This window comes from Actinokineospora bangkokensis (genome assembly GCF_001940455.1).
GTDB classification, from domain to species: domain Bacteria; phylum Actinomycetota; class Actinomycetes; order Mycobacteriales; family Pseudonocardiaceae; genus Actinokineospora; species Actinokineospora bangkokensis.
The window spans coordinates 57,672-173,014 of sequence record NZ_MKQR01000011.1 but is presented as its reverse complement, the minus strand read 5'-3'; the positions used below and the strand labels follow the sequence as shown (position 1 = coordinate 173,014).

Annotated in this window: 53 protein-coding genes (2 of these 53 cut by a window edge); 38 read left to right on the top strand and 15 right to left on the bottom strand. The window is 75.5% G+C overall.

The features are described 5' to 3' along the window. The 18 genes from BJP25_RS11675 to BJP25_RS11615 all read left to right on the top strand — a co-directional run. Positions 1 to 503 carry the 3' portion of an AfsR/SARP family transcriptional regulator gene (locus tag BJP25_RS11675; protein WP_075974895.1) on the top strand. Its footprint begins 2,434 nt before the window's first position, so 503 of the gene's 2,937 nt are visible here — the last part of the coding sequence; the start codon falls outside the window, past its left edge; it ends in the stop codon at positions 501 to 503. Between the two features lie 196 nt (positions 504 to 699). Continuing rightward, positions 700 to 843 (top strand): hypothetical protein, encoded by a 144-nt coding sequence (locus BJP25_RS34110; RefSeq protein ID WP_158075639.1) that lies wholly within the window; start codon positions 700 to 702, stop codon positions 841 to 843. 43 nt (positions 844 to 886) lie between these two features. Next, positions 887 to 1,018, top strand: a complete 132-nt coding sequence (locus BJP25_RS36175; protein ID WP_269844539.1) for a hypothetical protein — start codon at positions 887 to 889, stop codon at positions 1,016 to 1,018. 29 nt (positions 1,019 to 1,047) lie between these two features. Beyond that, positions 1,048 to 1,182 carry a hypothetical protein gene (locus tag BJP25_RS36170; protein WP_269844538.1) on the top strand — a complete coding sequence of 45 codons (135 nt, stop codon included), beginning with the start codon at positions 1,048 to 1,050 and terminating at the stop codon, positions 1,180 to 1,182. A 34-nt stretch (positions 1,183 to 1,216) separates the two neighbouring features. Continuing rightward, the gene (locus tag BJP25_RS34105) at positions 1,217 to 1,354 is read left to right on the top strand and encodes a hypothetical protein (protein ID WP_158075638.1); all 138 of its coding nucleotides are present in this window, start codon (positions 1,217 to 1,219) and stop codon (positions 1,352 to 1,354) included. 69 nt (positions 1,355 to 1,423) lie between these two features. Continuing rightward, positions 1,424 to 1,555: a hypothetical protein gene (locus BJP25_RS36165; protein WP_269844537.1), complete on the top strand. Its 132-nt coding sequence runs from the start codon at positions 1,424 to 1,426 to the stop codon at positions 1,553 to 1,555. A gap of 2 nt (positions 1,556 to 1,557) precedes the next feature. Then, positions 1,558 to 4,068, top strand: coding sequence for a class III lanthionine synthetase LanKC N-terminal domain-containing protein (locus tag BJP25_RS11670; RefSeq protein WP_075974894.1), 2,511 nt, complete (start codon positions 1,558 to 1,560; stop codon positions 4,066 to 4,068). Beyond that, positions 4,065 to 4,862: a GNAT family N-acetyltransferase gene (locus BJP25_RS11665; RefSeq protein ID WP_075974893.1), complete on the top strand. Its 798-nt coding sequence runs from the start codon at positions 4,065 to 4,067 to the stop codon at positions 4,860 to 4,862. Before BJP25_RS11670 ends, BJP25_RS11665 begins: the two co-directional genes overlap by 4 nt. Next, complete coding sequence (locus BJP25_RS11660) at positions 4,855 to 6,465, top strand: hypothetical protein (protein ID WP_143219015.1); 1,611 nt, start codon at positions 4,855 to 4,857, stop codon at positions 6,463 to 6,465. Before BJP25_RS11665 ends, BJP25_RS11660 begins: the two co-directional genes overlap by 8 nt. Before the next feature lie 167 nt (positions 6,466 to 6,632). Beyond that, positions 6,633 to 8,153 (top strand): alpha/beta hydrolase family protein, encoded by a 1,521-nt coding sequence (locus BJP25_RS11655; protein ID WP_158075637.1) that lies wholly within the window; start codon positions 6,633 to 6,635, stop codon positions 8,151 to 8,153. Continuing rightward, positions 8,144 to 9,865, top strand: coding sequence for an ATP-binding cassette domain-containing protein (locus BJP25_RS11650; RefSeq protein WP_075974890.1), 1,722 nt, complete (start codon positions 8,144 to 8,146; stop codon positions 9,863 to 9,865). The genes BJP25_RS11655 and BJP25_RS11650 overlap by 10 nt, the downstream gene beginning before the upstream one ends. Continuing rightward, on the top strand, positions 9,858 to 11,627 hold the full coding sequence (locus BJP25_RS11645; RefSeq protein WP_075974889.1) for an ATP-binding cassette domain-containing protein: 1,770 nt from the start codon (positions 9,858 to 9,860) through the stop codon (positions 11,625 to 11,627). The genes BJP25_RS11650 and BJP25_RS11645 overlap by 8 nt, the downstream gene beginning before the upstream one ends. A gap of 116 nt (positions 11,628 to 11,743) precedes the next feature. After that, the gene (locus BJP25_RS11640; RefSeq protein ID WP_075974888.1) at positions 11,744 to 12,067 is read left to right on the top strand and encodes a hydroxyisourate hydrolase; all 324 of its coding nucleotides are present in this window, start codon (positions 11,744 to 11,746) and stop codon (positions 12,065 to 12,067) included. Between the two features lie 322 nt (positions 12,068 to 12,389). Then, the gene (locus BJP25_RS11635) at positions 12,390 to 29,327 is read left to right on the top strand and encodes a DUF11 domain-containing protein (protein WP_075974887.1); all 16,938 of its coding nucleotides are present in this window, start codon (positions 12,390 to 12,392) and stop codon (positions 29,325 to 29,327) included. Positions 29,328 to 29,380: 53 nt separating this feature from the next. Beyond that, the gene (locus BJP25_RS11630) at positions 29,381 to 29,935 is read left to right on the top strand and encodes a hypothetical protein (protein WP_143219012.1); all 555 of its coding nucleotides are present in this window, start codon (positions 29,381 to 29,383) and stop codon (positions 29,933 to 29,935) included. Positions 29,936 to 30,121: 186 nt separating this feature from the next. Continuing rightward, positions 30,122 to 30,643: a CAP family protein gene (locus BJP25_RS11625; protein ID WP_084793917.1), complete on the top strand. Its 522-nt coding sequence runs from the start codon at positions 30,122 to 30,124 to the stop codon at positions 30,641 to 30,643. A 56-nt stretch (positions 30,644 to 30,699) separates the two neighbouring features. After that, complete coding sequence (locus tag BJP25_RS11620; protein WP_075974884.1) at positions 30,700 to 30,873, top strand: CsbD family protein; 174 nt, start codon at positions 30,700 to 30,702, stop codon at positions 30,871 to 30,873. A gap of 103 nt (positions 30,874 to 30,976) precedes the next feature. Beyond that, positions 30,977 to 31,840 (top strand): GNAT family N-acetyltransferase, encoded by an 864-nt coding sequence (locus BJP25_RS11615; protein WP_075975076.1) that lies wholly within the window; start codon positions 30,977 to 30,979, stop codon positions 31,838 to 31,840. Between the two features lie 11 nt (positions 31,841 to 31,851). Here the strand turns inward: BJP25_RS11615 and BJP25_RS11610 are convergent, their stop codons facing one another. Together BJP25_RS11610 and BJP25_RS11605 are read right to left on the bottom strand one after the other, a co-directional pair. Beyond that, complete coding sequence (locus BJP25_RS11610) at positions 31,852 to 33,222, bottom strand: lamin tail domain-containing protein (protein WP_084793916.1); 1,371 nt, start codon at positions 33,220 to 33,222, stop codon at positions 31,852 to 31,854. A 140-nt stretch (positions 33,223 to 33,362) separates the two neighbouring features. After that, on the bottom strand, positions 33,363 to 34,280 hold the full coding sequence (locus tag BJP25_RS11605) for an ETX/MTX2 family pore-forming toxin (RefSeq protein WP_075974883.1): 918 nt from the start codon (positions 34,278 to 34,280) through the stop codon (positions 33,363 to 33,365). Between the two features lie 291 nt (positions 34,281 to 34,571). Between BJP25_RS11605 and BJP25_RS11600 the strand changes: the two genes are divergently transcribed. Both BJP25_RS11600 and BJP25_RS11595 read left to right on the top strand, forming a co-directional pair. Further along, positions 34,572 to 35,492, top strand: coding sequence for an ATP-binding cassette domain-containing protein (locus BJP25_RS11600; RefSeq protein ID WP_075974882.1), 921 nt, complete (start codon positions 34,572 to 34,574; stop codon positions 35,490 to 35,492). Beyond that, positions 35,489 to 36,271: a hypothetical protein gene (locus tag BJP25_RS11595; protein WP_075974881.1), complete on the top strand. Its 783-nt coding sequence runs from the start codon at positions 35,489 to 35,491 to the stop codon at positions 36,269 to 36,271. The genes BJP25_RS11600 and BJP25_RS11595 overlap by 4 nt, the downstream gene beginning before the upstream one ends. Positions 36,272 to 36,277: 6 nt before the next feature. On the opposite strand, the gene BJP25_RS11590 is transcribed toward BJP25_RS11595, so the two are convergent. Continuing rightward, a complete protein-coding gene (locus BJP25_RS11590; RefSeq protein ID WP_075974880.1) occupies positions 36,278 to 36,934 on the bottom strand; it encodes a response regulator in 657 nt (218 codons plus the stop codon). Between the two features lie 68 nt (positions 36,935 to 37,002). Here BJP25_RS11590 and BJP25_RS11585 point away from each other — a divergent pair, with 68 nt between their 5' ends. After that, positions 37,003 to 38,466, top strand: coding sequence for a sensor histidine kinase (locus tag BJP25_RS11585; RefSeq protein WP_075974879.1), 1,464 nt, complete (start codon positions 37,003 to 37,005; stop codon positions 38,464 to 38,466). 37 nt (positions 38,467 to 38,503) lie between these two features. Here BJP25_RS11585 and BJP25_RS11580 read toward each other — a convergent pair whose 3' ends face one another. Both BJP25_RS11580 and BJP25_RS11575 read right to left on the bottom strand, forming a co-directional pair. Next, a complete protein-coding gene (locus BJP25_RS11580) occupies positions 38,504 to 38,716 on the bottom strand; it encodes a cold-shock protein (protein ID WP_075974878.1) in 213 nt (70 codons plus the stop codon). Between the two features lie 96 nt (positions 38,717 to 38,812). After that, positions 38,813 to 39,673 (bottom strand): helix-turn-helix domain-containing protein, encoded by an 861-nt coding sequence (locus BJP25_RS11575; RefSeq protein WP_075974877.1) that lies wholly within the window; start codon positions 39,671 to 39,673, stop codon positions 38,813 to 38,815. Between the two features lie 102 nt (positions 39,674 to 39,775). On the opposite strand from BJP25_RS11575, the gene BJP25_RS11570 reads away from it, so the two are divergent. The 4 genes from BJP25_RS11570 to BJP25_RS11555 all read left to right on the top strand — a co-directional run bounded on the left by BJP25_RS11570 (position 39,776) and on the right by BJP25_RS11555 (position 45,259). After that, positions 39,776 to 40,804, top strand: a complete 1,029-nt coding sequence (locus tag BJP25_RS11570; RefSeq protein ID WP_075974876.1) for an NAD-dependent epimerase/dehydratase family protein — start codon at positions 39,776 to 39,778, stop codon at positions 40,802 to 40,804. A gap of 268 nt (positions 40,805 to 41,072) precedes the next feature. After that, positions 41,073 to 41,918, top strand: coding sequence for a hypothetical protein (locus BJP25_RS11565; protein ID WP_084793915.1), 846 nt, complete (start codon positions 41,073 to 41,075; stop codon positions 41,916 to 41,918). A gap of 142 nt (positions 41,919 to 42,060) precedes the next feature. Continuing rightward, a complete protein-coding gene (locus BJP25_RS11560; RefSeq protein ID WP_075974874.1) occupies positions 42,061 to 42,957 on the top strand; it encodes a helix-turn-helix domain-containing protein in 897 nt (298 codons plus the stop codon). Between the two features lie 214 nt (positions 42,958 to 43,171). Further along, a complete protein-coding gene (locus BJP25_RS11555) occupies positions 43,172 to 45,259 on the top strand; it encodes a hypothetical protein (RefSeq protein ID WP_075974873.1) in 2,088 nt (695 codons plus the stop codon). Positions 45,260 to 45,325: 66 nt separating this feature from the next. Here the strand turns inward: BJP25_RS11555 and BJP25_RS11550 are convergent, their stop codons facing one another. Next, the gene (locus BJP25_RS11550) at positions 45,326 to 45,886 is read right to left on the bottom strand and encodes an EF-hand domain-containing protein (RefSeq protein WP_075975074.1); all 561 of its coding nucleotides are present in this window, start codon (positions 45,884 to 45,886) and stop codon (positions 45,326 to 45,328) included. A gap of 262 nt (positions 45,887 to 46,148) precedes the next feature. Here BJP25_RS11550 and BJP25_RS11545 point away from each other — a divergent pair, with 262 nt between their 5' ends. Both BJP25_RS11545 and BJP25_RS11540 read left to right on the top strand, forming a co-directional pair. Further along, positions 46,149 to 47,534: a cellulose binding domain-containing protein gene (locus BJP25_RS11545; protein ID WP_075974872.1), complete on the top strand. Its 1,386-nt coding sequence runs from the start codon at positions 46,149 to 46,151 to the stop codon at positions 47,532 to 47,534. 160 nt (positions 47,535 to 47,694) lie between these two features. Continuing rightward, positions 47,695 to 48,135, top strand: a complete 441-nt coding sequence (locus BJP25_RS11540; protein ID WP_075974871.1) for a hypothetical protein — start codon at positions 47,695 to 47,697, stop codon at positions 48,133 to 48,135. Between the two features lie 12 nt (positions 48,136 to 48,147). On the opposite strand, the gene BJP25_RS11535 is transcribed toward BJP25_RS11540, so the two are convergent. Next, positions 48,148 to 48,729: a dienelactone hydrolase family protein gene (locus tag BJP25_RS11535; protein WP_075974870.1), complete on the bottom strand. Its 582-nt coding sequence runs from the start codon at positions 48,727 to 48,729 to the stop codon at positions 48,148 to 48,150. Between the two features lie 378 nt (positions 48,730 to 49,107). Between BJP25_RS11535 and BJP25_RS11530 the strand changes: the two genes are divergently transcribed. Next, the gene (locus tag BJP25_RS11530; RefSeq protein WP_075974869.1) at positions 49,108 to 50,241 is read left to right on the top strand and encodes a hypothetical protein; all 1,134 of its coding nucleotides are present in this window, start codon (positions 49,108 to 49,110) and stop codon (positions 50,239 to 50,241) included. A 54-nt stretch (positions 50,242 to 50,295) separates the two neighbouring features. Beyond that, entirely contained in the window at positions 50,296 to 50,577 is a 282-nt protein-coding gene (locus tag BJP25_RS11525) for a hypothetical protein (RefSeq protein WP_075974868.1), read from the top strand. A gap of 51 nt (positions 50,578 to 50,628) precedes the next feature. Here BJP25_RS11525 and BJP25_RS11520 read toward each other — a convergent pair whose 3' ends face one another. Continuing rightward, entirely contained in the window at positions 50,629 to 51,261 is a 633-nt protein-coding gene (locus tag BJP25_RS11520; RefSeq protein ID WP_075974867.1) for a hypothetical protein, read from the bottom strand. A gap of 376 nt (positions 51,262 to 51,637) precedes the next feature. On the opposite strand from BJP25_RS11520, the gene BJP25_RS11515 reads away from it, so the two are divergent. Beyond that, positions 51,638 to 52,414, top strand: a complete 777-nt coding sequence (locus tag BJP25_RS11515; RefSeq protein ID WP_084793913.1) for an FkbM family methyltransferase — start codon at positions 51,638 to 51,640, stop codon at positions 52,412 to 52,414. 50 nt (positions 52,415 to 52,464) lie between these two features. Here BJP25_RS11515 and BJP25_RS35470 read toward each other — a convergent pair whose 3' ends face one another. From BJP25_RS35470 to BJP25_RS11495, 4 genes are all read right to left on the bottom strand, one after another. Beyond that, on the bottom strand, positions 52,465 to 52,683 hold the full coding sequence (locus BJP25_RS35470; RefSeq protein WP_233158027.1) for a hypothetical protein: 219 nt from the start codon (positions 52,681 to 52,683) through the stop codon (positions 52,465 to 52,467). A gap of 231 nt (positions 52,684 to 52,914) precedes the next feature. Then, positions 52,915 to 57,240: a type VII secretion protein EccCb gene (gene eccCb, locus BJP25_RS33315; RefSeq protein ID WP_075974864.1), complete on the bottom strand. Its 4,326-nt coding sequence runs from the start codon at positions 57,238 to 57,240 to the stop codon at positions 52,915 to 52,917. A gap of 2 nt (positions 57,241 to 57,242) precedes the next feature. Then, complete coding sequence (locus BJP25_RS11500; RefSeq protein WP_075974863.1) at positions 57,243 to 57,605, bottom strand: hypothetical protein; 363 nt, start codon at positions 57,603 to 57,605, stop codon at positions 57,243 to 57,245. Between the two features lie 111 nt (positions 57,606 to 57,716). Further along, entirely contained in the window at positions 57,717 to 58,265 is a 549-nt protein-coding gene (locus tag BJP25_RS11495; RefSeq protein ID WP_198943442.1) for a TetR/AcrR family transcriptional regulator, read from the bottom strand. Positions 58,266 to 58,328: 63 nt separating this feature from the next. Here BJP25_RS11495 and BJP25_RS11490 point away from each other — a divergent pair, with 63 nt between their 5' ends. Next, entirely contained in the window at positions 58,329 to 59,303 is a 975-nt protein-coding gene (locus tag BJP25_RS11490) for an SDR family NAD(P)-dependent oxidoreductase (RefSeq protein ID WP_075974862.1), read from the top strand. A 197-nt stretch (positions 59,304 to 59,500) separates the two neighbouring features. Further along, positions 59,501 to 60,676 (top strand): macrolide family glycosyltransferase, encoded by a 1,176-nt coding sequence (locus tag BJP25_RS11485; RefSeq protein ID WP_075974861.1) that lies wholly within the window; start codon positions 59,501 to 59,503, stop codon positions 60,674 to 60,676. Here the strand turns inward: BJP25_RS11485 and BJP25_RS11480 are convergent. Then, positions 60,652 to 61,305: a response regulator gene (locus BJP25_RS11480; protein ID WP_075974860.1), complete on the bottom strand. Its 654-nt coding sequence runs from the start codon at positions 61,303 to 61,305 to the stop codon at positions 60,652 to 60,654. The genes BJP25_RS11485 and BJP25_RS11480 overlap by 25 nt on opposite strands. A gap of 60 nt (positions 61,306 to 61,365) precedes the next feature. Beyond that, positions 61,366 to 63,246 (bottom strand): sensor histidine kinase, encoded by a 1,881-nt coding sequence (locus BJP25_RS11475; RefSeq protein WP_233158026.1) that lies wholly within the window; start codon positions 63,244 to 63,246, stop codon positions 61,366 to 61,368. Between the two features lie 91 nt (positions 63,247 to 63,337). On the opposite strand from BJP25_RS11475, the gene BJP25_RS11470 reads away from it, so the two are divergent. Together BJP25_RS11470 and BJP25_RS11465 are read left to right on the top strand one after the other, a co-directional pair. Next, entirely contained in the window at positions 63,338 to 64,294 is a 957-nt protein-coding gene (locus BJP25_RS11470) for an ABC transporter ATP-binding protein (protein ID WP_075974859.1), read from the top strand. Then, positions 64,291 to 65,124 carry an ABC transporter permease gene (locus tag BJP25_RS11465; RefSeq protein ID WP_084793911.1) on the top strand — a complete coding sequence of 278 codons (834 nt, stop codon included), beginning with the start codon at positions 64,291 to 64,293 and terminating at the stop codon, positions 65,122 to 65,124. Before BJP25_RS11470 ends, BJP25_RS11465 begins: the two co-directional genes overlap by 4 nt. A 298-nt stretch (positions 65,125 to 65,422) precedes the next feature. Here BJP25_RS11465 and BJP25_RS11460 read toward each other — a convergent pair whose 3' ends face one another. Further along, a complete protein-coding gene (locus BJP25_RS11460) occupies positions 65,423 to 66,610 on the bottom strand; it encodes a macrolide family glycosyltransferase (RefSeq protein WP_075974858.1) in 1,188 nt (395 codons plus the stop codon). Between the two features lie 260 nt (positions 66,611 to 66,870). On the opposite strand from BJP25_RS11460, the gene BJP25_RS11455 reads away from it, so the two are divergent. The 4 genes in view from BJP25_RS11455 to BJP25_RS36160 are tightly spaced (at most 52 nt apart) and all read left to right on the top strand, a layout consistent with a single transcriptional unit that may run on beyond the window. Then, positions 66,871 to 78,705, top strand: coding sequence for a type I polyketide synthase (locus BJP25_RS11455; RefSeq protein ID WP_075974857.1), 11,835 nt, complete (start codon positions 66,871 to 66,873; stop codon positions 78,703 to 78,705). A gap of 52 nt (positions 78,706 to 78,757) precedes the next feature. Then, positions 78,758 to 91,180, top strand: coding sequence for a type I polyketide synthase (locus tag BJP25_RS35465; protein WP_075974856.1), 12,423 nt, complete (start codon positions 78,758 to 78,760; stop codon positions 91,178 to 91,180). A gap of 19 nt (positions 91,181 to 91,199) precedes the next feature. After that, on the top strand, positions 91,200 to 109,238 hold the full coding sequence (locus BJP25_RS33305; RefSeq protein WP_075974855.1) for a type I polyketide synthase: 18,039 nt from the start codon (positions 91,200 to 91,202) through the stop codon (positions 109,236 to 109,238). 17 nt (positions 109,239 to 109,255) lie between these two features. Next, positions 109,256 to 115,343, top strand: the 5' portion of a protein-coding gene (locus BJP25_RS36160) for a type I polyketide synthase (protein ID WP_075974854.1). The gene runs 9,452 nt beyond the window's last position; the window shows 6,088 of its 15,540 coding nt (coding positions 1-6,088); it begins with the start codon at positions 109,256 to 109,258; its stop codon lies off the right edge, out of view.

The window sequence follows — 115,343 nt, the reverse complement described above, 5'->3', positions numbered from 1 at the left end:
CCAACCTCGCGCAGATCGAGCTGGACTCCGGTGACCCGGCCGCGGCCGAGGACCTGCTGGGCGCGGCGCTGTCGATCTGCACCCGGCTGGGCGTGCGCCGGGTCGCGGCCCAGGCCCGGTACCGGTTGGGGCTGCTGCACCTGGACCGGGGCGCGCTCGACCGCGCCGAGGCCGAGTTCGAGGCGGTGCTGTCGTCGGTGACCGCCGCGGAGGACCCGGCGGGCAAGGGGTACGCGCTGCTCGGGGTCGGCACCGTGCACCTGGCCCGCGCCGACCTCCCCGCCGCGACGACCGCCCTGACCGAGGCGCTGGACTTGATGCGGACGGCGGGCAGCCGGGTCGGTGAGGGGCGGGTCCTGCTCGCCCGGGCGGAGGTGGCCTTGGCCTCGGGGGCCGAGGACGTGGCCGCAGACGGCCTCACCGCCGCGGAGAGCGCGTTCGCCGAGATCGGGGCGGGGGACTGGCTCCGGCGCGTGTCGGAGCTTCGCCTCGAACTCGGATAGGTTCTTATTTTCCTGCTATTGGAAAACATTGTTGGTCGCTGACACGCCTGGATAGCGGGGTGCTCGCGCGAATAGCGGGCGGATAGTCCTCGGATCGCCTGCGGAATCCCGACGGTCGCACTCTTTTCCCATGGCGGCCGACAGGGAGCGAAACCCCAGGCCACCAGCCCCGAACCGGAAGCGATGGGAGTCAGCGATGCTGGTCTGGAAATTGCGTTTGGCCCTCACCGCCGCGATGGCCGCACTCGCCATCGGAGCCGCGACGGCGTCCGTCACCGCGATCGAGCCGGTGGCCGCGCCCGTGCAGGCGGTCCAGCAGTCGGACACCCCCTGGGACTGACTCCCGGCACCTTCCGGAAACCAACTCCGCGAAAGGAAGACCCATGAGCGACGAGCGCGACCCCAAGACCGTCGAGGACCTGGCCGAGCTGGGCTACGAGGCGGACAGCTTCGAGGGGGAGGACCCCTCGCTGTGCAGCGTGTGCAGCTGGACCGTCTCGCACGCCGAGGCCTGATACCCGCCTCACGGATGGAGAGGAACACCGTGAGCGACGAGCGCGACCCGAAGACCGTCGAGGACCTGGCCGAGCTGGGCTACGAGGCGGACAGCTTCGCGTGGGACGACCCCTCGCTGTGCACCGTGTGCAGCCTGACCCCTGCGCCGCCCGAGCAGTTCTGACTCCCACACCCACCACGAACCGAGAGGAAGACCCATGAGCGACGAGCGCGACCCCAAGACGGTCGAGGACCTGGCCGAGCTGGGCTACGAGGCGGACAGCTTCGAGGGGGAGGACCCCTCGCTGTGCACCGTGTGCAGCTGGACCGTCACGGAGAACGAGTCCCTCGGTTAGGACTCACCGCTCGTGGGGTCCCGGACCAGGTCCGGGGCCCCACGGTCCACCTCGGGAAGGGGAAGCCCGATGTCCGAGTCCGAGCCGATGACCGCAGCCGACCTGCTCGCACTGGGCTACGAGGACGACTCGTTCCAGTTCGAGGACCCGTCCCTGTGCGTCGTCTGCACCTGGACCAGCCAACCCACCTACCAGGAGTAGCCGTGACCGTCCCCGTGCTCGACCCGGTGTCGCAGGTGGCCCACCGGTTGGCCGCCGAGTGGAGCCGCACGCACCGCGTCCGCCCCGACGGCGGCTGGTGGCACTTCGAGCCCACCGGTGGTGGCCCGCTGGCCCAGCAGGGGTGGAAGCTGCACGTCAGCACGGTCCCCACCACCGCCGCCGAGGCGCTGCGCCGGGTCGCGCCGATCCTGCTGCGCCGCGGGGTGCGGTGGAAGTCCGCGCGCACCGTCGAGCACCTGGCGCGGCTGTGCTCGCCGCCGAGCCCCGTGTCCCAGGCGGGGAAGTTCGTCACGGCCTACCTGGAGGACAGCGCCGACGTCGCTGACCTGGCCGAGGAGTTGCACTCCGCCACCCGGGACCTGCCCGGACCAGCGGTGCCCAGCGACCGCCGCTACCGGCGCGGCAGCAACGTGCACCTGCGCTACGGCGCCTTCGTCGGCAAGATCACCTACGCCGGGCCCGATCAGGTCCGGTCGCTGGTCGTGCTCTCCCCGGACGGCACCGCGGTCCCGGACAGCCGCAAACCGGGCGGCTACCGCCCCGAATGGGTGCCGGACCCGCTGCCGCCCGTGGCCGCACCGGCGCCGCCGGTGGGAACCGGGCTGTTCGGCCGGGGCGTGCGGATCTCCGGGTTGGTGCAGCGCTCGGTCAAGGGCGGTGTGTTCCGCGGTGAGCTCGCGGGCCGCCCGGTCGTCGTGAAGGAAGGGCGCTCGGGCACCTGCGCCGACGTCCTCGGCCGCGACGCCGTCGACCGGCTGCGCAACGAGTGGCGGCTGCTGCGCCACCTGCGCGGCACCGGCTTGGCGCCCGAGCCGCTGGACTTCTTCGTCGAGGACGACAACGCCTACCTGGTCGCGGAGTTCCTGCCCGGGGTCACCCTGCGGCGGTTCGTGGAGCGGGCCAACTACACCGGCGGCGTGGCCGCGGCGGACCTGCGGGTGCTCTGCCGCGAGGTCGCCGCGCTGGCCGACGGGCTGCGCGCGCACGGCGTCGAGCCGCGCGACTTCACCCCGAACAACATCATGGTCGACGACGGGCGCCTGACCGCCATCGACCTGGAGCTGTGCGCGTTCGCCGAGTCGCCGGAGCCGCTGTTCGAGGGGTGCACCCCCGGTTACGGCAAGCCCGGCCGCGACTCCGACCCGGACTTCGCCGTGGCCGCCACCACCCACTTCGTGCTGACCGGCGTCGACCCCTTCGTCGGCATCGGCCACGACCCCGCCCCCCACGTCGACGCGATGCTCACCGCGTTCGCCCCCGCCGGGGTCGAGGTCGAGGCAGACCTCGTGCGCGACCGCATCGGCGCACCCCCGGGCACCACGCGCTGCGACACCGACCAGGTCGTCGAAGACGCGGTGACCGCCGGGGAGGAATTGGTCGACCGCGCCGAGTGGGACCGCGGGGCGTGGCCGTGGCCGAGCGCGTGGGCGTCGGAGGCGTTCCACCCCGCGTGCTTTCACACCGGCACCACCGGGGTCGCCCAGTTCTACCTGGACCTGTTCCGCGCCACCGGTGACCGCCGCTGGGTCCGGCACGCCGCCGACCTGCTCGACCGGGTGGTCTCCGGCACCCCGTTCGTCCCCGGCACGACCCCGCCGGGACTGCACTTCGGGGTGGGCGCGCTGCCCTGGCTGCTGGCGGACCTGTCGACCCTGGTCGACGGCCGCCGCGCCCCCCTGCTGCGCGCCCGGTCGCACGCCCTCGCCGACGCGCTGGTGGCGCACGACCCCGGCGCTTGGGACATCACCCACGGGTGGGCGGGCATCGGTCTGGCCCAGCTGGGCACCCTGCTGGCCACCGGTGACCTCGATCGGCGCGGCCACGTGCTCGGCGTGGTCGAGCGGCTGCTCGACGGCGCGCAGGACCGTTCCGGTCTACCGGTGTGGCTCAAGGGCTCCGACCACAGCTACGGCTACGCCCACGGCAGCGCGGGCATCGGCTACTTCCTGCTGGTCGCCGGCACCGCCCTCGGGCACGACGCGGCCGTGGGCACGGCGGTGCGAGCCGCCCGCGCGCTGGTCGCGCTGGCCGAGCCCACCGCCCTCGGCCACAGCTGGCGCGGTGGTCCCGACCCCGGGTCGGCCCTGTGGACGCACTGGTGCAACGGTGCCGCCGGGGTCGGGGCCTTCCTGCTGGCGACCGGCCGGGCCACCGGCGACGACGACCTGGTCGAGGCGGCCAGGGGCGCCGGGCGGGCCATCACCGGCGGCCGCGCCTTCGGCAGCGCCAACCGCTGCCACGGGCTCGCGGGCGACGGGGACTTCCTGCTCGACCTGGCCGAGCCGGAGTTCCTCGACGGCGCCGAGCGCGTCGGCCGCAAGCTCGACGCCCTGCGCGTGCGCTCCGGGCGCGGCCACGCCTGGGCGCACGAGGGCGGCAGCGCCCCGCGCCCCTCCTACATGCGCGGCCACCTCGGCGTGCACGCCTTCCGCCTGCGTCTGGCAGGTCTGCTGCCGCACGCGCCCCTCACCATCCCCGGGAGCACACCATGACCGCCACCGGCGTCCCCACCACCCGGATCGACCTGTTCGCACCCGACGAGGACCACCGCCTGGTCCGGGCGAGCGCACCCGGGGTGCCCGAGTTCTCCTGCACCGCCGCCCGAGGCCTGGGCGGCCAGGTCGCGCTGCACGACTTCCGCCCGCACCGCCGTGACCCGGGCGCGGCCGCGCTGCTGCTGGCCGCGGCGGCCCGGGTGGGTGCGGAGTTCGGCGTGGCCGAGGTGGTCGCCATCCACCCGGACTGCTGGGACGCGGACCTGGTGGGCACCCGCAGGCTGCACCGCATGGTCCACATGGGTCTGCTGCTGGACGGTGACCTGCTCGCCGAGCGCGTGCGGCCACTGCCCGACGGCCACGCCGTGCGCCCGCTGGCCCCGGTGCCCGACGACGTCCTGGCGGATCTGAGCCCGCAGGGCGTCCGGCCCCTGGACCTGTCGGTCTGGCGGGAGGTCCGAGCGGGCGCGCACGGTCCGCTGATCGACCAGGCCAGCGTGGTGGTCGAGGTGGACGGGGCGGTGGTGGCGGCGGTCGCGGTCACCGAGCACCACGGGGTCCCGCTCATCGGGCACTGCGTGGCGTCCGCCGAGCACCGGGGCTCCGGGTTCGGCAAGGCGGTGCTGCTGGCCGCGCTGACCCGGTTGATCGACGTCGGGTACGCCGAGTGCCACCTGCACGTCGTCGAGGGCAACTGGGTCGCCCGCAGGCTCTACCGCTCGCTGGGCTTCACCGCGGTCCGGCCGCCGCTGCGGGTGAGCCTGATCCCCGTGGGGGGCGGAGATGCCTGACCTCGTGAAGGAGATGCTGGACCCGGACGGGGCCCGGGTGCTGGTCGCCGCTCCCGCCGAGATCGCCTCGGCGCTCGCCCGGCTGGACCCCGCGCACACCTCCCACCACCTCGGTGCGGGAGAGGTCCCGCTGTGGGCGTTGCGCTCGCCGCACCGAGCACCCGCCTCGGAGTTGGTGTCCGTCCACAACCTGCTGCACGCCAGGGAGAACCGGCAGGCGCTGCGCGAGTCGGCGTTGCGCGAGGTGGCCGAGGCCGCTCCGCGCTTGCTGGTCGCCGAGTTCTCCGGCCGGGTGCGTGCGGCGGACGTGTCGTTCCTGCGCGCCTGCGCGCAGCGGGTGCGCGCAGGCGGCAGGCTGCTGCGCGTCGTCGTGCTGCGCCACCGGGCCACCCCGTCCACTGGCGACTCTGAGGCCATCGCCGCGGTGCGGACCGCCGGGGGGATCGTGGCAACCGCGGACCTGCACCGCTGGGCGGTGGAGCGGGGGTGGGATCGCTCGCGCGTCGATGAGCTCGTCGATCGCCGCGGTGACCTCGTCACCTGCGTCGGCCGAGGTGGGGCCACCCGAGAACTGGCCGAACTCGTGGTCGGTGGTGCGGTGGTGCCGTCGCTGTCCGCTCTGCTGCTGGCGGGTGACGCCAGCGCACTGAGCGCGGTGGCTTGCGCGGTGTCGGCCGACCGACCGCTGGCCCTGGCCCGCGTCGCGCGCACGGGCGGGATCGGGGTGCGGTTGGCAGCGTTCGTCGCAGCCCACCGCGCTCACCTCGGCCCGGCCGCGGCCGACCGGGTGCTGGCGTTGGCCGAGCGGGGTGGGGTCGACCCGTCCACGCGATCGCTGCTGGCCTACCACCTCGGCCAAGCGCTCGCCAAAGGTGCGGCACCGGCGGAGAGCCTGCGGCACTTCGACTACGCCAGCACCCACGTGCCCGTCCAGGGCGGCGCGGGTGCCAGCCGGGTGGCGGCCAGCCACAACGGCGCGGCGCTGGCCCACTTGCGCACCGGCAACCGGGCAGGTGCCGCCGCGGCCGAGCGCGCCGGATTGGCCGCCCTGGCCGGGAACCCCGACCCGGCGCTGGTCGAGCAGCGGTGCCTGCTGCTGACGAACCTGGCCGACGTCCAGAGCCGAGACCCGGCCACCGCCGCCCAGGCGCTGGGCACCCGGCTGGAGTCCGCGCGCGCCGCAGCGGCGGCGCGTTCGTTGGCGGGCCTCACCTATGCGGTGCCCAAGTTGGTCGACGCCCTGCTGGCCACCGGCGACCAACCACGGGCGGAGGAGTTCGCGGAGGAGTTGCTGCGCGTCCACGACGCGTGCCCCGCACCACGCCGCGCCGACGAACTGGCAGTGGTCAAGGTCTGCTCGGCGCTGGCCGCGAGGTGCCTGGCCCACGGCGCGCCGGTGACGGCCGCGAGCTGGTACGCCGAGGCGTCGCGGCGGATGCGGCAGGCCGCCCCAGCGGCCTTCGCCGCGATGGTGCGCGCGTTGGAGGCCACCGGGGAACCCCGGGTCGACCGGCCCCTGGGCGAGATCCGGGCTGACCTCGCCCTCAGCGCGCAGGTCCGCGCCGGGCTCGACGCGCTCGCCGCGCTGGGGGCCAGGCCATGACCCCCCACGTGGACCTGCGCACCACCCGAGGGCCCGCCGTGGGCGTGCCGAGGGCGTGGTCCGTCTCCCCGGACCGCGCACAGGTCGTGGTCGCCGACAACGACAGCGTGTTGTGCTTTGCCCTGCGAGACAACGGTTCCCTAATCCCCGGTGCACCACAGTGGACGATGCCGCTAACCGAACCGGACTGGCGGGTGCTGGGGTGGGCGGGTGACCACCACGTCGTGCTCTGGTTGCCCACCAAGCCCGCGCTGCTGTGGGTGCTTGACACCACCCACCGCGGCGCCGTGGCCCGGCGGCTGCGGGTGCTGGGGCGGCCCGTGCGATGCCGGGTCACCCCCGGCGGCGGGTTGGAGGTGCTGGTGGTGCTGACCAGCCGCGGCGCGGCGGAGCTGTGTCTCTACCGCGCCGACGACGACACCTACGCGCCCATCCCCGGCACCCGGGGCGTGCGCGGGGTCGGCGGCTGGTTCGACGACACGATCATCGTCGAAGGCGACCGGCTGAGCCTGCTGCGCTTGAGCGGCGGCATCCCCACGGAGGTACCGGTGTCCTGGCCGGACGGCGTGCGCGCGGTGCGGTCGGTCGGCCGCGCCGGGTTGACCGGCATCGACGGGCTGGGCCGCTCGGTGCCCGGGATCCTCGACCCCGCGACCGGTGGGGTCCGGTGGTTCCACGACCAGGCCGGGCAGGACGCCGTCGACCTGGCCCCGTCCGGTAGCAGGTTGCTGACGATGGCCTCCGCCGACCACCGCTTCGTCTACCGGGTGCTCGACCGGCGCGGTGCCCTGGTCGGCGACCTGGTGCCGCCCCCGGGCCTGGCCACCGAGGTGACCTTCGCGCGCGACGAGCACCACCTGGTCGGGCTGCACCAGTCGCCCGCGGCGCCGCCCAGACCCGCCCACTGGGCGCTCCCCGCTGCGAGCGGACCGGCCGAGGGCGGCCCGCTGCGCTGGTTCCACCGTCTGGTCGACGACGTGCCGGAGTGGGTCTTCACCCCGCGCGACCGCGAACCGCGGGGCACGGTGGTGTTCCTGCACGGTGGTCCGCGTGGGCAGCTGCGCCAGCTCTACGACCCGGTCGTCGAGGCGCTCGTGCTCGCCGGGTGGGCCGTCGTCGGGCCGAACTACCCGGGGAGCTCGGGCTACGGTGCTGCCTACCGCGAGCGCGGCCGGGGCGACTGGGGCGGGGAAGACGCCGAGGCGGTCGCGCGCAGGCTGCGGTCCCTGGCCGCCGACGGTCGCCCCGTGCACCTCTACGGCCAGAGCTACGGCGGCTATCTCGCGCTCCTGGTCGCCACGACGACCCCGGTCGCGGCGGTCGCGGTCTGGGCGCCGGTCACCGATCTGCCCGACCTCAGCGCGGGCATGTCCGGGGTTCGCCGCCGCTGGCTCGACGACGAGCTGGGCGAGCTGCTGGGCGATCGGGCGCGGCTGTGGGAGCGCAGCCCGCTGAGCCGCGCGCCCGCCCTCGCCGCGGTGCCGCTGCTGATCGGCCACGGCACTCGGGACGACCGGAGCCCGGTCGCGCAGTCCCACCGGTTGCTGGAGGCCGTGCGCGCGGTCGACCCGCGCGCGCCGGTCCGGTTCTTCGACCACCCCGGCGGTCACTCCATCCCGGACTGGTCCGACTGGAACCGCGCCCTGGTCGACCACTACACCGAGGCTGAGGAGCGGACATGGACCTGACGGTGGCGCGGGCACTGGCCCGCGCGGGCGGGTGGCGGGCCGGGTTGGCCGCGTTGCTGGCCGTGCTGCAGGGGGTGGCCCCCACCGCGGCGGTCGTGGCCACCGGCCAGTTGATCGACGCGGTCGTCTCCAGCGACAGCGTGGGTGCGGTGCGGGGGCTGGTCCTCTTCGGGGTCGCGTCCGTGGGCGGGGTGGTGGCCTCGGCGGTCCTCGACCACCTGGTGCCCGCCCTCGACGGACGGCACGCCGCAGCCACGCACGAAGCCATCGCCGACATCACCCTGGGTACCCCGGGCATCGCGGCGCTGGAGGCACCCACCACCGCCGCGGAGCTGGCAGCCCTCGCTGAAGCCGAGCGGGCGGACGGGTTCACCCGGGCCGCCGCGAGCGCGCGCGAGGTCATCACCCGGCGCACCACCGGGCTCGCGGCCCTGGTCCTGCTGCTGTCCCTGGCCTGGTGGGCGCCACTGGTGATGGTGGCAGGCTGGCGCGGCATGGCCGTGGCCGTGCGCCGCTGGATCGACCACAGCGCGGCGGTCAGCGCCGGGGCGGGCGCGTCCACCCTGCGCAGGCCCCGCTACCTGCGGGAGCTGGCAACCGGAACGGAGGCCGCCAAGGAGGTGCGGCTCTACGGGCTCGCGGGATGGCTGGTGCGCGGATACGCCGACACCTACCACGCCGCGCTCACCGCCCTCTGGCGCGACCGTGCCACCGACCTGCGGGGGATCGGCGCCGCCGTGGCCGGGCTCGGCGTGGCACACCTGGCCGTGCTCGGGTACGCGGGCTGGGCCGCGGGCACCGGGGCGGTGTCGGTCGCCGGGCTGGCGGTGGCCGTGCAAGCCGTCCTCGGGTCCTCGGCGCTGGGATTCCTCGGAGAGCCGGAGTACGCGCTGGGACGCGCCCGCGAGGTGGCCCGGCGGATCCAGCGGCTCGCCGCGGGCACACCACCCCCGCGCACCCCGGTCATCCACGAGGGGCGGAAGGGCGCGGGCGCGATACGTCTGCGCGGTGTCCGCTTCACCTACCCCGGACGGGGTGAACCCACCCTCGACGGCATCGACCTCGACGTCCCCGCGGGGCAGTCGATCGCGGTGGTGGGCGTCAACGGTGCGGGCAAGTCGACGCTGGTCAAGCTCTTGTGCGGGCTGTACGACCCGGACAGCGGAAGCGTCGAGGTCGACACCGGTCTCGGCGTGATCTTCCAGAACTTCACCCGCTACGAGCTCCCGCTGCGCGACAACGTCTCGCTCACCCCGCGCGACGAGGACACCCTCGTCCGGGCGCTCACCTCGGCGGGCGGGGCCGACCTCGTCGACCTCGGCTGGGACACCCCCCTCTGCGCCGCCCAGGCGGGCGGCCGCGACGTCTCCGGGGGGCAGTGGCAGAAGGTGGCCCTGGCCAGGGCCTTGGCCGCGGTCGACGACGGAGCGGGTGTGCTCGTCCTCGACGAACCCACCGCCGCGCTCGACGTGCGCGCCGAGGTGGAGCTGTTCGACCGGTTCCGCGCCGTCGCGGGCTCGGTCACCACCGTGCTGGTCTCGCACCGGATGGCCTCGGTGTGCCGGGCCGACCGGATCGTCGTGCTCGACGGCGGCCGGATCGCCGAGGACGGCGCGCACGCCGAGCTGATGGCGCTCGGTGGCAGGTACGCCGCGATGTTCACCGTGCAGGCCGCGCGGTTCGCCGAGGTAGAGGAGCACTCCCGTGGTTGAGCGGTGGCGGTCGGTCGTCCTGCTGCTGGGCACCGCGTGGCGGGTCGACCGCCGCGGCTGCCTGGTCGCCCTGGTCGAACCGCTCGCGAACGTGCTGGGCCTGCTGGCCGGGCTGTGGCTGTCGCTGCTGACCACCGGCGTCTTGGACCGCGATCCCAGGCTCATCGCCCTGTCGGTCGCGGGCCTGGTCGTCGGTGTCACCGCGAGCTGGTGGGTGGACCTGTCCACCAGTGAACGCCGCCAGGTCCTCGCCGACCGGGTCGCGCACGCCTTCGACGTCGAGGTCGCCCGGCTCTGCGCCCACCTCCCCGGCCTGGACCAGCACGAGGACCCGGTGGTGCGGGACAAGGTGGAACTGCTGCGCCAGCGGCAGGGCGCGCTCGGCCGCGGCGTGGTCGCCATGGCGATGGTCGCCAAGTCGCTGCTGGGCGCGGTGACCGTGCTCGTGCTGCTGGTCGTGGTCCACCCGGTGCTGATCGCGCTGGTGCTGCTGGCGCTGCCCGCGGTCGAGGTGGCCCGCCGCCAGCAGCGGCACCGGGCCGCCGCGGAGGAGGTCTCCGCCGCACCCGGCAGGCTCGCCCGCCACCTGCGCGGGCTCGCCCACGACCGGGACGCGGGCATGGAGATCCGGGTCTTCGGCGTGGCCGGGGAGGTGCGGCGGCGCACCGCCGAAGCCTGGCGCGTCCACCGGGCTCCGCTGGACCGGGCCGAGACCCGCGCCGCACTGCTGGCGGGCGTCCGCGACACCTGCTACGCCGTCGGCGTGATCGGGGCGGTGGGCCTCGTGCTGTGGCGGGTGCTGCGCGGGCAAGCCCCCGCAGGCGATGTCGTGCTTGTGGTCTACCTCGCCGCCCAGGTGCAGACAGCGGTGGTGTGGCCGGTGGTGTCGCTGTCCGCGCTCGGCGGCACGCTGCGCTCGGCAGCGCGGGTGCAGTGGTTGCGCGAGTACGCCGACGCAGCAACCCGACCCGGCGTCACCACCGCACCGACACGGCTGACCGACGGCATCGTGCTCGACCGCGTGTCGTTCCGCTACCCGGGCTCGGGCCAGTGGGTGCTGCGCGACGTGTCGCTGACGATCGGCGCGGGGTCGGTGCTGGCGGTGGTGGGGGAGAACGGCGCGGGGAAGACCACCCTGGTCAAGCTCCTGGCGGGCCTCTACCTCCCCACCGAGGGCCGCATCCTCGTCGACGGCGTGGACCTGGCGACCCTGGACCCGGACTCCTGGCGGTCCCGGCTCGCTGCCGCGTTCCAGGACTTCGCCCGCCCGGAACTCACCGCCGCCCGCGCCGTCGGCATCGGGGACCTGCCCGCACTGGACGACACCGGCCGGATCGCCGACGCCATGACCCGCGCCGACGCCACCGGCGCCGTCCCCGACCCCGGCGTCCAGCTCGGCACGCGCTGGCACGGCGTCGACCTGTCCACTGGGCAGTGGCAGCGCCTCGCGCTGGCCAGGGCCCTGATGCGCAGGCACACCCTGCTGCGCTTCCTCGACGAGCCCACCGCCTCCCTGGACCCGGAGAGCGAGCACGCCCTGTTCGAGCGCTTCACCGCCGCTGCGGCGGAAGGTCGCGACCGCGGCATGGTCACCGTCCTGGTCTCGCACCGCTTCTCCACCGTGCGCACCGCCGACCACATCATCGTCCTGGCCGACGCCGGTGTCCGCGAGCAGGGGACGCACGCTGAACTGATTGCGGCCCAGAGCCTCTACGCTGATCTCTACCTCTCCCAGGCGCGCTCGTACCAACCGACCCGCTGACCCGCGGCCACCACGCCCCCTCGCCCCCAGGCGAGGGGGCGTCGTGCTGCGTCCCGGCATGTGGAAGGAAGGGAAGCGGATGCCCGGCGGATAGCGGTTCCTGGTGCACTGTCACCGTGGCAGTCTTCGTGGCAGTAACCGACGCGACCTTCGGCAGGCCCGCCGAAGGTGTGCTGATCACGCTCGCCCACCGCACCGAGGCCCGGTGGACCGCGCAGGACACCGCCAAGACCGATGAGGCAGGTCGGGTGCGGTTCGACGTCGGGGGCCCGTGCCGACTGCGGCTCACCCTCGACCTCGACGGCTACTTCGCGGCCTTGGGCATGTCGGTCTTCCAGTCCCGCACCGACATCTCCTTCCGCCTCGCCACCGCCGCAGAGCCGGTCTGCCTGGCGATCAGCGTCACCCCGTCGTCGCTGGTCGTGGTTCGCACGACCTGATCTTGCCCATCAGGATCGTCCAGGGACCGGTGGCAGCTCCCAGCCGCACTGCTTCGACCCCTCACTCCACACTGTGTACTGAGCTGCTGCGCGCGGCCCGCATTTCCTCTCCCCGAAACCCCAGCCGGGTGAGGGCTCGGCCGGTGCGATGACGCTTTGCTGTGGGCGTCGCCTTATCGGGCGTAGCGCAATCCCGATCGGTGTCCACAGAGGGCGTTTTGTCGGTGGGCTTTCTTAAGCTGAGGCTCATCTGACTGGGGTGGAGGGCGCCGTCATGAGGACGAGGCGTGGTGGGGCCGGGAGACGGTCGCTTGTCATCGGCGTGGTCGTGGCGCTGGTGGCCGTCCTGGCGCCGGTGCTGGGGGCTCGGGTGGCGGAGGCGTCGGTCCGGGACAGCTTCGACGTGGTGTTCGGGGCGGAGGACAACGGGGCGATCGCGTTGATCGGGTCCACGTCGATGGACTGCCCGTCCACGGCGTCGGGGTGCGCCGCGGCGCGGACCGGGTCGGCGGCTGGGGCGGCGAACAACAACAACGCCTACAACATGGTGTTCGTCGACGTCGACGGGGACAGCTCCACGTCGAACTCGTCGACGGCGACGTTGGCGATGCCCAGCGGGTCGACGGTGCTCTACGCGCGGTTGGTGTGGGGTGGGCGGACGGTCGCCGGGTCCAACGGCGTGGCGCCGACGAAACCGGTCGGCACGGCCAAGTTCCGCGCGCCCGGCGGCGCCTACACCACGTTGGACGCGCAGACCCTCATCCAGCCCAGCGCCCTGGCGGGCGCCGACGGCGGGCCCTACCAGGCTGCGGTCGACGTGACCGCCCAGGTCAAGGCGGCGGGCAACGGCGTGTACGCCGTGGCCGACATCGGGGCCGCGACGGGTGTGGACCGGTATGCGGGCTGGTCGCTGGTCGTGGCCTACCGCAACGCGGCGCTGCCCACCCGCAGCTTGCGGGTGTTCGAGGGGTTCGCCGACGTCAGCACCAGTTCGGCGAGCAACAGCAACGTCGACCTCCCGGTCGCCGGGTTCCTCACCCCACCGGTCGGGCAGGTCAACGCCTCGGTCGGCGTCGTGGCCTGGGAAGGCGACCTGGGCACCACCGGCGACGCGCTCAAGCTGGGCAGCACGACGTTGTCCGACGCCACCCGGCCCGCGGCGAACTTCTTCGACTCGCGGGTCAGCGACGGCGGGGTCGACCAGGCCGGGCGGACGCCCAACCAGCTGAACAACTTCGGCGTCGACGTGGGGCGGATCGGCACCGTCAACGTGCTCCCCAACGGCAGCACGGCCACCACGATCAACCTCACCTCCACCGGCGACGCCTACTACCCGGGCATCGTCACCAGCCAGATCGACCTGTTCACCCCGCAGTTCAACTCGGTCAGCAAGACCGTGGTCAACCTCAACGGCAACGACCCGGCCCAACCCGGCGACGTGCTGGAATACCGGCTCGCCTTCACCAACTCCGGCAGCGACTTCGCCGACAGCTCGACCATCCGCGACGCCCTGCCCGCCGGGGTGGACTACGTGCCGGGCAGCCTGGTCGTCGACACCGACTCCGGCGGTTCCACCGGGCCGAAGACCGATGCCGCGGGCGATGACAGCAGCGACTACACGGCCGCGGACAGGACCGTCCGGTTCCGCGTCGGGTCCGGGGCGACGGCGACAGCGGGCGGCACCGTGGCCCCCAGCGCCTCGATCGCCGCCCGCTTCCGCGCGACCGTCACCCGGGCCGCGTCCGGGACCACGATCACCAACACCCCCGCGCTCGACTACCGCGCCAGGACGATCAACCGCACGTTCACCTTCACCGGCAACGACGTCACCACCCCGGTGCGCGCCCTGGCCGACCTCGCCGCCACCAAGACGGCCTCCACGCCCTCGCAGAACGCGGGCCAGACGCTGACCTACACCATCTCGGCGGTCAACCAGGGGCCGAACGCCGCCACGGGCGTCACGCTCACCGACACCCTGCCCGCGGGCCTGTCCTTCGAGTCGGCCACCACCCCCGCCGGGGTCACCTGCACACCCTCCGGGCAGGTCGTCACCTGTCAGCTCGGGTCCGTGCCGAACGGCGCCACAGTGTCCGTGCCGATCGTGGCCAGGATCGGCGCCGACTCCGGCGACGGGGTGGTCACCAACTCCGTGCGGGTCGCCGCGAGCACCGCCGACGACGTCGCCGCGAACAACACCGCGACGGCGTCGACCACCGTCACCCGGACTTCGGACCTCAAGGTCAGCAGCGCCTTCACCACCAGCCCGGTCGTGCCGGGCGGGCAGGCGACGATGACGGCCACGGTGACCAACGCTGGCCCCTCGCTGGCCCGAGACGTCGCCCTGAGCACCACGCTGCCCGCGGGGACGACCCTCGTCTCCGCCACCGGGTGCACCGGGGCGTCGGGCACGGTCAGCTGCGAGGTGGGCTCGCTCGCCCCCGGCGCGTCCTTCACCACGACCATCGTGCTCGCCGTCGCGTCCTCCTACACGGGCGCCACCCTCGCTGCGACGTCCTCGACCGTGTCGAGCACACCCGAGGGAAACCCCGCCGACAACACCGCCACCGCGAGCGCCCCGGCGTCCCCGCTCGCAGACCTCCGGGCGGCCATCACCGCGGCCGACCAGGCCCCTGCGGCGGGCAACCGCACCAACTTCACCGTCACGATCAGCAACCCCGGCCCCTCGGACGCGCGGGACGTCGTCGCCGCTCTCCCCGCCGTCGTCGGGGTCCGGGTCGTGTCCGCCGCGCCCACCACCGGCACGTGCGCGGTCACCGCCGACGCCGTGAGCTGCCCGCTCGGCACCATCCCGGCGGGCAGCTCGACGGTGGTGGCGCTGCGCGTGGAGCTGGCCCAGGACCGGCCCGCGGGGGCCCTCGTCGAGACGGTCAACGCCACCACGTCCACCCGCCAGGACGACACCACCAACGACACCGCGTCCGTGTCGGTCTCCAGCACCAGGGTCAGCGACCTCAACGTCACCACCACGGCCGAGCCGGGCACCGTCATCGCCGGGCAGCCGCTGGTGTACACGCTCGTCGTCACGAACCGGGGACCGTCGACCGCGGACGGCACCACCCTGTCCGACGTCTTCCCCGCAGGCCTGACCCCGACCTCGGTCGTGACCGGCCAGGGCAGCTGCACCCTCGGGCAGACGGTGTCCTGCTCCCTGGGCACCCTCGCGCCCGGAGCGAGCACCACGGTGACCATCCGGGCGAACACCCCCGGCACGGTGCCCAGCGGCGGGTTCACCACGACCGCCACGGCGACCTCGGCCAGCACCGACCCCGTCCCGGCCGACAACACCGCCACCCACGTCGCGAACGTCACCGCCCAGGCGGACCTGAGCGTGACCAAGACCGCCAGCGCCGCCGAGGTCGTCGCGGGCCGGGCGGTCACCTACGACATCGCCGTCACCAACAACGGCCCGTCGACCGCCCTGGGCGCCTCCCTGGTCGAAACCCTCGCGGACGGCCTCGTCGCAGGGACCGTCACCACCTCCGCGGGCTCGTGCGCGGTGTTCGGCGGCGAAGTGCGCTGCACCCTGGGCGACCTCGCCGGCGGCGCCACCGCGCGCGTCTCCATCGAGGTGCGAGTGCCGTCCGGTCGCGCGAGCACCCCCGCTACCAGTTCGACCTCGGTCACCTCGCCCACCCCGGACCCCAGCGCCGCCAACAACACCACCAGCGTCACCACCGCCGTCCGGGCCATCGCCGACGCGCGGATCACCGGTGTCGACGACCCCGGGCCGTTCGTCGCGGGTGAGCGGTTCACCCGCTCGGTGACGGTGGACAACGCGGGGCCGTCCGACGCCCGGGACGTCGTCGTCACCGCCGACCTGCCGGACGGGGTGCTGGACCTGGCCGCGTCCGTCGGCGGCACCGCGTGCGCGGTCTCGGGCGGCCGGGTGTCCTGCCCGGTCGGCACGCTCGCCAGCGGCCAGTCGGTGCGGATCGACGCCACCGGGCGGATCTCCTCCGCCAGCCCACCGGGGCCGCGCTCGTTCTCGCTCACCCTGGGCTCGTCCACCCCCGACCCGGACACCTCCAACAACTCGGCCACCCGCACCACGTCCGTCACCGCCCGAGCGGGCATCGTCGCGGAGTCCAGTGTCGACACCTCCCCGCTCGTGGCGGGTGCGCGGGCCACCTACCGCGTGAAGACGACCAACAACGGGCCGTCCGACGCCGTCGACGTCGTGATCACCGACGTCGTCCCGGACACCCTCGCGATCATCTCCGCGGCCGGGTCGCTGGCCTCGTGCACCGTCACCAACGGGCGGGACCTGCGCTGCACCATCGCGCGCCTGCCCGCCGGGGCCAGCGACGAGGTCACCCTGGTCGTGGTGGTCTCCCCGACCGCCTCGGGCACGGTGGAGAACACCGCGCGGGTCACCTCCGCCACCCCGACACCGGGCGGCGAGGTGGTCACCACCACCAGCACCGCGGTCGTGCAGAGCGCGGACCTGCGGCTGACGGGCACCGCCACCCCGGAACCGGTGCGCGCGGGCGCGGCGGTCGTGCTGACCTTCACCGCCACCAACGTGGGCCCGTCCTCGGCCTCGGCCGCCCGGTTCTCCGCCACCCTGCCCGACGGCCTGACCCTGCTGCCCGGTGGTGTGGAGACGCAACTGGGTACGTGCACCCCGACCCCGAGCGGCAAGGGCGTGCAGTGCGACTTCGGCACGCTCGAACCCGGGCGCGCGGTCTCGGTGGTGCTGACCGCGTCGGTGCCCGCCGACACCCCCGCGGGCACCGAGCTGATCACCTCGGCGGCCGTCGGCTCGTCCACACCGGACCCGACACCCGAGCCGCCCACCACCGTCCGCTCCACGGTGACCACAGAGGCGGACGTGGCGGCGGAGGCCCACTTCTCGACCGGCACCGCCGTGGCGGGCGGCCCGAGCCAGCACACGATCACGATCACCAACAACGGCACCTCCGTCGCGCGCGACGTGGTGGTCGTCGAGTCGCTGCCGCCCGGTGTCCTCGTGCTGGAGGCCCCGCCCGCCTGCATCCCCGCCGACGGCCAGCTGACGTGCACGCTCGGAGACCTCGACCGGGGCGAGATCGTCACGCTGACCATCGTGCTGCAACTGCCGCCGGACTACGACGGCCCCACCTTCGGCGCCTCGGCCGTCGTCACCACCAGCACCAGCGACCCCAACGCCGACAACAACACCGCCACCGCCAGCCAAGGCGTCACCGCCAACGCCGACCTGCGCGCCACCGCCGTGATCGTCTCCGGCCCCGTCGTCGCGGGCACCCCCACGACCTTCCGGCTCGGCGCGGTCAACGATGGCCCGTCGCAGGCCCGCGACGTCATCCTCACCATCCCCGCGCCCGCCGACAGCACCTACGCCTTTGCCACGCCCAGCGCGGACGGGACGTGCGTGTTCGAGGGTGGCAGCGCGCGGTGCACCTGGCCGGTCGTGGCCGCGGGCGCGACCGTGACCGCCGACGTGGTGTTCGTCCCCGCCTCCGGGCTGCCCGCGGGCTCGACGTTCGCCGCGACGGTCACCGCCTCGGCCTCCGTGGCCGACCCCGACGGCTCCGACAACACCGCCACCGCCTCGGGCCAGGTCGGCGCCACCGCCGACGTCTCGGCCCAGACCCTGCTCACCTCGGGCGCCCCGGTCGCGGGCGGCAGCGCGACCTGGCAGGTCGTGGTGGGCAACGACGGGCCGTCCTCGGCCTACGGGGTGGTCGTCGACGACCCGGCCCCCGCCGGCCTGCGCTGGCAGTCCGCCCAGGGCAGCCTCGGCACCTGCACCGTCGCGCCCGACCGGGTGCGCTGCGCGGTCGGCACCATCCCGGCGGGCGGCTCGGCGATCGTCACGGTCACCGGCGTGCTCGCCGACGACTACGCGGGCACCAGCGTCACCAACACCGCGACGGTCACCACCGACTCCACCGACCCCGACCTGTCCGACAACACCTCCTCGGCCGTCTCCGACACCACCAGCAGCGCCGACCTGCGGCTCGACGTCGTGGCCGCGCCCGACCTCGTGGTGCCCGGCGCGCCGGTGACCTGGACGTTCACCGCCACCAACGGCGGGCCGTCGCTGTCCCGGGAGGTCGTCGTCACCGCCGACCTGCCCGCCGGGACGACCCCGCGACCCACGCCCGGGTGCGTGATCACCGGGCAGCGGGTGCGGTGCGTGGTCGGTGACCTGGCACCCGGCGCGTCGGCAGCGGTGGCCGTCAGCGGCCTGCTCGCCGCGGGCTTCGGCGACACGCGGCTGGTCCTCACCGGCTCGGTGGCCGCGGGCACGTCCGACCCGACGACGGTGAACAACACGGCCACCAGCTCCACGGCCGTCCAGCCTTCGGCCGACCTGTCCGTCGACGTCATCGCCCCGCCCCCGGTCACCTCGGGCGGTCCCGCCAGCTGGACCGTGCGCGTTCGTGACGGCGGTCCGTCCGACGCCGGCGGCGTGCAGGTGACCCTGGCGATCCCCGCTTACCTGGCGGGTGCCCGGGCCACCTGGCCCGGCGGCACCTGCTCCACCACCGTCGCCACCGCCACCTGCGCCCTCGGCGGCATCCCGGCGGGGGAGACGGTGGAGATCACCCTCACCGGCACCGTCGAACCCGGCTACGCGGGCGACCTGACGGTCGGTGCCGAGGTCACGGCCCAGACCGCGGACCCGGTGACCACCGACAACACCGACTCCGCCACGACGCCCGCGACCCGCTCCGCCGATCTGGCGACCACCCTCTCGGGCCCGGCGACCGCTGTCCCCGGCAGGCGGCTGACGTGGACGGCGACCACGGTCAACGGCGGCCTGTCCATCGCGTCCGCCGCAGTCCTGACCCAGGAACTGCCCGAGGGCCTCAGCGAGGTCACCGCCACCACCCCGGCGGGTACCTGCGGGGTGAACGGCCGCACCGTCACCTGCCAGCTGGGCGACCTCGCGCCCAGCGCCTCGGCCGTCGTCACCACCACCGCCGTGCTGGCCGCGAGCACGACCGCGCCGAACGTGATCAGCTCGGCCACCGCCACCTCACCCACCTTCGACCCCAACCCGGGCAACAACACCGCGGACACCACCGCCACCGTCGCCCCAGCGGCCAACCTCCAGGTGTCCAAGGCCATCACCTCCGGACCGCCGATCGCAGGCGCCCCGGTGACCTTCGTCGTCGACGTGTCCAACGCGGGCCCGTCCGACGCGCAGTCCGTCGTGCTCACCGACACCATCCCCACCACGATCGGCGCGATCGCGGCCTCCACCCCGCGCGGCACCTGCGCGGTGACCGGCGCGACCGTGCGCTGCGAGCTGGGCACCGTCGCCGCAGGCGCCGCACCGGTCGAGGTGACCGTCACCGGCGTCATCGCGGACGGGGTCACCGACCCGATCACCAACACCGCGTCCGCGACCAGCCCGACCACCGAACTGGACCCCGTCGACAACAGCGGGTCCGTCACCGCCTCGGCCACCGAGTCCGCCGACCTCTCGCTCACCGTCGACTCGCCCGCCACCGTCACCGCGGGCCAAGGCGTCGCGTACACGATCACCGTCGCCAACGACGGCCCCTCCACCGCCAGGGCGGTCCAGCTCACCGGCGCGCTGCCGGACGGCCTCGTCGACCTCACCGCCGACAACCCCGGCTGCACCTCGCCCACGGTCTGCGACCTCGGGGACATCGCCCCCGGCGCGAGCGTCGTGCTGCGCATCAGCGGCACCGTCCGCCCCGACTTCGCGGGCTCCGCCCTCGACGCCCGCGCCTCCGCGGCCTCGGCGGCCCCGGACCCGGACGGCCGGGACAACTCCGTCGTCTCCCGGGTCGAGGTCACGACGTCCGCCGCCGTGGCCGTGGCCCTGGTGGTCGACCCCGACCCGGCGGTGCCGGGCCGCACGGCCCTGCACACCGCCACCGCGACCAACACCGGCCCGTCGACCGCCCGGCAGGTGGTCGTGTCGCTGCCGCTGCCCACTGGCACCGAGGTGCTCGGGGACATCACGGCCGACCAGGGCACCTGCCGGGTCGTCGGGCGCACGGTCGTGTGCGAACTGGGTGACGTCGCCCCGGGCGCCGCGCCCGCGGTCCGGGTGCCGGTCGGGCTGAGCCCGTCGTTCCTCGGCGACTCGCTGGTGTCCACCGCCTCGGTGCAGTCGGCTACCGCTGACCCGGACGCCGCCGACAACACCGCGACCACGACGACCGGGGTGGGCAGGCTCGCGGACTTGTTCGCCGACCTGACCGGTCCCGCCACGGTCGTCCCGGGCACCCGGGTCACGTGGGAGACGGTGGTGCGCGACTTCGGGCCCTCCGACGCACCGGCCGAGCTGGTCCAAGACCTGCCCGAGGGTGTCGGTGAGGTGTCCGCGCAGACCACGCAGGGCAGTTGCACCGTCGAGGACCGCCGCGTCCGCTGCTCCCTGGCGACCCTCGGCAGCGGCGCCACCGCCACCGTCCGCGTCTCCGGCGTGCTCGCCGCGGACTCCACCGCCACAACCCTGACCAGCACGGTCACCCTCAACTCCCCGGTCGCGGAGCCGGACCCCGCGCAGCAGCCCGATGGCCGCTCCGACAGCGCCACCAGCGAGGTCACCCCGGTGGCGGGCGTGGCGGTGGAGATCATCCCGGACGCCGCGAGCGTCACCCCGGGCCTGCCCGCGTCCTGGACGGTGGTCGCGCTCAACCGCGGGCCGTCGACCGCGCGCGGTGTCGTCGTCACCGCCACAGCACCGACCGGCACCACGGGGGCGACCCTCACCGGGCCCACCGGGGTCACCTGCGGGGCGGACTTGCGCTGCACCATCGGAGACCTCGCCCCCGGGGCGGGCGGTGCGGTCCGGCTGACCCTGCGGGCCACCATCGACCCCGGGTTCACCGGGCCGGTCGTGTCCGCGGTCGTGATCACCGCCGCCGACACCCAGGACCCGAACCCCGGCGACAACACCGCCACCGCCAGCACCGTTGTCAGGCCCTCGGCCGACCTCGGCGTGCAGCTCGCGACGAGCCCGGACCCGGTGCTCGCGGGCGGCCCCGTCACCTTCACCGCCACCGTGCGCAACGCCGGTCCGTCGAACGCCGCCGACGTGCGGTTCACCCTGCCCATCCCCGCCGGGGTCGAGGACGTCCAGGTCGAGGTCCCGCCGTCGTTCACCTGCGACGCCACGGCCGCGTGCACCGCCGCCGCCCTGCCGGTCGGTGAGGTGCGGATCGTGGTGCGCGGCAGGCTCACGCCCGCCTACACCGACGCCGACCTGACGGCCACCGCGTCGATCGGCGCAGCCACCCCGGACCCCGACCCCACCAACAACTCCGCCACGGACACCACCGCCGCCGGCGTCTCGGCCGATGTCAGCGCCGCGATCGCGCTCGACCCGACCGCCCCGGTCGCCGGGTCCCCGATCACGATCACCGCCACGGTCGCCAACAACGGTCCGTCCACGGCCACCGGCGTCCGGTTGTCGGCACCCGTTCCGTCCGGTGTGGAGGGCGTGACCGTCACCGGCCCGCCCGGGGTGACCTGCGACGCCTCAGCCGCCTGCGACGTCGGGACGTTGCTGCCCGGCGCCGAGGCCGTGCTGGTGGTGCGCGGCACTGTCTCCGCTGGCTTCACGGGCACCCTGACCGCCACGGCAGTGGTCAGCGCGACCAGCCCGGACGACCTGCCCGACAACAACTCCGCCTCTGCGTCCGCGCCAGTGGGCAGGTCTGCCGACCTGTCGGCGGTGACGAAGGTCGAACCCACCCCCTTGGTCGCGGGTGGCGCGTTCGCGGCCACGACCACGATCCGCAACGACGGCCCCTCGACCGCTGCCGGGGCGACCTTCGCCCTGCCTGTCCCCGATGGCGTGGTCGACGTCGCGGTCACCGCACCTGCCGGGATCACGTGCGACACCACCGTGTCCTGCGCCCTCGGGGACATCGCGCCCGGCGCATCCTTCGACGTGGTGGTGCGCGGCACCGTCGCCCCCTCCTTCACCGGGGCCGAGATCGCCGTGACCAGCACGGTCTCGTCCCCGGTCACGGACCCTGATCCCGCCGACAACACCAGTTCCCCCACCACACCCGCGGTCGTGGCCGCGGACGTCCGGGTCGGGTTGGCGGTGGATCCCGGCCAGTTGGTCGCCGGGTCGCCGTTCACCGCCAGCGCGACGGTCCGCAACGACGGCCCGTCCACCGCGACCGGGGTCGCGCTCTCGCTCCCGGTACCGGCAGGAGTGGAGGGCGTCGAGGTCACCGCCCCCGGCGGCACCACCTGCGACCAGACCATCGCCTGCACCATCGGCACCCTCTACCCGACCGCGGAGGTCGTCGTGGTGCTGCGGGGCCGGGTCGCCGCCGACTACACCGGTCCAGCCATCGCCTTCACCGCCTCGACGACCGCGACGAGCCCGGACCCGCTGCCGGACAACAACTCGACGACGGTCACGACTCCCGTTGGCGCGGACGCCGGACTGGGGATCGGCGTGGAGGTCGAGCAGCCGACGCTCACGCCGGGTACCCCGGTCACGGTCAAGGTCACCGCTCGCAACAGCGGCCCCTCCACGGCCGCGGGCACCACCGCGGGCATCCCCGTGCCCGCTGGCCTGCTCGACCCGGTGTTCACCGCTCCGCCCGGCGTGACCTGCGCCTTGGACGGCAGTTGCACGATCGGTGCCGTCGCCCCCGGAGCCGAGGTCGTGATCACCCTGACCGGGCGTCTCGACCCGTCCTACAGCGGGCCCAACCTCACCGTCACCGCGACGGTCGCCTCCGGCACACCCGACGCCGACCCGGCCGACAACACCGCCAGCGCGACGCGCCCGGTCGTGCCCGTGGCCGACCTGGGGGTGCGGGTCACGCTGGCCCCGGATGCGCCGGTGGCGGGCTCACCGGTGGAGATCACCGCCGTCGTGGTCAACCGCGGCCCATCCACAGCCACCGGGGTCGCGGTCGACGTGCCGGTGCCCGCCGGGGTGCGCGACGTGACCGTCACCGCGCCCGTCGGGGTCACCTGCACCGACGCGGTGCGCTGCACTGTCGACTCGCTGCTGCCGGACGGCGAACTCGTCGTCGTGCTGCGCGGTGTCCTCGCCCCGGACGCCAGCGATCAACTCCGCGCCACCGCCACCGTCTCGGCCACCACCACGGACCCGGTCCCCGGCGACAACACCGCCGAGGACGTGGCCGGGATCGGGGCATCGGCCGCGCTGGCCGTGACCGCCGAGGCCGTGCCGAACCCCGCCGTGGCAGGCACCGAGCTGGCCACGACCGTCACGGTCCGCAACAACGGGCCTTCCACGGCCGCAGGCACCCGCTTGTCAGTCCCGGTGCCTACTGGGCTGCTGGACGTGCGGATCGAGGCGCCCGCCGGGGTCACCTGCGACCAGGCCGTCGAGTGCACCATTGACTCCCTCGCGCCGACGGGCGAGGTCGTGGTGGTCGTGCGGGGTACCGTCGACCCGGCGTTCACCGGCTCGCTGACACTGCGACCGGCCGTCACCGCCCCGGTGCCCGACCCGGATCCCACTGACAACGCCGTCGAGATCACCGTGCCCGTCCAGACCCGCGCCGACCTGCGCGTGGGGGTGGTGATCGGTCCGACTGACCTCGTCGCGGGGTCCTCGGCCACGATCAGGGCCACCGTGGCGAACCTGGGTCCGTCGACGGCGACCGGCGGCACCCTGGACCTGCCCATCCCGACCGGGCTCACCCAAGTCACCGTGATCGCCCCGCCCGGAGTGGTGTGCGACCCCGGGTTCCGCTGCACGCTCGGCACGCTCCAGCCGAACCAGGAGGTCGTGGTCGAGGTGCGCGGCACCGTCGCCGCCGACCTCACCGGCGAGCTGACCGCGAACGCCACCGCAGCGAGCCCGAACGACCCCGTTGCGGGCAACGACACCGCAACGACCACTGCGGCTGTCCGCGCTGAGGCCGACGTGCGGGTCACCGCCGCGCTGAACTCGACCGACCTGGTCGCGGGCGCGCCGTTCACCGCGACCACGACCATCGACAACGCGGGTCCCTCCACCGCCGCGGGCTTGACCGTCATGGTCGCGATCCCGGCGGGTGCGGAGGGCATCGAGGTCATCGCGCCACCGGGGTCCACCTGCGACTCGTCAGTGCGCTGCACGCTGCCCCCGCTGGCACCGGGCACCAACGCGACCGTGACAGTGCGCGGTGTGGTGTCCGCGGGCTTCACCGGCACCTCGCTGCAATTCCCGATCACCGCGACGGCCGCCACCGCAGATCCGGACACGGCCGACAACGCCACCACCCTGAACGCGACTGTCCGATCGTCCGCAGACCTGACGGTCGCCGCTGTGGTGGATCCGGTCAACGTCAACGCGGGTACACCGGTGACGATCACTGCGACCGTGCGGAACACCGGCCCGTCGAACGCCGCAGACGCCACTCTGACGCTGCCCGCGCCCACTGGCGTCGGTCAACTCACCTACACCGGCCCGGCCGGGGTCACCTGCGGCTCTGACGGGTCCTGCACCCTGGGCACCCTCGCGCCCGGGGCCGAGCTCGTCATCACCCTGCGGGCCGTCGTCGCCCCCGACTTCACCGGCGATCGGCTCGACTTCACCGCTACCTCCGCATCTCCCACCGCGGACCCGTTGCCGGACAACAACTCCGCCACCGCCTCTGCGCAGGTCGATGCATCCGCCGACGTCGCGATCACCCTGGCTGTGGACCCGACCGCGCTGTCCGCGGGGACGCCGTTCACCGCGACCGCGACCATCCGCAACGGGGGAACGTCCACCGCGCTCGGCACCCGCTTCACCCTGCCGATCCCGGCTGGCGTGGTGGGAGTGGCCGTCACCGGCCCACCGGGCAGTAGCTGCGACGCCACCGCGGCCTGCACCCTGCCCGCCCTCGACCCCGGTGCCGAGGTGGTCGCCACGGTGCGCGGCACGGTGTCACCGGACTTCACCGGCGGCTCGCTGGCGTTCACCGCCGCCGCGCAGGCGACCACCCCCGACCCGGACACCGCGAACAACACCGCGGCCGTCCTCGCCGGGGTCAACGCCGCCGCCGACCTGTCCACCAGCACCACCGTCGACCCGGGCACGCTCACAGCAGGGGCGCCGTTCACCGCCACCACCGTCATCCGCAACTCCGGTCCGGCCACCGCAGCGGGCATCTCCTTCACGTTGCCGGTCCCGGCAGGCGCGCGGGACGTGGTCGTCGAAGCGCCCCCGGGCGTCACCTGCGACTCGACCATCTCCTGCACCGCTGGCCTGCTCGCGCCCGGCACGGAACTCCGCATCGTCGTGCGGGCCGCGCTCGCCGCGGAGGTCACCGCGCCCACTGTGGCGTTCACCGCCACGGCGACCTCAACCACCGCCGATCCGACGCCGAACAACAACACGAGCACCCTCAGCGCGCCGGTCGCTGTAGCCGCCGACCTCACCGCCGCGGTCGCGGTCGAGCCCGCGCAACTGACCGCCGGATCGCCCGCCGAGGTGCGGGTGACCGTCCGCAACACCGGGCCGTCCACTGCGGTCGGCGCTACCCTCACCGTGCCGGTCCCGGCCGGGTTCACCGGCGTCGAGGTAACGGCTCCGGCTGGTGTCACCTGCGACAACAGCGTCTCCTGCGCGTTGGGCACCACACAGCCCGGCGCTGAGCTGGTGTTCGTCGTGCGGGGCACCGTGGCACCCGACGCGGCCGCCGCCTCGCTGACCTTCACCGCGACCGCCACGTCGCCGTCGAACGACCCGGATCCGGCGGACAACACCGCCACCATCATCGCACCGCTCGCTTCCTCCGCCGATCTCGTCGTGGCCCTCGACGTCCCGGCGCTCACCGCGGGCGCGCCGTTCACCGCCACCGCGTCGGTCCGCAACACCGGCCCGTCGACGGCCAGGCAGGTGCGCTTGGACATCCCGGTGCCCGCCGGTGCCACGGACGTGGAGGTCGTCGCGCCCCCGGGCGTCACCTGCGATAACACCGTGTCCTGCGCGATCGGCGCGGTACCGCCCGACGGGGTGGTGACGATCGTCGTGCGTGGTCGCGTCGCGCCGTCCACCGTGGGCGGGCTCGCGTTCAGCGCCGCCGCCTCGTCCCCGGTCACCGACCCCGATCCGACGGACAACGCGGTGTCCGCCCTCGTGCCGGTCGCGACCAGCGCCGACCTGGTGGCGAGCGGTGCGATCACCCCGAGTGCGCCGACCGCCGGGTCTCCGGTGACGGTGGTCGCCCGGCTCCGCAACGATGGGCCGTCCACGGCAGTGGGCACCACGCTGACAGCGACGCTGCCGCCGGGCTTGATCGGCGTGGTCGTCGTGCCGCCGATCGGCGCGCTCTGCGACACCAACGGCGACAACACCACCGCTTCCTGCACCATCGGTTCACTCGACCCAGGCGGTGAAGCCGTGTTCGAGGTGCGGGCGACCGTGCCCCCGACCTTCACCGGGCCCTTCACCGCCACGATCACTGCGGAAGCGGCGACCACCGATCCCGACCCCGCCGACAACACCGACACCCTCAGCTCGCCGGTCGGCGCCACCGCGGACCTGTCCCTTGCGCTCGCCGCCGACCCGGCCACCGCAGCGGCGGGCCGCCCGCTGGCGATCACCGCCACCATTCGGTCCGCGGGCCCGTCCACGGCGACGGGAGCGCGGGTGTCGTTGCCGGTGCCCGCCGGGCTGCGCGACGTCGAGGTCGTGGCCCCCGCAGGGGTCACCTGCTCGACCGCCGTCGTGTGCGAACTCGGTGACCTGGCCCCCGGCAGCACCGTGGTGGTCGTCCTGCGGGGCACGGTGGACCCGGCTTACACCGGCACCCTGGCCACCGCCGCCGAGCTGACCTCCGCCACCGGTGACCCGAACCCGGCCGACAACAGCGCGGCGCTGTCGACCCCCGTCGATGTCCGGGCCGAGCTGTCGGTGACCGGCGTCGTCGACCCGGTGCCGCCTGTTGCAGGCAGTGAAACCGCAGTCAACCTGGAGGTCCGCAACACCGGGCCCGCCACCGCCGCCCGCGCGCGGCTGCTGCTCGCCCACGGCCTGCGCGACGTCACGGTCGTGGCCCCACCCGGGGTGACCTGCGACGACACAGTTGCCTGCGACCTGGGAGACCTGCCGCCTGACGCCGTGGTGCGGATCGTCGTGCGCGGCACGGTGCCCGCCGACCTCACCGGCGCCTTGACCGCCCGAGCCGGCGTCGAGTCCGCCACCGCCGACCCGGTGCCCGCCAACGACGTGGTCGACCTGACCACGGCCGTCGCCACTGCGGCGGACATCGCCGTGGCGGTGGGCGGCCCAGCGTCGGCCTCGGCGGGGGAGCAGGTCACCTGGCAGCTCACCGCCCGCAACGACGGCCCGTCGCAGGCACGGGACGTCGTGCTGCTCGACGCGCTGCCCGCCGGCGTCGAGTTCGTCTCGGCCGACCAGCCCTGCGCCCTGACCGGGACGACCGTGCGGTGCGCACTGGGCACCCTGGAGCCCGGCGCGAGTCGGGTGCTGTCGGTGGTGGGGCGGATCGCGCCGAGCTTCGCAGGGGCGCAACTGGTCAACACCGCGACGACCAGCTCCTCGGTGACCGATCCCGACCAGGCCGACAACACAGCCCAGGCGACCACGGCGGTCGGCCGCTCCGCCGACGTCTCCGTGACCAACTCCCTCGCCCCTGACCCGGTCGTCCCCGGTGGGGAGGCCGTGTTCACGCTCGTGGCCGCCAACGCGGGCCCGTCCTCGGCGGCGGTCACCCTCACCGACGTGATCGGCGCGGGTCAGCGCGTCCTGGCCGTGGTAAGCACGACCGGCACGTGCACGACCTCCGGGCAGCTGGTGACCTGCGACCTGGGCGTCCTGGCACCGGGAGCGTCGGCAACCGTGACCATCCGCGTCGGGATCGCCGCGGACTTCGTGCCCGACACCCTCTCCAACACGGCGACGGTGGCCGCCGACGCCGCCGACCCGGACCCCGCGGACAACACGGCCTCGGTGGCGGGCACCGCCGCGGCGCGCTCGGACCTGGTCATCACCAACGTCCCCGACCGCACCTCGGCCCGTCCGGGGGAGACGATCACCTGGCAGGTGACCGCGGACAACCGCGGCCCGTCAACGGCTCGCGATGCCGTGGTCACCCTGGCCGCCAGCGCGGGGGTCACCCTGGGCGCGCTGCCCAGCGGGTGCCAAGCCGTTGACGGGAGGGTGGTGTGCCGACTCGGTGACCTGGCCCCGGGCGGCTCCACCCCGCTGGTGTTCACCGGCGTGGTGAACCCGGACGCGACGGCGGCAGCGGCGACCACCACGGCGACGGTCGTCTCCACCTCGGCCGAGGTCACCCCCGCGGACAACACCGCAACGGCCTCGACGACGCTCGCCGCGGCAGCCGCGCTGTCGATCACCAAGACCGCGGACGGACCGGTGGTCCCCGGCCGCGACACCACCTGGACCCTCGACGTGGCGAACGCGGGCCCCTCGCTGGCGCGCGGGGTGGTCGTCACCGACGCCCTGCCCACCGGCACCCGCCTCACCGCCTCCACCGGCGGCACCTGCGCCGTTGTCGACAGCACGGTCCGCTGCACCCTCGCTGACCTGCCGCCTGCCGGGTCCGCCCGGGTCACCCTCATCACCGCGGTCGACCCGGCCCTGCAAGGCGACACCCTCGCCAACACCGCCGCCGTCGCCTCCGGGACCCCGGACACCAACCCGGCGGACAACGCGGCCACCGCCACCCCGGCGGTGACCCGCCGGTCCGCCTTGGCCGTGGCCAAGACTGCCGACACCCCGAACCCGACCGTGGGCGACACCCTGACCTGGACCATCACCACCACCAACGAGGGACCCTCGCAGGCCCCCGACGCGACTGTCACCGACCGGATCCCGGCAGGGGTGACCCTCCTGTCGGCCGAACCCAGCCAGGGCACGTTCACGGCGACCACCGGTGCGTGGACCCTCGGCCCCGTCGCCCCCGGCACCGCACCCACGCTGACGCTCAAGGCCCGCCTCGACACCCCCGGCGCGCTGACGAACCAAGCGACCCTGAGTGCGGCCACCGACAGCACGGGGGACGACAACACGGCCGCTGTGACCGTCACCGTCGCGGACCAGGACGCGCCGCCGACGACAACCCCGCCCACGACAACACCGCCGTCGTCGACTCAACCGACATCAACTCCGCCGACGTCCGGCGCGCCTGGTTCCGACCCGGGCACATCGGCTCCTGAGCCGGAGAACCCACCGGCTGCTCAGCCGCCGCTGAGCCACACGGGTTTCGCCGTCGTCCCGTGGCTCTCCGCAGCCGCCCTCCTGCTGCTCGTCGGCGCTGCCCTGATTCGCCTGAGTGGGCGTCGCCGCTCCTGACGCCGATGTCGATGCCCTGACTCCGGGGCAGTGCAGGCGCTAGGTTAACGGGCGTGCGCTCGGGTGAGGTGATCACGACGATCCGCAGGCGGGGTGAGTTCGCTCTCGCGTGCGGGACCGCGGTGGCGATGTTGGTGGGGATGCTGTGGTTCGCCGCGTTCCAGCCCGGGGCTGCGGACTACCCCACGACCGCCGCAGCGCTCGCCGTCCTCTGGGCTGGCCTGTGGCCCGGGCTGCTGCCCGCGCTGAACGCGCGGTTGGTGGTGACCACGCGAGGGCTGGAGGTCACGAACTACTACACCCGCCATTGGGTGCCCTTCGCGGCGGTCAGCTGGGTCCAGCGCACCGATGAGGTCGTGCTGCACCTGGTCGGCGGGCCGCGCCTGAAGGTTGCGGCGGGCGCGTGGTCGGTGGCGTCAAGGCTGCGAGGTGATTCGGTGCAGCGCGAGATCGCTGACCGCATTGAGCGTGCCAGGGATGCGGCCCGAGCTGAACCGGATGCTGACACCGCGGTGCGTCGTGAATTCGTCCTCCAGCCTTATCCCGCTCTGGCGATCCTGGTTGTCGTGGAGGGGGTCGCGCTCGCGCGACACCTCATCGCGGGCTGAAACCGTCTCCGGGAGGGCATTCCCGGCTGTGCCAGCCGCGGTGGGACGCAGATGACGTACGTGCAGGTCGGCGGGTTGGTGGGTTCACGACACGCCGACGATCGACGTCCCACGGACGTGTGGTGTCCGTTTGTCCACTGTGCAGGGAGTGCAATGCCTTGAAGGCACACCAGCGAAGGAGGAGACATGTTGTCCAGTGCACTCCTGTCCGCGGTGATGACCTTCGCCGCGGCCACCGCACCTGTCAGCCCGGCCGCCGAGGCGCCGTCGCTCGACCTGAAGCAGGAAGCGCTCACCGCCCACAACGAGGCCCGGGCGCGGTACGGGGCCGCGCCGCTGAGCTGGAACGACGCGCTCTACAGCGATGCCCTCGCGTGGGCGCGGTCGTGCAAGTTCCAGCACTCCGTCAGCGGGGGTGCCTACGGCGAGAACCTGGCTGCCGGTGCCCCGGCCCTGAGCGTGCGCGATGCCGTGCGGCTGTGGGTGGACGAGGCCAAGAAGTACGACTACGACAACCCCGGGTTCTCCGCGGCGACCGGCCACTTCACCCAGGTCGTGTGGAAGTCCACGAGACAGGTGGCGGTCGCGGTGGCCAACTGCCCGGCCGGGACGATCTTCTCGGTCCCGTCGGTGTTCGTGGTGGCCCGCTACACCCCGCCCGGCAACTACCTCGGCCAGTTCGCGGTGAACGTGGGCCGCCCGGTCTGAGCCGGACGGTTCACCTGGACGGGTTTGGATCCCGCTGGTTCGGGCATCCCCAGGGCATGAGCGCAGACAACAAGATCGACGCCAAGGCCGACGACCTCAAGGGGAAGGCCAAGGAGGCGATCGGCAACGCCACCGATGACAAGGACCTGGAGGCCGAGGGCAAGGGCGACCAGGCCAAGGGTGACCTCAAGCAGGGTGTGGAGAAGCTGAAGGACGCCTTCAAGCACTGACCTGCTGTGCGGCCGTGGTGCAGGGGACACACCCCCTGGGCCACGGCTTTCGCACGTTCAAAACCAGGTGCGCCCTGGCGTGCGGTGGTGTGGGATCGTGGCCATGGGGATCGAACTGGGCACACCCGACGTCAACGGGCTCGCAGTGGTCGTGGGCGCGCTGCGGGACTGGCAGTACGACGGGCCGTCGGTGCACCTGCACCCCGGCGACCTAGGTTGGTTCTGGCGCTTCGGCCGGCAGAAGACTGCCGAAGCGGTGCGGATCTGGACCCGTGGCGGCACCGTGCTGGCGATGGGGATGCTCGACGCCCCCGACCTGCTGCGCCTGACCATCGCCCCGGACGCCAGGCAGGACCAGGAGTTGGCCGATCAACTGGTCGCGGACCTGACCTCGCCGGAGCGCGGCGTGCTGCCCGGGGGAGCGGTCGACGTGGAAGCCCCCATGGACGCCCTGCTCCAGGAGGCCTTGCTCGCGCGGGGATGGCTCCCCGGCGAGCCGTGGACACCGCTGCGCCGCGACCTCGCGACCGCGCCGGAACGGGTCGACCTGCGCATCGAAACGGTCGGACCGGATCTGGCGCCCACACGGCTCGCAGTGCACGCGGCGTCCTTCGCCCGTTCCACCCTCACCCTTGACGGCTGGAACGCGATGCGGGCCGCGCCGACGTACGACGACGCCCGGTGCCTCGTCGCCTTCAACGGTGATGACGCCGTGGCCGCGGTGACGGTCTGGTCCGCTGGACCGGGAAAACCCGGGCTGCTCGAACCGCTGGGCGTGCACCGCGACCACCGCGGCCACGGGTACGGCAAGGCGATCGGCATCGCCGCCGCGTCCGCGCTCCGGGAGATGGGGTCGTCGAGCGCCGTGGTCTGCACCCCGACCTCGAACACCGCCGCCGTGGCCACGTACCGGGCAGCGGGGTACGACCAGCTGCCCGGCGTGCGCGACCTGCACCGGGAGGCCTAGGCCGCGCGGGATCAGCAGGTGACGCTGCCCTTGCGAAGCGCGTGGTTGTCGTCGTTGCTGTCGTCGGACCACGTCACGGAGCGGGTGCCGTTCGCGCAGGTGGGGGAGAGGGCGAAGCCCTCGTTGTTGTAGTCGGGCATCTGCGCGGGCTTGGCGAAGGCGGCAGTGGTGGTGAAGTAGCCGTTCTGGATCCGCAGGGTGCGGTGCTGGCCGTGGCAGGTGTCGTCGCAGACGGCCCAGAGGCGGGCGGCCTGCGGCTCCCACTGGAGTTCCATGACCCCCGCCAGGCCGGTGCCGAACGAGGCGACACGGGTGAAGGCGCCCGAGTCCTGGAGGACGAAGCCGTGCACCATGGCGGTGCCCTCGACCCCGACGAAGAAGACGCCGCCGGTGTGGGGGCCGTAGCCGGAGGGGGCGTAGGCCGCGCCGGTGGACGCATCGACGAAGCCCGCGGCGGTGAGGGTGCTGTCCGGGACCCAGGTGATCGCCTCGAACCCGAGGTTGGACCCGACCGGCGGCAGGGCCGGGGTCAGGTTCCACTCGCGGGTGGCGGTCAGCGTGGTGGCCGTGCCGCTGACGTCGTAGCGCAGCACCGACGTGCGGCTGGTGCCGGAGGAGGCGTCGCTGCGCTCGCTGGAGACGTACACGCCGCCCGCGGCGCCCGCGCTGGTGACGGTGACGCCCTCGCTGTCGGCGTAGCCGCTGATCGTGGGGAACTTCAGGCGCTTGCCCGAGCCCCAGCCGCTGCTCGTGTCGGGCGTCCAGCCCGTCGAGGTGGGCAGCAGCCGCCACAGCTTGCCGGAGTTCTGCGCGGCCCAGAGCACGCTGCCGTCCTGGTACAGCCCGCTCAGGTCGGGGCCGAACACGTTGCTGCCGTCGGCGGTGGAGACCGCGCCGCTGCCCGGCCACGCCGAGCTGGGCAGGGAGGACGGGCAGCTGTTCGGGCCGCCCAGGGTCATGCCCGCCGCGGTCAGCGGGCCGGTGCCGTCGGTGCAGCGCGACCAGGACGAGTCGCCGTGCGTGGACCAGCTGACGCTGTCGATCTGGGTGCCGCCGGGCAGGAACAGCCGCGCCTTGTCCGCTGAGCCGAGGCCGAAGGCGTTGTGCACGTCGAACGCGCGGTACCGGCGGGGACCGAGGGTGGTGCCGGACGGGATGGTGAACGCCGAGGCGTCCTGCTCGTCCTTGATGACCCACCCGGAGATGTCGACGGTGCCGGTCCCGGTGTTGACCAGCTCCACGGAGTCGTCGACGACGCCGGTGGTGACGACCTCGTTGATCCGGATGTCGGTGTTCGCGGCCGCCGCGGGGGCGGTGAGCAGGCCCGCAGCCAGCAGCGGGAGTGCGGTGGCGGCGAGCCACGCGCGGGGGGTGCTGTTCACTGGTCTGTCCTCGGGGTCGGCGGGGCGACGCGATCACGTTTCCGGGTGCGGCGCAACGCGCGCCACCACGGCGGTGGGCGCGCGGTTGAACGGTGGTCGAACTCTCCGGGCGCCCGCGCCGGGGTGCCCGGGGCTGGGGCTCAGACCGCGTGCAGGACGGGGGTGCGGGCGAGCAGGTGACCCGACTGCGGTTGGTGGTGCGGGTCGTACGGGCCGGGGGCCACGTCGACCTCCGACCCGGAGTAGAAGCCGACGCTGTAGTCGTGCTGGATGGTGATGGTGGAGGGCAGGCCCGCCTTCCACAGCACCCAGCTGGGGTCGAGGCCGCGGTAGCAGTGGCCGCCGTACCAGTCGTCGTTCATCGTCAGCAGCACCCCGGACAGGGTGGCCTGGTAGGTGACGCGGAACTGCGCGGTGCCCAGGTTGGAGAACAGGTAGGCGGTCTCGGTGGAGTGCGGCGGCACGTCGCTGGAGGCGCCCGCGTCGACCCCCACCTGGATCGACTGGGTGCGCGTCGTGGTGTCCGACCAGTCGGTCTCGAAGCTGAACGACTGCTCGCCGGAGATGTCCCCGAAGCCCTCGATGCCCACCTTGACCCCGATCTTGGTGGAGCTGGTGAACGACCCGCCCTGGGTCTGCGACCGGGCCACCGTCTCGGTCTTGGACGTCGACATCCCCGCCGAGTAGTGCACGGGGTGGTCGGCCTCGTTGTCCCACTGCACGTGGTAGGCGATGACCGGCGCCGCGTCGATGCCCAGGAACTCCGCCCGCGTGGACTGCAACGTGGTGGTGACCGGCGCCCAGCCGAAGACGTCGTAGGAGTTGTCGTAGCGGTGGTCGCCGGGGTTCGGGTGCGGAGTGGTGGGGTTGTGCAGGAACCACCGGTCGGGGTTCTCCCCGATCGCGGCCCCGCACGCGCCCCGGATCCGCTGCCAGTCCCCGAAGCCGAACGCCGCCGCCTCCTGGTCGGTGATGGTGTGGATCAGGGTTCCCCACGCGTTCGCCTGGCACTGCGCCGGGTCCACCGCGGCCGTCAGCGCGACGTTGAGGTCAGCCATCGTTCACTCCGATCTCCAGAGGGACGTGACCACCGCGGCCGGGTGCGGCCAGGTGGCACGTGCCCTGCCTATCGGGCCCGCCGAAGACGCTGTTTCCTTTTCCCCGCAACGTTCCCACTCGTGAGGGACGACGCGCCCGCGTTCGTGACCGGCAGTCAGCGCAGCCACCCGGTCGGGTGGCGTGCCCGCATCCGGCCTCTGTCGAAAGTCGTAGGCGGTCACCCCTTTCGACAGAGGAACTGCCCGCGCCCCGTCCGTAGCGTTCGGGACGAGATCACCACGGAGGACGACTTGATCACGTTGAACGGGTTGACGAAGCGCTACGGGGAGACCGTGGCGGTGGACGGCGTGGACCTGGCGATCGCGCCGGGGCGGGTGACCGGGTTCCTCGGGCCCAACGGGTCGGGCAAGTCCACCACGATGCGGCTCATCCTCGGGCTCGACAGCCCCACCCGGGGGACGGCGCTCATCGACGGCAAGCCCTACGCGGCTTTGCGGCACCCGCTGCGGAGGGTGGGGGCCCTGCTGGACGCGAGATCGCTGCACCCGGGGCGTCGGGCGCGCAGCCACCTGGTCGCCATGGCGCGCAGCAACGGGATCCCGGTGTCGCGGGTCGACGAGGTGCTGGGGATCGTGGGCTTGGAGGGAGTGGCGCGCAAGCGGGCGGGCTCGTTCTCCCTGGGCATGGGGCAGCGGTTGGGGGTCGCGGGGGCGCTGCTGGGCGACCCGGACACCCTCATCCTGGACGAACCGGTCAACGGGCTCGACCCCGACGGGGTGCGGTGGGTGCGCGAGCTGCTCCGCGGGCAGGCCGCGCAGGGGCGCACGGTGTTCCTCTCCAGCCACCTCATGAGCGAGATGCAGCTGACCGCCGACCACCTGGTCGTCATCGGCCGCGGCCGGGTCATCGCGGACGGGCCGGTCGAGGCGATCCTCGGGGCCAGTTCGACCACGGCCGTGCGGGTGCGGGTGCCCGACCCCGACGACCACCGGCGGCTGGTCGCCCGGTTGCGCGAGCGCTCGTTGACCGTGTCCGGCACGAGCGCCGACACCATCACCGTCGCCGGGAACGCGGTGGCGGAGGTGGGGGACCTGGCCTTCGCCGAGCGGGTGCGGCTGCACGAGCTGCGCGTGGTCGAGGCGTCCCTGGAGGAGGCCTACCTCGAGATCACCGCGGCCAGCGTCGAGTACGGGGCGGAGGCCGGGCGATGACGGGCGGGCGGACGCCGCGCGGCGGCGGGTTCACCGGGGCGGTCGCCTCCGAGTGGACGAAGTTCTGGTCGCTGCGGTCGACCTGGTGGTGCTTGGTGTCGGCCACAGCGCTGCTCGCCGCGTTCACGGCGGTGATCTCGTTGGCGGCCAGGGTGCAGGCCGAGGCGGAGGGCGGTGCGGCCGGGTCGGTGCCCGTGGGGTCGGTGGGGCTCGCGGGGTTGCAGTTGGTGCAGTTCGCCGTCATCGCGTTGGCGGTCCTGGCCGTGTGCTCGGAGTACCAGACGGGCAGCATCCGCTCGACGTTGCAGTGGGTGCCCCAGCGGGGGCGCGTGATCGCCGCCAAGACCGCTGTTGTCGGGGTGGTGTGCCTGTCGAGCGGGATCCTGTTCGGCGTGGTGGGGGACGGCATCGGGTGGGTCGCGCTCGGCCCGTTCCGCGCCGGGGGCGTGGGCGAGGTCGTGCGCGATGTCGTCGCCGTGACCGCCTACCTGACCCCGCTCGGCGTGCTGAGCATGGGGCTCGGGTTCGTCGTCCGCAGCACGGCGGGCACGTTCGCGGTGGTGCTGCTGCTGGTGTTCGGCCTGCCCGCCGCGGTCCAAGCGGTCGACAGCGCCGTGCTCAACGCGATGGGGCACTACCTGCCGCTCTCGGCGGGTGGGTACCTCGTCGACCACGCGGTCGAGCCGTACGGCCCGGTCACCGCTGTGGTCGTCCTCCTCGCCTGGGCCGCCGCCGCGGTCGTCGCGGGCGGCGTGCTGCTCCGGCGCCGAGATGCGTGAGGCGGGTCAGGCCCCGTCGACCAGGTGCGCCTCGTGGCCGACGATCGCCGCCTCGACCCGGTTGCGCACCCCGAGCCGGTTCAGGATGGAGCTGACGTGCGTCTTCACCGTGCCCTCCACCAGGGACAGCTCCTTGGCGATCTCGGCGTTGGAACGGCCCCTCGCCAGTCGCACCAGCACGTCGCGCTCCCGGGCGGTCAGCTGCTCGGTCAGCTTGCGGGCCGCGGCCGAGCGGGCGAGCCGATCGCCGCTCAGCCCGGAGATGACCCGGCGGGCGACGCGCGGGGACAGGTACGCGGCCCCGTCCGACACCGCGCGCACCGCGGCCAGCAACTCCCGCGGGTCGCCTGCTTTGAGCAGGAACCCGCTGGCGCCAACGCCCAGGGCGCGGGCGATGTGCTCGTCGTCGCCGAAGGTGGTCAGGATGACCACGGCCGTCGCCGGGGCGCCGCGGTGCAGTTCCGCCGCCGCGGCCAGGCCGTCGAGCCCGGGCATCCGCACGTCGAGCAGCACCACGTCGGGGCGGTGGCGCAGGACCGCGTCCACCGCGGCGCGGCCGTCCGCTGCTTCGGCGACGACCTCCAGGCCCGGGTCGGTCTCCAGGACCGCCCGGACCGCCGCGCGGACACCGGCCTCGTCGTCGGCCAGCACCACCGTGATCATCGGGACCCCCTGTGCACCCTGAGCGGTCCCATGCTCGCACAGCGGACCCGGGGGTAGGGTCGGGCCCCGTGGTCGCACTCGCCCGGTCGCGGGACCGCCGCGCGCTGCTCGCCGCCGCCGCGTCGTGGGTGTCGGCGTCCGCTCTCGTGCTGGCGGGTGCGCCGATCGGACCGCTGCCGCTGCCGTGGTGGTGGCGGGTCACCTTGATCGTCCCGCTCGCGGCGGCGATCCTGCTGGTGCGGGTCCTGCCGGTCGCCTCGCTGGTCGCCGTCGCGGCGCTGAGCCTGCTCGACGCCTGGTTCCTGGCGCCGCTGCTCGTCTTGTCCTATGTGGTCGGTCGGGGCGACGCGCGGGAGCGTCGGGTGGTGACGGCGTTCGGCGCGGTCCTGCTCTCCGGGGTGGTCGCGTTGCGCCTGCTGCCGGGCGTGGTTCCGCAGGTCGTCGTGCTGCTCGCGGTGCCGGTCGTGCCATGGCTGCTGGGCAGGCACCAGCGCGTGCAGCGGGACTTGGCCGCGGCGGGGTGGTTGCGCGCCAGGGAGGTCGAGCGCAGGCAGCGCGAGGTGGCGGAACGGGCTCGGGTGCGCGAGCGGTGGCGCATCGCGCGGGACATGCACGACCGGTTGGGCCACGACCTGAGCCTGCTGGCCCTGCGCGTCGGTGTGCTCGAAGTCGCGGGGGAGGGCGACGAGAGGGTCCGGCGACTGGCCGGTGAGCTGCGGGAGGTCGCCCAGGGGGCGGTGGAGCGCCTGCACGAGGTCATCGGCGTGCTGCGGGCGCCCGCGGACGAGCCCGATGCCACGCCCGAGGACGTCCCCGCCATGGTCGACGCGGTGCGAGCGGCGGGGATGGACGTGGTGTTCGCCGTCGACGGGCGTGTCGACCTGCCGGAGGACGGGGAACGGGCGCTGCGGCTCGTGGTGCGCGAGGCGTTGACGAACGCGGCGAAACACGCGCCCGGGTCCTCGGTCCACGTCCAGTTGCGCGGCACCGCGGGCGCTGTCGAGGTCGCAGTGCGCACCAGCGCGCCTCCTGTGCCGGTGACGAGCGCGCCGGGGAACGGCAGCGGGCTGGTCGCCCTCACCGACCAGGTGGCCGACTTCGGTGGCGAAGTCGAGTTCGGACCGAGTGGGGGCGGGTTCGAGGTGCGCGCTGTCGTGCCCCGCGGGCTGCCGACGCCTGAGCCGTTGCCGACAGGGCGCCGGCTCGTCTCGCCGTTGTTCGTCCCGGTGGCGGGTACAGCGGTGCTGTTGGGCGCGATGATGGTGTACTTCGCCGACGCCACCGAGGACGCCGTGATGGCGCCGGACGTCTACCAGGGCCTGCGTCTCGGTCAGACGCGTGACGAGATCGCCGGACTGCTCCCGGAGCAGCAGGTCGCCGTGACCGTCGGCTCACCGCCCGCGGGCGTGGTCTGCGAGCACTACCGCACGCGCAACGGCGACTTGTTCGAGTCGGACATCCCGGTCTACCAGCTGTGCTTCACCCAGGGGCGGCTGACCGCCAAGGACGACGTCCAGGCCCGCTCGGGGTGACCGGCGGGGGCGCGCCCCCGCCGGTCACCCCGAGCGGTCAGCCGACCACCTGCACCTTGTCGGCTTGCGGGCCCTTCTGCCCCTGCACGACCTCGAAGGACACGTGCTGGCCCTCCTTGAGCGACTTGAACCCGTTGCTCTCGATGGCGCGGAAGTGCACGAACAGGTCAGCACCCGATTCGGGGGTGACGAACCCGTACCCCTTCTCGTCGTTGAACCACTTCACCGTGCCGTTCTGGCGCTCGGCCACATCTCCTCCTGGGGATGTCTCATCAGGACCGGGGAGGAGTCTGGCGGTCGGGCACCCCGCCGGTCAGCGCCCCGGGGCGAGGTTCACCCGAAGATGTCACTGCTCGGTGGACTGCCTGCGGCCGCGGTCGGGGGAGCGGGCGGGCAGCGCGGCGGAGGCGAGCAGCGCGAGCTTGTCGGCGTCGTCGGTCCCCGGGTCGGGGTGGCACACCACCAGCATGACGTTGTCGGTGCCGGTGACGACGAGCTTCTCCATGTTGAGCGTCAGCGGGCCCACCTGCGGGTGGTCGTAGCGCATCAGACCGCCCCGCAGCGGGGTCACGTCGTGGCGCGCCCACAGCTGGCGGAAGCGGGGGCTGGCCAGCGACAGCTCACCGACGAGCTCGATCGAGCGGGCGTCGTCGACGTCGGTGCCGATCGACTGGCGGAAGCCCGCGACGAGCACCTGGGTGGCGACCTCCCAGTCGGGGAACAGCGCCCGCTCGGCCGGGTCGAGGAACACGTCCCGCAGCCGGTTGCCACCGACCGCCAGGCGCGGGGACAGGGCCGTCGCCAGCGGGTTCGCGGCGAGGACGTCGAGGTGGCGGCCCTCGACGAAGGCGGGGAACGGCAGGCCCGCGACCAGCTTGGCCAGGCCGGGCGGCACGGTCTCCTTCCGCGGGCGGCGCGGGCGCCGGGGCTTGTCGGCGGCCAGCCCGTGCAGGTAGCGGGTCATGCCCTCGTCGAGGCGCAGCACCCGGGCCAGCGCGTCGAGGACCTGCGTGGATGGGTTGCGGTCGCGGCCCTGTTCCAGGCGCAGGTAGTAGTCGGCGCTGATGCCCGCCAGCATCGCCACCTCCTCCCGGCGCAGGCCCGGCACCCGGCGCAGGCCCAGGACCGGGAGCCCGACCTGCTCGGGGGTGACGAGTTCGCGGCGGGCGCGCAGGTAGTCGCCCAGCAGGTTCTGCTCGTCGGTCATGACCCCAGCGTAGGTCGGTCGCGCCGCCGGTGACTGGTCCCGCCACTACCAGGAACGCAGGGGCACTGGCTGCGCGGGCGGGCGCGTCGAAGCATGGTCGGCATGACCCGACTGCGCGTGCTCGTCACCGGTGGGTCCGGCTTCATCGCCGGGCACTGCCTCCGCCAACTCCTCGACCAGGGCCACCTCGTCCGCACCACCGTCCGGTCGCCGGACCGCGAGGCCGCCGTGCGCTTGGTGCTCGCGGGCGTCGCGCCGTTCGACGCGGACGCGCTGAGCTTCGCGACCGCCGACCTCACCTCCGACGCGGGCTGGGCGGAGGCGGTCGCGGGCGTCGACGTCGTGCTGCACGTCGCCTCCCCGGTCCAGCCCGGCCACGTCGACGACGACGACGACCTGGTCGTCCCCGCCCGCGAGGGGACGCTGCGCGTCCTGCGCGCCGCCCGCGCCGCCGGGGTGCGCCGGGTGGTGCTCACCTCCGCCTTCCACGCCGTCGGCTGGGGCCACCCGCACACAGACCACGTCTTCACCGAGGACGACTGGACCGTCCTCGACGGACCCGGCGTGGACGCCTACGGCCGGAGCAAGACCCTCGCCGAGCGCGCCGCGTGGGACTTCGCCGCCGAGGGCGGCCCCGAGTTGGTCACCCTGCTGCCCGTCGCCGTCATGGGCCCCGCCATGGGCGAGGCCGTCTCGGGCGCGAACCACATCGTCCAGTCGATGCTCAGCGGCGCCTTCCCGGCGTTGCCGAACCTGTTCATCCCCGTCGTCGACGTCCGCGACGTCGCGGCCGCCCACCTGCTCGCGATGACCGCCCCCGAGGCCGCCGGGCAGCGGTTCCTGCTCTCCACCGGCCCCGCCCTCGCGATGGGGGACATCGGCGCCCTGCTGCGCGCCCGCCTCGGCGACGCGGCCGCGAAGGTCCCGACCCGCACCCTCCCCGACTTCGCCGTCCGCCTCGGCGCCCGGTTCTCCCCGCGCCTCCGCCAAGCCGTCCCCGACCTCGGCTACGCCAGGAGAACCAGCAACGACAAGGCCCGCCGCCTCCTCGGCTGGCACCCCGGCGACCCGGGCGACGCGATCATCGCCGCCGCAGAAAGCCTGGTGCACAAGGGGTTGGTGCACAGCTGACCTGCGGCCGGTCATGGCGTGGCGGCTCGGCGACCGCGGGCGACAGCTCCCGGCTGGCTGCTCGCGAGCGTGGTTGTTCGCGTTTGTCCTCGGCCTGATGGGGGAATCCACCTACCGCGCCTCCCGCCCCGCGGTTCTCGGCGCTACCTGGCCACAGGTGATCTTGCACCTCCCCACCAGCAGAGAGGAACACCATGGCCGACACCACTGCGGTCGCCCAGAGCGTGGTCCGCCCCCTCGTCGCGCCCGGTTGCACGCGGGTGACGTCATGACCGGCCCGCGGCCGGGTGACGGCCACCTGGACACCCGCCGGGGCGTGGCCGAGCCGCCGCCGGAGCAGACCACCCAGCAGATCGACCGGACCGGTGCCGGGTACCGGCAGGGCACCCTCGGGGAGAACCACGGCGTCCCCGGGGACAACCACGGTGCCTACGGGGACAACCACGGTGCTTACGGGGACAACCGCGGCACCGTCGGTCCGGACACCGGGGCGGAGGTGCACCGCGGGGACCCGGACACCGGCAGGCACGGGACGGGGGAGCGCCCCCGCCCGACCCACCGCGACGTCGTCGCCGGGCAGCAAGAGCGGTTCGGCGGCACGAAGTGGGGGTCGGCGTTCTTCGGCTGGCTGACCGCCGTGGGCACCGCGGTGCTGCTGACCGCCCTCGTCGTGGCGATCGGGGCGGTGTTCGACCTGGACTGGGCCGCGCAGGCCGACGAGGCCGCGCGGACCCCGGGCTCGTTCACCCCCGCCAGCATCACCGGCGCCGTCATCACCGCCGTCGTCCTGCTGCTCGCCTACTACAGCGGCGGGTACGTGGCCGGGCGCATGGCCCGGTTCTCCGGTGCCCGCCAGGGTGTCGCGGTGTGGGTGTGGACGATCGTCATCGGCGTGGTGGCCGCCATCGTCGTGGCCGCTTCCGACGTCGACCTGCGGGTGCCCGCGGGCGTCCCGGCGCTGCCGGTCGACCAGGACGCGCTCACCCTCGGCGGGGTGGTCGCCGGGGTCGCCGCCCTGGTGATCGCGCTGGTCGGCGCCGTCCTCGGCGGGCTGGCGGGCATGCGGTTCCACCGCAAGGTCGACGCCCTCACCGTGGAGGAGCCCATCGCCTGAGGTACCCGGGGATGGGAACACCGGACAGCGGATCGCCGCCGCGCAGACCTCGGTCGTGCGGCGGCGGTCCGCTGTCCGGGGCTGGACAGGGGGACTTCCGGTGCAGATAGTGGTACTCCCGCCGCCCCGGAGGAGGACCCAGATGGCACCGCCGCGGCGTTCCGGGGGTGGGCGGGAGGTCGCGTGGGTCCTGCGGAACGGCTCGTTCGCTGAGGCGTTGGACGCGGCGATCCGGGCTCGGGGGTTGACGCTCGACCGGTTGCGCTACCACCTCGCCGAGCAGGGGATGGACGTCAGTGCGGCGACGCTGAGCTACTGGCGGCACAACCGTCGGCGGCCGGAGAAGCCGGAGTCGTTGCGGGCCGTGCGGGCGTTGGAGGGCCTGCTCGGGGTGCCCGCGGACTCGTTGATCACGCTGTTGGGCCCGCCTCGGCCTCGCGGGCGGTGGGTGAACCGGGGGGTGGGCGCGGCCGGGGCGTTGATGGCGCAGTTCGACGACCCCGACGAGGGCGTGCACGAGGTGGTGTCGGCGCACGACGTGTTCACCGTGGCGGGGGATCGGTCGGAGCGCGGGGTGCGGTCGCGGTTGGTGCTGCGGGGGACGCGGGGGCTGGTGACGCGGCGGTTGGTCAAGTACCAGGCCGACGACCCGGAGTTCCCGCCCGAGCTGATCGACGTGCGGTTCTGCCGCACCGGCCGGGTGCGGTCGGATCCCGCGGCGGGGTTGATCGTGGTGGAGCTGCTGCTCGACCGCGCGCTCGGGGCGGGGGAGCACGCGGTGGTGGAATACGAGGTGGCGGCCAAGCCGGGACCGCCGGTCGAGCACTACTACCGGCAGCTCACCCACCCCATGGCCGAATACAGCCAGCAAATCCAGTTCGAGGGGCCTCCGCCCGCGTGGTGCCACGGCTTCCGGCAGCGGGCGCTGAGCGGCCCCGAGGAACGCACGGAGCCGCTGCCGGTCGGGCCGTCGGGCTCCAGCTGCTTGGTCGGGATCAACCTGCCGCCGGGGGTCGTGGGAACCCGCTGGGCGTGGTGACGCGAATTCTGTGAACGCCGGTTCTTCACAGTTTCCACATCCTGAACGACAGCTGCGGCACAGTCGCTGGCCTGCGCGTCGACGATCGTTAACAGAATGGTGGCCCACCGGTTTAACAGCACGGCCATGATTGCTCAACCGCGCGGACGGCGGTCATTCTTCTGCTCGTCACCCTGCACGTGACGGCAGTTCAGTCGTCCGAAAGGCGCCCTGCATGAGATCCCTGTCCCCGTTCGCCGTGCCCGCCGCACTGGTCGCGGCGTCCGCGGCGGCGTTGCTCGCCCCGGGCAGCGCGACCGCGGCCCCCGCGGCGCGGTGCTCGCTGACCCCGCCCGCCCACGAGCTGTCCGAGTCCCCGGCCAGCTGCGTGGCCGCCGCCGTGTCCCTCGACCGCCTGCCCGCGGTGGGGGAGTCGGCCACCGTGACCGTCACCGTCCGCTCCCAGGTCGACCTCGACCGGGCGACGCTGGCGGTGCGGCTGCCCGACACCCTGCGGCTCGACACCCGCGCCAGCGGGCTGCCGCAGCCGCGCGCCGTCGGCCTGTCCCAGGTCGCCGAGCAGCAGTTCGCCCTCTCCACCCGGGGCCGGACGATCACCTTCGGCGTCACCGCGCTGGCCGCGGGCCCCGCGCACATCGAGGCCGACGTCAGCAGCGCGGTCAACCCCACCGCCGACCGGTCCGCGCACTCCTCGGCCACCATCACCGTGGGGGACAAGCCGGGCACGTCCCGCACCGGCACCTCGGAGACGGTGTCGCGCGGCACCACCCGACCCGGCACGTCCGCGGGCATCTCCGCGGCCGCTGCCCCTGGGCAGATCTGCGCCAAGGGGTCGTTCACCTACGCGGACAAGGCTGGCGCGTGGAAGCCGGGTCGATCGATCACCGCGCGGGTGGCGGGCAAGGCGACCTCCTCGTCGGCCGCCCAGTACTACGGCACGGGCGCGACCGCCGCGGACGGCTCGTACGCGGTGTGCTTCGCCTCGAACTCCGCGCTCTACCAGGTGTGGGTGGAGTTCAGCACCGACTCCGCCCTGTGGCGGGTGACCAACAACGCGGGCACAGCCGTCTACACGGTGAGCACCGCCGCCAAGACCAACGTCGCCAGCGGCAGTGACGCCACCTTCGGCTCGACCGCGCCCACCAGCACCACCATGCGCGCCTGGCACGCCTACGACGCGGTGAACAAGCTGTGGGCCATCCACGGCAGCAGCCCGTGCTGGACGAGCCTGCAAACCACCAACTGCCGCAAGCTGACCCTGCACTGGCAGCCCGGCAGCACCGACGGCACCTACTTCAACAACCAGGTGCCGGTCGCCTCCCGCTACGTCGCCCTGGCCGACGCCGACCCCGACTCCGAGCACCTGGTGCTGCACGAGTCCGGCCACGGCCTGATGGACATGCTCTACGCGGGCTGGTGGCCCACCAGCGACTGCCCGAGCCCGCACTACCTGCGCGCCAAGACCGGCGTCAGCTGCGCGTGGACCGAGGGCTTCGCCAACGCCCTCGCGGGCTACGCCATGGGCGACGGCATGTTCTTCTGGCCCAACGGCGCTTCCATCAACCTGATGACCACCACGCCGTACAACCCGAACGGGCCTGCGGACAACACCAACGTCGAGGACGGCGACCAAGTGGAGTGCCGCGTCGCCGGGGCGCTGATCGACCTGTGGCGCAAGGTCGACGGCGGGCCGACCCCGACCTTCGCCAACATGGTCGCCAACCGGTCCAGCACGTTCAAGGAGTGGTTCACCGCCGACCGCCCGGCCACCGGCCTCGACGTGTCCGCCGCGACCCGCGACCTCGTCCACACCCACACCATCGACTACCGCACCGGCACCCCGCCGACCGGCATCGTCACCAACGGCGGTTTCGAGAGCGGCACCACCGGGTGGACGGTCACCGGCGGCTCGGTGGGCAACTGGACGACCTACCCGGCCCAGGCGGGCAGCTGGTACGCCTGGCTCGGCGGCAACGGCGTCGCCAACACCGACACCGTCAGCCAGGACATCACCATCCCGTCCACCGCGACCACCGCCACCCTCGGCTACTACCTGCGCGTGGCGACCCAGGAGTCCGGCGCGACCCCGTACGACTACCTGCGCGTGCAGGTCGTCGACGGCGGCACCACGACCACGCTCAAGACGTGGAGCAACGCCGACGCGACCACCGGGTACGCCTACCGGACCGCGGACCTGAGCAGCCTGCGCGGCAGGACGGTCACGCTGAGGTTCCTGGGCACGGAGGACTCCAACCTCCAGACCGACTTCCTCGTGGACTCGGTGTCGGTCACGACGTCCTGACCCGGCGGCCTGCGAACGCGGAGGGGGAGGCACCCGGTCGGCACCTCCCTCTCCGCCGCCGCGCGGTCAGGCGCGGGGGTCGCCCATCCACCAGTTGCCCGGGGCGTCCGGGTCGGAGCTGGTCCAGTAGTCGACCGTGGCGTTGACGAACTCGTCGGGGGACAGGTGGCCATCACCGTCGACGTCGAGGTGGCTGAACGCCGTGGCGGCGTCGGCCTCGGTGAGCCCGGGGAAGTGGCCCCGCTGGTAGGCCAGGAACTCCTGCGGCGAGATCCGCCCGTCCTGGTCGACGTCGGCCACCTCCAGGAACGCCAGCGCCAAGCCGCCGAGCGCGGCCCGCGCCGTCCCCGGGTCGTCCGCCAGCGAGGCGGTGGCCTCGACGAACGCCTCCTTCGCGATCCCGCTGCTGCCCTCCGGCACGTGCGGCAGGTGCACCTCCCGCCAGATCCGCAGGTAGCCGTCGACGATCCGCCCCTCCTGCGCCGACCCCTCCGCGTGACCGAGCGCCCGCGCCACCCGCTGCCCCATCAGCACGTGGTCCTGCTCCCCGAGCACCCCGTCCCCATCGGCGTCCAGGTGGTCGAACCCCCGGTTGATCTTCCTGGTGAGCAGTTCCGCGCGTCCCATGCTCGTGATCTTGGATCGGGCGGTGCCGCCGTGCAACCGGAGATCACCCGAGGGGTGGGGGGCGTCCGCGGCGGCTCGGTCCGGGGGCTCGGGTGGAGGTTTTGCGGACATCGCGGGGGCGGGATGTCCGAATGACCCGGAGATGGCTCGACGACCGTGACAGCGGTACCGGGCCAAGGGTTCCGCTATTGGTCTGGACCACTTAACCTTCGGTGTGGCGGCGCTCACCCTGCGCGCCGCCACCCTGCGTCGAGGGAGAGCAATGTCCAGGAAGAAGTGGCAACTCCTCGGTCTCCTCACCGCGGCGGGTGCGGTGGTGGTCGGGCTGGTGACCGCGCCCGCCAGTGCCGCGGGCGGTGTCAGCGCCGTGTTCGCGAAGGGGTCGGACTGGGGCAGCGGGTACGAGGGCAAGTACACGGTGGCCAACGGGTCGGGGTCGGCGCTCGCGTCCTGGACCGTGGAGTTCGACCTGCCGTCGGGGGCCAAGGTGGCCTCGCTGTGGGACGGCAGCTACACCACCTCCGGGCAGCACGTCACGGTGAAGGGCACCTGGAACGGCACCATCGCCGCCGGGGCGAGCGCGAGCTTCGGGTTCAACGTCACCTACTCCGGCTCCTACACCGCCCCGGCGAACTGCAAGCTCAACGGCGGTTCGTGCGCGGCGGGCGGCACCCCGCCCACCTCCACCACCACCCCGCCGACCACGACGACCCCGCCCACCACCACCCCGCCGACCACGACGACCCCGCCCACCACGACCCCGCCGCCCGCCACCGGGGGCAAGGGCGCGCCTTACCTGTACCTGGGCTGGGGCAACCCGCCCAACCCGCAGACGGTGATGAACGCGACCGGCGTCAGGTGGTTCACCATGGCGTTCATCAACGCCAGCGGCGGGTGCAACCCCGCGTGGGACAGCAGCCGCCCGCTCACCGGTAGCCCGGACGCCGCGGCGATCGCGCAGATCAAGGCGGCGGGCGGGCAGGTCGTGCCGTCGTTCGGCGGGTGGAGCGGCAGCAAGCTCGGCCCGGCCTGCTCGACCCCGGAGGCGCTGGCCGGTGCCTACCAGAAGGTGATCGACACCTACGGGCTGACCGCGATCGACATCGACATCGAGAACTCCGACGAGTTCGAGAACGCCGTGGTGCAGGACCGCGTCCTGGGCGCGCTGAAGATCGTCAAGCAGCGCAACCCGGGCGTGCAGACGATCCTGACCTTCGGCACCGCCACGACCGGCCCGAACTACTGGGGCACCCGGCTCATCGAGCAGTCCAAGGCCCTCGGCGCCGGGGTCGACACCTACACGATCATGCCGTTCGACTTCGGCGGCGGCGCCGACATGTACCAGAGCACCGTCAACGCCACCAACGGCCTGCGCGACAAGCTCAAGGCGACCTTCGGCTGGAGCGACGCGACGGCCTACACCCACATCGGCATCTCCGGCATGAACGGCCTCTCCGACCAGCAGGAGCTGACCGACCTCACCACCTGGTCCCGCATCACCAGCTGGGCCAAGGGCAACAAGCTCGCCCGCCTCGCCTTCTGGTCGGTCAACCGCGACCGCGGCTGCGCCGGTGGCGGCGTCCAGGAAGCGTGTAGCGGCATCGCCCAGGACGACTGGGCGTTCACCAGGATCACCGCGGGCTTCTGACGCCTGCGCAGGGAGGGGCCCGGGGTGCGCGCACCCCGGGCCCCTCGCGTTGAGGAAGGGTTGTCCGACGCCGAGAGCACGCCGTCCGTGCTGCGGGCCGCACTCACGCACTCAGGGCGGTCGGCGGACCGGGCCCGCCCCGGGGCGCTAGGTTGCCCGGGTGAGCCTCCTCGATGACGTCGCCGAGCGCGACGGTTGGCGCTGCTGGGTCTGCGACGCCCCCGTTGACCCGGACATGTCGGTCAACGACCCCCGCGGCCCGAGCGTGGACAGCCGCACCGCGGACCGCAAGGCCAAGCTCCCCGAGCGGTTGGCCCACCGCGGCTGCAACACCCGCAAGGGCGCGGTCAAGGTGGTCATCCCGTGGGCGGAGCACCTGCACGTGGTCGAGCCCGCGCCCCTGATCTCCGTCGCCCAGCGGCTCGAACGCAAGGGCGGGCGCGAGCTGGTGGCCCGCTGCCCCACCGAGCGGGACGCGCAGGACGCCGCGGACTGGCTGGTCGACCGCTTCTCCCGCCTGGTGCCCGACCTCCCGGTGGCCGCGCACGCCGAGCCGGGCGGTGGCCAGTTCCTCGTCGTCGTCACCGCGGGGGGCCGCTGAGCGAGACGGTGCTCAGCCGAGGCGGGAGAGGAACGCGGCGGAGCGCTCGATCACGAGGGCCGTGGCGTCGGCGTCGTAGGCGGGCAGCGAGCTGTCGGTGAAGAGGTGGCCGCCGGCCGGGTAGACGAACAGCTCCGCCACGTCCGCCCCCGCGATCTCGACGAGCTCCTGGGCGGCGGGCAGGTCCTCACCGAAGAACTCGTCGTGCTCGGCGCCGTGGATCTGCACCGGGAGCCCCTGGGGCCACTCCCCGAAGGCCCACTCGCCGGTGACCGGGATGCAGGACTCGTACAGCAGCGCCCCCCGCGCGCCCGCACGCGTCTGCGCGAAGCGCTGGGCGATCGACTCACCGACGGAGAACCCGGCGTAGACGAGGTCGGCGGGCAGCTCCGCCACGGCCTTGTCCGCCCGCTGACCCAGCTCGTCCCCCAGTTCGCGGATCAGGGCGAGGCCCGCCTCGATGCTCTCCGGCAGCACCCCGTCGAACAGGTCGGGAGTGTGGACGGTGTGCCCCGCGCCGCGCAGCCCCTCGGCGAACGCGCGGACGCCCTCGGTGAGCCCTTGGGCGTGGTGGAACAGGACGACCTCGGCCATCGCTTCACTCCTGACTCTCGGATTGGTGTGGACACCGTAGCGGGGACCCACGACAAATCCGCTCCGCGGGAGCTGTGCGTCCGCATTCCAGCGGGCTGGTGGTGCCTGCGACTCCGCGACTGGGTCTTCGTCCTGGACGCGGTCCACCTCTTCGACCGAGGGATGTCGACCGTCCTCAATGGAGCAAAGGGCCGTCGGCGGGAGGGTTGCCGAGCAGGAGGCGTTCCCGGCGCCCGTGCCGGTCCAGCCGACGGTCGAGCGGGCCCGATCCGCCCCGCGCTGACCCGGCTGGGCGCCCATTGAGATAACGTCATTGTCTAGATAGTGATGCTATTGCTACGGTGGGTGCCGACATGGTCGCCCTCTGAGAGGTTGCTGATGCGCTCCTCCGCTCTCGCGCCCGCGCTGGTGTTCGCCGCCGTGGTCGCCGCTGTGCTGCCTGGTACGGCCGTGGCCGCCCCGGTGCTGCGCCCGTTGCCGACCCCCGCGCCCGCCTACACCAGTTGGGCCCAGGGGGTCACCCCCTCGGGCCTGGTGGTCGGCACGATCCGCCCGGCCGGGTCGCTCGACCAGCAGGCGGTCACCTGGCGCGGGGGTGTGCTGCGGCCGCTGGACACCCACCCCAGCCAGGCCATCGAGTTCAACGACCGGGACCAGGTCGTCGGCACGCGGACCGTCGACGGGGTGCGGACGGGGGTGCTGTGGTCCGGGGGCGCGGCCGTCGACCTGCTGCCGCCCGGGACGACGACCTCGGTCGCGCTGGGGATCGCCAACACGGGTGAGGTGCTGGTGCGCGGCACGACCCCTGCCTTCACCAACGTGGTCGCGACCTGGCGCGCAGGCACGTGGCGCACCCTGTCCGAGGACGCCTTCACCGCTGCGATCGGCCCGCTCGGGGACGTCGCCGTGTGGACGGGCCAGGGCACCCGCGTGTTCCCCCGCGGCCAGTCCCGGGGCATCGAGGTGCCCAACCCGTTCGGCGGCACCTTCCCGCCGAACCCCCTGGAGGTCAACGCCCGCGGCGACGTGCTGTTCGACCTCTGGCCCGACTCCGGTGGCACCCGGGTCGGGCTGTGGCGCCGGGGTGCCCTCACCGAGCTCGGCACCCTCGGCGGGGACCAGACCATCGCCGCGGTGCCGGGTTTCGGCCGCGGCCGCTACCTCAACGACGCGGGTGAGGTCACCGGCTCATCGGAGACCGCGAGCGGGGCCTACCACGCCTTCCGCTGGCGGGACGGGCGCATGACCGACCTGACCCCCACCAGCGCCACCTCCACCCGCGGCTTCAGCATCAACCAGCTCGGGGACGTGGCGGGCACCAGCGCCATCCCGGGCACCGGCCGCTACGAGGGCCGCGTCTGGACCCGCACCGGCCGGACCACCGCGCTCGCCCCCACCGCGGCCGACCGCAAGATCGACTGGCTCGCCCTCTCCCCGTTCGGCACTTCCGTCGTGGGCGCCGAGAGCGATGGGGCGTTCAACCGCCACGCCATCAGCTCGGCGGGGTGGTGACCGGGACGGGCTCGACAGGGTGACCGGGACGGCGCGCTGTGGGAGGATGGGCCGGTGGGGGAGCGCGCGGTGCAGGACGAACAGCGGGAGCGGCTGAGTGCCCTCAACCGGATGACCCGGCGGAACGTCCTGGTCGGCGCGGCGTTCCTGGGGTTCGCGATCGTCATGGGGATCGTGCTGGGGGATGGCTGGACGGCGTACCTGTTCGGCGGGGTGCTGCTGCTCGGCCAGGCCGTCGTCATCTTCGTCGCCCATCGCCGCTACATCCTGCGCGAACCCTTCCCCCGGCTGCCCCCAGGCCTGCGCGCGGACGCTCCTGAGCCGCCGCAGCGGTGAGTGCGGACCCGGTGCCCACCGCGCTCCCCGCGGCGCGGTGGGCCGGGGGCGTCAGGTGTTGAGGATCCACTCGGCGCCGGTGAACAGCGCGGTGATGCTGGTGACGCCCGGCGGGTAGGTCAGCGGGGTGTGCACCTCCACACCCATCTGGCTCATGATCTGCCCCTGCTCGAAAGTGCCCGTCGCCAGCCACAGCTGGGGGGTCAGGCCGTAGGTGGGCCGGGCGCCGGGGGAGAGGGTGGTGACGAACAGCGGGTAGCCGCCGATGCCGACGCCGACCGCCTGGGTCTCGTCCGCGGGCAGCGTGCCGGCCTCGTTGATCAGCAGCGTCCCGGGCGGGCCAGGCTGCTGGCCGGTGAACTGGGTGCCGCCGCCCGCCGCGGGTTCGAGGGTGATCTGGTTCGACTGGCCGGGGATGGCGTCGACGACCTGCTGCGCGGTGAAGGGCACGCACGGCCCGGGCGGGGCCGCGAGGGTGCCGCGCACGAAGTTGGGGGTGGCCGACCAGCTGAACCCGGCCGACGCCCCCGCCGCGAGCTGGGCCGAGCGCCACACCAGCGACAGGCACTGCTGCTGCGGCACCGCGTAGACCATCGCGGTGACCGCGTGGCCGCTCTGGTTGACCACCTGCAACTCGTAGGCGGTGCCGAGCGCGGGTGCCGGGTTCTGCTCTACTGTGGACATGGGTGTCTTCCCTTCCCTGTTCTGGTGCGGGGATCCCTCGGCCGTGCGCCGAGCGTAGGACCGGGTGGACGGTCGCTGAAACAAGCGCCACCCGTCCGGGAAGTCCGCTCAGGCCAATGGGAAGATCAGGCCACGCCCCGCACCCCACCACGTCCGGCAGTGGCGGACGCGCCCTGCGCCGAAGGAGTACCGGACGCTGTCAGGTCACCACGCGTGTTCACGCGAGTGCTAACCACGGAAGTGCTTGTGCGCTAGGGGAAAGAGTCACCACTCGCACCGGTCCAACGTACGTTGTTGTGACCGGCTGCGCTTGGCGGGCGGGTGTGGGGGACCCTGGCTAGGCTCCCTGCGGAGCACAGGACAAGAGGGGGATGGCATGCGAGGCGGGGCAGAGGTCGAAGGTCGCCCGACCACCGGGGTGCGGATGCCGGACGGGCGGGTCGTCGAGACCTACGACAACCGCTTCTCGGTGGGCGAGTTGCGGTACCTCTACGACGAGGTGTTCGTCCACGACGAGTACGGCCACGCGATCGACCTGCTGCCCGAGGCGCCGGTCGTGGTCGACCTGGGCGCGAACCTCGGACTGTTCACCCTCCGGGTCCTGCGCGACCGCCCCCGCGCGCGGGTCGTGGCCGTCGAACCGGTGCCCGGGACCGCCGGGCTGCTCCGCCGCAACGTCGCCGGCGCCGGGGACGTGCACGTCATCGCCGCGGCCGCGGGCGCCGAACCGGGCGAGATCACCATGACCGCCTTCCGCAACGTGCTGGCCAACTCCACCTCCCGCCCGCAGGAGAAGCCCGACGAGTGGTTCGCCCGCATGCGCGCCTCGCAGCCCGAGAACGCCGACGAACTGCTGGCCACCGAGGAGGTGACCGTCCCCGTCGTGGCGTTCGAGGCCGTGTGGCCCGCGGGGGCGCAGCGGGTGGACCTGCTCAAGGTCGACGTGGAGGGCGCCGAGTTGGAGGTGCTGCGCGGGGTCGACGAGTCCCTGTGGCCCAGGATCGACCGGCTGGTCATCGAGGTGCAGAACGCGAGCACCCGCCTGCCGGAGGTCCTCGACCTGCTCGCCCCCCACGGCTACCGGTTCACCATCAGCTTCCCCGCGATGATGCCCGACGACGAGGACTGCCGCGTGGTCCTCGCGACCCGGTAGTCCTGTGTCGCGCAGACCCGAGCCGGCGCCACCCTCCTGGGAAGTACGCCCTAGCCGACCGTCGAGCGGGTGAGCAGCCGCGCCAGGCGGGCGGCGTCCTCTGTGTCCGGTTCGGGCGAGTAGACGACGACGCGGACGTCCGAGTCCGGGACCTGGAGGACGTCGCCGTCGAGGTGGATCGGGCCGACGTCGAACCAGACGACGTTGCGCGCAGACCCGCCGAGTCGCTCAGCAGCGCCGACCACGCGGGGTTCCAGCGCAGCAGCCACCAGTCCGCGAAGTAGGCCGCGGCGGGCCACTGGTGCAGCCGGGCGATGACCCGGTCGACGTTCTCGGGCACGTGCCTGGCCACGGCCCCGGTCGGGGGCGCCAGCCCCGCGGTGCGGTGCAGCAGGGCCGCGTCGTGATCGTCGAACCGCAGCGCGCGGGACAGCGCCGCGACCACGGGGGCGGACGGCCGGGTGGCGCGTCCCTGTTCGAGCGATGCCGTGCCAGCCTGGTCAAGCCTCGGACGTGCCTTCGGCGTCGGCTTCCGAGGTCTCGACCGGCTCAGCGGGGCGGGTGTTCCCGGAGTCGGTGGTGGGTTGCTCCGCGCGGTCCGGCACAGGCGGGGCGTCCGCAGCGCGGGGTTCGGGCAGCGGCGCCGGGTCGGTCCACGCGACCTGCATCAACTCCTCCTCCGACCGGCGGCTGACCAGGGTGCCCCGGCCGGGGGGCAGGGGGGCGGGCCGGACCCGGCCGAGCAGGATGCCCTCGTCGCGGCTTCCGCTCATCACCAGGCCCGGGGTGCCGATCTCGCGCAGCTTGCCCACCACGGGGTCGAACAGGGCGCGGCCCGACCCGCCGGTCCGGCGCACCACCACCAGGTGCAGGCCGACGTCCTTGGCCTGGCCCAGGAACTCCGCGAGGGGGTGCAGCGGGTTGTTGCCGGTGGTGGCCACCAGGTCGTAGTCGTCGACGACGACGAACAGCTCCGGGCCCTTCCACCACGACCGGTCGCGCAACTGCTCCTGGGTGACGTCCGGGCCGGGCAGCCGCTTGCGCATGGAGGCGCGGATGTCCTCCACCATGTTGGTGAGCTGGGTGGAGGAGACCGCGTAGCCGAGGAGGTGGGCGTCGTCGACGAAGCCGAGCAGCGTCCGGCGGTAGTCGACGAGGATGATCAGGGCTTCCTCCGGCGTGTACCGCTCGGTGATGCCCGCGAGGATGGTGCGCAGCAGGTTCGTCTTGCCGGTCTCGCCATCGGCGAAGGCGAGGAAGTGCGGCTCCGCGTCGAGGTCGAGGTGGACCGTGCGGAGCCGGATGTTCTGGCCGAGGGGGATCAGCCTGCCGGTCTCCCCGCCCCGGTCGAGCGCCGTCCGGTCGATGGTCGTCGGCAGCAGCCTGGCCCGCGGCGCCCGCTCGCCCGACCAGGCCGCGTCGACCGCCGCCACGGCCCTGCGCAGGCCCGCGCCCAGGTCGTCGACCTCGCGGGAGCCGTCGACCCTGGGCAGCAGGGCGCGGAAGTGGTGGCGCTCGGCGGTGATGCCGCGCCCCGGGGTGTGCGGCGGGACGGTGAGCGCCGTCCGCCGGTCGATCTCGGACTCCGACGGGTCACCGAGCCGCAGCTCCAGCCGGGTGCCGAACAGTTCCTTGAGACCGGCGCGCACCTCGACCGCACGGTTCGCCGTCACCACCAGGTGCACGCCGTGGTTCAGGCCGCGGTTGGCCAGCGCGGTGATCGCGGGCTCCAGGTCCTCGAACTCCTGGCGCAGGCTGTACCACCCGTCCACCACCAGGAAGACGTCCGGTCCCGGCGCGCGGCGGGCCTCCCTGGCCGGGTCGGGGGCCGCCGTCGACGACTGCTGTTCGCGCTCGACGAGCAGGTCGGTGAACTCCGCGACGACCCGGCGCACCCGGTCCGGGTCGGTGCGCCCGACGACGTCACCGACGTGCGGCAGCCCGGCCAGCGGGCCCAGGGTGCCGCCGCCGAGGTCGAGGCAGGAGAACCGGACCTGGTCGGGGGTGTGGGTCAGCGCCGCGGCCAGCACCAGGGTGCGCAGCAGGGTCGACTTCCCCGACTGCGGCCCCCCGGTGACCAGGGCGTGCCCCGCGGTGCCGGAGAGGTCGACGACCAGCACCTCCCGCCGCTGCTCGAACGGCCGGTCGACCAGCCCGATCGGGACGCCCAGCGTGCCGTGCGGGGCGCGGTCGGAGCTCAGGCCGCGGTCCGGGTGCGGGGCCAGGTCCGCCAGCACGCTGTCCAGCGGGTCGGCGGCGCCCAGCGGCGGCAGCCAGATCGGCGGCACCGGCGGGCCCAGGGCGGGCAGCACACCCATCACCTGGTCCAGCGGTGACCGCCCGAAGGGCCCGCCGGAGACGTAGGCGGCCTTGAACCGCACCAGGCCGGTCGCGTCGTGGTGCAGCAGGCCCGACCCGGGGACCGGCGGCAGCTCGTAGGCGTCGGGCACCCCCAGCACCGCGCGGGACTCGGCCGCCGAGAACATCTTGAGCCCGATCCGGTACGACAGGTGCGAGTCGAGGCCCCGCAGCTTGCCCTCCTCCAGCAGCTGCGCCGCCAGCAGCAGGTGCACCCGCAGCGACCGGCCCAGCCTGCCGATGGTGGTGAGCACCTCCAGGAAGCCCGGGCGGGCGGTCAGCAGCTCGGCGAACTCGTCGACGACGATGAACAGCGCGGGCAGCGGGGGCAGCGGCGCACCGTCGGCGCGCGCCCGCTCGTGGTCCGCGACCTTGCTGAAGCCCCGGCGCGCGAGCACTTCCTGCCTGCGGAAGAGCTCGCCTCGCAGCGCGGCCTCCAGCCGGTCGATCAGCGCCTCGTCCCGGCCGAGGTTGGTGACCGAGGCGGCGACGTGCGGGGCCCCGCCCAGGCCGAGGAACGTCGCGCCGCCCTTGAAGTCGATGAGCACGAAGCCCAGCTCGGTGGGCAGGTGGGTGGCCATCATGCCCAGCACCAGCGTGCGCAGGAACTCCGACTTGCCCGACCCGGTGGCGCCCACGCAGATCCCGTGCGGGCCCATGCCGCCCTCGGCGGCCTCCTTGATGTCGAGCACCACCGGGGCGCCGTCCGCCCCGACGCCGAACGCCGTGCGGAGGCGCTGCTCGGGCGGGGTGGCCCGCCGGTCGGCGATGGCCAGCGCGTTCGGCAGGCCCAGCAGGTCGAGCAGGTCGGGGGACGACAGCAGCGGGTCCGGGCGCTCGGCCTCCGCCGCCACCGGCTCGACGACCGCGGCGGGGTCGGGTTCGGCCATCCTGGCCAACCGGGCCGCGACGGCGTTGATCTCGTCCTCGGCCTGCTCGTGCTCCTGCACCGCGGTGAGGAACGGCCTGCCGTCGAACAGGCCCCAGCCCGCCGACTTGGGCAGGCTGGCCGACAGCTGCGGGTGGTGGGACTCGGCGGGGTCGTCGAGGCCGAGTTCGATGCGCCCGCGCAGCAGGCTCTTGATGTCCGGCGGCACTTCCGACCAGGTGCGGGCGGTCAGCACCACGTGCACGCCCTTGCCGAGGCCGGTGCCCGCGATCAGCCGAACGTCGTCGGCCACGCCGCGGGTGTGGAAGCTGTCCCACCCGTCGATGACCAGGAACAGGTCGGCGTGGTCGCCGGGCGGCAGCGCGTCGCGCCTGCGCAGCTCCCGGAAGTGGTGCACCAGCCGGATCGAGGCGGAGCGGAAGAGCCGGTCGCGGGACTCGATCACCGCGAGCACGTCCGCCAGCGCCGCCCGCACGCCCTCCCGGTCCGAGGGCGCGACGACCCGGTCGACGAACGGGGTGTCCGCGAGGTCCGCGAGCTGGCCGCCCGCGTCCAGGCAGAGGAACCGCACCTCGGCGGGCGAGCGGCCCGCCTGCAGGCTGGCGATGAGGGTGCGCAGCAGGGTCGACTTGCCCGACCAGATCCGCCCCACCACGCACAGGTGCCCGTCCTGCCCGCCCAGGTCCAGGCGCACCAGGTCGTCGCCGCGGGCGGTGGCCCGGTGCGCCTGGCCGATGGGCACGCGCAGCGCGCGGGCCGCGGCCGGGTCGTCCCGGTCGATCAGCTCCGCGAGCCGGGGCGAGTTCGTGCTCTCGTCCACCGCCAGCCGCCGGGTGCGGGCGTCGGCGATCTTGAACTCGCCCAGGCCGTGGTTGAGCCGGTGCGGGCGCTGCACCCGGCCGTCGGCGCGCGGCTTGCGCAGCTCGCGGTCGAGGAAGTCGTAGAGGTCGTCGGCGGTGATCTCGTCCGAGCCGGGCCGGGCGGCCGCCCCGGTCGCCAGCCCGGCGATGAGGACGTCGGTGAACACCGAGTACGGGGTGCTGTTGCCGAAGACCATCCGCTCGTCCTCGAACGCCGGGTCCAGCGCGTTCGTGGCGGTGATGACGAAGGTGCCCTCCCCGAGCGCGCTCACGTCCACCGCCATCCCCGACTTGGTGACCGCGCCCGGGGCGAACGACCCGCTGTAGCAGCAGTCGAGAATGACCGCCTTGAACCGCGCCTGGCACTCCCGCAGCAGCTGCTGGACAAGCACGGCGGGGATGGCGGTGGAGTACGGCCGGTCCTGGCGGGTGTCGGTGGTGGCGAAGAAGAGCTGGTTGTCGGCGTTCTTGATGCCGTGGCCGGAGACGTAGAGCAGCACGTGGTCGTCGACGCCGCGGTCGGCGAACAGCTCCTCGACCTCCCGCTCGACGACCGCCTTGCGCTCGTCGATGAGCGCGGTGGCGGCGAACCCGCCGATGTCGGGGTCGTTGAGCAGCTCCGAGAGCTGCCGGGTCTCCTTGACCGGCGCGTTCAGCGTCGGCAGCGCCGGGTCCTCGTACCGCGACGTCCCGACCAGCAGCGCCCTGCGCTCGGCCACCGCTACTCCCCGGCGCCGTCCCCGGCCGCGATCCGCAGGGCCGCGGCGGTCTCCTCGGCGGTGGCCGCGGTGATGGTGACCTTCTTGCCGTCCACCTCCACCGTGACCGACCGGGCCTTCGAGCGCTCCAGGAACTTCACGATCGTCCGGTGCACCACCAGCAGGCTGCCGGGCACGGTCCCGCCGACCAGCAGCTCCCCGAGGGTCTGCCCGATCCCCGACTTGCTCCCCGCCGCACCGGCCGTCCCCACCCGGCTCACCACGCCCACCCGCGCGGCCCGCAGGTCGTCGAACAACACCCCCGTCAACCGGTCGACGGTGGCAGGGGTGCCCTCGGCGTCGAGGCGAAGGGTGAGGTCGTTCATCGTGGCCGCTCCTAGTCCGTCTTGATCACAGGTATACCGCGTCCCACCCTCGCCCAGAGCCGATACCGCGCGGAAACCCCCCGGCGGGCGCGGCAGACCGGATGGGGCGGTTCAGGGTGTGAGGAGGTCGATCGCTGTGCGCATGCGGTCGAGGTAGGTGTCGCGGGTCTGGACCTGGTGCTTGAGGCCGACCGAGACGCTGGTGAGGGTGGCGGCGATGTCGTGTGCTCGTGGGGATTCCTGCGCGAGCGCGTGGTGCAGCAGGGTGGCGAACCGGTCCGGGGCGGAGGTCGCCACCTCGTCGAGCAGGTCGGGGTTGTCGGCGATGACGGCGGGGATGTCCTGGGCCATCGGGCCCACGTAGCGGCCTGCCCAGCGGTCGAAGGCCGCGAGCAGGCGGTCCGCCAGGGGGGTCGCGGGGTCCGCGAGCACCGCTTCGATGGCGGTCAGGTCCTCGGTGAGCGTGCGGGTGACGGCCTCGCGGAACAGGGATTCCTTGGTGCTGAACAGGAAGTACAGGCCGGGGCGGGAGATCTTGGCGTCGCGGGCGATCGCGTCCATGGAGGTCGCCCGGTACCCGTTGCGGGCGAAGGTGCGCATCGCGGAGTCGAGCACGGCCGTCCGGCGGTCCGGCTCGGGGGTGCTGTCGGGTGCGCTCACGCCGTCACCGTACCTCGACTGAACGAACTAAACAGATCATGTCTAGTCTGTATAGTGGGTGGCATGACCACCTCGTTGATCACCACCCCGTTCACCGCGGAGAGCACCGCCGATGACGTGCTCGCAGGCGTCGACCTCGCCGGCCTGCGGGCCGTCGTGACCGGGGCTTCGTCCGGTCTGGGGGCGGAGACCGCCCGCGCGTTGTGCGGGGCGGGGGCGGAGGTGGTGTTGGCGGTCCGCAACGGCGCCGCCGGCCGCGACACCGCTGACGGCATCGAGCGCTCCACCGGGCGCAGGCCCGCCGTCGCCCCGCTCGACCTGGCAGACCCGGCCTCGGTCGCGGCGTTCGTCGCGGACTGGAGCGGGCCGCTGCACCTGCTGGTCAACAACGCGGGGGTCGTCACCGCCGGGCTGGAGCGCACTCCGAGCGGGCGGGAACTGCAATTCGCCACCAACCACCTCGGCCACCACGCGCTCGCCTGCGGCCTCCGCCGGGCCCTCGCCGAGGGTGCGGCTCAGCGGGGCGGCGCGCGCGTGGTGGTCCTCAGTTCGACCGCGCACATGCGGGCGGGCGTGGACTTCGACGACATCGACTTCCATGCGCGCGAGTACGACCCCCAGATCGCCTACGCCCAGTCCAAGACCGCCAACGCCCTGTTCGCCGTGGCGGCCACCCGGCGCTGGGCCGATGACGGCATCGTCGCCAACGCCGTCAACCCAGGCGGCATCGTGACCGGGTTGCAGCGCCACTTCTCCGCCGCGCAGAAGGCCTCCCTCGACGCCGCCCACGCCGCGGGCTACTTCACCTACAAGACCGTCGGGCAGGGCGCCGCGACCACGGTGGTCGCCGCGGTCCGCCCCGAGTTCGCCCGCACCGGCGGCCACTACCTCGACGACTGCCAGGAGGCGTACACCGTCCCGGACGAGGCCGCCCTCGCTGACCACCCGCACGGGGTCAAGGCCTGGGCGCTCGACCCCGCCGCCGCCGAACGCCTGTGGCACCTCTCGGACGACCTGCTGGCCGATCGGACGCGCTGACGCCTCGACCGGGTCCCCGTGGCCGGATCACCTGGTTCGGGGACTCTGCGTGATCCGTTGACCCGGTTCGGTGATGGTGGCCTGTTCGCGAACCCCTAGTGTCCGGTGCAGGGGTGTCCCGCACGCGGGGCCACGAGTACCTTCGCTCGGGTTCATGGGGTCTTGGGAGGCCTGCTGTGGGTCGTCACTTCGCGTTCATGTGCGTTCCGGCCCACGGGCACGTGAACCCCGGGCTGCCGATCGCCGCGGAACTGGTGCGGCGCGGCCACCGGGTCACCTACGCCACCAACGACGAGTTCGCCGGGGTGGTCGCGCGCACCGGGGCGGAGGTCGTGCGGTACCGCTCGACGGTGCCCTCCGAGGCCGACCCGGCGCAGCGGTGGCCGGAGGAGGAGCTGTCCGCGCACCGGATGTTCCTCGACGAGCTGATCTCGGTTACCCCGCAGGTCGAGGCCGCCTACGCCGGTGACGTGCCGGACGCGGTGGTGCACGACGTGTGCGCCTGGCACGGGCCGGTGCTCGCGCACGCCTGGGGCGTGCCCGCGGTGCAGGTGTCGCCCACCTTCGTGCCCTACGACGGCATCGCCGAGGACTTCGGGGTCGACCCCGCGGCCCCGAAGGACCCCGTGATGGCGCGAATGGTCGAGGAGATGGCGGCGTTCCTGGTCGGCCGCGGCGTGCCGCTGACCCCCGACGAGGTCAAGTTCGCCTCGCGGCGGGGTCTGGTGATGATGCCCCGGGAGTGGCAGGTGCGCGGCGAGCGGGTCGGCCCGCAGTACACCTTCGTCGGCTCCGGCGTGCGGCCGGTCGACGACGCCGACGCGTGGCGCCCGCCGGACGACCGCAAGGTCCTGCTGGTCTCGCTCGGCTCGGCCTACAACGACAAGCTCGACTTCTACCGGCGGTGCGTGTCGGCCTTCGCCCCGCTCGACTGGCACGTGCTGCTCTCGGTCGGCCGGTTCACCGACCCGGCGGCGCTGGGCCGGGTGCCCGCGCACATCGAGGTGGTGCGGTGGGCCCCGCAGCAGCAGGTGCTCGCGCACGCCTCGGCCTTCGTCACCCACGCGGGCATGGGCTCGACGATGGAGGCGCTCTACCACGGCGTGCCGATGGTGGCCGTGCCGCAGGCGTGGGACCAGTACCTCAACGGCTACCGCATCGCCAAGACCGGGGTCGGTGCCCACCTGCCCACCTCGCAGGCCACGCCGGCGCGGCTGCGCGAGGCCGTGCTGCGGGTGTCCAGCGACCCGACCGTGCGGGCCTCGGTGGCGCGGATGCAGCAGGCGGTGCGGTCCGCAGGCGGGGCCGCCGCGGCCGCCGACGCGCTGGAGGCCGAGGTGGCCGCCGCTCAGGAGCGGGTGCCGTCCAAGTAGGCCAGCACGGCCAGCACCCGGCGGTTGTCGTCGGGGGAGTCGGTGATGCCCAGCTTCGCGAAGATGCTGGTGGTGTGCTTGCTGATCGCGCCGTCGCTCAGGTGCAGGCGCTGGGCGATGGCGGCGTTGGAGCGGCCCTCGGTCATCTGCTCCAGCACCTCGCGCTCGCGCGGGGTCAGCGCGGCCAGCGGCTCCTGGCGGCTGCTGCCCGCCAGCAGCGCGGAGATCACCTCGGGGTCGAGCGCGGTGCCGCCCGCGGCGACCCGGTGCAGCGCGTCGACGAACTGGTCGCCGCCGAGCACCCGGTCCTTGAGCAGGTAGCCGATCGCGCCGTCGCCGTCGGCCAGCAGCTCGCGGGCGTAGAGCTGCTCGACGTGCTGGGAGAGCACCAGCACCGGCAGGCCGGGGGTCTCCCGGCGGGCGGCCAGCGCCGCGCGCAGCCCCTCGTCGGTGAACGACGGCGGCAGCCGCACGTCGACGATGGCCAGGTCGGGCCGGTGCCTGCGCAGCGCCTCGGCCAGGTCCTCCCCGGTCGCCACCGCCTCCACCACCTCGAAGCCGCGCGCGGTGAGCATGTGGGTCAGGCCCTCGCGCAGCAGCGGCAGGTCCTCGGCGAGCACGACACGCACGGGCGCTCCGGTTCACAGGCGGGCGGGGTCGAGCGGGAGCTTACTGAACTGGTGCCCGGCTCAGCCGTCCTCCCAGCTCTCGCACGGCACGCGCAGCGCGACCAGCGTCGGGCCGCCCGGCGGGCTGTCGACCGACAGGTCGCCGTCGAAGGCGCCCAGCCGCCTGCGCATCCCGCGCAACCCGGTCCCGCGCACCGGGTCGACCCCGCCGCGGCCCTCGTCGCGGACCGAGGCGTGCAGCCAGCCGCCGTCGAAGCGCAGCTCCACCTGCGCGGCGCGCGCCCCCGAGTGCTTGGCCACGTTGGTCAGCAGCTCGCGCAGCGCGAAGTACACCGCCGACTCCACCGCCGCCTCGACCCGGCCGGGGAAGTCGACCGAGACCTCCACCTCCAGCGGGGAGTCCAGCGCCAGCGCGCGCACCGCGTCGGCCAGCCCGCGCTCGGCCAGCACCGGGGGGTGGATGGTGCGCACGACCGCCCGCAGGTCGACCAGCGTCCCGGCGAGCCGCCGCCGCGCGTCGGCGACGAGCTCCTTGGCCTTGCCCGGCGCGGTGTCGACCAGCGCCTCCACCGCGTCGAGCTGCATGCCGATCGCCACCAGCCCGGCCTGGACGCCGTCGTGCAGGTCCTGCTCGATCCGGCGCAGCTCGGCGACCTGCACCCGGTTGGCGTCGTCGCGGGAGTCCGAGAGCTGGCGCACCCGCCGCGCCAGCGAGGCCGCGCCGGTCGGGCTCAGCAGCGCCGCGCCCGCCAGGCCGTAGCCGCGCAGCGCGAGGGGGGCGGTGGCGACCCCGGCCGCAGTGACGACGACCCCGGCGACCAGCCCCCACCAGGGCGGGCCGGGCACGCCGAGCGCGGTCCACGCGAACGCCGGGTCGTAGTCGAGCCACCACCGCGTCGGCACCAGCCACAGCCACGGCCACACCAGGCCGAACGCCGCGTACCCGGTGGCGGCGACCAGCAGCGCCGCCAGCGGCCCGAGCACCGGCTGCACGGCCAGCCAGACCAGGTCGCGCCAGGTGGCCGGGTCGCGCAGCGCCCACTGGTGGCGCTGGGCCCTGGCCACCGGCGCGGGCGAGTCGAACAGGGTCCTGCCGAGCTGGTAGAGCCCGTCGCGGCGGGGCCGGGGCGGCTCGGGCGGCGGCAGGTAGGGGTCGGCCACCTCACGGCCCGACCACCGGGCGATCAGCGGGCGGTGCGCCGACACCGCGGGCCGCACCACCCGCTGCGCCAGCGGCAGCGCCCACGCCCCCGGCACCAGGGACAGCGCGACGAGCGCGGTCAGCACCAGCGCGGGCACGGCGAACAACGCCACGAGCACCAGTTCGGCCAGCGCCGCGACGCGGCGGCCCAGGGCGCGCACCACCCCCGCGCGCGTGCGCTCGGGCGCGGGCCCCAGCAACCGCGCCGCCCAGCGACCGTAGAGCCGCACCGCCGCCGGTCCACACGCGATCCCCGCGGGGACGGCGAGCAGCGCCCAGGGCGTCACCCAGGCCAGGGTGACCCCGCCCACCACCAGTTCCACGGGCAGCAGCGCGGTCACCGCGGCGACGAACGGGCCTCCCAGCAGGAACGCCGAATCCCGGTTGGTAGCCGGATCACCGCTCAGCCAAGCCAACCGCCGCTGCCAGGCCACCAGACCGGGGGAGTCGTGCAACCGGTTGCCGTACCGGTACTGGCCGCGCGCGTTGGGGCGCGGTGGTTCCGGGGGCTCGCGGTAGGGGGTGGGCACCGGGATGCCGCACCAGCGGCGAACCCCTTGTCGTGTCAGGGATGTGAACGCCCGTGACGCGCTGATTGCCGACAGGTAGCCGAACATCGCCGCCGCGGAGGACAGCAGCAGGACAACCGGCCCGAGCAGGGCCAACGCCCCCAGTGCGGCGCCCCGCAGCCACGCCGAGGCGTACGCGGTCAGGCCGCGGTCGGCGGTGGGCCCGTCCACATCGACCACCCCCTTATCGCCAACCCCTATCTTCGGACAACGCAGGCCCATGTGCGTTCCGGTGCCCCCGGGCAGAACGTACCTTGTCGGCGTGACCGAAGCCGTGGCAGTCGAGGACCTCCGCAAGAGCTACCCCCGCTCACCGGTCGCCGCGGTCGACGGGCTGAGCTTCTCCGTTCCGGAGGGCGAGGTCTTCGGGCTGCTCGGCCCCAACGGGGCGGGCAAGTCCACCACCGTCGGCGTGCTGACGACCCGCGTCACGCCCACCAGCGGCACCGCCAGGGTGGGCGGCGTCGACGTGCTCGCCGACCCCGCCCGCGCCCGCAAGGCGCTGGCCGTGGTGTCGCAGCGCAACAACCTCGACCGCGGCCTGACCGTGCGGCAGAACCTGCTGTTCCACGCCGCCTACCACGGGGTGGACCGGGCGAGCCGGACCGCGCTGGCCGACGAGGTGCTGGAGCGGATGGGGCTGACCGACTTCGCCTCCTCCCGGGTGGACTTCATGTCCGGCGGCCAGGCGCAGCGGGTCATGATCGCCCGCGCGCTGATGCACCGCCCGCACGTGCTGTTCCTCGACGAGCCCTCCACCGGCCTGGACCCGCAGTCGCGGCTGTTCGTCCACGACCGGGTCGTCGACCTGCGCTCCCAGGGCGTGACGGTCGTGCTGACCACGCACGACATGGACGAGGCCGAGAAGCTCTGCGACCGGATCGGCATCATCGACCACGGCAAGCTCATCGCCCTCGACACCGCCCCGGCGCTGACCAGGACCCTGCCGGGGCGCACCACCATCACCGTCTCGGTGGCCCTGCGCGGCTCCACCGGCGACGAGGTGCGCGCGGCGCTGTCCGGGGTCACCGACGTCGAGCGGGTCGAGGCGCTGGCCGAGGGCCAGTACCGGCTCTACGCGGGCGCCGACTCCGACGTCGTGCTGCCCTTCGCCCTCAAGGCGCTGGCCGACCTGAGCTGCCAGGTCACCGACCTGTCCATCGGCACGCCCAGCCTGGAGGACGTGTTCATCCACCTGACCGGCCGGGAGCTGCGATGACCCTGACCCACGACCGGCCCGCGGGCGTCGAGCCCGCCGTGCCCGCGCACACCGCGGGCGACACGCGCCGGGCGTTCCTGGCCGTGCTGAGCCGGGACGTGTTCGTCACCGGCCGCGAGCTGCCCTCGTTCCTGGCGCAGGTGGTGCTGCAACCCCTGTTCACCCTGTTCATCCTCGGCACCGTGCTCGGTGACCTGGGGTACGTCTCCGGGGAGTTCAGCCTGGTGCTGCTGCCCGGGGTGATCGCGCTGGCGGGCTTCGTCGGCGCGCTGCAGAACACCGCGCTGCCGCTGACGATCGACTTCTCCTACACCCGCGAGATCGAGGACCGGCTGCTGGCCCCGCTGCCGATGCGCTGGGTCGCGGTGGAGAAGATGGTCTTCGGCGCCTTCCGCGGCCTGATCTCGGCGCTGCTGATGATCCCGGCCGGTTACCTGCTGCTCGACCGGGTCCGGCTGCCGCTGGAGTCGGTGCCCGCGCTGCTGGGCGTGTGCGTGCTCGGCACGCTGCTCGGCGCGGCGGTGGGCATGACGCTGGGCACGTTCGTGCCCCCGCACCGCATCGACATCATGTTCGCGGTGATCCTCACCCCGATCATGTTCACCGGCGCCACCCAGTTCCCCTGGCCCGCCCTGGACTCGCTGCTGTGGTTCCAGGTGCTCAGCGCGCTCAACCCGCTGACCTACTTCAGCGAGGCGCTGCGCGGGCTGACCCTGGGCGGGGTCGTCCCGGCGATGCCGCTGTGGGTGTCGGTGCCGGTCCTCGTGGTCGCCATCGCCGGATTCGGCATCGCGGGTGTCCGCGGATTCCGCAACCGCGCCACGGATTAACCCGCTGGTCCAGCAGGACCAATTCCACCGTGCTAGTGTCAGCCGCACCGCACCACTGATGGAAAGGGTTCCCCGATGGGCGAGCGATGGTTGGGCCTGATCGGTTTGCTCGGATTCTTGGCATTGCTGGGCTTCAGCAACTCCTGGTTCTTCTTCTTCGCTTTCTTCTTCCTGTTCTTCCTGTTCTTCCGGCTCAAGCCGAAGGCGCGCGCCTGACGCCGTGACGAGCGCGACGGGCCCCGGCGGTGCACCGCCGGGGCCCGTCCGCGTCCGCGGGTGCCTGGGGTCCCGGGCGCGCTCAGACCGTGGCCAGCGCGCCCTCGACGACGTCGGCGGCCCTGGCGACCCCGCCCGCCTCGGCCATCTGGGTGGCCAGCCGCTCGATGCGGCCCGCCACGCCGGGGTCGCCCAGCACCGCCCTGGTCGCGGCCACCACGGCCGCCCCGGAGGCCTGCTCGTGGGTCAGCACCCGGGCGACGCCCTGCTCGGCGAGCAGTTCCGCGGCGTACTCGTTCTCCACGTTCTGCGGCACCACCACCAGCGGGGTGCGGTGGTGCAGGGCCATCAGCGAGGTGCCGAACCCGCCGTGGCAGACGCACGCGGCCGCCTGGGCCAGCACCGCGTCGAAGGGCAGCCAGGAGTGCGCCACCACGTTCGGCGGCAGCGGGCCCAGGTCGGCCTCGATCCCGCCGAGGGCCATCACGACCCGCTCCGGGCCGCCCGCGAAGGCCTCGGCGCAGGAGCGGAAGAAGTCCGGCTTGTCGTTGAACGCCGAGCCCAGCGACACCAGCACCAGCGGCCCGTCGCCCGGCGGCGCGGTGAACCCCTCGGTCCCGGCCGGGTCCAGGCAGGGGCCGACGAAGGTGAACCGCTCGTCGAAGGTCTCCCCGGCCAGCTGCGCCGACCTGGGCAGGAACACGATGTTGCGGTCCTCGACCTGGCCGAGGAAGGCGCCGAGGTCCGCGCCGGCGAGCCCGTTGTCGGCCAGCAGCTGCACCAGCCGCAGGTGGAACTCGACGAACGCGCGGTGGCGGGGGTCGACCCGGTAGCGCTGGGCGGCCAGCGCGTCCACCGAGAACCGCTCGTGCTGGGCGAAGGAGGGGAACGTGCGCACCCCCGCCACGCCGAGCTCGCGGGTCAGCAGCCTGCCCGCGGCGAACATCGTCTGGTCGTGCACCAGCAGGTCGGGGCGGTCGGCGCGGAGCACCGGGGCCAGGGCGGCGAACGCCGCCTCGTTCTCCCGCAGGTAGGTCAGCGGCACCTGGGCCAGCGCCTCCGGCGACATCTGCGCGGGCGGGGGCGTCCTGGCCACGTAGGAGTCGTAGGGCACCGGCGTCGCGCCCGCCGAGGTGACGAGGCCCGCCAGCTTCTCCCCGACGGCGTAGGTGACCCGGTGGCCGCGCGCGACCAGTTCCGCGACCACGGCCAGGGTGGGGCGGACGTGCCCGTGCCCGGTGATGTTGACGAAAGCGATGTGCGATCCCACAGCGTCACCTCGGTCGGGGGGATTTCCTCGGCGCTGACGACCCAACTTAACACCGCGCGGTCCACAGCGGCGGACTCGCCCGAATTCCGCAATGCGCAGGTGGCCCCGTCCGGCGCCCCTGAACCCATTAGGGGTGCTTAGGGGTGTGGGCTGGACAAACCGGATCGTAGATTCGCGCCAGAACTTCGGCGCAGTCTGCGGGCACAGGGCGGTGGTCGCGCGCCGACAATCCGGGGTCGTGCGGGAGGCGGGGCGGTGGCGTGACGAACAGCGGTTGCGCGGTCTCGCCCGTCGCCGTCGTGGGCCTGGCGTGCAGGCTGCCCGGCGCCGGCGGTCCCGCGCCGTTCTGGGACGCGCTGCGCGCGGGCGCCGACGCGGTGCGCCCGGTCCCCGCCGACCGCTGGCCCGACGCCGCCGAGGTCCTGGCCCGCTACCCGGCCGGGGTTCGGCTCGGCGGCTTCCTGGCCGAAGTGGACACCTTCGACGCGGGCTTCTTCGGGGTGTCCCCGCGCGAGGCCGCCGCGCTCGACCCGCAGCAGCGGCTGGTGCTGGAACTTGCCTGGGAGGCCCTGGAGGACGCCGGGACCCCGCCCGAGGTCGCCGCGCGCCGCGGCACCGGGGTCGTGCTCGGCGCGATGGCCGACGACTACGCCGCGCTCACCAGGGCGGGCGCGGGCGCCCACACGCTGACCGGGCTGTCCAGGGGGATGCTGGCGCACCGGGTCTCGCACGTGCTCGGGCTCACCGGCCCGAGCCTGACCGTGGACGCCGCGCAGGCCGGGTCGCTGGTCGCGGTGCACCAGGCGTGCGCGGCGCTGCACCGGGGCGAGGCGGACACGGTGCTCACCGGCGGCGTCCACCTCAACCTCGCCGCGCTGGGCAGCGCGGTGACCGCGGAGTTCGGCGCGCTCTCGCCCACCGGCCGCTGCCACGTCTTCGACGCCCGCGCCGACGGCTACGTCCGCGGCGAGGGCGGTGTGGTGTTCGCCCTGCGCAGGCTGGCCGACGCGCTGGCCGACGGCGACCGGGTGCACGCGGTGATCGCGGGCAGCGCGCTCAACCACGACGGCGGCGGCGACGGGCTGACCGTGCCCCGCGCCGCGGCCCAGGCCGAGGTCATCCGCCGGGCGCACGCCGCGGCGGGCATCACCCCGTCCGATGTGGACTTCGTCGAGCTGCACGGCACCGGCACGCGCGCGGGCGACCCGGTCGAGGCCGCGGGCCTGGGCGCGGTGTTCGCCGGGCGCGGCGCGGTGCTGCCGGTCGGGTCGGTCAAGACCAACATCGGCCACCTGGAGGGCGCCGCCGGGGCCGCCGGGCTGCTCAAGGCGGTGCTGGCGGTGCGCGCGGGTGAGCTGCCCGCCTCGCTGCACCACGTCGAGCCGAACCCGGCGATCGACCTCGACGCGCTCGGTCTGCGCGTGGTGACCGCCCTGGAGCCGCTGCCCGCGACCGCGGTCGGCGGCGTCAGCTCGTTCAGCATGGGCGGCGCCAACGCCCACGTCGTCGTGCGCGGGGCGGCTCCGACGGAGTCCGCGCACGATGTTCAGTCCACAGAGGATGACGGGGGTCCTGCCGCGCTGGTGCTCAGCGCCCGCACGGGCTCGGCGCTGAGGGCGTTGGCGGCGCGGCTGCGCGACGCGCCCGCGTCCCTCGCCGACACCGCCGCCACCCTGGCCCTGGGCCGGGCGAGGCTCGCCCACCGCGCGGTCGTCGTCGCCACCGACCGCGCTGGCGCCGATCGAGCCCTCGACGCCCTGGCGGAGGGCCGCCCTTCGCCGGCGGTCCTGCCCGTCGAGCCCGCCACGGGGCGCGTCGGCTTCCTGCTCCCCGGTCAGGGCGGGCAGCGCCTCGGCGCCGGTCGCGGCCTGCTGGCCGTGCCCGCCTTCGCCGAGGCGTTCGACGAGGCCACCGCCGCTGTCGACCGCCACCTGGGCGGGCCCCGGCTGCGCGAGGTCCTGCACGGCGACGACACGGCGGCGCTGGACAACACCGCCTTCGCCCAGCCCGCGCTGTTCGCCCTCCAGGTCGCCCTCGCCCGGCTGCTGGCCGAGTGGGGCGTGCGGCCGGACGTGCTCGTCGGGCACTCGGTGGGCGAGGTCGCGGCGGCGCAGATCGCCGGTGTGCTGACCCTCGACGAGGCGGCTGAGCTGGTCGTCGCGCGCGGCGCGCTCATGGCCGCGCTCCCGGCGGGCGGGGCGATGGGCGCGGTGGAGGCCGGTGCCGAGGAGATCACCGCCGACCTGGGGCCCGGCGTCGACCTCGCCGCGGTCAACGGCCCGCGCGCCGTGGTGGTCTCCGGCGCCGCCGGACCCGTCGCCGCCCTGCTGGACCGCTGGGCCGCGCGCGGGCGGCGCACCAGCGCGCTGCGCGTCAGCCACGCCTTCCACTCCCACCTGCTCGACCCGGTGCTGGACGACCTGCGCGCGGTCGCGGGCAGGCTCCGCCCGCGCGAGCCGCGGGTGGCGGTCGTGTCCACGCTGACCGGGCAGCGGTGGACGGCGTTCGAGCCCGAGCAGTGGGCGCGGTACTGGGCCGAGCACGCGCGCCAGCCAGTCCGCTTCCACGACGCCGCGTCCGCCGCCGTGGCGGACGGGACCGTGACCTTCCTCGAACTCGGCTCCGGCTCGACCCTCGGCGGCCTCGTGCGCGCGGACGGCGCTGACGGTGCGGACGGCGCGGACGTCATTGCCACCGCGCCGCTGCTGCGCGAGGGCCACGACGAACCGCTGACCGCCCGCGCCGCCGCCGCGCTCGCCACCGCCCGCGGCGAGGACTGGTCGGCGTTGGCCGGGTCCGGCCGCCGGGTCTCCCTGCCGACCTACCCGTTCGAGCGCACCCGGCACTGGGCGGGCGACGGCCGTGCCGCCCGCAAGCCCGCCGCCCCCGAAGCCGCCGTCCGCGAGCCCGCCACCGAGCCCGCAGCGGGCGTCCTCGACCACGTCGCCGCCGTGCTGGGCCACACCGACGCCGCCGCGTTCGACGCCGACCGCACCTTCCGCGACCTGGGGATGGACTCGGTCCTGCTGGAGGAGCTGCGCGAGCGGCTGTCCCGCCTGGGCCGCGCGGTCCCGTCCACGGTGGTCTTCGAGCACCCCACGCCCGCAGCGCTGGCGACGTGGTGGGACAACGGCGGCACCGACACCGCCGAGACCCCGGCGCGCGCCGCGGTCGACCCCGGCGAGCCGATCGCCGTGGTGGCCATGGCCTGCCGCGCGCCCGGCGGGGTCACCACCCCCGAGCAGCTGTGGGAGCTGGTCGTCGACCGCCGCGACGCCGTCGGCCCCGCCCCGACCGACCGCGGGTGGGCGCTGGCGGACGCGCGCGGCGGGTTCCTGCACGACGCCGCCGAGTTCGACGCGGACCTGTTCGGCATCTCCCCGCGCGAGGCCGCGGCGATGGAGCCGCAGCAGCGGGTGCTGCTGGAGCTGGCCTGGGAGGCCTTCGAGCGCGCGGGCGGGGTCCCCGCGGGCACCACGGGGGTGTTCGTCGGCGCCATCCCGCAGGACTACGGCCCCCGCGCGCACCGGGCGGGCGAGGCGGGCGGGCACGTCCTCACCGGCACCACGACCAGCGTCGCCTCCGGGCGCATCGCCTACCACTTCGGGCTCGACGGGCCCGCGCTGACCGTCGACACCGCCTGCTCCTCCTCGCTGGTGGCGCTGCACCTGGCCGTGCGGTCGCTGCGCCAGGGCGAGGTGGACACCGCCCTCGCGGGCGGGGTGACCGTGATGAGCAGCCCCGGCATGTTCGCGGAGTTCGCCAAGCAGGGCGGGCTCGCCGCCGACGGGCGCTGCAAGGCGTTCTCCGCCGACGCCGACGGCACCGGCTGGGCCGAGGGCGCGGGCCTGCTGGTGCTGCGCAGGCTCACCGACGCCCGCCGCGACGGCGACACCGTGCTGGCCGTGATCCGCGGCAGCGCGGTCAACCAGGACGGCACCTCCAACGGCCTGACCGCCCCCAACGGCGCCGCGCAGCGCCGGGTCATCCGCGCCGCGCTCGCCGACGCGGGCCTCACCGGCGCCGACGTCGACCTGGTCGAGGCGCACGGCACCGGCACCCGCCTGGGCGACCCGGTCGAGGCCGCCGCGCTCATCGCCACCTACGGCGCCGACCGGGCCGAGCCGGTGGCGCTCGGCTCGCTCAAGTCCAACATCGGCCACGCCCAGGCCGCCGCGGGCGTGCTCGGCGTGGTCAAGGCCGTTCAGGCCGTGCGCCACGGCGTGCGGCCCGCGACCCTGCACGCCGAGAACCCCACCGGGCACGTCGAGTGGACCGGGGTGCGCCTGCTCACCGAGGCCGACTCCTGGCCCGCCGGGCGCACCCGCCGCGCGGCCGTCTCGTCGTTCGGGATCAGCGGCACCAACGCCCACCTGGTGCTGGAGCAGTCGGTGGAGCAGGGCACCGAGGACAGGCCCGAGGTCGCGGGCGGTCCGGTGCTGTGGCCGGTCAGCGGGCACTCGCCCGAGGCCTTGGCCGCGCAGGTCGCCGCACTCGCGGACCAGGTCGACCCCGTGCCGGTCGCCCGCGCGCTGGCGTCGCGGACCGCTCTGCCGCACCGCGCTGTCGGCGTCGGCGCGACAGCGGGCGAACTGCTGGACTCGCTGGCCTCCGGCGCGGTGCGCGGGGTCGCGCGCCCCGGGCGGACGGCGTTCGCCTTCACCGGGCAGGGCTCGCAGCACGCGGCGATGGGGCGTGGGCTGGCGGCGGCGTTCCCGGTGTTCCGCGCTGCGTGGGACGAGGTCCTGGGCCTGTTCCCCGCCGAGGTGCGCGCCGCGATCACCGAGGGGTCGCGGATCGCGGAGACCCAGTTCGCCCAGCCCGCGATCTTCGCCTTCGAGGTCGCGGTGGTGCGGCTGTTCGCCTCGTGGGGCGTGCGGCCGGACGTCGTGATCGGGCACTCCGTGGGGGAGATCGCCGCGGCGTGGGCCGCCGGGGTGTTCTCCCTGGCGGACGCCGCCGCCCTGGTGGTCAAGCGCGGGGCGTTGATGGGGGCAGTGACCGCCCGCGGCGCGATGGGAGCCATCGGGCTCGGTGAGTCTGAAGTGGAGCTTCCGGCCGGGGTGGAGCTGGCGGCGGTCAACGCGCCCGGTTCCGTCGTGGTGTCCGGCGACGCCGACGCGGTGGCGGCGCTGGTGGCCGAGCACAAGGCGCGCGGGGTCAAGGCGTCGGTGCTGGCCGTGAGCCACGCCTTCCACTCCGCGCACATGGACCCCGTGCTGGACGAGTTCCGGTCCTTCGTGGACGGTGTCGAGCGGCGGGAGCCGTCGGTCCGGTTCGTGCGCGTCGCCCGCGACGTCGACCCGACCTCCACCGACTACTGGGTCGCCAACGTGCGGGACGCGGTCCGCTTCGCCGAGGGCGCCGCGGGCCTGGACGCCGTGCACGTGCTGGAGGTCGGGCCCACCCCGGCCCTGACCCCGGTGCTCGACGGCTGCGTCCCCGCGGTCAAGGGCGACGACGAGGCGCAGGCCGCGCTCACGGCCGCGGCCCGGCTGTTCGCGGGCGGGGTCGACCTCGACTGGGACGCGGTGCTCCCGGCGGGCCCGCGCGCCGACCTGCCCACCTACGCCTTCCAGCGCAGCCGCTTCTGGCTGCACGCCGATGAAGCGGCCGAGGACGCGCTGTTCCACGCGGTGCGCTGGCAGCCCGTTACCGTCCCCGCCGCGCAGGCCGGGCCGCTGGCCGTGATCGCCGCCGAGGGCGACAACCCGTTCACCGAGGCCGTCCGCATCGACGACCCGGCCGAAAGCGGCGACGCCATCCTGGTCAGCGCGCTCGACGCCGAGGGCACGCTCGCCCTTCTGAAGACCGCGCCCGAGCGCCTGTGGGTGCTCACCCGCGACGCCGAGACCGACCCCGACCAGGCCGCCGTGCGCGGGCTGGTGCACAGCGCCCGCACCGAGCGCCCCGACCTCGACCTGCGCCTGCTCGACCTGCCCCGCGAGGCCACCGCCGAGCAGGTCGACCGCGCCCGCCGCGTCCTGGCCGCCCCCGGCGACGAGGTCGACCTCGCCGTCACCGCTGAGGGCGTCGCGGTCCGCAGGCTGCACCGCGCCGCCCGCCCCGGCACGCCCTTCCAGCCGCGCGGCACCGCCCTGATCACCGGCGGCACCGGCGCGCTCGGCGCGGCCGTCGCCCGCGACCTCGCCGACCGCGGCGTCGAGCACCTGGTGCTGCTCAGCCGCACCGCCTCCCGCGCGACCGACCTCGCCGCCGACCTGGAGCGCCGCGGCGCCCGGGTCACCCTGGCCGACTGCGACGCCGCCGACCCCGACGCCCTCGCCGCCGTGCTCGCCGCGACCGGCCCGGTGGACACCGTCGTGCACGCCGCCGGGACCCTCGACGACGCCACGGTGGACAACACCACCGCCGCCGCGCTGGCCGCCACCCGCCGCGCCAAGCTCGACGCCGCCCGCGCCCTCGACCGGCTCGTCGGGGACGTGCGCGCGTTCGTGCTGTTCTCCTCCTTCGTCGGCGTCACCGGCAACCCCGGCCAGTCCGGGTACGGCTCGGCCAACGCCGCCCTCGACGCCCTGGCCCGCGACCGCCGCGCCCGCGGCCTGCCCGCCACCGCCGTGGCCTGGGGGCCCTGGGCGGGGGCGGGCATGGCCGAGGCCGCCGCCGACGGGTTCCGCCGCCGCGGCGCGCGCCCGCTCGACCCGGCCCGCGCCGTCGACGCGCTCTGGGCCGCGGTCGCCGGACCCGACCCGGTCGTGCTGGTCGCCGACGTCGACTGGGACCGCTTCGCCGCCACCGTCCCCGGCCCGCTGCTGCGCGACCTGGTCCAGGTCGCCCCCCGCACCGCCCCCGCGCCGGTGGGCGACGCCCTCGACCTGGTGCGCGCGCGGACCGCCGCCGCCCTGGGCCACCGCGACCCGGCCTCGATCGCGCTCGACCGGCCCTTCCGCGACCTCGGCTTCGACTCGCTGACCTCGGTGGAGCTGCGCAACGCCCTCGCCGCCGCCACCGGCCTGCGCCTGCCGGTGGGCGTCCTCTACGACCACCCCACGCCGCGCGCGCTCGCCCGCCACCTCGACCGGGCCCGCACCGGGACCGCCGCCGCCGCGCCGGTGGCCGCCGCGGCCGACGAGCCGATCGCGGTCATCGGCATGGCCTGCCGCTACCCCGGCGGCATCCGCACCCCCGACGACCTGTGGGACCTCGTCGCCGCGGGCCGCGAGGCGCTGGGCCCGCTGCCCACCGACCGCGGCTGGGACCTGCGCGCGCTGACCGCCGCGGGCGTGGTCGACCGGGGCGGCTTCCTGCTCGACGCCGACGAGTTCGACCCGGCGTTCTTCGGCATCTCCCCGCGCGAGGCGCTGGCTATGGACCCCCAGCAGCGCATCCTGCTCGAAACGGCGTGGGAGGCCGTGGAACGTGCGGGCCTGGACACCGACGCGCTGCACGGCACCGCGACCGGGGTGTTCGTCGGCGCCTCGCACCAGGAGTACGGGCCGCGCCTGGACGCCGTCGGGGACGACGTGGCGGGCAACGCGCTCACCGGTGGGCACCCCAGCGTGGCCTCGGGGCGGATCTCCTACGCCCTGGGGTTGCAGGGGCCGTCGCTGACCGTGGACACCGCGTGCTCGTCGTCGCTGGTCGCGCTGCACCTGGCGGCGCGGGCGCTGCGCGCGGGGGAGTGCGGGCTGGCCCTGGCCGCGGGCGCGACCGTGATGGCCTCGCCCGGCGTCTTCCTCGAGTTCGGCAAGCAGGGCGGCCTGGCCGCCGATGGCCGGTGCAAGGCCTTCGGCGCGGGCGCGGACGGCACCGGGTGGGCCGAGGGCGCGGGCGTGCTCGTGCTCGAACGGCTCTCCGACGCGCGCGCCAACGGCCACCCCGTGCTGGCGGTGGTGCGCGGCACGGCGGTGAACTCCGATGGCGCGTCCAACGGCCTGACCGCCCCGAACGGCCCGGCGCAGCAGCGGGTGATCGCCGCGGCGCTGGCCGACGCGGGCCTGGAGCCGTCCGATGTGGACGCCGTCGAGGCGCACGGCACCGGCACCGCCCTGGGCGACCCGATCGAGGCCGAGGCGCTGATCGCCGCCTACGGCCGCGACCGGTCCGCCCCGCTGGCCCTGGGCTCGCTCAAGTCCAACCTGGGCCACTCCCAGGCCGCCGCCGGTGTGGCCGGGGTGATCAAGCTGGTGCAGGCGCTGCGGCACGGCGTGCTGCCCAGGACCCTGCACGCCGACGAGCCCAGCCCGCACGTCGACTGGGCAGGCGGTGCGCTGCGGCTGCTCACCGAGCCCGCGCCGTGGGCACCGGGGGAGCGGACCCGCCGCGCGGCCGTGTCGTCCTTCGGCATCAGCGGCACCAACGCCCACGTCATCCTCGAAGAGGCGCCCGAGATCCCCGAGGCCGCGGAACCGGCCGAGACCACCGAGCCCGCGGCGGGTCTGGTCGCGTGGCCGCTGTCGGCCAAGGACGGCGACGGCCTGCGCCGCCGCGCCGCCGAACTCGCGGAGTGGGCCGAGCGGACCGAGGCCGACCCCGCCGCGGTCGCCCGCGCCCTGGCCGCCCGCACCACCCACGACCACCGCGCGGTCGTCGTCGGCCACGACCGCGCCGCCCTCGTCGACGGCCTGCGCGAGCTGACCCCCACCCGGGTGCGCGAGGGCGAGCTGGCGTTCGTGTTCCCCGGCCAGGGCAGCCAGCGCCTCGGCGCCGGGCGCGCCCTGCACGCCGCCGACCCGGTCTTCGCCGCCGCCCTGGACGAGGTGCTGGCCGCGCTCGACCCGGGGCTGCGCGCCGTGCTCTGGGGCGAGGACGCCGACGCCCTCAACCGCACCGAGCACGCCCAGCCCGCGCTGTTTGCCGTCGAGGTCGCCCTGCACCGGGCGCTGACCGCCCGCGGGGTGCGGCCCGGGGTGCTGCTCGGCCACTCCGTCGGCTCGATCGCCGCCGCCCACGTCGCCGGGGTGTTCTCCCTGGCCGACGCGGCCGCGCTGGTCACCGCGCGCGGCAAGCTCATGCAGGCGCTGCCCGAGGGCGGGGCGATGCTCGCTGTCGGCGCTGCGGAGGACGAGGTCGCGCCGCTGCTGACCGCCGGGGTCTCGATCGCCGCGGTCAACGGCCCCCGCGCCGTCGTGGTCTCCGGGGACGCCGACGCCGTCGACGCGCTGGCCGCCCACTGGGCCGAGCGCGGTGTGCGCACGGCGCGGCTCGCGGTCAGCCACGCCTTCCACTCCGCGCGCATGGACCCGGCGCTCGACGCCTTCCGCGCCGTGGCCGAGCGGGTCACCTACGCCGAGCCCACCCTCACCGTCGTCTCCGACGTCACCGGCGAGGTCGCCGGGCCGGAGCTGGCCACGGCCGAGCACTGGGTCCGCCACGCCCGCCAGGCGGTGCGCTTCCACGACGCCGTCACCACCGCCGCGGGCCTGGGCGCGGACGCCTTCCTCGAAGTCGGCCCCGGCGGCGCGCTCACCGCGATGATCGCCGACAGCGCCCCCACCGCCACCGCCGTGGCGCTGCTCGGCCGCGGCCTGCCCGAGCCGGACGGGGTCACCACGGCCCTCGCCCGCCTGCACGCCATCGGCCGGGCGCCCGCGCCCGTGCCGCCCGGCACCGCCCGCGCCGACGTGCCCACCTACCCGTTCCGCCGCGACTCGTTCTGGCTCGCCGCGCCCACGGGCAGGCCCGGCGCCCACCCCGTGCTCACCGACGAGGTGACCCTGGCCGACACCGGCGACCTCGTGCTCAGCGGCGCGGTCTCGACCGCGGCGCACCCCTGGCTGGCCGGGCACGTCGTCGGCGGCCAGGTGCTGCTGCCCGGCACCGCGCTGCTCGACCTCGTCGCGCACGCGGGCACCCGCGCGGGCGGCCTCGGCGTCATGGAGCTGACGCTGACCACCCCCGTCGTCGTCCCCGCGGGCGAGCAGGTCGACATCCAGGTCAAGGTCGACTCCGCGCGCGCGGTCACCGTCCACTCCCGGCGCGAGGGCGGTTCCTGGGTGGTCGCGGCCACCGGTGCGCTCGGGGAGGTCGTGCCCGCCGTGCGGCCCCGGCCCTCCGGTGCGCCCACCCCGCTGGACCGCGACGCGCTCTACGACCGCTTCGCCGCCAACGGCATCGACTACGGCCCCGCCTTCCGCGGCCTGACCGGCCTGTGGCGCCACGGCACCTCCTACACCGCCGAGGTCACCCCGCCCGCCGGGCTCACCGGCGGGCACGCGGTGCACCCCGCGCTGCTCGACACCGCCCTGCACGCGGTCGGCCTCGGTGAGCTCGACGGCGACCCGGGCACCGCGCTGCTGCCGTTCTCCTTCACCGGCGTGGTGGTCGACGGGCCCGCCACCGGCGCGCTGCGCGCCACGCTGACCCCGGTCGGGCCGCTCACCGCGGCCGTCGAGGTCGCCGACGACACCGGCCGCGTCGTCGTCGCGGTCGACGCGCTGGCGCTGCGCCCGGCCCGTCCCGCCGACCCGGCGGCCGACCTGCTCCACCGGGTCGAGTGGACCCGCGTCGAGCTGCCCGCCGCGCCCGCCCCCGCCGAGCGGTTCCTCGTCCACACCGGACATGAGCCCGCCGGGACCCTGCTGCGGATGCAGGAGTTCCTCGCCACCCCGGACGACCGCACCTTCGTCGTCGTCACCGATGGCCAGCTCGCGGGCGCGGGGGTCGTCGGCCTCGTCCGGTCCGCCCGCGCCGAGCACCCCGGCCGGTTCGCCCTGGTCGAGGCGGGACCCCAGGGCGCCGAGCACCCCGACCTGCTGGCCGCGCTGGCGATCGGTGAACCCGAGGTCGCCCTGCGCGACGGCGCCGCGTTCGTCCCGCGCCTGGTCCGCGTCCCCGCCACCGGCGGCACCGGTCAGGGGAGCGGGATCGACCCGGACGGCACCGTGCTCATCACCGGCGGCACCGGCGCGCTGGGCGCCCTGTTCGCCCGCCACCTCGCGGAAGCGGGCGCGAAGCACCTGCTGCTGGTCAGCAGGCGCGGGCCCGCCGCCCCCGGCGCCGACCGGCTCGCCGCCGACCTCGCCGCCCTCGGCGTCGACGTGCGCGTCGAGGCCGCCGACCTCGCCGACCCCGAGCAGTGCGCCGCCGTGCTGGCCGCGGCCGACCGGCGGATCAGCGCCGTCGTGCACGCCGCGGGCGTGCTCGACGACGGCGTCCTGGCCGCGATGACACCGCAGCGGCTCGCCGCCGTCGCCCGGCCCAAGGTCGACGCCGCGCGCAACCTCGACCGGCTCACCCGCGACCTCGACGCGTTCGTCGTGTTCACCGCCGCGGCCGGTGTCCTGGGCACCGCCGGGCAGGCCAACTACGCCGCCGCCAACACCGCCCTGGACGCCCTCGCCGCCGACCGCGCCGCCCGCGGCCTGCCCGCCACCGCCCTGGCCTGGGGCCTGTGGGAGGGCGGGATGGCCGAGCACCTGGACGAGGCGGGCCGCGCCCGGCTGGCCCGCCTGGGCATCCGCCCGCTCTCGGCCGCCGACGGCCGCGCGCTGTTCGACGCCGCGCTGCGCAGCGGGCACACCGCCCTGGTGCCCGCCCGCCTCGACCTCGCCGCGCTGCGCGCCGCCGACGAGGTCCCGCCGCTGCTGTCGGCCCTGGTGCCCAAGCCCGCGCGCGCGGCCCGCCCCGAGCCGGGCCCCGACCGGTGGGCGGCGATGGCCCCCGCCGAGCGCGGCCGGGCGCTGTTCGGCCTCGTGCGGGCCCGCGTCGCCGCCGTCCTGGGCCACGCCTCCCCGCTCGCGGTCGACCCCGACACCGCGTTCAAGACCCTCGGCTTCGACTCGCTGGCCTCGGTGGAGCTGCGCAACCAGCTCGCCGCCGCGACCGGGTTGGCGCTGACCACCACGCTGGTCTTCGAGCACCCCACGCCCGCCGCCCTCGCCGCGGGGCTGGCCAGCAGGCTGGCCGACGCGCCGCCGCCCGCCCCGGCCCCCGCCCCGGCGCTGGAGGCCGCCCTCGACGGGCTGCGGCTGGCCCTGGCCGACCCGGCCGAGCGGCAGGCGGTGGCGGCCCGCCTGCGCGAGCTGCTGGCGGGCAGCGGGGAGCCCGAGGTCGAGCCGGGGCTGGACGCCGATGTCGACACCGCCTCCGACGACGAGCTCTTCGACCTCATCGACAAGGAGTTCGGCGACTAGTGCGACCCGTGCGACCACCGCGACCGACGACCCGACCGGGGGGTGACACCGCGTGAGCACCGAGCAGAAGCTGCGGGACTACCTGAAGAAGGTGACGACCGACCTGCGCGCGGTCAAGCGGCGGCTGGCCGAGGCCGAGTCCGCCGCGACCGAGCCGGTCGCCATCATCGGCGCGGCCTGCCGCTACCCCGGTGGCGTGCGCTCCCCGGAGGACCTGTGGGAGCTCGTCGCCGCGGGCCGCGACGCCACCTCCGCCTTCCCCGCCGACCGCGGCTGGCCCGCGGACCTGCACGACCCCGAGGGCGGCCCGGGCACCTCCCGGACCGGGCGCGGCGGGTTCCTGCACGACGCCGCAGACTTCGACGCCGACCTGTTCGGGATCTCCCCGCGCGAGGCGCTGGCCACCGACCCGCAGCAGCGGCTGCTGCTGGAGGTCGCCTGGGAGGCCTTCGAGCGCGCCGGGCTCGACCCCAGGTCGGTGCGCGGCAGCCGGACCGGGGTGTTCGCCGGGCTGATGTACCACGACTACGGCTCCCGCCTCGACGCCATCCCCGAGCAGCTGGAGGGGTTCGTCGTCAACGGCAGCGCGGGCAGCATCGCCTCCGGCCGCGTCGCCTACACCTTCGGGCTGGAGGGCCCGGCCGTCACCGTCGACACCGCGTGCTCCTCGTCGCTGGTCGGCCTGCACTGGGCCGTGCGCTCGCTGCGCTCGGGGGAGTGCTCGATGGCGCTCGCGGGCGGGGTGACCGTGATGGCGAGCCCGCAGGTCTTCCTCGACTTCTCCCGCCAGCAGGGCCTGGCCGCCGACGGCCGGTGCAAGTCCTTCGGCGCGGGCGCGGACGGCACCGGCTGGGCCGAGGGCGCCGGTTTCCTGCTGCTGGAGAGGTTGTCCGACGCCCTCGCCAACGGCCACCCGGTGCTGGCGGTGGTGCGCGGCACGGCGGTGAACTCCGATGGCGCGTCCAACGGCCTCACCGCCCCGAGCGGCCCCGCCCAGCGCGCGGTCATCCGCGCCGCCCTGGCCGACGCCGGGCTCACCGCGTCCGATGTGGACGCGGTGGAGGCGCACGGCACCGGCACCGTCCTGGGCGACCCGATCGAGGCCCAGGCCCTGCTCGACACCTACGGCCAGGACCGGGACACCCCGCTGCGGCTCGGGTCGATCAAGTCCAACATCGGCCACACCCAGGCCGCCGCGGGCGTCGCCGGGATCATCAAGGTCGTCGAGGCCATGCGGCACGGCGTGCTGCCCAGGACGCTGCACGCGCGGACCCCCAGCCCGCACGTCGACTGGGCCGCCGGCGCGGTCTCCCTGCTCACCGAGCCCGTCGAGTGGCCCGCGGGCGACCGCGTCCGCCGGGCGGGGGTGTCCTCCTTCGGCGTCAGCGGCACGAACGCGCACGCGATCATCGAGGAACCGCCCGCGGTCGAGCAGCAGGCAGGCACGCACTCCGGCCCGGTGCTGTGGCCGCTGAGCGGTCACACTCAGCAGGCGCTGCGGCAGCAGGCCGCGCGGTTGGCCGAGGTTGCGGACGAGCACGCCGCCGCCGACGTCGCCTTCACGCTCGGCACCGCCCGCGCCGCGCTGGCCCAGCGGGCCGTCGTGCTGGACGCGCACCCCGCGGCGCTGCGCGCGCTGGCGGCCGGGGACACCTCGTCCGACGTGGTCACCGGGACCGTCGTCGGCGGCGGCACGGCGTTCGTGTTCACCGGGCAGGGCTCGCAGCGCGCGGGCATGGGCGCGGGCCTGGCCGCCGCGTTCCCCGCCTTCGCCGAAGCGTGGCGGGAGGTGCTGGCGCTGTTCCCCGCGCCAGTGCGCGAGGTGGTCGAGCAGGGCGGCCCGCGCCTGGGCGGCACCGAGTTCGCCCAGCCCGCGATCTTCGCCTTCGAGGTCGCGCTCACCCGGCTGTTCGCCTCGTGGGGCGTGGTCCCGGACGTGGTCATCGGCCACTCGGTCGGTGAGGTCGCCGCCGCGCACGTGGCCGGGATCTTCACCCTGGAGGACGCCGCCCGCCTCGTCGTCGACCGCGGCGCGCGGATGGGCGCGGTCGCCGCGCGCGGCGCGATGGCCGCCGTGGCCCTGCCCGAGTCCGAGGTGGACCTGCCCGCGGGCGTGGAGGTCGGCGCGGTCAACGCCGAGGGCTCCGTGGTCGTCTCCGGCGACGCCGACGCGGTGCGCGCCCTCGTCGAGCGCTACCGGTCGGAGGGGGTGCGGGCGACGCTGCTCGACGTCAGCCACGCCTTCCACTCCGCGCACATGGACGAGGTGCTGCCCGGCTTCGCCGCCTTCGTCGACACCATCGCGCGCCACCCCCGCACCATCGACTTCATCCCCGTCGCGGGCGAGCACGACCCCGAGGACGCCGCCTACTGGGTCGACAACGTGCGCAACCCGGTCCGCTTCGCCGAGGGCGTGCGCCGCCTCGGCGCGGTTCGCGCGCTGGAGGTCGGGCCCGACGCCGCGCTCACCCCGCTGGTCGACGGGTGCGTCCCCGCGCAGAAGAAGGACCGCGACGAGCAGCGCGCCGCCCTGGAGGCCCTGGCCCGCCTGCACGTCACCGGGCAGGCCGTCGACTGGGCCGCCTTCCACGCCGGGGCCCGCCCGGTCGCCCTGCCCACTTACGCCTTCCAGCGCACCCGCTTCTGGCTCGACGGCCCCGCCCCGGCCGCCGGGTCCGACCTCGACGCCCTGCGCTACCGGGTCACCTGGGCGCCCGCCGTCCTCGACCGCGCCGCGGCGTTCCCGCCCGGGGCGGTCGCCTGGGACACCGAGGTCGACGGCCTGGAGACCGTGGCGGACCTGCCGGACGGCGCGATCGCGGTGTTCCGGCCCGCCACCGCCGCCGAAGCGCTCGACCGCCTCCAGCGCGCCCTCGGTCGCGACGTGCGGCTGTGGTGCCTGGCCGAGGGGCCGGAGGCCGCCGCCATCGCCGCGCTCGGCCGCGTCGCCGCCCTGGAGCACCCGGGGCTGTGGGGCGGTTGCGTGGAGCAGGACGGCGACTCCGCCCACCTGCGCGCGGTCATCGGCGGCGCCGAGGACGCGATCCGCGTCGACGAGTCCGGCCCGCGGCTGCGCAGGCTGACCCCCGTGCCCGCGCGCCCCGGCGAGGACTGGACCCCCGCGGGCCCGGTGCTGATCACCGGCGGCACCGGCGGCCTGGGTGCCCGCGTCGCGCACTGGGCCGTCGACCGCGGCGCGACCGACCTCGTCCTGGTCAGCAGGCGCGGCCCCGACGCGCCGGGCGCGGACGAGCTGCGCGCCGCACTGGCGGGGCGCGGGGCGCGCGTCGCCGTCGTCGCCTGCGACGTGGCCGACCGGGACCAGGTCGCCGCCCTGCTCGCCGCTCACCCCGTGGACTCGGTGTTCCACACCGCGGGCGCCGTGCTCACCCGGCCGCTGGCCGAGACCACCGCCGAGGACCTGCGCGCCGTGCACGCCGCCAAGGTCGGCGGCGCGCTGCTGCTCGACGAGCTGACCGGCGGGCTCAGCGCGTTCGTGCTGTTCTCCTCCATCGCGGGCGTGTGGGGCAGCGGCGGGCTCGGCGCGTACGCCGCCGCCAACGCCGCGCTCGACGACCTCGCCGGGCGCAGGCGCGCCCGCGGTGAGACCGCGCTGTCGATCGCCTGGGGCCCGTGGGCCGAGGCGGGCATGGCCACCGGCGAGACCGGCGACGAACTCGTCCGCCGGGGCCTGCGCCCGCTGGCACCCGCCACCGCGCTCGACGCGCTGGGCGCTGCGCTGGCCGCGGGCGACACCTGCGTCACGGTGGCCGACGTCGACTGGGCCCGCTTCGCCCCGGCCTTCACCGCCCGCCGCCCCAGCCCGCTGCTGGCGGGCATCCCCGCCGCGCGCCCGGTCGAGACCGTGCGGGCCCCCGAGGTCGCCACCGCCGCCACCGTCGCCCCCGACCAGCTCGCGGGCGTGGTGCTCGACCGCGTCGCCGCCGTCCTCGGCCACACCGGCGCCGACGCCGTCGACCGCACCCGCCCGTTCCGCGACCTCGGGTTCGACTCGCTGACCGCCGTGGAGCTGCGCGACGCCCTGGCGGCGGCCACCGGCCTGCGCCTGCCCGCCACCGTCGTGTTCGACCACCCCACCCCGGACGCGCTGGTCGCGCACCTGCTCACCGAGCTGACCGGCGCCGGGACCGCCGCCGCCACCACCGCCGTCGCGGCGAGCGCCGACGACCCGATCGCCGTGGTCGGCATGGGCTGCCGCTTCCCCGGCGGCGTCGACAGCCCCGAGTCGCTGTGGGACCTGCTGCGCGCGGGCGGCGACGCCGTGGGCCCGTTCCCCGACGACCGGGGCTGGGACCTGGCCGCCCTGGTCGACCCGGACCCCGACAAGCCGGGCACCACCTACGCCGCCGAGGGCGCCTTCCTCGCCGACGCCGCGGCCTTCGACGCCGGGTTCTTCGGCATCTCCCCGCGCGAGGCCACCGCGATGGACCCGCAGCAGCGCGTGCTGCTGGAGGTCGTCTGGGAGGCCCTGGAACGCGCGGGCGTCGACCCGACCGGCCTGCGCGGCAGCGACACCGCCGTGTTCGCGGGCACCAACGGGCAGGACTACTCGGCGGTCGTGGCGGGCGCGGTCGACCGCCCCGACGGCTACCTGGGCACCGGCAGCGCGGCCAGCGTGCTCTCCGGCCGCGTCTCCTACGCGCTGGGCCTGGAGGGCCCGTCGCTGACCGTGGACACCGCGTGCTCGTCCTCGCTGGTCGCGCTGCACCTGGCGGTGCGGGCGCTGCGGGCGGGGGAGTGCTCGCTGGCGCTGGCGGGCGGTGTCACGGTGATGGCGACGCCCACGGCGTTCACCGAGTTCGCCCGCCAGCGCGGGCTGGCGGCCGACGGCCGCTGCAAGGCCTACGCCGAGGGCGCCGACGGCACCGGCTGGGGTGAGGGCGCGGGCGTGCTGGTGCTCGAACGCCTCTCCGACGCCCGCCGCCACGGCCACCCCGTCCTCGCCGTCGTGCGCGGCAGCGCGGTCAACTCCGACGGCGCCTCCAACGGCCTCACCGCCCCCAACGGGCCCGCGCAGCAGCGGGTCCTGCGCGCGGCGCTGGCCGACGCGGGCCTCACGCCGTCCGATGTGGACGCCGTGGAGGGCCACGGCACCGGGACCCGGCTCGGGGACCCGATCGAGGCGGGGGCGCTCGGCGCGGTCTACGGCGCCGACCGCGAGCGGCCCCTGCTGCTGGGCTCGGTCAAGTCCAACATCGGCCACACCCAGGCCGCGGCCGGGGTCGCCGGGGTGATCAAGTCCGTGCTGGCCCTGCGCCACGGCGTGCTGCCCGCGACCCTGCACGCCGCCACCCCGTCCGGCCACGTCGACTGGCGCGGCCTGGCCGTGCTCACCGAGGCCGAGCCGCTGCCGGAGCTGGCGCGGCCGTGGCGGATCGGCGTGTCCTCCTTCGGCTTCAGCGGCACCAACGCCCACGTGGTCGTCGAACAAGCCATCGAACAAGCCGCCGACCAGGCGGCGGATCCGACCGGGCCCGCTGAGCCGGGCCCGGTCGCCCTGGCCGTCTCCGGGCGCAGTGCCGCTGCCGCGCGGGCCCAGGCGGACAGGCTCGCGGACTTCCTCGCGGCGTACCCCGGGACCTCCCTCGCGGACGTCGCGCTGTCGCTGGGCACCGCCCGCGCCGCGTTCGACCACCGGATCGCCGTCGTGGCCGGGTCCACCGACCAGGCCGTCGAGCGGCTGCGCGCCGCGCGCGGCGTGACCACCGCCAAGCCGGGCCGCGTCGCGTTCGCGTTCACCGGGCAGGGCTCGCAGCGCGCGGGCATGGGCGCCGGGCTGGCCGCGCGCTTCCCCGCCTTCGCCGCCGCGTGGGACGAGGTGCTGGCGCTGTTCCCGGCCGAGGTCCGGGCCGCGGTGCTGGACGGGGAGCGGCTGGACGACACCCGCGTCGCCCAGCCCGCGATCTTCGCCTTCGAGGTCGCGGTGGTGCGGCTGCTCCAGTCCTGGGGCGTGCGACCCGACGTGGTGATCGGGCACTCGGTGGGCGAGTTCGCCGCCGCGTGGGCCGCGGGCGTGTTCGCGCTGGAGGACGCCGCGCGGCTCGTGGTCCGCCGCGGCGAGCTCATGGGCGCGGTCGAGCGGCCCGGCGCCATGGCGGCGATCGGCTCGGCCGAGCAGGACCTGCGCCTACCCGCGGGGGTGGAGGTGGCGGCCGTCAACGGCCCCGGCTCCGTCGTCGTCTCCGGGGACGCCGAAGCCGTGCGGGAGCTGGTCGAGGACTGCCGGGCCCGTGGCACCAAGGCTTCCCTGCTGCGGGTCAGCCACGCCTTCCACTCCGCGCACATGGACGAGGTGCTGGCCCCCTTCGCCGAGGCCGTCGCGGCGACCCCGCGCGCCACGAGGGGGACCAAGGCTGCGGGGATCGAGTTCGTCGGGGTCGCCGGCGAGCACGACCCCGCCGAGGCGACGTACTGGAGCGACAACGTGCGCGCCACCGTCCGCTTCGCGGAGGGGGCCGCCCGGCTCGACGCCGCGCACGTGGTCGAGGTCGGGCCCGAGGCGGCGCTGCTGCCGTTCATCGACGGCATGATCGCGTTGCAGCGCAAGGACACCGATGAGGTCGAGTCGCTGACCCGGGGTCTCGCGGCGCTGTGGGCAGGCGGCGTGGCCGTCGACTGGGCCGCTGTGCACCCCGGGGCGCGCGCGGTCGACCTGCCGACCTACGCCTTCCAGCGCGACCGCTACTGGCTCACCACCACCCAGACCCCCGGCAACCCCTGGCGGCACGTGCCCGTGTGGCAGGAGATCGCCGTCGACGCCGCGGCCGCCGAGCCGGGCGCGACCGTGCTCGACCTGGCGGGCAAGACCCCCGCTGACCTGCTCGCCGCCCTGCGCGAGGTCCCCGGGGGCAGCCGCGTGTGGTGCTTGACCCGGGGCGCTGTCGCGGTCGGCGACGAGACCCCGGACCCCGACCAGGCGGCCATCTGGGGCCTCGGCCGTGTCGTGGCCCTGGAGCACCCCGACCGCTGGGGTGGCTTGATCGACCTCCCGGCCACCGCGGGCGAGCCCGACCCCGAGCAGTTGCGCGCGGCGATGACCTCCGGTGAGGACCAGATCGCCCTGCGCGGGACGGTCCTCGCCCAGCGCCTCGTCGCCGCCCCGCGACCGCGCGGCCGGGCCGTCCTCGACGGCGCCACCGTCCTGATCACCGGCGGCACCGGCGGGCTCGGCCTCGCCGTCGCCCGGAACCTGCCCGGTGCGGCCAAGGTCGTGCTGCTGAGCCGCACCGGCGGCCCGGCACCGGAGGTCGACACCGCGGCCGAGGTCATCACGGTCGCCTGCGACGTGACCGACCGCGCCGCCCTCCAGGCCGTCGTGGCCGAGCACGCCCCGACCGTGGTCATCCACGCCGCGGGTGTGGGCGGTCCGCGCACCCCGGTCGACGCCCTCGACCCGGCAGAGCTGGCGGATGTGCTCGACGCCAAGGTCACCGGCGCGCGCCTGCTCGACGAACTGGTCGGTGACGTCGACGCGTTCGTCCTGTTCTCCTCCATCGCGGGGGTGTGGGGCAGCGGGCAGCAGGGCGCCTACTCCGCGGCGAACGCCGCCCTGCACGCCATCGCCCACGCCCGCCGCGCCCGCGGCCGCGCCGCCACCGCGATCGCCTGGGGGCCCTGGGCGGGGACGGGCATGGCGCACGCCGCCGGGGAGCTGGCCGGGCTCGGCCGCCTCGGCCTGCGCCCGCTCGACCCCGACCGCGCCGCGCGCGCCCTGCTGCGCGAACTCGGCGGGACTGACCCCGTCGTCGTGCTCGCCGACGTCGACTGGGCGGCCTTCCACCGCGCCTTCACCGCACGCCGCCCGTCGCCGCTGCTGTCCGGCCTGGTCAGCGCGCCGGAGCCGGTGGCGGCCGGCGCCCCGACCGACCTCACCCCGGCCCAGGCCGTCAAGCTCGTCCGCGCGCTGGCCGCGGAGGTGCTCGGCCACGCCGACGCCACGGCCGTGGGTGCCGACACCGCCTTCCGCGACCTCGGCTTCGACTCGCTGACCGCCGTCGAGCTGCGCGACCGCGTCGCCGCGGCCACCGGGGTGCGCCTGCCCGCGACCGTCGTGTTCGACGAGCCGACCCCGCACCGCCTCGCCGCGCTGCTCACCGGCGCCGACCGCGCCGGGGTCGCCCCGGCTCCCACCACGGCGGCCCCCGACGACGACCCGGTGGTCATCGTCGGCGGCGCCTGCCGCTACCCGGGCGGCGTCACCTCCCCGGACGAGCTGTGGCAGCTCGTGCTCGACGGCACCGACGCCATCGGCCCGCTGCCCACCGACCGCGGCTGGCCCGCCGACCTGCACCACCCCGACCCCGACCACCCCGGCACCTCGCTGGCCCGCCACGGCGGCTTCCTCGACGGTGCCGCCGGGTTCGACGCGGCGTTCTTCGGCATCAGCCCGCGCGAGGCGCTGGCGATGGACCCGCAGCAACGGCACCTGCTGGAGGTGTCCTGGGAAGCGCTGGAGCGCGCGGGCATCGACCCGCACGCGCTGCGCGGCAGCCGCACCGGCGTGTTCGCCGGGGCCAACCCCAACGACTACGCCGCCGTGCTGGCCGCGGCCAGCGAGGACGTCGGCGGGCACCTCGGCGTCGGCAACGCCCCCAGCGTGCTCTCCGGACGCATCGCCTACACCCTCGGGCTGGAGGGCCCGGCGCTCAGCGTCGACACCGCGTGCTCGTCGTCGCTGGTCGCCCTGCACCTGGCCACCCGGTCGCTGCGCGCGGGCGAGTGCGACCTCGCCCTGGCGGGCGCCGCGACGATCATGTCCACCCCCGGCGTGCTGGTGGAGTTCACCCGCCAGCGGGCGATGTCCCCGGACGGCCGGTGCCGGGCGTTCGGCGCGGGCGCCGACGGCACCGGCTGGTCCGAGGGCGTCGGGGTGCTCGTGCTCGCCCGCCGCTCGACCGCCGAGGCCAACGGCTACCCGGTGCTGGCCGTGGTCCGCGGCACCGCGGTCAACTCCGACGGCGCCTCCAACGGGCTCACCGCCCCCAGCGGCAGGTCCCAGCAGCGCGTCCTCCGCGCCGCCCTCGCCGACGCGGGCCTGTCACCGTCCGATGTGGACGCCGTGGAGGCGCACGGCACCGGCACCGCGCTGGGCGACCCGATCGAGGCGGAGGCGCTGCTCGCCGTCTACGGCCAGGACCGCGCCGAGCCGCTGCGCCTGGGCTCGCTCAAGTCCAACATCGGCCACGCCCAGGCCGCGGCGGGAGTCGGCGGCGTGCTCAAGACCGTGTGGGCGATGCGCCACGGGTTGCTCCCGCGCACCCTGCACGCCGAGCAGCCCAGCCCGCACGTGGACTGGAGCTCCGGGCGCGTCGAGCTGCTGACCGAGCCGGTGGCCTGGCCCGAGACCGGCCGCCCCCGCCGCGCGGGCGTGTCCTCGTTCGGGTTCAGCGGCACCAACGCCCACGTCATCCTGGAGCAGCCGCCTGCCCCCGCCGAGCGCGCCCCCGCTGCCGGGGAGGCGTTCCCGGTGCACGCGCTGCCGCTGTCGGCGGCCAGCCCGACCGCGCTGGCCGTGGTCGCCCAGCGGGCCGCCGGGCTGCTCGACGACCCTGCCGCGCTCGCCGCCGCGCTGGCCGACACCCGCGCCGACCTGTCCCACCGGGCCGTCGTCCTGGGTGCCGACCGCGCGGAGCTGTCCGCCGCCCTGGCCGCGTTCCCCGACCACCCCGACGTCGTCGCGGGCACCGCCACCGCGGGCGGCGGCGTGGCGTTCCTGTTCCCCGGGCAGGGGGCGCAGCACGCCGGTGTGGGCAAGCAGCTGGCCGAGGCTTCCCCGGTGTTCGCCGCCGCGCTCACCGAGGTCTGCTCCCACCTCGATCCCCACCTCGACCGCCCGCTCGCGGAGGTGTTGTTCGCCGAGCCCGGCACCGCCGAGGCCGAGCTGATCGACCAGACCGCCTACACCCAGCCCGCCCTGTTCGCGCTGGAGGTGGCCCTCTACCGGCTGGTCGAGGGCTGGGGCGTGCGACCGGTCGCGCTGCTCGGGCACTCCATCGGCGGGCTGGCCGCCGCGCACGTGGCCGGGGTGCTGACGCTGGCCGACGCCGCCGCGGTCGTCGCCGCGCGGGGCAGGCTGCTCCAGTCGCTGCCCGCGGGCGGGGCGATGCTCGCCGTCGACGCCGCCGAGGAGGACGTGCGCCCGCTGCTGACCCCCGGGCTCGACATCGCCGCGGTCAACGGCCCGGCCGCCGTGGTCGTCTCCGGCCGCGCCGAGGAGGTCGACGCGCTCGCCGCGGCGCTGACCGCCCGCTCGCGGCGGCTGCGGGTGAGCCACGCCTTCCACTCCGCGCTGGTGGAGCCGGTGCTGGCCGAGTTCCGCGCGGTGGTGTCCGGGGTGGCGCTGCGCGAGCCGCAGATCCCGGTCGTGTCCGACGTCTCCGGCAAGGTCGCTGAGCAGGGCGAGCTGACCGACCCTGAGCACTGGGTGCGCCACCTGCGCCACGAGGTGCGCTTCGCCGAGGGCCTGCGCGCCGCGGTCGCCGCGGGCGCGGACCGGTTCCTGGAGGTCGGCCCCGGCGCCACGCTCACCGCCCTGGCCCGCGCCACCCTCGACGACGGGTCCGCCGCCGCCCCCGCCGTCTTCGCCGCCCTGCTGCGCCCGCGCGCCGACGAGCCGCGCTCGATCGCCGCCGCGCTCGCCGCCCTGCACACCGCGGGCGAGCGCGTCGACTGGTCCGCGTTCGCCGGTCCGGTGGGTGCGCGCGTCGACCTGCCCACCTACCCGTTCGAGCACACGCGCTACTGGCCGACGCTGCCCACGGCCCCCGGCTCCGACGACTGGCACTACGCCGTGGACTGGCAGCCGCTGGCCCCCGGCGCGGGTCCGATCGGCCATTGGGCGGTCCTGGGTGACGCCGACGGCCTGCGCGCCGCCCTGGCGGACCTGGGCGTGCGCGTCAGCGACGACCTCACCGGCTCGCCCGACGGCGTCGTGGTCGTCGCCCCGGCCGACGAGGTCGCGCTGCTCGACCTGCTGCGCGCCGCGGACGCCCCGGTGTGGGTCGTCGGCGGCAGCGCCGGGGCGCACGCGCTGGGCCGGGTCGCCGCGCTGGAGCAGCCCCGCCGCTGGGGCGGGTCGATCGAGGTCGACCACCCCGACTGGGCGGTCGTGGCGGCCCTGCTCGGCGGCGAGGAGGACCAGGTCCGCGTGCGCGGTGCCGAGGCGTCGGCCCGCCGCGTCGTGCCCGCCGCCCCCGGCGCGGGCTCGTGGACCCCGAGGGGCACCATCCTGGTCACCGGTGGCACCGGCGCCCTGGGCGGGCACGTCGCCCGCGCCGTCCTCGCCGCGGGCGCCGACGAGGTGGTGCTCGCCAGCCGCGGCGGCCCCGACGCCCCGGCCGCCCGCGCCCTGCGGGAGGAGCTGGGGGAGCGGGCCGTCGTGGTGGCCTGCGACGTCACCGACCGCGCCCAGCTGACCGCCCTGCTCGCCGCCCACCCGGTGACCGCCGTCGTGCACGCCGCGGGCGTGGCGCGGCTCGCCCCGCTGGCCGAGCTGGACCCGGCCGAGCTGGCCGAGGTGCTCGACGCCAAGGTGACCGGCGCCCTGCTGCTCGACGAGCTGGTGGGCGAGGTCGACGCGTTCGTCCTGTTCTCCTCCATCGCCGGGGTGTGGGGCAGCGGCGACCACGGCGCCTACGCCGCGGCCAACGCCCGGCTCGACGCGCTGGCCCTCGACCGGCACCGCCGCGGCCTGCCCGCCACCGCGATCGCCTGGGGCCCCTGGGCGGGCGGCGGCATGGCGGACGGCGAGGTCGGGGACGGGCTGCGCCGCCGCGGCCTGCGCCCGCTGGACCCGGCCGCGGCCGTCGCCGCGCTGCTGCGCCTGGTCGGGGACCGGCCCACCGCGGTGGTCGCCGACGTCGACTGGGCGGTGTTCGCGCCGCTGTTCACCTCCGCCCGCCCCGCCCCGCTGCTGGCCGCCGTCACCCCCGCACCCGCCCCCGCGCCCGCTGCGGCCGAGGCGGGCGCGGAGGGGGCCGGGCTCGCCGCCGAGCTGGCCCGCCTCGACGACGCCGGGCGCAAGCGGCGGCTGCTCGACCTGGTCCGCGCCGAGGCCGCCCGCGTGCTGCGCACCGCCTCGGTCGACAGCAGGCGCGGCTTCCTGGAGATCGGGTTCGACTCGCTGACCGCGGTCGAGCTGCGCGCGGCGCTGTCGGCCAAGACCGGGTTGGCGCTGCCGACCACGCTCGTGTTCGACCACCCGACCCCCGACGCCCTCGCCGAGCACCTGGCCGCCGAGACCCGCCCGGACGCCGACCCGGGCGCGGACCTCGACCGGATCGAGGCGCTGGTGGCCGCGGGCGGGGTCGACGACCCGGGCGGCCTGGCGGCCCGGCTGCGCGCGCTGGCCGACCGGCTCGCGGGCCCGGCCGCGCCCGCGTTCGCGCCGGACCTGGCCGACGCCGGGGCCGACGAGCTGCTCGACCTGATCCAGTCGGAGTTCGGCAAGCCATGACGGGGACGGTGAAGATCGCGTGACCGAGCGCTCCGCGACCGAGCAGAAGCTGCTGGACAACCTCAAGTGGGTGACCGGCGAGCTGCGCGCGGCCAAGCGCCAGCTGCAGGAGGCCGACGACCGCGACCGCGAGCCGATCGCGATCGTCGGCGCCGGGCTGCGGCTGCCCGGCGGCGTCCGCACCCCCGAGGCGCTGTGGGCGCTGCTGGCCGAGGGGCGCGACGCGATCGGCCCCCTGCCCGACGACCGCGGCTGGGACCTGGCGACGCTGCTCAGCGACGACCCCGACCGCCCCGGCACCACCTACGCCCGCGGCGGCGGCTTCCTCGACGGCGTCGCGGACTTCGACGCCGACCTGTTCGGCATCAGCCCGCGCGAGGCCCTGGCGATGGACCCCCAGCAGCGGCTGCTGCTGGAGACCGCCCACGAGGCGATGGAGCGCGCCGGCCTGACCCGCGAGGCCGTGCGCGGCACCCGCACCGGGGTGTTCGTCGGCACCAGCGAGCAGCGCTACGGCGCCCTGCTCGGCGAGCGCGACGGGGTCGAGGGGCACGCGCTCACCGGCACAGCGCTCAGCGTCGCCTCCGGCCGCCTGGCCTACACCTTCGGCCTGCGCGGCCCGGCGCTCACCGTCGACACCGCCTGCTCGTCGTCGCTGGTCGCCCTGCACCTGGCGGTGCGCGCGCTGCGCCGGGGCGAGTGCGCGATGGCGCTGGTCGGCGGCGCCACGGCGATGCCGACGCCGGGGGTGTTCGTGGAGTTCGCCCGGCAGCGCGGGCTGTCCGCCGACGGCCGGTGCAAGGCCTTCGGCGCGGGCGCGGACGGCACCGGCTGGTCCGAGGGCGCCGGGGTGCTCGTGGTGGAGCGGCTGTCCGACGCGCTGGCCGCCGGGCGCACCGTGCTGGCCGTGCTGCGCGGGTCCGCGGTCAACTCCGACGGCGCCAGCAGCGGCCTGACCGCCCCCAACGGCACCGCCCAGCAGCAGGTCATCCGCGACGCCCTGGCCGACGCCGGGCTCTCGGCCGCCGAGGTCGACGCGGTGGAGGCGCACGGCACCGGCACCGCCCTGGGCGACCCCATCGAGGCCCGGGCCGTCCTCGCCGCCTACGGCGCCGAGCGCCCGCACCCGCTGCTGCTCGGCTCGCTCAAGTCCAACGTCGGCCACACCCAGGCCGCCGCGGGGGTCGCCGGGGTCATCAAGGCCGTGCTTTCGCTGCGCCACGGCGCGGTCCCGCGGACCCTGCACGCCGACGAGCCGACCCCGCACGTCGACTGGGCCGTGGGCGCGGTCCGGCTGGCCACCGAGCAGACCCCGTTCCCGGCCGTCGACCGGCCCGCCCGCATGGCGGTCTCGGCGTTCGGCATGAGCGGCACCAATGCCCACGTCATCCTCGAAGCCGCCGCCCCCGCCCCCGCCCCGACCCCGGTCGCGGCCCCGGCCGCCGATCTGCTGTGGACGGTGTCGGGCCGCAGCCCGCAGGCGCTGCGCGCTCAGGCCGCCGCGCTCGCTGGGCACGTCCGCACGCACGGGCAGGACCCCGCCTCGGTGGCGCGCACCCTCGTCGAGGCGCGCACCGCGTTCGACCACCGCGCCGTCGTCGTCGGCCGCACCGCCGCCGACCTGCTCGCCGGGCTGGACGAGGTCGCCGCGGGCGCCGAGCCCACCTCCGGCGCGCGCGGGAGCGCCGTGGACGGCAGGCGCGTCGCGCTGGTCTTCCCCGGGCAGGGCTCGCAGTGGGCGGGCATGGCCGTCGACCTGCTCGACGACCCGGTGTTCGGTGCGCGCTTCACCGAGTGCGCCGCCGCGCTCGCCCCGCACGCGGGCTTCGACGCCGTCGCGGTGCTGCGCTCGGGCGAGGGGCTGGACCGGGTCGAGGTCGTGCAGCCGGTGCTGTTCGCGGTCATGGTGTCCCTGGCGGGCCTCTGGCGCGCGCGGGGGCTGGAGCCGGCCGCCGTCGTCGGGCACTCGCAGGGCGAGATCGCCGCCGCCGTGGTGGCGGGCGCGCTGTCGCTGGCGGACGGCGCCCGGGTCGTGGCGCTGCGCTCGAAGGTGCTGCGCAGGCTGGCCGGGCGCGGCGGGATGGTGTCGCTGGCCCTCGACGAGGACGCCACGCGCGCCCGGATCGCCCCGTTAGGCGACCGCGTGTCGGTCGCGGCGGTCAACGGGCCCGCCGCCGTGGTCGTCTCCGGCGAGCCGGACGCGCTCGACGAGCTGGTCGCGGGCTGCGCCGCCGACGACGTGCGGGCCAAGCGCATCGCCGTCGACTACGCCTCGCACTCGGCCCAGGTCGACCAGCTGCGCGCCGAACTGCTCGACGTGCTCACCCCGATCACCCCGCGCGCGGGCGCGATCCCGCTGCGCTCCACGCTCACCGGCCGCACCGAGGACGGCTCGGCCCTCACCGCGCAGTACTGGTTCGACAACCTGCGCGGCACCGTCGCCTTCCACGACGCGGTGCGCGCGCTGCTGGACGAGGGCGTCGACACCTTCGTCGAGGTCAGCCCGCACCCGGTGCTCACCGTGGGGATCGAGGAGGCCGCGGGCGACGGCGTGCTGGCCACCGGAACCCTGCGCCGCGACGCCGACGGCCGCACCGAGCTGCTGCGCGCCGCCGCCCGCCTGCACGCCCACGGCGCCGAGCTGGACCTGGGCGCGCTGCTGCCGCCCGCCCCGCGCGTCGAGCTGCCCACCTACGCCCTGCGCCAGCGCCGCTACTGGCCCGCGGGAGGTGCCGCGGGCGACCCGGCCGCGCTCGGCCTGGCCCCCGGCGGGCACGCCCTGCTCGGCGCGGCCGTCGTCCTGGCCTCCGGCGACGGCGCGGTGCTCACCGGCCGCGTCAGCGCCGCCGAGCACCCCTGGCTGGCCGACCACGTGGTCGGCGGGCAGGTCGTCGTCCCCGGCACGGCGCTGCTCGACCTGGCGCTGCACGCCGCCGAGCAGGTCGGCGCGACCACCGTGCTCGACCTGGCCATGCAGGCCCCGCTGGTGCTGCCCGCGGGCGGCGTGCGCGTCCAGGTCGCGGTTGGCCGCGCCGCCGACGACGGCTCCCGCCCGGTCACCGTCCACTCGCGACCCGACGACGACGCGCCGTGGACCCGGCACGCCATCGGCGCAGTCGGCGCCACCGCCCCCGCGACCGCCCAGGTGGACCGGCCGGACGGCGACGACGTCCCGCTCGACGACCTGCACGCCGGGCTGTCCGCGCGGGGGGTCGACTACGGCCCCGCGTTCCAGGGCCTCGTCCGCGCCCAGCGCGACGGCGACACCGTCGTCGCTGAGGTCATCCTGCCCGAACCGTTGCAGCCCAGCGGTTTCGGCGTGCACCCCGCGCTGCTCGACGCCGCGCTGCACGCCACCGCCCTCGGCGGGTTCCTCACCGACACCACCACCGCGCACTTGCCGTTCTCCTGGCAGAACGCGCACCTGCTGGCCACGGGCGCCACCGCGCTGCGCGTCCGGCTCGCCCCGGCGGGCCAGGACACCGTCGCGGTCACCGCCGTCGACCCGGCGGGCGCGCCCGTGCTGTCCGCCGAGCTGGCCTTCCGGCCGCTGTCGGAGACCGCGCCCGGCGCCGCGCCGGTCAACGACCTCTACCGGATCGACTGGGTGCCCGTCGCCGCCGAGCCCGTCGACGGCGCCGTCCCCGACGCCGACGTGCTCGCCGCGCTCGACGCGGGCGGCGAGGTCGTCTGGCGCGTCGGTGACCCCGCCATGGCTTCCGTGCTGCCCGTCCTGCGCCACGCCGCCGCGGGCGAGGCCCGCCTGGTCGCCCTGCTCGACGGCGACGACCCCGACTTCGCCGCCGTGGGCGGCCTGCTGCGCTCCGCGGGCACCGAGCACCCCGGCCGCTTCGCCGTGGTCGACGGGCACGAGCCGGTGCGCTCGGCGGAGCCGTGGGTGCGCGTCCGCGACGGCGTCACCACCGCCCCGCGCCTGGCCCGCGCCACCGCCACGGCGGTGACGTCGGGGCCGTCGCCGTTCGGGCCCGACTCCACCGTGCTGGTCACCGGGGGCACCGGCACCCTCGGCGGCCTGCTCGCCCGCCACCTGGTCGAGGCGCACGGCGTGCGCGCGCTGGTGCTGGCCAGCCGCTCCGGCGGTGCCGCGCCCGAGCTGCCCGGCGCCGAGGTCACCGTCGTCGCCTGCGACGTCTCCGACCCCGACCAGGTGCGCGCGCTGCTCACCGAGCACGCCGTGACCGCCGTGGTGCACGCCGCGGGCGTCCTCGACGACGGGGTGCTGGAGTCGATCACCCCCGACCGCGCCGCCGCCGTCGCCGCGCCCAAGGCCGACGCCGCGCGCGTGCTCGACGCGGCCACCCGCGACCGGGACCTGACCGCGTTCGTCGCCTTCTCCGCCGCCGCCAACCTCTTCGGCAACCCCGGCCAGGGCGCCTACGCCGCCGCGAACGCCGCCGTCGACGCGGTCATCGCCGCCCGCCGCGCCGCGGGCCTGCCCGGTGTCGCCCTGGCCTGGGGCCTGTGGGAGCGCGCCAGCGGCATGACCGGCCACCTCGCCGACCGCGACCTGGCCAGGATGGACCGCGGCGGCGTCCGCGCCCTGTCCGACGCCCGCGGCCTGGAGCTGTTCGACGCCGCCCTCGCCGCGGGCGACCCGCTGCTCGTGCCCCTCGGCCTCGACCTGGCCGCCGCGCGCGCCGACGGCGACCCGCACCCGCTGCTGCGCGGCCTCGTGCGCCCCGCCCGCAAGCGCGCCGCCGCGGGCGGCGCTGCCCGATCCGAGTTCACTGCCCCGTCCGGGTTCGCCGCCCTGTCCGGCAGGCAGCGCCGCGCCGCCCTGATCGACGTGGTGCGCGCCCAGGTGGCCGCCGTGCTCGGGCACGACTCCGTCGACGGGATCGACCCCGGCCGCGCGTTCCGCGACCTGGGCTTCGACTCCCTGACCGCGGTGGAGCTGCGCAACCGCCTGGCCACCGCCACCGGCGAGCGCCTGCCCGCCACCGTGGTCTTCGACCACCCCACCCCGCAGGCGCTGGCCGACCTGCTCGCCGGTCGCCTCGAACCCGCCGCCGACCGCGCCCCGGTGACCGCGACCGCCACCGACGAGCCGATCGCGATCATCGGCATGGCCTGCCGCTTCCCCGGCGGCGTGCGCGGCCCCGACGACCTGTGGGAGCTGGTGACCTCCGGCGGCGACGCGGTCGGCGGCTTCCCCACCGACCGCGGCTGGGACCTCGACGGCGGCTTTGACCCCACCGGCGAGCGGCCCGGCTCCACCTCCGTGCGCGCGGGCGCGTTCCTGCACGACGCCCTGGAGTTCGACGCCGACCTGTTCGGGATCTCCCCGCGCGAGGCGCTGGCCACCGACCCGCAGCAGCGGCTGCTGCTGGAGACCGCCTGGGAGGCCTTCGAGGCCGCGGGCATCGACCCGCGCGGCGTGCGCGGCAGCCGCACCGGCGTGTTCGCCGGGCTCATGCACCACGACCACGCCGCGCGCCTGCACCGGGTCCCCGCCGAGCTGGAGGGCCTGGTCGGCACCGGTGCCTCGGCCAGCGTCGCCTCCGGCCGCGTCGCCTACGCCTTCGGCCTGGAGGGCCCGGCGATCACCGTCGACACCGCGTGCTCGTCGTCGCTGGTCGCCATCCACCTCGCCGCCCGCGCGCTGCGCTCCGGCGAGTGCGACCTGGCGCTGGCTGGCGGGGCGACGGTGCTGTCGACCCCCGGGCTGTTCGTCGAGTTCTCCCGCCAGCGGGGTCTGGCCCCCGACGGCCGGTGCAAGCCGTTCTCCGACTCCGCCGACGGCACCGGCTTCGGTGAGGGCGTCGGCCTGCTGCTGCTCGCCCCGCTGTCGGCCGCCCGCCGCCTGGGGCACCCCGTGCTGGCGGTGCTGCGCGGCTCGGCGGTCAACCAGGACGGCGCCTCCAACGGCCTCACCGCCCCCAACGGCCCGTCGCAGGAGCGCGTGATCCGCGCCGCGCTGGCCGACGCCGGGCTGCACCCGTCCGATGTGGACATGGTGGAGGCGCACGGCACCGGCACCACCCTGGGTGACCCGATCGAGGCCCAGGCCGTGCTGGCCACCTACGGGCAGGACCGGAGCAACCCGGTGTGGCTCGGCTCGGTGAAGTCGAACATCGGCCACACCCAGGCCGCAGCGGGCGTCGCGGGCGTGATCAAGGTCGTGCAGGCCGTGCGGCACGGCGTGCTGCCGGGCTCGCTGCACGCGGAGAACCCCTCCGCGCACGTCGACTGGAGCGCGGGCGCGGTCTCGCTGGCCGCGGGCAGCCGGGCCTGGGACGCCGAGGTGCGCCGCGCGGGCGTGTCGTCGTTCGGCGTGAGCGGCACCAACGCGCACGTGGTCATCGAGCAGGCCCCCGAGCCCGCCCCCGCCGCCGACGCGCCCGAGCGGGCCGTGCCGTGGGTCGTGTCCGGGCACACCGAGACCGCCGTGCGCGAGCAGGTCGCCAGGCTGCTGGCCGCCGACCCCGCCGGGCCGGTCGAGACGGCGGCGGCGCTGGCGACCGGCCGCGCCGCCCTGCCCTGGCGGGTCGCCGCCGCGGGGCGCACCCGCGCGGAGCTGGCCGCCGGGATCGAGGCGGCCGCGCCGGTCGAGGCCGTGCGCCGCCGGACCGCGTTCGTCTACACCGGCCAGGGCTCGCAGCGGGCCGGGATGGGGCGCGGGCTCGCCGCCGCCTTCCCGGTGTTCGCCGAGGCCTGGGACGAGGTCGTCGGCCTGTTCCCGATCGAGGTGCGGGCGGCCATCGCGGACGGGTCGCGGATCGGGGAGACCCGGTTCGCCCAGCCCGCGATCTTCGCCTTCGAGGTGGCGCTGACCCGGCTGCTGGGCTCGTGGGGCGTGGTCCCGGACGTGGTGGTCGGGCACTCGGTGGGTGAACTGGCCGCGGCGTGGGCGGCGGGGGTCTTCCCGCTGGCCGACGCGGCGCGGCTGGTGGTCGAGCGCGGCGCGCTGATGGGCGCGGTGACCGCCGAGGGCGCGATGGCCGCCATCGCCGTGCCGGAGGACGCGGTCGAGCTGCCCGCGGGCGTCGAGGTCGCCGCGGTCAACGCGGTCGACTCCGTGGTGGTCTCCGGCGACGCCGACGCCGTGCGCGCGCTCGTCGCCGCCTACCGCGAGCGCGGGGTCAAGGCCTCCCTGCTCAAGGTCAGCCACGCCTTCCACTGCGCGCACGTGGACGAGGTGCTGCCCGCCTTCCGCACCGCGGTCGAGCAGGTCGAGCGCGCGGAGCCGGTCATCGAGTTCATCGGCGTGGCGGGTGGCCACGACCCTGCGGGCGTGGACTACTGGGTGGACAACGTGCGCCGCGCGGTCCGCTTCGCCGACGGCGTCGCCCGCCTGGGCGCCGTGCACGCGATCGAGGTCGGGCCGGAGGCCGCGCTCGCCCCGTTCGTGCCCGGCTGCGTCCCCGCCCAGCGCCGCTCCGAGACCCCGGACGAGGAAGCCGACCTGGTGCGCGCCCTGGGCCGCCTGCACGCCGCGGGCGCCCCGGTCGACTGGGCCGCGTTCTTCGGCGCCGGGCTGCGCCGGGTCGCGCTGCCCACCTACGCCTTCCAGCGCCGCCGCTACTGGCTCGACGCCGCCACCCCCGCCCGGGGCGACGACCTGTGCCACCGCGTCGAGTGGACCCCCGTCCACGCGGGCACCGGCGCCGCGGGCGCCCGCTGGGGCGTGCTGCCCGGCGACCCCGCGCTCACCGCCGAACTCCTCGCCGCGGGTGCGGTCGAGGACGGTGCGACCGGGTGGCTGCTGCCCGCGACCTCCGTGGAGCACCTGCTCGCCACCCTGCGCGACCTCGACGACGAGCGGCCGGTCTGGGTCATCACCCGCGGCGCCGTCGCCGTCGCGCCCGGCACCGAGGTCGATCCCGGCCTCGCCGCGGTGTGGGGCGCGGGTCGCGTCGCCGCGCTGGAACTGCCCGGCACCTGGGGCGGGCTGCTCGACGTCGAGACCGGGGCGCAGGCCCTGGCGTTCGCGGGCGGCCGGGAGGACCAGGTCGCCGTCCGCTCCGACGGCGCCTGGGCGCGCAGGCTCGCCCCCGCGCCGGCCACGGCCGCGGGCTGGACGCCCTCGGGCACCGTGCTCATCACCGGTGGCACCGGTGCGCTCGGCCAGCACACCGCCCGGCGCCTGCTCGCCGACGGCGCTGAGCGCGTCGTGCTGGTGAGCCGCAGCGGCACCCCGGTCGACATCGACGGCGTCCACGTCGTCGCCGCCGACGCGACCGACGAGGACGCGATGCGCGCCGTCGTCGAGCAGTGGCGGCCCACGGCTGTCGTGCACGCCGCCGGGGTCGCGCTGACCAAGCCGTTGACCGGCACCACCGACGACGACCTGGCCGCCGTGGCCGCGGCCAAGGTCGCGGGCGCCGAGGTGCTGGACCGGGTCACCCGGGACCTGCCGCTGGACGCCTTCGTCGTCTTCTCCTCCATCGCGGGCACGTGGGGCAGCGGCGGCCAGGTCGCCTACGCCGCCGCCAACGCCCGCGTCGACGCCCTGGTGGCCAACCGCCGCGCCGCCGGGCTGCCCGGCACCGCCCTGGCCTGGGGCCCGTGGGACGGGGCGGGGATGGGCGGCGGCCGGGTCGGCGCCGACCTCGCCGCGCTCGGCCTGCGCCCGCTGCTGCCCGCCCGCGCCCTCGACGCCCTCTACCGCACCGGCGCCGCGCACCTGGTCGTCGCCGACGTCGACTGGCCGCGGTTCACCGAGACCTTCACCGCCCGGCGCCCCAGCCCGCTGCTGGAGCGCGTCGCCCCCGCGCCCGCCGCGCCGGTGGCCGTGCCCGCCGTGGTGGACCTGCCGTGCGAGGACGACCTGCTCGACCTCGTCCGGACCACCACCGCCGCGGTCCTCGGGCACGCCGACAAGGCCGCGGTCGGCGCCGACCGCACATTCCGCGACCTCGGCGTCGACTCGCTGACCGCGGTCGAGGTGCGCAACGCCCTCACCGCCGCCACCGGCCTGGCCCTGCCCGCCGCCGTGGTCTTCGACCACCCCACGCCGCGCGACCTCGTCGCGCGCATCACCGCCGACCTCGCGGGCCGCACCACCGCGCCCGCGCGCACCGCCGCGGCGACCGACGAGCCGATCGCCATCGTCGGCATGGCCTGCCGCTTCCCCGGCGGCGTCGACAGCCCCGAGCGGCTGTGGGAGGCCCTGGTCGGGGGCCGGGACCTGGTCGGGCCGTTCCCGGCCGACCGCGGCTGGACCGGCGAGGGCCAGGGCGGGTTCCTCGACGCCGCCGCGTTCGACGCCGGGTTCTTCGCGGTGAGCCCGCGCGAGGCCGTGGCCATGGACCCCCAGCAGCGCGTGCTGCTCCAGGTCGCCTGGGAGGCGCTGGAGCGCGCCGGGATCGACCCCACCGGCCTGCGCGGCGCCCCGACCGGGGTGTTCGCGGGCATCAGCGGCCAGGACTACGTCTCGCTGCTCGGTGCCGCCGCCGAGGACGTCAGCGGGCACGTGCTCACCGGCAACGCCGTCAGCGTCGCCTCCGGCCGCATCGCCTACGCCCTGGGCCTGGAGGGCCCGGCGGTCTCGGTCGACACCGCGTGCTCCTCGTCGCTGGTCGCCCTGCACTGGGCCGCGCGCTCGCTGCGCTCGGGCGAGTGCGACCTCGCCCTGGCGGGCGGGGTGACGGTCATGCCCACCCAGGGCACCTTCACCGAGTTCGCCAAGCAGGGCGGGCTGTCGGCCGACGGCCGCTGCAAGGCCTTCGCCGACGGCGCCGACGGCACCGGCTGGTCGGAGGGCGCGGGCGTGCTCGTCGTCGAACGCCTCTCCGACGCCCGCGCCCGCGGCCACCGCGTGCTGGCGGTGCTGCGCGGCTCGGCGGTCAACCAGGACGGTGCGTCGAACGGGCTCACCGCCCCGAACGGGCCCGCCCAGGAGCGGGTGATCCGCGCCGCGCTCGCCGCCGCCGACCTGGACCCGTCCGATGTGGACGTGGTTGAGGCGCACGGCACCGGTACCGCGCTCGGGGACCCGATCGAGGCCGAGGCGCTGCTGCGCACCTACGGCGCAGGTCGCGACCCCCGGTCGCCGCTGTGGCTGGGCTCGCTGAAGTCCAACACCGGCCACACCCAGGCCGCCGCCGGTGTCGCCGGGGTCATCAAGGTGGTGCTGGCCCTGCGCAACGGCACCCTGCCGCGCACCCTGCACGCCGAGCGGCCCACCGCGCACGTCGACTGGTCGGCCGGGTCCGTCCGGCTGCTGTCGCAGGCCCAGCCCTGGCCCGAGGGCGACCGGGTGCGGCGCGCGGGTGTCTCGTCGTTCGGCATGAGCGGCACCAACGCGCACGTCATCCTGGAGCAGGGCGACCCCGTCGAGCCCGCCGCCGAGGCGGGGGTGGACGCAGTCGTGCCGTTCCTGGTGTCGGCCCGCACCCCGGAGGCGCTGCGGGCGCAGGCCGCCCGGTTGGCCGCCGCGCTGCCCGCACTGCCCGCCCGGGACGCCGCGCACTCGCTGGCGACCACGCGGGCGCTGATGGAGCACCGGGCCGTGGCGGTCGGCGCGGACGCCGTGGCCGCGCTGGCCGCGGGCTCCGCGCACCCGCTGCTCGTCTCGGGCGCGGCCGGGGAGCCGGGCAAGGTGGCGTTCGTCTTCCCGGGTCAGGGGTCGCAGTGGGTGGGCATGGCCCGGGAGCTGGCTGCGGAGTCGCCGGTGTTCGCGGCGCGGCTTGCCGAGTGCGCTGCGGCGTTGTCGGAGTTCGTGGACTGGTCGTTGGACGAGGCGTTGGGCGATGCCGCGCTGCTGGAGCGCGTGGACGTCGTGCAGCCGGTGCTGTGGGCCGTGATGGTCTCCCTCGCTGAGGTGTGGCGGTCGTGGGGCGTCGAGCCCTCCGCCGTCGTGGGCCACTCGCAGGGTGAGATCGCCGCGGCGGTGGTGGCGGGCGCTCTGTCGCTTCAGGACGGTGCGCGCGTTGTCGCGCTGCGGTCGAAGGTGCTGCTGCGGCTGGCAGGCCGGGGCGGGATGGCCTCGGTCGCGCTCGGCGTCGACGACGTCCGCGCGCGGATCGCCCCCTTCGGGGAGCGGCTGTCGGTCGCCGCGGTGAACGGGTCGGCGGCCGTGGTGGTCTCCGGCGAGCCGTCCGCGCTGGACGAGCTGGTGGCGGGCTGCGCGGCCGACGACGTGCGGGCCAAGCGGATCGCGGTGGACTACGCCTCGCACTCCGCCCAGGTCGACGAGCTGGCCGACGAGCTGCTGGCGGCCCTCGCCCCCGTCCGACCGGTCGCGGGCACCGTCCCGGTCCGCTCGACCACCACCGGGCGCACCGAGGACGGCACGGCCTTCGACGCCGCCTACTGGGTGCGCAACCTGCGTTCGCCGGTCGAGTTCGCCGACGCGGTCGACGCGCTGGTCGCCGAGGGCTTCGGGACCTTCGTGGAGTGCTCGCCGCACCCGGTGCTGACCATGTCGCTGCCCGAGGGCGTGACCGCGGTCGGCTCGCTCAAGCGCGACGAGGGCGGCCTGGCGCGCGCCCTGCTCTCCCTCGGTGAGCTGGTCGTCGCGGGGGTCACGCCCGACTGGGCCGCCGTCGTGCCCGGCAGGACCGTCGACCTGCCGACCTACGCCTTCCAGGAACAGCGCTACTGGCCCACGCCGAGGCCGGTGACCGGCGACGTCACCGCCGCGGGCCTGGCCGCCACCGGCCACCCGCTGCTGGCCGCCGCCGTCGCCCTGCCCGCGGGCGGGCAGGTGCTCACCGGCCGGGTCAGCGTCGCCGCCCAGCCCTGGCTGGCCGACCACGTGGTCGCCGGGCGGGTCGTCGTCCCCGGCACCGCGCTGCTCGACATGGTGCTGCTGGCCGCGGGCGACGCCCTGGCCGACCTGACCTTCGCCGCCCCGCTCGTGCTCCCCGCCGACGGCGGCGTGGACGTGCGCGTCACGGTCGACGGCGCCGCGGGCGGCGCGGTCGAGGTGCACGCCCGCCCCGACGGCGGCGACTGGACCCGCCACGCCACCGCGACCCCCGGCACCTCCGCGCTCCCGGCGGTGCTCGGGGAGTGGCCGCCCGCGGAGGCGGTGGAGGTCGGCGCCGACGCCCTCGCGGACCTCTACGCCGACCTGGCCGTCGCCGGCCTCAGCTACGGCCCCGCCTTCCAGGGCCTGCGCCGCGCGTGGCAGCGCGGGGACGAGGTGTTCGCCGAGGTCGCCACCGACCCCGCCGCCGAGGGCTTCGGCCTGCACCCCGCCCTGCTCGACAGCGCGCTGCACGCCGCGTCCCTGGGCGCGGGCGGCGCCGCGGGCCTGCCGTTCTCCTGGACCGGCGTCACCCGCCACGCCGAGGGCGCGGAGACCCTGCGCGTGCGCTTGGCCCCTGCGGGCGACAACGCCTTCAGCGTCGCCGCGTTCGACGCCGAGGGCCGCCCGGTCCTGACCGCCGACGCGCTCGCCCTGCGCCCGGCACCAGACCTGGACGCCGCCGCCGAACCGCTGCACACCGTGGAGTGGACGGCCGTCGACGCGCCCGCGGCCGCGCCGTCCACCCGCGAGGTCGTCCGCGCGGACGGCACGTTCCCGCAGGTCGTCGCGCGCGTGCAGGAGTCGCTGCGCGGCGACGGCGACCTCGTCCTGCTGGTCGACCCGACCACCGAGACCGGCGCTGCCGCGGGCGGTCTCGGCCGCGCGGCCGCCGCCGAGCACCCCGGCCGCGTCGTCGTGGTCGAGGCCCGCGCCGACCAGGACGTCCCAGCGGCGCTGCTCGGGCAGGTCGTCGCGCTCGGGGAGCCCTGGGTCCGGGTGCGCACCGCCGCTGACAGCACTGACGCCGACAGCAACTCCGCCGACAGCACCGCGATCGAGGTGCCGCGCCTGGTCCGGGTCGAGCCCACCTCGACCGCGCCGCTGTTCGGCCCGGCCGACGCCGTCCTGGTCACCGGCGGCACCGGCGCGCTCGGCGCCGAGGTCGCCCGCCACCTCGCCCGCTGCGGCGTGCGGGAACTGGTGCTGGCCAGCCGCAGCGGCGGGGCGGACGACCTCGTCGCGGAGCTGGCCGGGTTGGGGGCCACCGCGCGCGTCGCCGCCTGCGACGTCAGCGACCGCGCCGCCGTGGCCGCCCTGCTCGCCGCGCACCGGGTGACCGGGGTCGTGCACGCCGCCGGGGTCATCGGCGACGGCGTGGTCACCGGGCTCACCGACGAGCAGGTCGCCGCCGTGTGGGCGCCCAAGGTCGACGCCGCGCGCCACCTCGACGAGCTGGTCGACGACCGCGCCGCCCTCGTCGTGTTCTCCGCCGCCGCGGGGCTGTTCGGCAACGCCGGGCAGGGCGCCTACGCCGCCGCCAACGCCGCGCTCGACGCCCTCGTCGCCCGCCGCCGCGCCGCGGGCAAGCCCGCTGTGTCGCTGGCGTGGGGGCTCTGGGCGCAGGACAGCGGCATGACCGGGCACCTCACCGGCACCGACCGCCGCAGGCTCGCCCGCGCGGGCGTCCGGCCGCTGACCACCCCCGCCGCCCTCGACCTGTTCGACCGGGCGTTGGCCGCCGACCGGGCGCTGCTGGTCCCGATCGGGCTCGACCTGCCCGCGGTGCGCGCCGCCGGGGACCCGCACCCGCTGCTGCGGGCGATGGTCCCCGCCGCCCCGCGCCGCGCCGCCACCCCCGCGGGCGACCTGCTCACCCTCGTCCGCGACACCGCCGCCGCCGTGCTCGGCCACGACTCCGCGACCGCGGTCGGCGCGGACCGGGCGTTCAAGGAACTCGGCTTCGACTCGCTGACCGCGGTGGAGCTGCGCAACCGGCTCAGCGCCGCCACCGGACTGCGCCTGCCCGCGACCCTGGTGTTCGACCACCCCACCCCGCGCGCGGCCGCCGACCTGCTCGCCGGCCTGCGCGAGCCCGCGCCCGCCCCTGCCACGCCGATCGCGCCCGTCCGCGCCACCGGGCACGACGACCCGATCGCCGTGGTGGCGATGGCCTGCCGGTTCCCCGGCGCGGACGACCCGGACGCGCTGTGGCGGCTGGTCGTCGACGGCGTCGACGCCATGGGCGGGTTCCCGGTCGACCGGGGCTGGGTCCTGCGCCCCGACTACGCCCCCGTGGGCGCGTTCCTCGACGGTGCCGCGGACTTCGACGCCGAGCTGTTCGGCATCTCCCCGCGCGAGGCGCTGGCGATGGACCCGCAGCAGCGCGTCCTGCTGGAGACCGCCTGGGAGGCCGTCGAGCGCGCCGAGCTCGACCCGCGCTCGCTGCGCGGCAGCCGCACCGGCGTGTTCACCGGCATCATGTACTCCGACTACGCCAGCAGGCTCCCCTCGATCCCCGAGGACCTGGCGCCGCTGCTGGCCACCGGCAGCTCGGCCAGCGTCGCCGCGGGCAGGCTCGCCTACGCCTTGGGCCTGGAAGGCCCGACGATGACCGTCGACACCGCGTGCTCGTCGTCGCTGGTGGCCCTGCACCTGGCCGCGCAGGCGCTGCGCGCGGGGGAGTGCGACCTGGCGCTGGCCGGTGGCGCGACCGTGCTGTCCACCCCCGCGGTGTTCGAGGACTTCGCCCGCCAGGGCGGGCTGGCCGCGGACGGCCGCTGCAAGCCGTTCTCCGCCGACGCCGACGGCACCGGCTTCGGCGAGGGCGTCGGCCTGCTCGTCCTCGCCCGCCTGTCCGACGCCCAGCGCCACGGCCACCCCGTGCTGGCGGTGCTGCGCGGGTCCGCGGTGAACTCCGACGGCGCCTCCAACGGGCTGACCGCCCCGAACGGCCCGGCCCAGCAGCGGGTCATCCGGGCCGCGCTCGCCACCGCGGGCCTGCGACCGTCCGATGTGGACATGGTGGAGGCGCACGGCACCGGCACCACCCTCGGTGACCCGATCGAGGCCCAGGCCCTGCTGGCCACCTACGGCCAGGACCGGGACACCCCGCTGCTGCTGGGGTCGATCAAGTCCAACATCGGCCACACCCAGGCCGCCGCGGGCGTCGCCGGGGTCATCAAGGCGATCCAGGCCATCCGGCACGGCGTGGCGCCGCGCTCGCTGCGCGCGGGCGAGCCCACCCCGCACGTGGACTGGTCGGCCGGGTCGGTCGAGGTGCTCGCCGAGCAGCGCGACTGGCCCGCCGTGGACCGCCCGCGCCGGGCGGCGGTGTCCTCCTTCGGCATCAGCGGCACCAACGCCCACGTCGTCCTGGAGCAGGCCCCGGCCGCCGCGGCGCCGCGCCCGGTCGAGCCGACCGCGCTGGTGTGGCCGGTGTCCGGGCGCTCGGTCGCGGCGCTGTGCGCCCAGGCCGGGCGGCTGGCGGAGTTCGCCGAGACCGCCGACCTCGCCGCGGCGGGCGTGGCGCTGGGGACGACCCGCGCCGCGCTGGAGTTCCGCGCCGCCGGGACCGGGTCCGACCGCGAGTCGCTGATCGCCTCGCTGCGGCGGGTGGCGACCGGTGACGCGGTCGAGGCCGTCGCGGGCCCGATGGCGTTCGTGTTCACCGGTCAGGGTTCGCAGCGCGCGGGCATGGGGCAGGAGTTGGCGGCGGCGTTCCCGGCCTTCCGTGCCGCGTGGGACGAGGTCGTGGGCTTGTTCCCGGCTGAGGTTCGCGATGCGATCGTTGAGGGTTCGCGGATCGATGAGACGCAGTTCGCCCAGCCTGCGATCTTCGCTTTCGAGGTCGCGATGGTGCGGCTGTTCGCGTCGTGGGGTGTGCGGCCGGATGTGGTGATCGGGCATTCGGTGGGGGAGATCGCTGCGGCGTGGGCTGCTGGTGTCTTCTCGCTGGAGGATGCTGCGGCGTTGGTGGTCAAGCGCGGCGCGCTGATGGGGGCGGTGACCGTCCGCGGTGCCATGGCCGCCATCGCGCTGCCGGAGGACCAGGTCGAACTGGTCGACGGCGTGGAGGTCGCCGCGGTCAACTCCGGGGACTCCGTGGTGGTCGCGGGCGACGCCGAGGCCGTCCGCCAGGTCGTCGAGTCGTGCAAGGCGCGCGGGGTCAGCTGCTCGCTGCTCAAGGTCAGCCACGCCTTCCACTCCGCGCACATGTACCCCGTGCTGGCCGAGTTCGCCTCCGTCGTCGCCGCGGTCGAGCGCCGCGAGCCGGTCGTCCGGTTCGTCCCCGTCGCGGGCGAGGAGGACCCGACGTCGGTGGAGTACTGGGTCGGCAACGTGCGCAACCCCGTCCGGTTCGCCGACGGCGCCGCCCGGCTCAACGCCGTGCACGCCCTGGAGGTCGGCCCGGACGCCGCGCTGACCCCGGTGGTCGAGGGCTGCGTCCCCGCCCAGTCCCGCAAGGACAGCGAACTCGGCGCCCTGCGCGCCGCCCTGGCCGACCTGCACGCCCGCGGCGTGGACATCGACTGGGCGGGGGTGTACCCGTGCGCGCGGCCCACCGCCGTGCCCACCTACGCCTTCCAGCGCAAGCGCTACTGGCTCGACGCCGAGGGCCCGGCCGCCACCGGCCTGGCCTACCAGGTCGGCTGGCACCCCGCCCCCGCCGGTGACGGCCCCACCCTGGCCGAGCAGATCGCCTCCGGCGCGGTCCGGCTCGTCACCGCGCGCTCGGCCGCCGACCTCGCCGCCGCCGTCCGCGACACCACCTCCGGCACCGTGTGGGTGCAGACCCGCGGCGCGGTCGCGGTCTCCGCCGCCGAGGCCCCCGACCCGGCGCAGGCCGCGGTGTGGGCCGCGGGCCGGGTCGCCGCCCTGGAGCACCCCGGCGTGTGGGGCGGGCTCATCGACGGCGACGTGCCTGCCGACTTCCGCCCCGGCCGCGAGGACCAGGTCGCCGTCCGCGACGGCCGGGTGCTCTGCCGCCGCCTGGAGCGCGCCGCCGAGGGCGCGCCGTGGACCCCGCGCGGCACCGTGCTGATCACCGGGGCCACCGGCGCCCTGGGGTCGGCCGTCGCCGCCTGGGCCGCCCGCTCCGGCGCCGAGCGCCTGGTGCTCACCAGCAGGCGCGGCTACGCGGCCGACAACGCCGCCCAGCTGCGCGCGCTGGAGCGCCACGGCGTCGAGGTGGTCATCGCCCAGGCCTCGACCACCGACGAGGACGCCATGAGCAGGCTGATCGTGGCCTACCCGCCCGACGCCGTCGTGCACGCCGCGGGCACCGCCACCCACCGGCCGCTGCTCGACACCGACCCGGCGCACTTCGCCGAGCTGCGGGCCAAGGCCGAGGGCGCGCTGCTGCTCGACCGGCTCACCCGCGACCTCGACCTGGACGCGTTCGTGCTGTTCTCCTCGGTGGCGAGCGCGTGGGGCAGCGGCGGGCAGGCGGGCTACGCCGCGGCCAACGCCGAGCTGGACGCGCTGGCCGAGCGCCGCCGCGCCGAGGGCCGCCCCGGCGTCGCCCTGGGCTGGGGCCCGTGGGCGGGCGGCGGCATGGCCGAGGGGGCGGGCCTGGAGCGCCACGGCCTGCGCCCGCTGCCGGTGCCGACCGCCATCGCCGCGCTGAGCCGCTCGGCCCGCGCGCAGGGCGTGGTCGTGCTCGCCGACGTCGACTGGCGCCGCTTCGCCGACACCTTCACCGCCGCCCGGCCCAGCCCGCTGCTCGGCGGCCTGCTGCCCGCGCCGGCGGCGGCCGCCGAGCAGCCCGAGCCCGACCTGCTCGCCCGGCTGCGCGCGCTGCCCGCCGCCGAGCGGCCCGCGCACCTGGTCCGGCTCGTGCGCGGGCACGCCGCCGAGGTGCTGGGGCACGACTCGCCCGCCGCCGTCGGGGCCACCCGGTCCTTCCGCGACCTCGGGTTCGACTCGCTCAGCGCGGTGAAGCTGCGCGACCGGCTGCGCGCGGCCACGGGGCTGGCGCTGCCCGCCACGTTCGTCTTCGACCACCCCACCCCGGCGGCGGCGGGCGCGGAGCTGCTGGCCTGCCTGGTCCCCGCCGAGGACGCCGACGCCGAGCTGCGCAGGCTCGTCGCCTCCGTCCCGGTCGAGCGGCTGCGCGCCGCGGGCCTGCTCGACGCCCTGCTGGAGCTGGCCCGCGACCCGGGCGAGCGCTCCGGCCCAGACGGATCCGACAGCCCCGACGCCCCCGCGGCCGCCGATGACCTCGGCGGCGGGGACCCGGTGGACGGCGGCACCGACCTCGGCGGCGCCGACCTCGACGACATCGACGAGATGGACGCCGACCGGCTGATCCAGCTCGCCCTCGACCACACAGACGCCTGACGGCCCGGGAGCGCACCATGACGACGTCGAACGACAAACTCCTCGAGGCCCTGCGCGCGTCGGTCAAGGAGGCCGAGCGGCTGCGCAGGCGCACCCGCGCCCTGCAGGACCGCCAAACCGAGCCCATCGCCGTCGTCGGCATGGCCTGCCGCTTCCCGGGCGGGGTCCGCTCCCCGGAGCAGCTGTGGGAGCTACTGGTCGCGGGCGGCGACGCCGTGGGCGACTTCCCCGCCGACCGCGGCTGGGACCTCGACGCCCTCTACGACCCCGACCCGGACAGCCCCGGCACCTCCTACACCCGCCGCGGCGCGTTCCTCGACGACGTCGCCGGGTTCGACGCCGACCTGTTCGGGGTCAACCCGCGCGAGGCGCTGGCGATGGACCCGCAGCAGCGGTTGCTGCTGGAGACCACCTGGGAGGTCTTCGAGCGCGCTGGGCTCGACGCCACCACCCTGCGCGGCAGCCGCACCGGCGTCTACGTCGGCGCCAACGTCCACGACTACCCCGAGGCCCTGCGCGGCGCGCCCGACGACCTCGGCGGCTACGTCGCCACCGGCAACGCCGCCTCGGTGGTGTCCGGGCGCATCGCCTACGCCTTCGGCCTGGAGGGCCCGGCGGTCACCGTCGACACCGCGTGCTCGGCGTCGCTGGTGTCGCTGCACCTGGCCGTGCAGGCGCTGCGGGCGGGGGAGTGCGACCTGGCCGTCACCGGCGGGGCCACCGTCATGGCCAGCCCGGCGGCGTTCACCGAGTTCTCCCGCCAGCGCGGCCTGGCCGCCGACGGCCGGTGCAAGCCGTTCGCCGCGGCGGCCGACGGCACCGGCTGGGGCGAGGGCGTCGGCGTGCTGCTGGTGGAGCGGCTGTCGGACGCCCAGCGCCTCGGGCACCGCGTCCTGGGCGTGGTGCGCGGCACCGCGGTCAACTCCGACGGCGCCTCCAACGGCCTGACCGCCCCCAACGGCCCCTCCCAGCGCCGGGTCATCCGCGCCGCCCTGGACAACGCCCAGCTCACCACCGCCGACGTCGACGCCGTCGAGGCGCACGGCACCGGCACCGCGCTCGGCGACCCGATCGAGGCCCAGGCCCTGCTGGCCACCTACGGCGCAGACCGGGACCGGCCCCTGCTGCTGGGCTCGCTGAAGTCCAACATCGGCCACACCCAGGCCGCCGCGGGCGTCGCCGGGGTGATCAAGATGCTGCTGGCCCTGCGCCACGGCACCCTCCCCGCGACGCTGCACGTCGACGCGCCGAGCCCGCGCGTGGACTGGTCGGCGGGCGCGGTGGAGGTCGTCACCGCCGCCCGCGAGTGGCCCGCCGTCGACCGCCCGCGCCGGGCGGGGGTGTCCTCGTTCGGCATGAGCGGCACCAACGCCCACGTCGTGCTGGAACAGGGCCCGGCCACCGAGCCCGCCGCTGATCCCGCTGCCGCTGAGCCGGCCTCGTCCGCCCCGGTGTCGTGGTTCCTCTCCGCCGGGTCGGACGCGGCGCTGCGCGCGCGGGCGGCCGAGCTGGCCGGGACGGGCGCCGACGCCGCCGATGTGGCGCGGTCACTGGTGTTCACCCGCACGGCGCTGCGGTCGCGGGCCGTGGTGGTCGGCTCCGGAGATGTGCTCGCGGACGGCGTCGCCGCGCTGGCGGCGGGGGTTCCGCACCCCGCCGTCGTCACCGGGACCGCGGGCGAGCCCGGGCGGACCGTGTTCGTGTTCCCGGGTCAGGGTTCGCAGTGGGTGGGGATGGCGCGGGGGTTGGCTGCGTCGTCGGAGGTGTTCGCGGCTCGCCTGGCCGAGTGCGATGCGGCATTGAGTGAGTTCAAGGACTGGTCGTTGGACGAGGCCTTGAGTGATGCCGCGCTGCTGGAGCGGGTCGATGTTGTGCAGCCGGTGTTGTGGGCTGTGATGGTGTCGCTCGCGGAGGTGTGGCGTTCGTGGGGGATTCAGCCTGCTGCCGTCGTGGGTCACTCGCAGGGTGAGATCGCGGCTGCTGTGGTTGCGGGTGCGTTGTCCTTGGAGGATGGCGCGCGGGTGGTGGCGTTGCGGTCGAGGGTGCTGCGCAGGTTGGCTGGGCGTGGTGGGATGGTGTCGGTTGCCGCTGGTGTGGAGGCTGTGCGGGGGCGGATCGCTGGTTTTGGGGAGCGGTTGTCGGTCGCTGCGATCAATGGTGAGACCGCTGTGGTGGTCTCCGGTGAGCCGTCCGCCTTGGACGAGCTGGTCGCCGGTTGCGAGGCCGATGGGGTGCGCGCCAAGCGGATTCCGGTGGACTACGCGTCGCATTCGGCTCAGGTGGATGAGCTGCGCGATGAGTTGGCTGAGGTGTTGGCGCCGGTGCGGCCCCGGGTCGGTTCGGTGCCGGTGTACTCGACGTTGACGGGTCGGGTGGAGGACGGCTCGGTGATGGGGGCCGGGTATTGGTTCGACAACCTGCGGTCCACTGTGGAGTTCGCGGGCGCCGTGCGGCGGTTGGTGGACGACGAGTTCGGCGTGTTCGTCGAGTGCTCCCCGCACCCGGTGCTCACCATGGCCCTGCCGGACGACGTCATCGCCGTCGGGTCGCTCAAGCGCGACCACGGCGGGCTCGACCGGATGCTGCTGTCCCTCGGTGAGGCCGTCGTCGCGGGCGCCGCGCCGGACTGGGCCGCGGTCCTGCCCGGCGACGGCCGCGCCGACCTGCCCACCTACCCCTTCCAGCACCAGCGCTTCTGGCCCGCGCGCGGTGCCGCCGACCTCACCTCCACCGGCCTGGTCGGCACCGGGCACCCCCTGCTCGGCGCCGCGCTGTCGCTGGCGGACAACGACGGCGTGGTGCTCACCGGCACGCTGTCCACCGCCACCGCGCCCTGGCTGGGCGACCACGTCGTCGGCGGCCGGGTCGTGGTGCCGGGCACGGCGCTGCTCGACCTGGTGCTCGCCGCGGGCCGCCAGGCCGGGGTGCCGCACGTGGACGGGCTGACCCTGCACGAGCCGCTGGCGCTGCCCGCCACCGTCCAGGTCTCCATCGGCGCGGGCGCGGACTCGCGCCCGGTCACCGTCTTCGCCCGCCAGGACCCCGCCGACGAGTGGGTCCGCCACGCCAGCGGCGCCCTGCGCGCCGAGCCGGTCGAGGTCGCGGTGGGGCAGTGGCCCGCCGACGCCGAGGAGGTCACCCTCGACGGCCTGCACGACCGGTTCGCCGAGGGCGGCATCGCCTACGGCCCCGCCTTCCGCGGCCTGGTCCGCGCCTGGCGCCACGGCGACGAGGTCCTGGCCGAGGCCGCGACCGACGCCGACACCGGCGGCTTCGGCGTGCACCCCGCCCTGCTCGACGCCGCCCTGCACGCCCTGGCCACCGCCGAGGGCGCGCCCGCGCTGCCCTTCGACTGGCAGGGCGTCACGGTGCACGCCGCCGGGGCCCGCGCCATCCGCGCCCGGATGACCCCCGCCGGACCCGACGCGGTCTCGCTCGTCGTCACCACCCCGGACGGCGAGCCGGTGCTCACCGCCGAGCGCCTGTCCTTCCGCCCCGCCGACCTGTCCGCCCCGACCACGCCGCTGCACCGGCTGGACTGGACCCCCACGCCCTCGACCGGCGCGGACCCGGTCGACCTCGCGGACGCGCACGCCGACCTGCCCGCCCCGCTGGTCGTCCGCTGCCCCGCCGGGACGACCGCCGCCGACGTCCTGCCGCTGCTGCAAGCCTGGTCCACCCGCGACGACGGCCTGCTGACCCTGGTCGTCGCCACCGACCCCGATGGCGCGGGCGCCGCGGGTCTGACCCGCAGCGCCGCCGCCGAGCACCCCGGCCGCTTCGCTGTCGTGGAGACCCCGGACGCCGTGTTGCTCCCGGCGGGCGACGAGCCTTGGACCCGGGTTCTCGACGGTGCCTTGCACGCCCCCCGCCTCGCCAGGGTCACCGACGAGGGCGCGGCCGACCCGTTCCCCGCCGACGGGCCCGTGCTCGTCATCGGCGGCACCGGCACCCTCGGCGCTGAGGTCGCCCTGCACCTGGCCCGGCGCGGCGTGCGCACGCTGGTGCTCACCAGCCGTCGCGGCCCGGCCGCGCCCGGCGCCGCGGACCTCGTCGCGCGGCTGGCGGAGCTGGGCGCAGAGGCCACCGTCCACGCCTGCGACGCCGCCGATGCCGACGCGCTGCGCGCCCTGCTCACCGAGCACCCCGTCACCGCCGTCGTGCACACCGCGGGCGTCCTCGACGACAGCGTGCTGGCCGCGGTGACCCCCGACCGGCTCGCCGCCGCCGCGACCCCCAAGGTCACCGCCGCCCGCGCGCTCGACGAGGCCACCGCCGGACTCGACCTCACCGCGTTCGTGGTGTTCTCCGCCGCCGCGGGCCTGTTCGGCAACCCCGGCCAGGGCGCCTACGCCGCCGCCAACGCCGCCCTCGACGCGCTCGTCGCGCGCAGGCGCGCCGAGGGCAAGCCCGGCACCGCCCTCGCCTGGGGCCTGTGGGACCAGGCCAGCGGCATGACCGGCCACCTCGACGCCGCCGCCGTGGCCCGGCTCGCCAGGGCCGGGGTCGCCCCGCTGCCCACCGCCACCGCCCTCGCCCTGTTCGACGCCGCCACCGCCCGCGACGAGGCGCTGCTGGTCCCGGTCGGGCTCGACCTCGCCGCCCTGCGCGCGCGCCCCGAGGTGCCGCACCTGCTGCGCGGCCTCGTCGGCCCGCGCCGGGCGCACCTGCGGTCGGTCGAGGCGGGCGGCGCCGACGCCCTCGCCGGGCTGACCGGCGCCGAGCGCGAGCGCAAGCTCCTCGACCTGGTGCGCACGCACGCCGCGGCTGTCCTCGGCCACGCCTCGGCCACCGCCGTCGAACCCGGCCGCGCGTTCAAGGAACTGGGCTTCGACTCGCTGACCGCCGTCGAGCTGCGCAACCGGCTCGCCGCGGCCACCGGCACCCGGCTGCCCGCCACCGCCGTGTTCGACCACCCCACCCCCCGGGCGCTGGCCGCCGCCATCGCGGGCAGCGCCCCCGCGCCCCAGGCCGCGGCGACCACGGTGGCGGCCGGCGAGCCGATCGCGATCGTCGCGATGGCCTGCCGCTACCCCGGCGGCGTCGACAGCCCCGAGCGGCTGTGGGAGCTGGTGCGCTCCGGCGGCGACGCCATCGCCCCCTTCCCCGCCGACCGCGGCTGGGACGTGACGGGCGGCTACGACCCCGCGGGCGAGCGGCCGGGGTCGTTCTCCGCGCGCGAGGGCGGGTTCCTCGACGGCGTCGCGGACTTCGACGCCGAGCTGTTCGGCATCAGCCCGCGCGAGGCGCTGGCGATGGACCCGCAGCAGCGGCTGCTGCTGGAGGTGGCCTGGGAGGCCTTCGAGCGGGCGGGGGTGCCCGCCGAGTCGCTGCGCGGCAGCCGCACCGGCGTGTTCGCGGGCCTGATGTACTCCGACTACGCCGCCCGGCTCGACACCGTCCCCGCCGACGTCGAGGGCCACCTGGGCACCGGCAACTCCGGCAGCGTCGCCTCCGGCCGGGTGGCCTACGCCTTCGGCCTGGAGGGCCCGGCGGTCACCGTCGACACCGCGTGCTCGTCGTCGCTGGTTGCCATGCACCTGGCCGCCCAGGCGCTGCGCAACGGCGAGTGCGACCTGGCGCTGGCGGGCGGGGTCACGGTCATGTCCACGCCCGGCCTGTTCGCCGAGTTCTCCCGCCAGCGCGGCCTGGCCCCCGACGGCCGCTGCAAGGCCTTCGGCGCCGGGGCGGACGGCACCGGCTTCGCCGAGGGCGCGGGCCTGCTGCTGGTGCAGCGGCTGTCCGACGCGCGCAAGGCCGGCCGCCGCGTGCTGGCCGTGCTGCGCGGCTCCGCGGTGAACTCCGACGGCGCCTCCAACGGCCTGACCGCCCCCAACGGGCCCTCGCAGGAGCGGGTCATCCGCGCCGCGCTGGCCGCCGCGGGCCTGCGCCCGTCCGATGTGGACGCCGTGGAGGCGCACGGCACCGGCACCGTCCTGGGCGACCCGATCGAGGCCCAGGCGCTGCTGGCCACCTACGGCCAGGACCGCGCCACCCCGCTGCGGCTGGGCTCGGTGAAGTCGAACATCGGCCACACCCAGGCCGCCGCGGGCGTCGCGGGCGTGATCAAGGTCGTCGAGGCGCTGCGGCACGAGGAGCTGCCCG

What these genes read in the sequence shown, in the direction of transcription:
- BJP25_RS11530 (WP_075974869.1), top strand. Translation starts at nt 49,108, where the DNA reads ATGCGCTCCTCCGCTCTCGCGCCCGCGCTGGTGTTCGCCGCCGTGGTC.
- BJP25_RS11560 (WP_075974874.1), top strand. Translation starts at nt 42,061, where the DNA reads ATGGCACCGCCGCGGCGTTCCGGGGGTGGGCGGGAGGTCGCGTGGGTC.
- BJP25_RS11535 (WP_075974870.1), bottom strand. Translation starts at nt 48,729, where the DNA reads ATGGCCGAGGTCGTCCTGTTCCACCACGCCCAAGGGCTCACCGAGGGC.
- BJP25_RS11660 (WP_143219015.1), top strand. Translation starts at nt 4,855, where the DNA reads ATGCCTGACCTCGTGAAGGAGATGCTGGACCCGGACGGGGCCCGGGTG.
- BJP25_RS11485 (WP_075974861.1), top strand. Translation starts at nt 59,501, where the DNA reads ATGTGCGTTCCGGCCCACGGGCACGTGAACCCCGGGCTGCCGATCGCC.
- BJP25_RS11515 (WP_084793913.1), top strand. Translation starts at nt 51,638, where the DNA reads ATGCGAGGCGGGGCAGAGGTCGAAGGTCGCCCGACCACCGGGGTGCGG.
- BJP25_RS34110 (WP_158075639.1), top strand. Translation starts at nt 700, where the DNA reads ATGCTGGTCTGGAAATTGCGTTTGGCCCTCACCGCCGCGATGGCCGCA.
- BJP25_RS11655 (WP_158075637.1), top strand. Translation starts at nt 6,633, where the DNA reads ATGCCGCTAACCGAACCGGACTGGCGGGTGCTGGGGTGGGCGGGTGAC.
- BJP25_RS11595 (WP_075974881.1), top strand. Translation starts at nt 35,489, where the DNA reads ATGACGGGCGGGCGGACGCCGCGCGGCGGCGGGTTCACCGGGGCGGTC.
- BJP25_RS11520 (WP_075974867.1), bottom strand. Translation starts at nt 51,261, where the DNA reads ATGTCCACAGTAGAGCAGAACCCGGCACCCGCGCTCGGCACCGCCTAC.
- BJP25_RS11545 (WP_075974872.1), top strand. Translation starts at nt 46,149, where the DNA reads ATGTCCAGGAAGAAGTGGCAACTCCTCGGTCTCCTCACCGCGGCGGGT.
- BJP25_RS36165 (WP_269844537.1), top strand. Translation starts at nt 1,424, where the DNA reads ATGTCCGAGTCCGAGCCGATGACCGCAGCCGACCTGCTCGCACTGGGC.
- BJP25_RS11570 (WP_075974876.1), top strand. Translation starts at nt 39,776, where the DNA reads ATGACCCGACTGCGCGTGCTCGTCACCGGTGGGTCCGGCTTCATCGCC.
- BJP25_RS11565 (WP_084793915.1), top strand. Translation starts at nt 41,073, where the DNA reads ATGACCGGCCCGCGGCCGGGTGACGGCCACCTGGACACCCGCCGGGGC.
- BJP25_RS11590 (WP_075974880.1), bottom strand. Translation starts at nt 36,934, where the DNA reads ATGATCACGGTGGTGCTGGCCGACGACGAGGCCGGTGTCCGCGCGGCG.
- BJP25_RS34105 (WP_158075638.1), top strand. Translation starts at nt 1,217, where the DNA reads ATGAGCGACGAGCGCGACCCCAAGACGGTCGAGGACCTGGCCGAGCTG.
- BJP25_RS11575 (WP_075974877.1), bottom strand. Translation starts at nt 39,673, where the DNA reads ATGACCGACGAGCAGAACCTGCTGGGCGACTACCTGCGCGCCCGCCGC.
- BJP25_RS36175 (WP_269844539.1), top strand. Translation starts at nt 887, where the DNA reads ATGAGCGACGAGCGCGACCCCAAGACCGTCGAGGACCTGGCCGAGCTG.
- BJP25_RS11605 (WP_075974883.1), bottom strand. Translation starts at nt 34,280, where the DNA reads ATGGCTGACCTCAACGTCGCGCTGACGGCCGCGGTGGACCCGGCGCAG.
- BJP25_RS11625 (WP_084793917.1), top strand. Translation starts at nt 30,122, where the DNA reads ATGTTGTCCAGTGCACTCCTGTCCGCGGTGATGACCTTCGCCGCGGCC.
- BJP25_RS11620 (WP_075974884.1), top strand. Translation starts at nt 30,700, where the DNA reads ATGAGCGCAGACAACAAGATCGACGCCAAGGCCGACGACCTCAAGGGG.
- BJP25_RS11550 (WP_075975074.1), bottom strand. Translation starts at nt 45,886, where the DNA reads ATGGGACGCGCGGAACTGCTCACCAGGAAGATCAACCGGGGGTTCGAC.
- BJP25_RS11615 (WP_075975076.1), top strand. Translation starts at nt 30,977, where the DNA reads ATGGGGATCGAACTGGGCACACCCGACGTCAACGGGCTCGCAGTGGTC.
- BJP25_RS11500 (WP_075974863.1), bottom strand. Translation starts at nt 57,605, where the DNA reads ATGAACGACCTCACCCTTCGCCTCGACGCCGAGGGCACCCCTGCCACC.
- BJP25_RS11650 (WP_075974890.1), top strand. Translation starts at nt 8,144, where the DNA reads ATGGACCTGACGGTGGCGCGGGCACTGGCCCGCGCGGGCGGGTGGCGG.
- BJP25_RS11490 (WP_075974862.1), top strand. Translation starts at nt 58,329, where the DNA reads ATGACCACCTCGTTGATCACCACCCCGTTCACCGCGGAGAGCACCGCC.
- BJP25_RS11665 (WP_075974893.1), top strand. Translation starts at nt 4,065, where the DNA reads ATGACCGCCACCGGCGTCCCCACCACCCGGATCGACCTGTTCGCACCC.
- BJP25_RS11555 (WP_075974873.1), top strand. Translation starts at nt 43,172, where the DNA reads ATGAGATCCCTGTCCCCGTTCGCCGTGCCCGCCGCACTGGTCGCGGCG.
- BJP25_RS11465 (WP_084793911.1), top strand. Translation starts at nt 64,291, where the DNA reads ATGACCCTGACCCACGACCGGCCCGCGGGCGTCGAGCCCGCCGTGCCC.